This window comes from Streptomyces sp. PA03-5A (assembly GCF_033792725.1).
GTDB lineage: Bacteria > Actinomycetota > Actinomycetes > Streptomycetales > Streptomycetaceae > Actinacidiphila.
Map to the genome: position 1 here is coordinate 1 of NZ_JARAVL010000030.1, position 109588 is coordinate 109588.

A 109588-nucleotide genomic window follows, 5' to 3' on the forward strand; every position below is an offset into this window, starting at 1 on the left:
CGGGTACCCGAGGACACGCCGGTGAACCGCCCGTCCGCATGCTCATCTGGCCGGTCAGTGCCGGGGGCGTTAGAGACCGTACGGTCCGGGAACGCGTGACTGGGGCACCGAATCGGTTCACCGACGAGCGGAAGCGGACGACGCTACCACCGTCGCCCTCGTGGCCGGGGCGACCGGTACGGCCGTCACGGTGCGCCGCCACCGACGACGTTGAGCCGAACCGGAGGGTGACTCCCATGTCCATCAAGGTGTCCGACTACGTCCTGCAGCGGCTTCGCGAATGGGACGTCGAGCACGTCTTCGCCTATCCCGGTGACGGCATCAACGGACTGCTCGCCGCCTGGGGCCGGGCGGACGACAACCCGCGGTTCGTCCAGGCCCGCCACGAGGAGATGGCCGCCTTCCAGGCGGTGGGGTACGCCAAGTTCTCCGGCAGGGTCGGCGTCTGCGCGGCCACGTCGGGCCCCGGCGCCATCCATCTCCTCAACGGCCTGTACGACGCGAAGCTCGACCACGTTCCGGTGGTGGCGATCGTCGGGCAGACCAGCCGCAGCGCGATGGGCGGCTCGTACCAGCAGGAGGTGGATCTGCTCAGCCTGTTCAAGGACGTCGCCTCGGAGTACGTGGAGATGGTGACCGTCCCCGAGCAGCTGCCGAACGTCATCGACCGGGCGATGCGGGTGGCGGCCGCGAAGCGGACGGTCACGGCCGTGATCATCCCGGCCGATGTCCAGGAACTCGACTACTCCCCGCCGCAGCACGCGTTCAAGATGGTGCCGTCCAGCCTGGGCATGCCGTCCTTCACCCTGGTCCCCGACGAGGCCGATCTGGACAGGGCGGCCGAGGTGCTCAACGCGGGCGAGAAGGTGGCCGTCCTCATCGGTCAAGGAGCGCGCGGCGCACGGCCCGAGGTGGAGCAGCTGGCCGACACGCTCGGCGCCGGTGTGGCCAAGGCGCTGCTCGGCAAGGACGCGCTGTCGGACGAACTGCCGTACGTCACGGGGGCGATCGGCCTGCTGGGAACCCGGCCCAGCTACGAGCTGATGCAGGACTGCGACACCCTGCTGGTGATCGGTTCCAGCTTCCCCTACAGCCAGTTCCTGCCGGAGTTCGGCAAGGTCCGCGCGGTGCAGATCGACATCGACCCCTTCATGGTCGGCCTGCGCTACCCGTTCGAGGTGAACCTCGTCGGCGACGCCAGGACGACCCTGACGCGGCTGCTGCCGAAGCTGGAACGCACGAAGCACGGCAGCTGGCGCAGGAAGATCGAGAAGGACACGGCCCGCTGGTGGGAGGTCATGGAGCGCCGTGCCGGCGTCGAAGCGGACCCGATCAACCCCGAGTACGTCGTGCACGCGCTGGACGCGCTCCTGCCCGAGGACGTCATCCTGGCCGCCGACTCCGGTTCCGCGGCCAACTGGTACGCCCGGCACCTGCGGATGCGCGGTAGCATGCGCGGTTCCCTGTCCGGCACGCTCGCCACCATGGGGCCCGGTGTGCCGTACGTGATCGGCGCGAAGTTCGCCCACCCGGACCGCCCGGCGATCGCCCTGGTCGGTGACGGGGCGATGCAGATGAACGGGATGGCGGAGCTCATCACCGCCGCCAAGTACTACCGCGAGTGGTCCGATCCGAGGATGGTCGTGGCCGTGCTCAACAACGGCGACCTCAACCAGGTGACCTGGGAGATGCGCGCCATGTCCGGAGCGCCGCAGTTCCTGCCCTCCCAAGCCCTTCCGGACGTCGCCTACGCCGACTTCGCCCGCTCCATCGGCCTGGACGGCCTCCGCGTGGAGAAGCCGGGCGAGGTCGAGGGGGCCTGGCAGCGGGCGCTGGCCGCGGACCGCCCGTTCGTCCTGGACTTCCGCACCGACCCCGCCGTCCCGCCGATCCCGCCGCACGCCACGCTGGACCAGATCGAGGCGGCGGCCGCGTCCGTCCTCAAGGGGGACTCCGACCGCGCCGCCATGGTCCGGCAGGGCTTCAAGGCGAAGGTGCAGGAGATGCTGCCCGGCCGCGGGCGCCACGGCAACGGCGAACCGTGAGCCCGCCCGCCGCGACCGGGGGGCCGCGGCTCAGGTGCCGGGCGCGCAGTCGCCGAGCACCGGGAGCAGTTGCAGCTTCTCGTGGGTCTCCGAGCCCGGGGTGGCGGTGTAGACGAGCAGGGACTGGCCTTGGTCGGCGTCGTACAGCACCTGGCAGTTCAGTTCGAGCAGCCCCAGCTCCGGGTGGAGCAGACGCTTCACCTCGCCGCACCGCACACCGATCTCGTGTGCCTGCCACAGGTCGCGGAACTCCGGGCTCTGGGCGAGCAAGGCCTCGACGATGGCCCCGGCCCGCGAGTCCGCGCCGAGCCGGGAGTAGACCGCGCGCAGGTCGGCGACGAAGCGGCGGCTCAGCCCGGGCCGGTCGTCCTCGTGGTAGGCATGCCTGGCGGCGGGGTCGGTGAACCAGCGGTAGACGAAGCTGCGGGCCGGTCCGGTGAAGCGCGTCTCGTCCCCGAGCAGCGCGACCGACAGGCGCGTCTGCAGCAGGGTCTCCCCCAGCGCGGTGATCCAGCGCGGCGACCACCGGCCCGATGTCCTCCGGCTCCCCGACGCGGCCGAGCGCCGCCCGCTCGGCCATCGCCGTGCGCAGCCCCTCGTCGACGACGTCCGTCCCCGCGGCGCCCAGCGCGAGGGCCGTGGCCCGGCCCAGTCCCCGGTTGCCGCCGGTGATCACCGCGATCGCGTTCACGCTCATGTTCAGCTCTCCTGCATCCTCGGTCCGCGGTCGGGGCCCTGGCCGGGCCCCGAACCGCTCACCACCAGGTTCGGCGGGGGCGCCGCACGGATGAAGGCATCACCGATCCAGGGAGCGCCGGTCCTCCTTTGGCGGGGTCGCCCGAGGAACGCGGATCCGATCAGGCGGGGTTCCGGCGGATCCACCACACGGACAGGGCGGCCAGCGCGACGCCCAGTGCCAGGCACAGGCCCGTGGCCGTCCATTGCAGCGGCCAGAAGTCCGACGCGGGGTGGTACTCCGCCCAGCGGCCGCTGATGCCGCGGGAGGCGAGGCACTGCTTCACGTTCCCGGCGGCGTAGCAGTCCCAGGCCTCGGCCACGCGCCGCCCGTCCTTGGACAGCGGGCCGTCCGCCAGCAGCCACGCGGTCCTGGGGGCCGGCGGTTCCGAGGTGTGCTGCGCGTACGCGGTGCTGACCGGCCAGATGCCGGGCCGGACCGCTTCCAGCAGGGCGAACAGCCCGGCGCCGGTGACGAGGGTCGCCCCCATGGCCAGGACGGTACGGCGCAGGACGAGGCCGAGGGTCGTCCCGAGGAGGTAGAGCAGGACGCTGAGGCCGACGACGACCGGCCCGACCCCGTAGAACGGGTACCACATGTGCCAGTCGAACAGGGGGCCCATGGCCTTGGCGACGGGGTGCCACCACCAGGTCATGGCGGCGGCGATGACGCCGCTGACGACCGCGGTCATGGCGAGCGGCACACCCAGCTTCGCCGCGAACCAGCGCATGCGGGTCACGGACTGGGTGGCCACCGTGCGGTACGTGCCCGATTCCAGCTCCTGCGCGAGCTGTGGCCCGCCGAGGAACAGCCCGAACAGGAACGGCAGCAGCAGCATCGCCTGGAGCGGCCGCCGCATCGGGAACTGGTACCGCTGCCCGAACGTGTTGAGGCGGCCGAGGCAGGAGTCGGAGTACTCGTGGCCGTGGCAGGCGTCGAGGTGCTGCGCGGCGACGGCCGCGGCGATGTGCTGGTGCTGTACGACGGCGTAGACGGCGATCGCTGCCGCGGCCGCCAGTCCGATCCAGAAGGCGGTGCGGTTCTGCCGCCAGATCAGCCAGGTCAGCCCGTGCAGTCGCGGTCGGCGGCGGACGACGGTGCGCGTGCCGGTGGGCGTGCCGGTGCGGGTGCCGATGCTCATGCCGCCACCACCTCGCGGCCGTTGGTGACCTGCGCGCTCGGGGTGAGCAGCGCGGGTGCGTCGGGCGTCCTGAGGTACCCGAGGACGAGCTCCTCCAGGGTGGCGGCGCGGTGGTCGGCGTCGTGGGGCGGTGCGTCGGGGGTCCGCACCAGCGAGGTGAACCCTCCGTCGCTGCCGGTGGTCGCGATGACCTGGTGGCCGTCCAGATCCTCCCGTCGGCGCGTGGTGAGCTGCCGGTGCCCGGCGAGGAGGAGTTCCACCTCGCCGGCCAGCCGGACGGTGCCGTTGTTGACGAGCACGAGGTAGTCGCAGGCGCTCTCCAGCTCGGAGACCAGGTGCGAGGACATCACGACGGTCGAACCGTGCCGCCGGGCCTCGGACTGGAGGATGTCGGTCATCTGGTGCCGGACCAGGGGGTCCAGGTCGGCCATCGGCTCGTCCAGGAGCATCAGGCGGGGGCGCTTGCCCAGGGCGAGGGCGAAGGCGACGCGGGTGGCCTGTCCGCCCGAGAGGGTGCCGACCCGGGCGTTCAGGGGGACCCCGCCGGCGTCGATGACGGACTCGGCGGTCTCCTGGTGCCAGGTGGGGTTCAGCTCCTGGCCCATGCGCAGGACCTCGCTGACGCGGAACCGCGGGTAGAGGGCCTTCTGCTGGCTGAGGAACGCGGTGCTCCGGCGGGCCCGCGCGCTGCCGGGACGGTGCCCGGACAGCGTGATCGTGCCGGTGGTCGGCGTGATCAGGTCGGCGGCCAGGGACAGCAGGGTCGTCTTGCCCGCGCCGTTGGGGCCGACGAGCGCGCAGACGCGCCCCGCGGGCAGGCGGAAGGAGGTGTCGCGCAGCGCCCACCCGCGGCGGTAGCGCCTGCCCAGCCCGATGGTCTCGACGGCGGGGACGATGGGGGAATCGGTCATGACGTGGTGGCCCGTGTGGTCTTCCTGTGCGTCCCGGTCATTCACCGGCCGGAGGGGCGGCCGGGGCCGCGGCGTACCGGCGGCGCCAGAACAGGGCCAGCAGCGCGGCACCCACGGCGAAGAGGGCCAGGTGGGGCAGTCCGGGGACGGTCAGGGCGGCGCCCCAGAGGGCCAGATGGGCGAGCAGCCGCCCGGCCAGCGGCACACCGCCTAGCAGGAGGAGCGCCACACCGAGCAGGCCGGCGGCGAGCGGTGCGGGGCGCTGGGCCAGGGGGACGGTGTCCGTACGCGAAGTTCGGTTCATGGAAAGGACGCTATGGCGCGGGCCCGGCGCCGGACTTCGGCAGAAAGTCTGCGTTCCACGGGTGACGAAAGTCGCCACCGGCGGCGGCACCCATACCTTCGTCTATTGCTTCGCGCCGCCCGGGCCCGGAGCGTCGCTCCCGGCCGGTTCGCCGGCCTCCGTGCGCCCCGAGGTGTCCAGGGCCGCTCCGGGGCGCACCCTGGAGATGCGGCCCCGCTCCCGCTTGCCGAATCCGCCCTCGGGGCGGGGCCGCCCGGCGTCCGTCCGCCGGCCTGGGCACCCCGCCCCTCGTGCCCAGGTCAGGCCTCGACGCCGCGCAGGCTCCGGAGGTCGTCCGCCGCCTGCTGGCGCAGCACGGGCACGAGCGGCCGCACCGGCTCCGGGAGGGCGGCGAGCATGAGTGCGACCTCCTCGGCGGACCCCACCTCGTCGAGGAATCCGATCATCAGGTGTCCGGCCACGGGCGGCGTGGTGGCGATCACCCGCTGCGAGAAGTCCGCCCAGTACTCGGGCGTGATGTGCTCCCGCAGTGCCGGGAAGAGGACGGGCTCTTCGTGGGCCAGGTGGCTGTGCACCGTGTCGCGTACGGCGACGGCCGCCTCGCGGAGCGCGGCCCGGGCTCCGTCGCCCTCCACGTCGCCCAACTCGACGGCGGCGAGCCGGTCGAGGCCCTCGTCCAGGCGCTCGTGTTCCGCGCTCAGCTCCTTGAGCGCGTCCGCGGCCGACGGTGCGGTCGTCAGGATCCGCGGCCACAGGTCCTCGTCCTCGGTCTCGTGGTGGTGGCGGAGGTTCACCACGAGGAAGTCACGCAGCTGGGCCAGCGTGCTCAGGGGTGCGGAAGGCCGAACGGCCGCCTCCGCCAGCAGTGTCGTGGCTACGCGGTGGACCTCGTGGGCGAGCCGGGTCTCGATGACGGCCATGGGCTCTTGGGAGGAGTGGTTCATGGGGCGGAACATATTCATTAGAAGTAATTATTGTCAATATAGTCACTTACGGTGGAGGGGTACGATGCGTCGGTGACGAGCCGGAAGTACCACTCCCCGCTGCGCGCCCATTCGGCCGCGAGCACGCGCGAAGCGATCCTGAACAGCGCCCAGGCGCTCTTCCTCGCCCGTGGATACGCCGGGGTGACCATCGGGGAGATCGCGGAGGCGGGGAAGGTCGCCGTGCCCACGGTGTACAGCAGCGTGGGGAACAAGCCGAAGATCCTGACGGCCTTGCTGGAGCCGGCCCTCACCGACCCCGCCATCGCCGACTCCCTCGCCGCCGTCGACACCAGCGACGACCCGCGCGCCGTCGTCGAGCTGACCGCCGCGGGCACCCGGCTCACGCACGAACGCCACTGGGAGCTGGTGTACGGGCTCTTCTACCGGGATCCGCCCGGGGAACCGGCTGTCAAGGCGGTGCTGGACAAGGGGGCGGACGACTACGTCCAGGCCCTGAACCGGGTCGCGGACCGCCTCGTGGCGCTCGACGCGCTCCGCTCCGAGGTGAGTCGCGCCGAGGCCGTCGACGTGCTGTGGTTCCACCTCGGCCCGCACGCCTGGATCACGCTCGTCGGCGAACGGGGCTGGGCCTTCGACCGCGCCCAGACCTGGATCGCCCGTGCCGCCTGCCGGGAACTGCTCAAGCAGGCCTGAGGCGACCGTCTCCCTCGACCAGGTGCCCGAGGGCTACCGGGCGATGGACCGGCGCGATGCGCTGGAGGTGCTCATCACTGCGTGAACACCGCGGCACCGGGCCCCGTCCGGCCTCACAAGCCGGCGTCGGCGAGGATGCCATGCATCCGCTCGGGGCGCAGCACGGGGTTGGCGGCGGCACTGTGGACGACCTCCGGATCCGGGTCGTAGAGCAGTCGTTCCAGCAGTGCGTCCGTGATGTTGGGGTGCCGCGCGACCGCTTGACGCAGGAAGGGCTCCTCCGCGGCGGCAAGTCGCTCCAGGACCGGCGGGGGCAGTTCGGGGTCCTGCAGGGCGACGTGACGCACACGGGCATCCGGTTCGTCGGCGAACGTAGGCAACATGTGGCGGGGGAAGTGGGGGTGCTCGACGAGCGGAGGCCGTACGCGGAACTCGTCACCGTGGGCACGTACGAGCCGTTCCAGGACCTCCGGGGGCGTGTCGGGCCGACGGGCGGCGATGCGGCGGACCTGGAGGTCGGGGTCGTCGTCGAGCCGTTGCCACGCCTCCTGGGGCAGGTCGCGGCAGGAGGCCAGTACGCGCCGGAATGCCACATGCGGGCTGTCCAGGTACGTCAGGCGTTCGTCGAGGGGCGCTTCGCTCAGCCAGCCTGGCCTGACGGGGTGCCAGTTCAGCGCGACCTCAGCCTCGATGCTGCCGTCCGCGCGCTGCCGTTCGACGTGGGCGTACAAGTTGTCCCGGGTCTTCGCGTCGACGTGCCGGCTCTGGGCCATCGCGACGCGCACGATCGGATCGTCCACGTCCAGGAGCCGGGCCACCATGTCGGCGGTCAGGTGCGGGTTTCCGGCGACGGCCTGCCGGACGTCCTCGTCCCCGTCTCGCATGAGCGCGAGGAACTGCTCCCCCGTGAGCGGGACGTGGCACGCCACGTTGGCACGGGTGGCGGGGTCGGCGAGGCACCGGTCCCACCACTCCGGCGGAACTCCCGGTCGCTCGTGCGTCGTCGCGGCCGCCCGGACCTGCGGATCGGGGTCGGCGAGCAGGGCCACCTGCACCTCGATGGGCCGCTCCCACCAGGTCTGCGCCACCGCGGCACGCAGCTTCGGGTCCGGCGCGCCGGCGAGTGCCCTCCTCGGCTCGCCATAGGCCTCTTCAAGAGCCTCGATGTGGGTCGGCACGCCGAGGTCGACCATGGAGCGGATGAAGTCCGCGTGCGCGTCGCGGATCGCGGCGTCGGGATGCGCGGCGATCCGGCGGCGCATCTCCGGGGAGATCAGGGACCGGCGCATCAGCACGCCGCTGTCGCTGCCGCCGTGGGTCAGCAGGGCCTCGACGACGGCGTCCGCCAGCCGGCCATCGCGCAGCTCCACCCCGTGCCGACCGGCGGCGTGCGCGGCCAGGCGCACCAGGACGTCGTCGGAAGCCGCGGGATTGCTCCCCAGCCCGGAGAGTCGCGGATGCGTGAGGCTCGTCATGCGCCCAACGTATCCGCACGGCGGACCGGCCGGTGAGCGGCAGGTACTCGTCCCCGCTTCCCCCCTCACATGCTGTCGAGGTAGTTGATGTAGAGGACAACGGCGGGAACCTTGACGTTGAGGGCGCCGGCATCGTTGGTCAACTGCTCGTCGTACGACAGTAGTTGACCACACCGAGGGTCGAACACGAGGGTCTGAACCTTTGGAAGGCCGCCGTAGGTGGTCGCCACGGAGAAGGCGTCCCCCGATCTGCCCGCGCGATCCCTCACGACGCCGCGGTACTCGACGCCTTCGACGGTGCTCAGGACCCTCAGCAGCGCGGCCCGCTGGGCCGGGGAGAAGCTGTTGTCGAGGTAGCGCTCGGCGACCGAGTCGAAGAGCTCACCCGCCCCATGCGTCTCGTACCCCGCGCGCAGCCAGCGCTTCATTCCCTCCGCGTCGGAGGGCGCCTCCTGATGGCGGACGTCCTCGGGGTCGGCGGGACCTGCCGAGTCGGTGTACTCCTCCGGTGCTCTCCCCAAAGAGCCGGCGTCCTCCCACGTTTCGCGCTGCTCCGCGGTCTGGAACTGCGGTTCCAGGGTGCGGACGCGCCACGTCTGCGACCCGTCCGGCTTCTTCCACGTCACCCTTCGCTCGGGGACGATCGCGGACGTGACCTGGATGCCGTCGATGCGGGTCGACAGGGACCAACTGTCCTGCACGAAGCGCTCGGTACCGGACGACGGCGAGTCGTCCGGCAGTGCCCCGGCCCGCCCGGCAAGGGCCTCGAGGACTTCGGCGGCGGGCCTGTCCGAGTGGCGCAGTGGCAGTGGTTCCGGCGTCACGGCGTACGCGGGCTGCGCTGCCGGGCCGGACACCTGGGGAACCACCACCGCGATGGCCGTCGCCGCTGCTGCCACCGCGACAGCCAGGCCCCACGCGCGGGCCCCGGAGCGCCGGGGCCGCGCCGCTCCGTTCTCGCGGGGGGTCCGCAGGGTCCTCTCCAGCAAGGTCCCGCGCTCGGCTGCGGTCAGGAGCTCCGCCCGACCCATGGCCGGATCCAGGGCCCGGAATCGCTCGTCGGTGTCATGCATCGGATCCACCCCATGTCAGCCTCGGCAACGCGCTGTTCTGAGTGCCCTGTGACGGTCGCTCGATCGCGGCGGGGTGCGAGGCGACCCGTCGGCGCAGACGCTTGCGCGCACGGTGCAGGCGGACCTGGAAGGTGGCGGACGAGCACCCGAGGACGCGCGCCGCGTCCTTCGGCGTCAGCTCCTCCCACAGTGCCAGACGCAGCACCTCTTGGTCGGACTCGCTCAGGCCGTCGAACGCCTGCGCCAACTGGAGACGATCCGCGACGACGTCCGCGTGATCACCGACATCTTCCCTGGGCTGGACGGCAAGCACTTCCAGCAAACCTGCGCGCCGCTGGTCGGCACGGTGGGCGTTGGCCAGGGTCCGCCGTGCCACGCCGTACAGCCACGGCAGCACGTCGAAGGCGGGCGCCTCGTCGAACCTGCGCCACGCGACGAGGAACACCTCGGCGACCACGTCCCTCGCCTGGTCAGGGTGGATGCGACGACGCACGTACGCTTCGACCGCAGGGTAAGTCGCCCTGTACACGCTGGTGAAGCGCTGCTCATCGGTTGTTGTGTCCACATCGCCTCCATCCTGTCTATGTCCGGTCGCGGCGCCCGCTTACAGGCCGGGGTCGAAATCTTCGGCACGTCATAGGCGACCACGGGTTCGGGCGCTCCAGGCCCCTACGGCTAGTCTCTGTGCTGTCGGGGCGCAGCCGGGTGGCAGGGCCCAGGCGGCGGCCGGTGGGCCGGGGAAGGACGGATGTGGACTTCGAGCCGATCCTGCGCGCCGAACACGCCTTTCAGCAGGGCCTGTCCGCGCAGGAGATCCAGGCCGTCGCCGGCCGCGCCTTCGGAGCCGCGGCCCGGGTCGTCTCGGCCGTGGAGCTGGGCCTGGGCATGTACAACAACACGTACCGCCTGACACTGGCCGGGCGGCAACGGCCGGTGATCCTGCGCGTCGCACCGGAGCCACGCAGGCAGTTCCTCTCCGAGCGGGAGCTGATGCGCAACGAGTACGCGAGTGTGCCGTGGCTGTCGGTGGTCGCGCCGTTGATGCCGCGCGTGATCGCCGCCGACTGGTCGCACGAGGTGATCGGGCGGGACTGGATGGTGCAGAGCCTGCTCGACGGGGTGCCGGCGCCGGGCCATCTGGACGCATACCCCCGATCGGCCTGGCCGGGGTTCTTCAGGCAACTGGGCGCGGTGGCCAGGACGGTGCACTCGGTGCGGGGCCCGCACTTCGGGCCGGTCACCGGTCCCGGGTACGCCACGTGGAGCGAGGCGGTCGTCGCCTCGCTCGAGGACATCGCCACCGACCTCGACGGCGTCGGCCTGGACGCGGCGGATCTCCGCAAGGTGGCGGCCCCCGCCATGGAGCGCCGTGCGGTGCTCGACGAGGTCACCCAGCCACGCATGCTCGCCGGCGACCTGTGGACCGTGAACGTCCTGATCGCCGAGGGTTCTCCCGAGCCCCGGATCACCGGGGTCCTGGACCTGGACCGGACCCTGTGGGGCGACCCGGCGGCGGACTGGACCATCCACATGGCGCGGGCCAGGCCCGGCAGCGAGCGGGACGCGTTCTGGGACGCCGACGGCTACGGCTCGCCGGCGGACTCACCCGCCGCGGTGTGGCGCTCCCACGTGTACCGGGCGCGTCACATCGGTGCGATCCGGCTGGAACACCATCGCCTGGGCAACACCGACGGCGTCCACGGCACCTACGAAGACCTGGCGGCCGTGGCGGCGGAACTGGCCTGACATTCAAGCCCGGCCGGGGGCGTACAAGCGGCCCTTTCCGGTGCCGGCGAGGGCGGGCGAGATGACGTGCCGGGCGCTGCACCCGGCAGCCGGCGGAATCCGTCAGTGGTCGTCCCAGTGCCCGTCGTGGGCTGCGTGACGGTGCCCGTCGTGGACGTAGTCGACGTGGTCCCCGTGCGGCACGGCGACGTGGCCGCAACCCTCGGCGTGCTGATGGCCGTGCCCTTCGTGGGCCACGTGGGCCGCAGCATTGCATTCGTCGATGTGGTCGCCGTGGGTGCGGTGGATGTGACCGTCGTGGGCGTAGTCGGTGTGGTCCCCGTGCGGCACGGCGACGTGGCCGCAACCTTCGCCATGAGCGTGCTCGTGCCGATCGTGCGGACGGTGCTGGCCTGTGCTCTCCATCAGGACTCCTTCCATGACGCCTCGCATGCGAACGCGTCGCCGGTTGTTCGTCACCGGTAGAGCATCGACAACCGATAAGCATCGTAGCGCCCGATATGTGCCATTCACACACCCTGACGGTGACGCAACGACCTTCAGGGTGCCCTTTGCCCGACCCCTGTCGATAGTGGTATTCATTTTCATCTAACCTGCCGGTGTGCGTGTGGCCTTGCGCCCACCCGGCAACGCCCCTTCGCAGCCCTTGGAGGCTTCCGTCATGTCCCAGTCCTCTCCCCGTCTCGCCATCCTGCTGACCGGTGCCGCGTCACTCGGTCTGCTGGCCGGCTGCGGCGGTTCCTCCGACGGTGCTGCGAGCGCCAAGAGCAGCGCTTCCGCGTCCAGGATCTCCGTCGTCGCCTCCACCGACGTCTACGGCGACATCGTCGAGCGGATAGGAGGCGACCGGGTCGACGTCACGTCGATCATCAGCGATCCCGACCAGGACCCGCACTCCTACGAGGCCGACACCCGCAACCAACTGGCCCTGTCCGAGGCGAAGATCGTCGTGGAGAACGGCGGAGGGTACGACGACTTCATCGACCGGATGCTGAAGAGCGGCAACGCCTCCGCGGACGTCATCAACGCCGTCGAGGTCTCGGGCCGGACCGCTCCGGCCGGCGGAGAGCTCAACGAGCACGTCTGGTACGACTTCCCCTCGGTCAGCAAGATCGCCGACCACGTTGCCGATGCCCTGGGCAAGGCGGACCCGGACCACGCCGGCACCTTCACCAAGAACGCCGCCGCCTTCAAGAAGAGCCTCACCGCGCTGGAGAACAAGGAGGCTTCCCTGAAGTCCGCACACAACGGCGAGGGCGTGGCGATCACCGAGCCCGTGCCGGGTTACCTGCTCGCAGCGTCCGGCCTGGTCAACCAAACCCCCGAAGAGTTCAGTGAGGCCGTCGAGGAGGGCGGCGACGTGTCCGCCAAGGTGCTCAAGGCCACCCTGGACCTCTTCCCCGGCAAGAAGGTCAGGGCCCTGGTCTACAACGAGCAGACCTCCGGCGCCCAGACGGAGAAGGTGAAGTCGGCGGCCGAGGCGGCCGGTGTGCCCGTGGTACCCGTCACCGAGACCCTGCCCGCGGGCAAGGACTACCTGACGTGGATGAACGACAACGTCGACGCCCTCGTCGACGCCCTGAACAAGTGACCCGGCAGCCCTCGCCGTCGGTCCCCGGGCCCCGCACGGGCAACTCGCACGTTGACGGCAGGCCGGGGCCGCTGATCCGGATGAGGAAGGGCGGTCTCCGGTACGGGGACCGCACCCTCTGGAAGGATCTCGATCTGGACGTGGCGCCCGGGGAGTTCTGGGCGGTGCTCGGACCGAACGGCTCCGGCAAGACGAGTCTCGTCCAGGCCCTTCTGGGGCGCCGGCCGCTCTCCTCAGGCACCCTGCACGTGCTCGGCGACGAGCCCCGTCAGGCCGCGCCCCACATCGGGTACGTGCCCCAGCAGGGGACGGCCATGGCGCACGACATGGTGCGGGCGCGTGATCTGGTGGGTTACGGCCTGGACGGACACCGGTTCGGGCTGCGCCGGCGCGACGCCGCCACCCGGCGCCGCATCGACGCCGTCCTGGACGCCGTCGGCGCTTCGGCCTACGCGAACGCGCCCCTTGGCACCCTCTCAGGCGGCGAACGGCAGCGCGTCCGCATAGGGCAGGCACTTGCCACCGACCCCCGCGTGCTGCTGTGCGACGAGCCCACGCTCTCCCTGGACCTCCACCACCAGCGGGCGGTGACCGAGCTCATCGACCGAAGGCGCCGGGACCACGGGACCGCCGTGGTGTTCGTGACCCATGAGATCAACCCTGTGCTCGACCTGGTGGACCGGGTGCTCTACCTCGCCCCGCAAGGACACCGCACCGGCGCCCCGGAGGACGTGCTGACGTCGCGATCGCTGTCGGCCCTGTACGGCGCGCACGTCGACGTCCTGCGGGTGCGGGGCAGGATCGTCGTCGTCGGTACCCATGACCAGCAGGCCGTGCACCACCCGGGACTTGACGCCGCGGACGCACACGAACCCGACGGAGCAGACCGATGACGGCGGCCGAGATGTGGCAGCAGATGTCCAACTTCCAGGACTACGGCGCCCTGCTCGGCCTGGTGCGCAACTCCCTCATCGTGGGGGGCGCGCTGGGCCTGGTCGGCGGACTGACCGGGGTCTTCGTGGTCCTCCGCGACCTGCCCTTCGCCGTCCACGGGATCAGCGAACTGTCCTTCGCGGGCGCCTCCGCGGCCCTGCTGCTCGGGATGAACGTGGTGGCCGGCTCGATCGTCGGATCGCTCATCGCCGCCGTGGCGATCGGCGTACTGGGCTCCCGCGCCCGGGACCGCAACTCGATCATCGGCATCCTGATGCCGTTCGGGCTCGGCCTCGGCGTCCTCTTCCTCGCGCTCTACAAGGGCCGTTCGGCCAACAAGTTCGGCCTGCTGACCGGCCAGATCGTGGCCGTCGACGATCCGCAGACCGGGTGGATGCTCACCCTGTCCGCGCTGGTGCTGATCGCCCTCGCCGTCATCTGGCGCCCCCTGGCCTTCACCAGCGCCGACGCGCACGTCGCCGAAGCACGCGGCCTGCCCGTCCGCGGGCTGTCCGTGGCCTTCATGCTCCTCCTGGGAATCACGATCGCCCTGTCGGTACAGGTCGTCGGGGCCCTCCTGGTCCTCAGTCTGGTCGTCACCCCTGCCGCTGCGGCCGGCCGGGTCACCGCCTCCCCCGTGCTCCTGCCGTTGCTGAGCGTGCTCTTCGCCGTCCTCGCCGTCGAGAGCGGCATCCTCCTCGCCCTCGGCAGCAGCATCCCCATCAGCCCCTACGTCACGACCATCTCGTTCCTCGTCTACGCCACATGCCGGGCCGTCGGAACACGGCGCGCTCGACACGGGCGGACGACCCGCACGGTGACGGCGGTTGCCGGCGGACCCGTACGCAGCTGAAATCCACCCGGTGACGGCAAGCTTCCTGATGTCGAGCCAGGTCGACCGGCGATCGGCCGATCCGCGGGCACCGGCCTGGCCCTACGGCCGGACGTGACGGTCGGCGTCCTCGGCCGCGGGCACGTTCCAGCTGGCCAGGATGCGCAGCTTCTCCTCCGACGGCGAGCCCCGGTCGGCCCTGAAGACGATGACGCTCTGGCCCTTGCCGCCGGGCAGGGCCATCGTCTCGTAGTGCAGGCTCATCTCGCCCACGGTCTCGTTGAAGAACCGCTTCACGCCGTACGAGTGCTCGTACAGCCGGTACTCCGCCCAGTACCGTGCGAACTCCGGCGAGGCCACCGCGATCTCCCCCACGAGCTGCTCCAGCACAGGGTCCGCAGCCCGGTCCGCGGCGACCTGGCGCAGTGCCGCCGCGACCTGGGGCGCGATCCTGTTCCACTCGGGGTAGACGGTCCTGGCCCGGGGGTTGAGGAACGTCCAGCGGGCGAGGTTGCGCTCCTTGACGGGCATGGCGTCGAAGTCGTCGATGAGGAGCCTGGCGGTGTGGTTGACCGCCAGCACCTCCAGTCGCGGCCCGTGCACCATGGCGGGCAGGTCGAGCGCGTGCACCAGGGCGACGACGCCCGGCCTGGCCTTCGCCGGGGGCGGCGCCGAGGGGGTGGGCCGGCTTCCCGCGTTCCGTACCAGTGTGCGGAAGTGCGCGCACTCCAGCTGGTCGAGCTGGAGCGCCTTCTCCACCGCTGCGAGGACCTCCTCGGAGATGCGGCCGATCCGCCCCTGTTCCAGCTTCGTGTAGTAGGCCACGCTCACGCCGGCGAGGGCCGCGACCTCCTCGCGCCGGAGTCCCGGCACCCGTCGGCTGCCGTAGCCGACCGGCAGTCCCGTCCGCCCGGGGTCGATCGCCGCCCGCCGGGAGACGAGGAAGTCCCGCAAGGCCCTCTCAGCGTCCATACCGCAGGTATAGCCGAGCCCCGCCTCCGTGGGGCCCCGAAGGTGGCTCTGCGAGTAGCACCCTCAGCACGGTCACGCTCCCTCTTCGCCGGGGGCCCCGCACCTGGTGCAGTCGAAGACGGAAGTTCTCCCCGTCCGACGTCGCCCCACCAGGAGACAGGCATGCCTTTCGTCGTTCCCGCCCTCGCCGCAGCCGGCCCCGACGCGCCGGTCGAGCTCACGACCATCGAGCGCCGTGACCCGGGCCCTCACGACGTCGTCATCGACATCGCGTACACCGGCATCTGCCACACCGACATCGCCCTCCTGCGCAACCACTGGATGGAGGGCCTGTTCCCCATGGTCCCGGGCCACGAGATCACCGGGACCGTCGTCGCGACCGGCCCGGACGTCACCCGGTACGCCGTCGGGGACCGGGTGGGCGTCGGCTGCTACGTCGACTCCTGCCGCACGTGCGTGAACTGCCTCGCGGGCGAGGAGCAGCACTGCCTCAAGGGTGAGGTCCTCACCTACGGCGCGCTCGACTACGACGAGCGGCCCACCTTCGGCGGCTACAGCCGGAGGATCGTCGTGGACGAGCACTACGTCCTCCGCATCCCCGACGGACTCGCCCTGGACGTCGCCGCCCCGCTGCTCTGCGCGGGGGTCACGATGTACGCGCCGCTGCGCCGCTGGGGCGCGGCGGCGGGCAGGAAGGTCGCCGTCGTCGGCATGGGCGGCCTCGGGCACATCGGGGTGAAGATGGCGCACGCGATGGGCGCGGAGGTCACCGTGCTCAGCCGGAGCCTGTCCAAGCGCGAGGACGGTCTGCGGTTCGGAGCGGACGACTACGTGTCCACCGAGGACGGCTCCTACGTCCGGGATCACGGGCAGGGCTTCGACCTGATCGTCAACACGGTGTCGGGCGGCATCGACACCAACGCCTACCTCGCACTGCTGCGCCTGGACGGCGTGCTGGTCAACGCGGGCGTCACCGCCGAGGCCGCCACCTTCCAGGGCATGCTGCTCGGCAGCCCGCGCCGGATCATCACCTCGACGAAGAACGGCAGCATCCGCGAGAACCAGGAGATGCTCGACTTCTGCGCGAGCCACGGCATCGCCGCGGACATCGAGACCGTGCCCGCGGACCAGGTCAACACCGCTCTGGAGCGTCTGGACCGCGGCGACGTGCGCTACCGCTTCGTCATCGACGTCTCCACCCTCGGGGCGTCGAAGTAGGTGACGGGCGGGTGGGGGGACGGGATCACTCGGCGGGGCCCGGGTGCGGCGTGATCCGGGTGTTGGTGATGTGCTCGTAGACGATCGAGGAACGCACGTCCGCGATCTCGGGGCGTTGGGTGAGCCGGTCGATGACGAACGCGTAGAGCGCGTTGTTGTCGGGGACGGCGACGTGGATGAGGAAGTCCTCCGTGCCCGAGGTCACGTAGACGCCGAGCGTGTCGGGCAGCGCGCTGACCCAGGTGCGGAAGCTCTCGATGACCGTGCGGGACGGGGGCCGGACCCGCACCGCGATGAGGGCCTGGACCGGGCGGCCGATCGCCGCGAGGTCGACGTCGAGGATCGCGCCCCGGATGATGCCGCGCCGGCGCAGTGCCCGGGTGCGGTCGAGGGCGGTGGTGGGAGAGACCCCGACCGCCGCGGCCACCTCCCTGTTGGTCTTCCGTGCATCCGACTGCAGTTCCCGCAGGATCGCCGTATCAATCTCGTCCAGCGCCACCGAAATCCGCCCTTCTCCGATACATGTACGGATGCTTTGCATCAGCTTCGTACGAGTGCATAGCATTCCAGCAGTCCACCCGTACTTGATACCCCGAGGAGTCCGCAGATGGGTGAGTTGCACGAGGCCCGCCAGGACATGCCCGGCCCGGCGGTCGGCTTCGCACCGGAGGAGGTGGACCTGGACCTGTCGACCCGCGACGCGCGACTGAAGTGGGTGGTGGTGGTCGACGAGGCACTGCCGGCGGGCCGGGCGTCGAACGCCGCAGTCTGCGTGGCGGCCCCGACGGCGGCCCGGGTTCCCGGACTGCTCGGCGTGGACGTCACCGACGCCGAGGGCAACGTCCATCCGGCCCTGCCCTGGGTGGGCTGCACGGTGCTGACCGCCGACGCCGCCGCACTGCGCGCGCTCCGCGCCAAGGCCGGCGCCTCCGCGGACGTGTTCGTCGCCGACATGCCGGCCGCCGCGCAGCGCACGCTGGTCTACACCGACTACCGCGACGCCGTGGGCAGGACGTCGGCCGAGGCGATGGAGTACTGCGCGGTGAGCATCGTCGGCCCGCGCAACCGCGTCAACAAGATCGTCGGCAGGCTCCCGTTGATGTCCTGACGTCACGCGCGCGGAAGCGACCCCTTGGGCCCGGGGGCGCTGGGCGCCGGCGGCATGCGGCACGCCCGGGTGAGGGGCGCCGCCGCGCGCCCTTCGCGGTTGCTGTTGCAGGCTGGGGTTATGCGCACCGAGGGGCCGCCGGTGATCGTGGAACCGCCGGTCGACGGACGAAGGGTCGTGATCCGGGGCGAGTACTTCGGCACCGCGCACTCCCTGGCGGACCTGTTGCGGTACCTGTGGCTCGCCGGGTACGACGCGGGGACGGTCAGCTTGACCGACCCCGGTCAGGTGGAGTGGCGTGGGGGCGGCGCGGAGGCGTGGTGATGCCGCCCGGCGCATCCGTGGGGGCCGGCGGGAGCGGGGTCAGCGGGGCGAGGTGTAGCGGGAGCCCGGCCGTAGCCGTACCGCCCTGACGCGCTGCTGTTCGGTGAGCCTGTCGTCCTGGCAGTCCCCGCAGAGTTCGTGCCGGCCTTGGTCGGTGATGACGGTTCCCCAGCCGAAGCAGGCTCCGCATTCGCGGGCCAGGTCGACGTTCGCGCGGGGAGTGGGGTAGGGCAATCCCTCTGCTCCTCGGGTCATGAGACACCCCTCTGCTCTGCTCTGCTCTCGGAGATTTTGCGTGGTTATTACCCATTCGCCAGCACATACACCCATTCCGGGGCATTTCCGAGTCAGCGGCCCCTCCTCCCCCGCCCCCGCCCCCGCTACCGGGCTCGACGCAAACGACGTGCACTCCACTGCGCGAGGGGCTGCAGGGCCGCGATGAGCGCCTGGCCGTCGGGGGCGAGGGCGTAGCGGACCTGCACCGGGGTGCTCGGGATGACGGAGCGCTCGATGAGGCCCTCGGCCTCGAGTTCCTTCAGGCGCTGGGCGAGCAGCCGGTCGGAGATCCCGGCGATGACGGCGCGGTACTCGCCGAACCGGCGCGCACCCTGGGCCGCCGCGGCCAGGATCGCGCCCGTCCAGCGGCGTCCGACGAACTCGACGGCGCCTTGGAAGCTCGGGCACGCCTCGTCGTGGACCGAGCCGCGCTCCAGGTGCAGCGGCTGGGGGCTGATCGTCTCGTGGGATCCCGTGGTCATCCTTCGGAGCGTAGCCCCGTCTGCCGACCGGGCGGGCCTCGTGCCTGGTAAGGCCGGTACCAGGAAGGGTCTTCCCTGGCGGCCGGCCTCCCTCCGAGGACCAGGCGTGCGGACGCCCCCCGAGACACGACGCGCACGCCGGTTCCGGGAGCTGTCGCAGGCACCGCGGCGAGCAGTGGTCACGGACACATGATGAGTGCTGTCGCCGGCTTCCGAGGTGGCAGCATGCGGTGTCATGGCGGATGACAGCAGCGGTGGATTTCAGGCAGGCCGGACAGGACTCATCGTCAGGATCCCGGACGCCGAGCCGGCCGTCCGCGCATGGCGTGAACGGTTCGATCCGTCAGCCCAAGCAGGAGTACCCGCACATGTCACGGTGCTCTTCCCGTTCCTCGACGAGAACCGAATAGATGCGCGTGTCCACTCGGCTCTCACTGATGTTCTCGGCAGCCGTCACGCCTTTGACCTGCGGTTTGACAGCTGTGGGCGGTTTCCGGGAGTGCTGTATCTCGCTCCTGAGCCCGACGCGCAGTTGCGGGTGCTCACTGAGGTGATCGCTGAGCGGTGGCCCGAAGCCCCTCCCTACGGAGGCCAGTTCAGCGAGATCGTGCCGCACCTGACCGTCGCTGACGGTCAGGACGATGAAGTTCTGGATCAGATTGAGGCCGAACTGCTCAGCAAGCTCCCCTTCACGTCCCGGGTCTCATCAGTCGACCTCATCGTGCATGACGGTGCGAATTGGCAAGAACGGGCGTCGTTCGCGCTCCTTGAATGAACGGGCCGTGAGCTTGGCCGGCCCGCAACGAGCGGCGGACCAGAGACGCGTACGGCCGCCGACCTGGAGTCACGTCCGCGCGTCGAGGCGGTGCTGCAAGCGACCATCCGGGCCGAAGACGTCCATCAGGTACCCCTTATTCAAGGAGACCCCTTCCTCACGCCGCAGGAAATCGGTGATCGATCCCTTGAGCTCCTCGAAGGGCTTGGGATCATCGTCCGAGTTGTGCGTCCACACCGTGACCAGGGGAACCCCGCCAGGGCCGGAACCGCGCAGAAGCCCGTACACGTCCGTCACTCCGCCGGAATGGCGGTAGTGCTCGGCCAACTGGACCGCGGGATCAGGCGCGACCGTGGAGGTGACCGTCGGGCCAGGGGTGTAGCCATCGGTGGCGGAAGCACTGTGCTCGGTACAGCCGGACAGCAGGGTGACAGATCCAGCACAGGCCAGGGCCACGCGGGCGATTCGCTTCATCGCATGATTTTCACCCGGTCACGAGGGGGCGCACCGGCATTCCGCGGGTCTTGAACGTGGGATTGGCTGGGAGTGATCGACACCAAGCGGACGTTGGCGCGATCTTTGGCCGGGGGCCGGCGGGGGAAGGTGGGGGTTCAGCCGGTGCAGCCGGGGACGGGAACGGGCCCGCCGCAGTTGTCCGGGCGGTTGTTGCGCACCGTGGAGCCGGTCAGTGTCACCGTGCCGTCCTTGTTGTAGACGCCACCGCCTTCGGTTTCGGCGGTGTTGTCGCCCACCGTGGAACCGATCAGCGTCACCGTGCTGTTGATGTCGTTCCAGATGCCGCCGCCGACGGTTCCCGTCGTGTTGCCGCCCACCGTGGAACTGGTCAGCGTCACCCTGCTGTTGAAGATGTTGTAGATGCCGCCACCGGCCCTTGCCGCCGTGTTGTGGCGCACCGTGGAGCCGGTCAGCGTCGCCGTGCCGTTGAAGTTGTTGTAGATGCCGCCGCCGTCGATGGTCGACGTGTTGTGCTCCACGGTGGAGCCGGTCAGCCGCACGGTGCCGAAGTTGATGATGCCGCCGCCGGAGTGTGAGGTGTTGTCGCGCACCGTGGAGCCGGTCAGCGTCACCGTGCCGTTGACGTCGTTGTAGATGCCGCCACCCGGGCCTGCCGTGTTGTGCTCCACCGTGGAGCCGGTCAGGTCCAGCGTGCCCCCGTTGTTGCGGATGCCGCTGCCGGTGCCGTTGGTGATGGTCAGCGTGTCCAGTCGCACCCGGACGGCTCCGGTCACGGTCACGGTGGAGCCGGCTTTGTTGCCGTCGAGGACGGCGGGTTTGAGGCCGATCAGGGTCAGGTCCTTGGTGATGGTGAAGGGGCCGGTGCAGGTCCCGCTCACCAGGAGCGCCGCGCCCGGGGCGGCGCTGTTGATGGCCGGCTGCAGGGCTATGGGGTTGCCGCGGCAGTCGACCACGGTGAGTTGGCCGGCCGCGGCCGGGATCGCCCCGACCAGGCCGCCCGCGCCCGACGTCGCCGCCAGCACCGTCGACGACAGCGCAGCACGAACTGATCCCTTGAGCATGCAGCTTCTCCTGTCTCCGCGCGGGGCACGCCCGGGCTCCTGCATGGCCATCGCACCCACACCCGAAGACCACCGGTGCCCCGGTGGTGTGGGAGGCACGCCGACGTCAGGCCTCACACCCCCCGAACGGCCCGGGACAATGACCCGTGCGACCGAAGGGCGGCCCCAGGCGACTTCGGTCCGGCGCCGGGGCTGGTTTCGAGCACCTCAGAAGCTGTCGTGGTGGGCCGTCGGCTGGACGCGGGGGCGTAGGCGCTCGCCTTGGGGCCCGTACATGATCAGGTATTCGACCGGCGCGCCGAGACCCGCGTTGGCGAATCCATGAGGGGTGCGGGTGTCGAACTCGGCGACCTCTCCTGAGGTCAGGAGGAGGTCATGGTCGCCGAGTGCCAGCCACAGCCGCCCGGACAGCACGCAGAGCCATTCGTATCCTTCGTGCGACGACTGGTGCGGCCGTGGGGGCTGTTCGTCGGTGGCCGGCAGGACGTGCTTGTGCGCGTGCAGCCCTCCGACATAGCGGGTCAGCGGCAGTACCGCCTTGTCGTCCACCGCGCGCTGCACCGGGCGGGACGGCCGCTGCGCGGGGGCCTCGGCTGTGCCGGCCAGAGCGTCCAGGGAGACGCCATACGCCTTCGCCAGGCGCAGCAACAGTTCCAGATTCGGTCTGCGCAGGCCGTTCTCGACCCGTGACAGCGTGCTGGAGGCGATCCCGGTTGCCCGGCTGACCTCGGAGAGCGTGTCCCCGCGCTTCTCGCGCGCGTCCCGCAGCCGCGGCCCCATGGCGGCCAGGACCACGGCGACGTCGTCCGCCATTCCACTTCGCCTCCCTCGTGTGTCCATCCTGACCTGCCATTTTGCCAGTTTGTCAACGCGGCTCGCATCCCCGCCCGTCGACAGCGCATGATCGACGGGTACCGCGGCCACCGGGGAACCCGAGGAGAAGCCATGCACCAGCCCACGCCGTCCGGCGACCTGCGCCACCACACCGTCGACGCGCCTGCCGGACGGCTGCACCTGGTCGAGCAAGGCAGCGGGCCGCTCGTCCTGCTCGTCCACGGCTTCCCCGAGTCCTGGTACTCCTGGCGCCACCAGCTCCCGGCCCTGGCGACGGCGGGATACCGGGCGGTGGCAATGGACGTGCGCGGCTACGGCCGCTCCTCCAGGCCGACCGAGACGAGCGAGTACCGCATGCGCGCCCTGGTGGAGGACAACGTCGCCCTGGTGCACGCGCTGGGCGAGGAGACAGCGGTGGTCATCGGCCACGACTGGGGCGCGAACATCGCCGCCGCTTCCGCCCTGCTGCACCCCGACGTCTTCCGCGCCGTGGGCCTGCTCAGCGTCCCCTACGCCCCGCCCGGCGGTCCGCGCCCCAGCGACGTCTTCGCGCGGATGGGTGGAGACCAGGAGTTCTACGTCTCCTACTTCCAGCAGCCGGGCCGGGCCGAGGCCGAGATCGAGCCCGACGTCCGGGGCTGGCTCGCGGGCTTCTACGCCGCCCTGTCCGCCGGCACCATGCCGGCCCCGGGACAGCCCGACCCGCACTTCGTCAGCGCAGGCGGAACCCTGCGCGACCGCTTCCCCGCCGACCGGCTCCCCTCCTGGCTCACCGAGGCCGACCTCGACCACTACGCCGGGGAGTTCGAGCGCACCGGCTTCACGGGAGCACTCAACCGCTACCGCAACATGGACCGCGACTGGGAGGACCTCGTCCAGTTCAACGGCGTCCCCCTGACCCAGCCGTCCCTGTTCATCGGCGGCACCCTGGACGCCTCCACCACCTGGATGTCCGACGCGATCGACGCCTACCCGACCACTTTGCCCGGCCTGGTCTCCTCCCACCTCCTGGACGACTGCGGCCACTGGCTCCAGCAGGAACGGCCCCAGGAGGTCAACCACCTGCTGACCAACTGGCTCGCGGCACTGCCTCAGCCGGCACTCCTGCGATAGCGGATCAGCGCGCCGGCGAGGCCGAAGCGGGCGAGGAAATGCTGCACCCAGCTTGGCTGCCGCTACTCGCCGACGGGATACGAAGCCCCGTTCAGTGGCCGCCGCTGGACCCGACGTGGAACCTGGTCAGGGTGAACACGATGATGAGGTCGAGAACCATCACAGGAATCGCCCATGCGGGGTAATACGGAACGAACATGAACTGGGTGATCAAACTGATCCCCGCCACCGCTGCGCCGGCCCCGCGACCCCAGCTCTTGTTCATCAGGACACCGAAACCGGCGACGACGAGCGCCATTCCGATGACGAGGTGGATGACTCCCCAGGCGGTCAGGTCGAACTCGTAGGCGTAGTGGGACGACGTGACGAACAGCGTGTCCTTCGCAATGGCGGTCGCACCCATGAGGATGCTGAGCGGCCCGCTCAGCATCAGCAGGGACCCGGCGGCCACGGACGCGCCACTGAGCATGTCGCCGCCGCCGGGGCCCCCGTTTCCTTGCCGCGCTGTGGGCATCGCTGTCATGACCGCCGCCTCTCCAGTACGGCGCGGTCACCGACGCACACTGCTTGTACGAGAGCGGCCACGCTGTCTCTGACAGCATCACCACAAACGTTCGCCACCGCGACCGGATGGGTCGGGCGAAGCCGACCGGATTCGAACCGATGTCCTCGCGATTTTGGAGACCGCGCGCGACTACCTCTGCGCTACGGCTTCGCCCGGCTGGGATCCTAGTCCCTCCGGCCATGCGCGCAGCGTACGGGCGCTTCCCCGTCAGAACCCCGCACGTTCCGGGTCCGTTGGTGCGTGTCAGCGGCTTGTCCGTAGCCATCTGCGTCCGCGTCTGAGAACCGCGACGGACGGGGTCGTCGTCATCGACATGGAACGAGGCGTTCGAGCCCGCCGGATGAGCCTCAGGGAACAAGGTCAAGACGCCGGCATCAGGGCACGTAGGTAACGGCGCCGGAAGAATCGCTGTGCCAAGAGCAACGCCGGGAACAGCGGCCGCCATGGTCCGTGGGGAGCGGCACGGGTCAGGGAGCGAATCGTCAGTGCGACCCTACCGTCGGGTGAGCGGTGGACGACGAAGGACTCCTCGCCACGGACAGGATGCCCGGGCAGAGTCCCATAGGCGAAGCCGCAACGGTCCGGCATGTCGACCACCGCCACGACCCGCACGGGCTCCCGCACCACGAACGGGCCGAAGCCTGCGGTGATCCGGTACTCAGCTCCCTCGGCGACCTTCTCCCCGGCGTTGTCACGGCCCGTGACGGTGAAGCCGCTTCGCCGCTTCACACCCCAGCGCAGAACGGCGTCCGCCGCGGCGCGCCAGTCCGCGTCCCCGCGTCCGATGACGACGGTGCGCGAGAAGGGCCGCAAGCCCGTGCCCTCCCCCGACCACTGCTGCTCCGCGGGACGCGTCGCTCCGACAGCGCCGTAGTTGAGCGCACCACTCGAAGGGCGGCTCGTACTGCGCTCAGGCATGAGACACCTACCGAACGGTGGACGGTGATGACTCCAAGACGTGGCCCGCCCGCAAAACGGTGTAGACGAGGGCGGCCTGGTTCCGCCCGGAGGAGACGACCACGGTCGCCGTGCCGCCGCCGGCGAGATCCATCGCATGGAAGGCGGCGCGTGGGTCTGTCATGAGAGGCGGCCAGGGTCGCGCTGTGCCACTCCAGCTGAGTGGCTCGCGCGCGCTGTCCTTCGACCGCTCGCTGGGCGTGGACGGCCCAGCCGCCGAGGGCGACGGCGGTGACCAGGCAGGCTGCGGCGGCCAGGTGCGGAAGCGTCTGTCGCCGCTGACACCGAACAGGAGCGCTCCGGCCGCTGCCGCGCGCCGGTGACGGATGCCCGGCAGTCCGAGCGCGACGGTCAGTGCGCCCAGCACGAGGAGGGTGCCGAGCTGCAGCACGAGCTTGTCGTGGGTGACGAACGAGCGGATCGCCCAGTCCTTCACCGCGGCGGGAGTGCGGTCGATCGCCGCTCCGCCCACCGCCACCACCGGCCCGGCCTGCTGCCGCACCACCCCGGCGACGGCGGCCAGCAGACCGGAAAGCGCGGCGGGGCCGCCACGTGCCAGGTGCTGCTTGCTGTGGATCCTCACGCAAGTGATGCGCCACCCAGGCGGCCCCGCGATTGGTGCACCACCCAATCGAGTGAAGCGACGCGTCCCCGGAAGTGCGGAACAGGTGGGCCGCGCAGGCAGGTGCGGCCTCGACCGAGGCCGTGCCACGACGGGTTCGTCGCCGGGTCGCGCACCGGCCGAGGGCCGCAGGCGTGGGCGCTGGCACGTCGTCGTGTCGGCCGCGGTCGGGTTCCCCCAGGCGGGAGCATGGTGGGACGGTCGTCGTCCGCGGTGCCCCTGTCCGGGCAGACGCTCGTGGCGAGCCGCGGAGGCGATCAGGGAGGGTGCGGTGTCGGACGATGCTGACGAGGGACGGCGTTGGGCGTCGCAGCCGGGCTTCTGGCGGCAGGTCGTCGATCATCTGGGGGCATCGCTGGCCGTGGTCGACCCTGCGGGCCGGGTCGTCGCGGTCAACCCGGCCGCCGAACGGCTGCTGGCACGCGCCTCCGACGCGATGGTCGGCGAGGACTTCCACGACCTCGTGCACCGGCACACGGATCGTGAGCGCACCGGGGCCCGGTGCAGGCTGCTCGAAGCGCTGACCCTCAAGGGTGCGGGGCGTGCGGACGGCGACAGGTACCTGTGCGGTGACGGCAAGTTGGTCGAGGTCTCCTGGTCCGCCGCGCCGGTGACGGACGGTACCTCGTTCAAGGGCACCGCGATGCTGTTCGCCGGCCTCACCAACCACGGCAGTGAACGTGCCGAGCAGATGCACGCCTTGGAGGACCTGACCGGCCGCCTGACGCTGGTCGCGCAGATCACCGCGGTGCTCGGCCAGACCCTCGAGACCGACGAGGCGCTCGCCCGCCTGGGTCGCCTGCTGGTCCCCGGACTCGCCGACTGGGTGGCGGTCGACCTGCTCGTCGACGACAGCGAGACGCACCGGGTGGCGGTCACCGGACCGGAGGGCCGGGACCGTGGGCAGGAAGGCTGGAGCGCCCGCCTCCCCTCGGCGGGCGAGTCCCGTTCCCCGCTGGTCCAGGCCGTGCGCGGGGCGGTGCCCGTCCTGCAGGACCCGGCCGGTGCGGCCGCGCGGCCGGACTCGCCGCTGGCCGCCCTGCACAACGGCTTCCTCCAGTCGGTGGGCGCCGCATCGGCACTCACCGTGCCGCTGGGCTCGGGGAGGAATTCCACCGGTGCCCTGACCCTGGTCCGCACCGACCCCGCCGCCCCCTTCGGCAACGACGACCTGCAGCTCGTCGTGGACATCGGCCGCCGGGTCGGCCAGATCCTGGAGAACACGCGCCGGTTCGGCCGTCAACGAGACGTCGCCGAAGCCATGCAACGCAACCTGCTCACGCCCCTGCCCCAGCCCGGGCGCCTGCTCATGTCCGCGCGCTACGAGCCCGCACCCGCCGCGTCCCAGGTCGGTGGCGACTGGTACGACGCGTTCCAGCTCAAAGACGGCGCGACCGCATTGGTCATCGGCGACGTCGTCGGCCACGACCTGACCGCCGCCGCCGGGATGGCTCAACTGCGGGGCATACTACGGTCCTTGGCGTGGGATCGCACCGAACCCCCCGGCGCCGTCGTCGACCGCCTCGACGACGCCATGCCCGTGATCACGACCGTCCCCATGGCCACGCTCATCCTCGCCCGCGTCGAAGGCCCCCAGAACGGCCCCTGGACCCTGCGCTGGACCAACGCCGGACATCCCCCGCCACTGCTGCTCACCCCGGACGGCCCGGGCCGCTACCTCGACGACGCGCGAAGTCCGCTGCTGGGCGCGCACATCGGCGTCCGCGAGCCCCGGCCCGACGCCACCACACCCCTGCCGCCGGGGTCCACGCTCCTGCTCTACACCGACGGCCTCATCGAACTCCCCGGCGCCGACCTCGACACCGGCCTCAGCCGGCTCCGCCGCAACGCCCTCGCACTGGCCGACGAGCCGCTGGACGACTTCTGCGACCAGCTCCTGAGCCGCATGCCCCCCGGCAACGTCGACGACATCGCCCTCCTCGCCCTACGGCTGCCCCGGTCGTGAGAGACGACCGCGTCACGTCACCCCTTCGGCTACACGGCGTGCGCAAGTGAGTACGAACAGTGATCCTTGCTGTGGGTTCGACGTCCTGCGTGACGGTCCCCGCTGCGTACGGCGGGGCGGACGGCACAGGCCGCCCGCAGAACCCATACCTGGAGGTGACGTGTTGTACCGAATAACCAGGCCCATGTCATCGGCACAGCGACGCTACGGCCGTGTCCGCGTGTGGACGGTGGCCGCGAGCGCGGCACTCGCGTCCTGCGTGGTGACGGGTACGGCGTACTCGGCGCCCACGGAAGGCAGCTCCACGGCGGCTGACAGCACGGAGTACGGCGCCGCCCAGCAGGGGTCCGTGCACCCGTGCTACCCGTACCCGTCGTACCCCAACTACTGCCTGAACCGTCCGGGCATCCCCGGTCCTCCCGGGCCGCAGGGACCGGCCGGTCCCGCAGGTCCCGCAGGTCCCGCAGGTCCCCCCGGCCAGGCCGGGCCTCCCGGAACTCCCGGGCCCCAGGGCATCCCCGGCGTCCCGGGCCCCCCTGGCGGGCTCTCCGGGGCCCACACCCTCGTCGCCACGTTCGCGGCGGACGGCCTCGACCACACGTTGTCCTGCCCCACGGGCGAGTTGGCGGTCGGCGGCGGATTCGCGCTCGACACGGCCACGATCGTGACCAGCGTCCCGTTCGCGAACCCCTCCACCGGGTGGACGGTGAACGCGGTACCCGCGGGAGTGGGCCCGCACACCGTGACCGCGGTCGTCGCCTGTGCGCTCAGGGCCACGCCCTGACATGTGCCGACCGAGCCCGGCGCACCCCTTCGGTGCGCCGGGCTCGTCGGTGTCCGGCCGGTGCGGGGTCAGGCGTTACGGAAGGCGTCGCGCAGCCGCATCTCCCAGGAGGATGCCATGACGAACCGCAAACTTCTGGTGATCGGAGCCACCGGCCAGACCGGCAGGTACACCACCGAAACGCTGCTGCAGCGCGGCCACCGCGTCCGTGCCCTGGTCCGCCGCATCGACGGACGTTCCGAGGCACTCACCACGCTGGGCGCGGAGGTCGTGGTCGGCGACGTCCACGACCTCGACTCCCTGGCCCACGCGACCGAGGGCATCGACGCCGCCTACTTCACGTACCCCATCCTCCCCGGCCTGATGGACGCCACGGCGAACCTCGCCCAGGCGGCCGAGGAGAACGAGGTGGGAGCGATGGTGAACATGTCGCAGATCTCCGCACGCCGGGAGGCCGCCAGCAACGCGGCGCGCCAGCACTGGGTCGCCGAACGCCTGTTGGACCGCTCCCCTGTCGCGGTCACCCACCTGCGTCCACCCTCTTCGCCGAATGGCTGACCAACATGTGGACCGGGACCGGCGAACTGCGCTTCCCCTTCGCCGACGGGCGGCACGCCCCGATCGCCGCCGTCGACCAGGCGAAGGTGATCGCGTCCATCCTCGAGGACCCCGCCCCGCACGCCGACAAGATCTACCCGCTCTACGGAGCCGTCGAACTCGACCACTACGAGATCGCCGAGGCCATGTCACGCGCCTTGGGCCGTCACGTCACCTACGTGCCGATCGACCTCGACGAATTCGCCGCCATCCTGGAGAAGCGCGGCGCCTCCCCCCACCTCATCCAGCACCTCCTCGCCGTCGCCGTCGACTACCGTCACGGCGCCTTCTCCGGCATGAACGACCTGGTGAAGCGGATCGGCGGCGACGACCCCCTGGACGTCGAGAGCTTCGTCCTCCGGCACCGGGCCCGCTTCGACGACCACTCCGCCTGAGCCGGTCGAGCCGTCCGCCGCTCCGGGGACGCGCGGCAGCGCGCGGCCGTACGGCATCCGGCCCGACCCGCACCGCCGGGCCCGGCGGGCCGCGGCGCGGCGCATCAGCTGCGCACGATGCCGTGGAGCAGCAGGTCGATGAGCCGGGTGGCCAGGTCGCGGTGTTCCTCGCTGGCGGCCATGAGGCTGATCCCGCCGAGGGCCATGAGGACGTCCTGGGGGTCGACGTCCGGGCGGGCCATCCGCTGCCCGTCCCCCCCGTCCCTGGGAGCCAGCAGGTGGGTGATGGCCTCGGCGAGCAGGGCCCGGGTGTGCATCTTCTCGCTGTCGTCGGTCAGCACCACGCGCAGCGCGTCGGCCATGCCGTGCTTGGCGGCCATGAAGTCGATGAAGGACTCCATCCAGGTGCGCAGGGCCTCCTCGGGCGGGCGCGTGGCCGCCAGGTGGGGCGCCGCCTCGCACAGGCGCTGCACTTCGTGCCGGTAGGCCGCCTCGACCAGCAGTTCCTTGGAGGGGAAGCGGCGGTACAGCGTTCCTACGCCGACGCCGGCGTCGCGGGCGATGTCCTTGACGGAGGCGCCGATGCCGTCCCGCGCGAAAGCCGCGGCCGCCGCCTCCAGCACCCGGTCCTCGTTGCGCCGCGCGTCGGCACGCAGGGGTCTGCCGCGCCGCGCCGGGGCCTCGTCGTCGCCGGTCAATCCCGTCTCCCTTCCCGCCGCCACTTGCAAGCGGAACCGGTTCCGCTTACAGTCCTGAAGCGAACCGGAACCAGTTCCGGATACGAGAGTACGGCCGCACCGTGCCCGTGCGCCACCGGCCGCACGCGCGTGCCCCGCATCACCGCCTTCCTGGAGAACGTCATGACCGACCAGCTCATCACCACGCCCTTCGGAGCGCAGACCACCGCCACCGACGTACTCGCCGGCGTCGACCTCGAGGGCCGGCGCGCCATCGTCACCGGGGCGGCCTCCGGCATCGGCCGCGAGACCGCGCGCGCCCTCGCCGCCGCCGGCGCCGAGGTCACCATCGGCGTCCGCGACCTGGCCGCGGGCACCCAGGTCGCCCGGGAGATCACCCCCGCGAGCGGCCCGGGAAGCGTGCGCGCCGCCCTGCTCGACCTCGCCGACCAGGGATCCGTGCGAGCCTTCGTGGCCTCCTGGTCGGGACCGCTGCACGTCCTGGTCCTCAACGCCGGGGTGATGGCCTCGCCACTGGAGCGCACCGAGGAAGGCTGGGAGCTGCAGTTCGCCACCAACCACCTCGGCCACTTCACCCTCGCCACCGGCCTGCACGACGCCCTCGCCGCGGCGCGCGGGGCACGCGTGGTCGCGGTCAGCTCGGTCGGCCACGTCAACGGCGACGTGCTGTTCGACGACGTCCACTTCGAGCACCACCCCTACGACCCCTGGGCGGCCTACAGCCAGTCCAAGACCGCCAACGTCCTGTTCACCGTCGAGGCGGCCCGCCGGTGGGCAGCGGACCTGATCGCCGTCAACGCCCTCAACCCCGGCCGCATCACCACCACCCGCCTCGGCCGCCACATCGGTGACATCTCCAACAGTCCCACCACCTTCGACGCCACCAGCACCGACGTGTCCTGGAAGGACATCGAGCAGGGAGCCGCCACCTCCGTGCTGCTCGCCGCATCACCGCTGGTCGAAGGCGTCTCCGGCCGCTACTTCGAGGACTGCAACGAAGCCGCCCCGCACACCCCCGGGATACGCCGCGGCGTCGCCGCCCACGCCATGGACCCCGACCGGGCGGCGCTGCTGTGGCAGGTCTCCCTCGACATGATCGCGTCCTCCGTGACCAGCGCCTGACACCACCCCCGCACGCGAGCGGCGGGCCGCCCGCCTACCTCGCGGACGCGACGGGCCGGCACCGCCCGATGGCGTTGTCGAGCCCCAGCAGGGTCGCGCGTCCGTCGCCGGTCCGGTCTCGCGCTCGCCGTCGGCCCTGACCGATGAGCGGCCTCGCCGGCCAGGGCGGAAGGCGGCGAGGCCGCACGTCCAGGATGCGGCGCCATCGGCGCTCGGGCACGCTGGAGAGGCGAGCCGGGGCATAGGCTCGCACCGGTCGGCGCGTCGACGGCGACCCCTTGGAGCCCTTCGAGGTCCCGGCGGCGCGCCGACCTCGCCTGTCAACCTCGCGCTACCGGCGCCGGTTGAGCACACCGATGAGTGTCGCCAGGTCGGCGGCGCCCACCGGGTCGTCCGCATACCGGGTCGTCTGGAGCGGGCCGACCTCCGGGAGGACGATGTCCTCGCGGGCCAGGACGTGGACCAGGGTCAGCAGGGCCGCGCGGGCATTGCCGTCGGTGAAGGGGTGGAAGAACGCCACGTCGAGGTACGCGCGGGCCGCACGTGCCGCCGGCGGGATCAGCGGGTCGGTCGCCTCCCGCAGGCAGGCGGCGAAGTCGGCCTGGGTCGTCGACGTCAGGCCGTAGCGTTCGCAGCCCGCCTTCGCGTGGGCGTCCGTCTCGCGGAAAGGTGCCTGTCCCCCGCCGAAGACCTCGCGCTGCCAGCCCGCCAGCAGGGCGAAGTCCAGCGGGGCCCGGCGGGCGGCGTCGGCGCGGGCCAGGGTGTGGGCGGCGAGCAGGCGCTCCGCACGGACGGGGTCGCGCCGGCGTACCGGCCCTTCGCACCACGCGCGGAACCCGTCGCGCACGGGCCGCACCCGTCGCAGGGCGGGTGCCTGGTGCCAGGCGGACTCGCGGCGTACGCGCAGCCAGGTCGCGAGGCTGTCAGGAGCGGTCATGGCGGTCCTCCAGGTCCTCTCGCTCACGGTGGTCCTGGTACGGGGCGTAGCCGGTGAGGCCGACGGCGAGGTCCTCACCGACCGATTCGATCAGTGTCCGCGCAGGGGCGACCCAGCTATGGAACCGGCCGCCGATCGCGGCCTCGACCGCCCGTCCGGCGTCCGCCTGGCTCATGCCGCTGGTGGTCAGGTACCAGCGCAGGAGCAGACCTGCCTGCCTGTGCCAGCCGCCCTCCGCGTCGGAGTCGAGCGCGTACGTCACGAGCCGGACGCAGGCGCGCTCGAGATGCCAGCTGAGATCCTCCGGAGCGGCGTCCGGCGGCGGTGCCAGCTCGACGAATCGCCGAGCCGTCGTCTCCAACCACTCCCGCCACTCAAGCAGCGCGGCGACGACGCGGGCGGCGGTCTCGTCGGGGGTCGTCACCGAGCCGGCTCCGGTGACCCAACTGCCGATGACCCCGCCGTACCGGTAGCACCAGTTCCATCCCTGCGCCCAGGTCCCGTACCGCTCCCGGATGATCGCGTCCACCTGGCGTTCGCACCACTCCTCGCCCTGCCACCAACCCGCCATGCCGGAGAGCACGGGTGGCACCCATTCACGGACCAGCGCGCGGAGACGGGCCTCCTCGTCCTCGTCCCAGGCGAACGGGTGGCGACCCGGGTCGAGATCGGCCCAGTCGTGCATGCCCGTGAAGGAGGCCGGAGGCACGCGGTTCTCGGGAAAGGGAAGTGTGTCCCGGTTGTACGTCAGTTCCGGCCCCGCTCTGTCCGTCCGGTGTGATGAGCCCCTCAGTCTCGGCCCTCGGTCACCAGGTTGACCAGCGGTTTTCGCCGGGCTCAGGCGAAGTCTTCCCTGTCGACCGCCGCTTCCTCCATCGCCTTGCGGAGGGCGTCCCCGACGGTGCCCTGCTCACGGTGCGAGGAGTCGCGGCCCCCTTCGTCCTGGGATTCCTGGCGGGGTCGCCGGGTGATGTCGTCGGTCCCGGCGCTCTTCCGGCGGTCTTGTTCTGACGTGGCCATGAGTCCTCCTCGGTGCGTGGCCGGTGACGGCCATGACCTGCCCCTTTCCGGCCCTTCGGGTTCCATGCGGAAAACGGCGGGCCCGTTCACACGCCATCCGGTGCCCTGTGGTTCACGCATGGCGATCGCGCCTCGGGGCAGACGCGTGGTCAGGAGGTTGACGACATGGTTCCTTTGCTTCTTGTCCTGCTGCTGGCCCTGATCCTCTTCGGGGCCGGGTTCGCCCTCAAGGCCCTGTGGTGGATCGCCATCATCGTGCTGGTGGTGTGGCTGCTCGGCTTCGTGTTCCGGGCCGCCGAGGGCGGTGGGCGCCGCCGTTGGTACCGATGGTGACCTGACGCCTCTCCCCCGTGCCAGGGTGGGGTTCGCGCTGCCGGAAGGGCCGCGAACCTCACCCTTTGCACTGCCCGGACGCATCACGGTGGGCGCACCACGGATGGCTCGCCGGCGCCCCGTTCGCCATCAGCGGGGAACCTCCCCGGCGGGCCACACCGCCGTTGGAGTGACAACCGCTCAACGCCCCGCCACGCCGCCCGGTTTCACACCTTCTCATCAGGTTGACTCGGAATGCCGCATCGGTGGTGATGACCACCGATGCACACGGCCCTGTGAGCGGTGGGTTGCAACTGCCGGCCACCCACCGCCGCAGGCGGCCATCCGAAGGGCCCCTTGCCCTGCGCTTGTTGGGCGCGAGGCTGCCGAGCCAGGCCCTCCCGTTCCAACGGCCGTGACCCCCCATCCTTCGGGAAACTCGTGCGACCCGTTCCGGGACCCGTCGCTCACCGCCGGGCCGGCCTGCACCCTGACCAGCGGTAACACACGCTCACCTCTATGCATCCTTGATCAAGTGTGGTTTTCTCGTCGCTCGTGACCAAGGACTCGGTCGGGCGTTCGACCTGAGGGGCAACTCGCCCCAGCACAGGCCTGCCCAGGCCGTCTCCCGGGTGGCCGGCGACCGCCGGGCACTCTCTGTCCGCCGCCCGCGTCCCAGGTCTCCCCGGGCGGCCAAAAGGTACTCATACATGCGTATACGAGCCGGATGGGCCCTGGCGTTGGCCGGGCTGGTCGCCGGCGCCGTACCAGGCGCCGCGCAGGCATCCCCGAACTCCGCACCGCCCGTACCCGCCCTGGGCTCCGCCTCGCCCGGCGCGAAGGCGGTCCGCACCCTGACCCTGATCACCGGTGACAAGGTCACCGTCACCCGAGGTGCCGGCGGCGTCCCCGCGGTCAGCGTCACACGCGGCCCGGGCCGCGACCGCATCGGCTTCGACGTGTCCCACCAGTGGAAGGGCACGGACCACCACATCCTCGTGGTCCCGTCCGACGCACAGCCGCTGTTGACCGATGGGAAGCTCGACCCGCGTCTCTTCGACGTCACCGAGCAGCTCGACGCCGGCTACGACGACGCCTCGAGCGCTTCGCTGCGGCTCATCTACTCCAGCCGCAGCGCCTCTTCCTCGGCCGCTCGCGGAGCGATCCAGCGGCACGGCGCCAGGATCACCCGGACCCTGGACGTCCTCCACGGAGGCAGCCTCGCCCCGGCCAAGCGCGACGCCACCGCGTTCTGGACGTTCGTCAGCGGGACGCAGGGCCTCCGCGGCCCGCTGGACAAGCTGTGGCTCAACGGCCGCAGCCGCGTTGCCCTCGCCGAGAGCACCGCCATCATCGGCGCCCCGAAGGTCTGGGACAGCGTCGACTCCACCGGTGCGCACATCACCGGGCAGGGCGTCACCGTCGCCGACCTCGACACCGGCTACGACCCCACCCACCCCGACCTCTCGGACAAGGCCTCCACCGGCGGGACCATGGACTTCACGGGCACCGGTACGGTGGTGGACGGCAACGGCCACGGCACCCACACCGCTTCCACCATCGCGGGCACCGGCGCGGCCTCCGCCGGCAAGTACAAGGGCGTCGCGCCCGACGCCAAGCTGCTGATCGGCAAGGTCTGCACCGACGACGGCTTCTGCCCCGACGACGCCGTCATCAACGGCATGACGTGGGCGTCCGAGGCGGGCGCCAAGGCCGTCAACCTCAGCCTGGGGCAGGCCCCGTACGCGAAGACCGACCCGCTCACCGAGGCGGTCGACACGCTGACCGCCGAGCGCGGCACCCTGTTCGTGATCGCGGCCGGCAACGAAGGCGCCCCAGCGGCCGACTACTTCGGCGGCACCGTGGGCTCCCCCGGCATCGCCGACTCCGCGCTCACCGTGGGCAGCACCACCAAGCAGGACACGCTCAGCGCCTTCTCCAGCCGCGGCCCGCGGATCGAGGACTTCGCCGTCAAGCCGGACATCGTCGCGCCCGGCCAGGACATCACCGCGGCCCGCGCGGCGGGCACCACCATGGGCGACCCGGTCGGCTCCTCCTACGTCACCGCCTCCGGCACCTCGATGGCGACCCCGCATGTCACGGGAGCGGTGGCGCTGCTCGCCCAGCAGCACCCGTCCTGGAAGGCCGCCGACTTCAAGGCCGCCCTCACCAGTGCCGCCAAGGGCCTGCCCGGCCTGACCGCGTACGACCAGGGCACCGGCCGGCTGGACGTCGCCCGCGCCAGCGCGCAGAACGTACGCGCCACCTCGGGCAGCATCAGCCTGGGCAAGGCCGACTACCCGCACCAGGACGTCACCCGGACCGGCACCGTCACCTACACCAACGACGGCGCGGCCGACGTCACGCTCCACCTCTCCGTCGACGCGTACGGGCCCAGAGGCACAGCCGCCCCCGCGGGGGCCTTCGCCCTGTCGGCCGACACGGTGACCGTCCCGGCCGGCGGCACCGCCTCCGCCACCCTCACCGCCTCCGTCGACGACACGATGGCGGGCGCCTACGGCGGTTCCATCGTCGCCACAACGGAGGACGGCACCACCACGGTCCGCGACGCCTTCGGTGTCTACGCCGAGCCGCTCACCCGCGCCCTGTCGCTGACCGTCCTCGGCCTCGACGGCAAGCCCGTGGGCCCGGACATCAACGTCGCCGCCTTCGACAGCCGGACCGGTCTGCAGTACAACGCCTCCACCGACGCCGACGGCAAGGTCGCGATGCAGCTGCCCGAGAGCGAGTACGACGTCTCGGCGAGCAAGTTCGACCCCGTCGCGCAGACCTCGGTCCTCTTCTCCCGGCCCGGCGTCGACCTCACCGCCGACACCACGCTCGTCCTCGACGGCCGCACCGCGAAGCCGGTCGACCTCACCGTCGACAAGGGCACGGCGCAGAACGACGGCATCTTCGCCAGTACGACGTCGATCAGCGCGGACGGCCGTTACGGCACCCAGAAGTTCGTGCTGGGCTTCCCCGGCAGCCGCGTCTACGCCACCCCGACCACGACGAAGGTCACCAGCCACCCGTTCTGGTTCCTCGCCACCCAGCGGTGGAGCGGCACGGTCCCCAGGACCGCCACCAAGCCGGCCTGGAGCTACGCCTACAACCTGGCCGTCAACACCAAGGGCGGCATCCCGGCCACCCTCACCCGCCCGATGCACGACAGGTCCCTCGCCCGGGTCGAGGAAACCTACGCCGACCAGGGCGGCAAGCCGCTCGGGGTCCGGATCGACACCCCGGTCCCGACCTACGGCGCCATCACGTTCGTGGACGGCAACCAGGTCCCGGTCCCCGGCAGGCAGACCCGCTACTACACCGACGACTCCGCGATCGTCTGGGACCGCACCCTCGGCATGCGCGCCCAGGGTACCGCGGGCTACGACGAGATCCAGTTCGCGGGCACCACACGGTTCACCCCGGGCAAGGCCTACACCCGAGGGTGGAACCAGGGACCGCTGCGCGCCCGGTCGGTGGAGGCCCTGCGGCTCGAGGACGGGCTGTACCTCACCCCCGGCCTGTTCTCCACGGCCGCCGAGAACACCGCGACGCACTCGGGCGAGGCCCGGGACACCACGGGCTCGTCGACCTTGTACCGCGACGGCGTGAAGATCGCGTCCCTGGACTCCCTGGGCCGGCTGCAGGCGGCGGTTCCCTACGAGAAGGCGACCTACACCCTGACGTCGTCCGGCACCCGCAAGGTCGGCTGGTCGAGTCTGGGCAGCAAGGCCTCCGCCACCTGGACCTTCACCTCCGGACGCCCGACGGGCCCGGAACCGGCCGAGCTGCCGCTGATGAACGTCCGGCTGGGCGGCCCGCTGAACACCTCCGGCACCGTCACGGGCGGCCACACGTACCTCTTCACCGTCGCCGCCGAGCGCGGCAGCAAGGCCGTCACCACCTCGCTGGGCCTGCGGGTCTCCTTCGACGACGGCAGGAGCTGGAAGGCCCTCAAGGTCTGGCGCGCAGGCGACCGCGGCTTCGTGAAGCTGACCACGCCCTCGGCCGGCGGTTACGCCTCGATCCGCCTCACCGCCAAGGACGCGGCGGGCGACGCCGTCGACCAGACGGTCATCCGTTCCTTCCGGATAGCCCCCCGACGGTAGGGGGACTCCCGCACGAGGCGGCCTCGCCGACGGCCGGAAACCGTGGGCGAGGCCGCTTCGTGTCCGTGCTGCTTCGGCAGCACCAAGGTCAGCCGCGGACGATGTTCTCCGCCTGCGGGCCCTTCTGCCCCTGCGTCACGTCGAACGTGACACGCTCACCCTCCACGAGCTCGCGGTATCCGGTGCTCTGGATGTTGGAGTAATGGGCGAACACGTCCGGCCCACCGTCCTGTGCGATGAAGCCGAAGCCCTTCTCCGAGTTGAACCACTTCACAACGCCAGATGCCACTGAGTTCGTCCTTTTCATGCTGCTGAGGCGCGCCCTTGGTGCGCCGGCGGACCCCCGTAGTCGGGCCACCAGGGCACTAATTACCGCATGTCCCTGCCACAGCGCTACCGAATACGCCGATGCAGGACCAAGTGGTCGCTCGAGTGGCCTGCCACCGCGCACCGGGAACGTACCGTCCCGGGAGGGGCGCAATCGGGATGATCGGGGCGCGGGTCAGAGAGCCGCTTCGGCCAGTTCCATCAGCGAGCCGTCGACGGATTCGGCGCTGCGGCGCGCGGCGGTGACCCCGGGCAGGATGTCGGCCGCGAAGAACTCCGCGGCCGCGATCTTGCCGGTGTAGAACGTCTTGTCCTCGGCGGACGCGTGCGCCAGTCTCGCCTGCGCCACGGCCGCGCCACGGAGCAGCAGGTAGCCGACGAGCACGTCACCGGACGCCATCAGCAGGCGGGTGGTGTTCAGGCCCACCTTGTGGACTTCACGTCCTGCTCGGTGGCGGCGAGGTCGGTCAGCATGACACCGACGATGGCCTCCAGATCGGCCGCGGCCTGGGCGAGCTGCTCGCGGAGCGGCGGCCAGCTCGTCACCGCCGGTCCCGGCCGCCAGGAACCGCTTGATCTCCTCGGTGAGGGTGGTCAGCGCGGCGCCCTGGTTACGGACGATCTTCCGGAAGAAGTAGTGCTGGCCCTGGATCGCCGTGGTGCCCTCGTAGAGGGTGTCGATCTTGGCGGCTGCTCGTAGCCCTTCTCGGAGCCGTAGCCCTTGACGATCGGCAGCAGCAGGTCGTTGACGCTGTGCAGGGCCGAGGCGTCCTCGCCGGCCGCTTCCTCGACCTCGATCCCGTCCTGCACGGTGGCGGTGTGGAGGACCAGCGCGCGCATGCCCTTGACGTAGAGGCCCAAGAGACAGGCCCCCGGCGCTTCACAGCGGCGGGGGCCCGGCTCTCGGCCGAGGGGACGTCTGGGGGAGGTCGACGGACCCTCATGCACGAGACGATCCTTGTCCCTGCCGGCCACGGCTGCCAGGCGGGAGGCCCAGTCGGGTGAGGGGCCGGGAGGTGCGAGCTTCCCGCTTCGGCCCCGTGCCGAACCACCCGCTCCTTCCACGACGGTGCCGATCAGCGAGAGCGACCACTGGTGGTGCGGTCGGGGTGGCGGGATGTACGGCGGGCCTCTTTCATCTGGGCCTCGTAGAGATGGTCGCGCCCCTCGGCGAGGTCGTCGACCAGGCGGCGTTCCAGATCTGCGAAGGGTCGGTAGTAGGTGCGGTTGTAGGCCTCGATGATCTCGAAGGTCCAATGCCCGGGGAGGACATCGCGTCCCAGGAGCTCGCGCTCGACGGCGTCGGCTTGCGCCTCATGACCGGCCTCTCGCAGCAAACGGACAGCACGGTCCAGTTCAAGGTCCGCAGTGCCGGTCAATTGATGGAAGCCGTACAGGTGACCGCGGGCGCGCTCGGTGGTCTCCAACGCCTTCGACAAGGACCCGAGGGCCTCGACCGTGAGGTCGCTCATCCCCGTCGGACGCCGGTGCGCCGCGTCCTGCGGCTCCCGCTCCACCTCTGGTTGTTTGCTCACCCCTGCCGTATGCCACGCGAGAGGGCAGATGTATCCCTCGCCTCACCCGCAGGGCGGTGTCGCCATGCCCTCCCCCCCATGCAGTTCGCGTGACAGCGGCGCGCAGAAGCCTGGCGGGGCCGCTCGGCCGTGTGGCAACCGCCGTACGCAACGGTCCACCGCCACCCCATAGACTGGGAGCCGGTCAAAACCACGCCGGCACCTGGCGGGCGCCGACTGCGGCGGGACCGCATCCGGCACGGGAAACGGCTGTCCAGCCCTGCCCCGGATCGTCGGGACGCCCGCGGACACTCCACAGCCGGCACAAGAGGTCCGACGCCATTTTCGGAGGAGTTGCGATGCAGGTGGCCGTCGTCACGTTCGACGGGTTCAACGAGCTCGACAGCTTCATCGCCGCCTCGTTGATCAACAGGTGCCGCAAGGACGGCCTGGAGGCCTTCATCACGACACCGACGCCGGTGGTCACCTCGATGAACGGCGTCGAGGTGACCGGGCAGCGCCCGATGGAATTCGTGCGCGAGGCCGACGTCGTACTCATCGGAAGCGGCGTGAGGACGCGCGACGTGGTCGCCGACGACCGGTTGCCCTCGATGCTGCCGCTCGACCCTTCGCGACAGCTGATCGGTTCGCAGTGCTCCGGCGCGCTGGTGCTGGCGCGCCTCGGGTTGCTGGGTGACATGCCGGCGTGCACCGACAACAAGAGCCGGCCTTTCGTCGAGGCCTGCGGCGTCACCGTGCTGGACGCGCCGTTCCACGCCGAGGGGAACATCGCCACGGCAGGCGGCTGCCTGGCGTCCCAGTACCTCGCCGCATGGGTGATGACCCGGACGCTCGGGGAGGACGCGGCGCGCGGCGTCATCGACTACGTGGCTCCGGTCGGTGAGAACCAGGAGACCGTCGAGCGCGCCATGCGGGCGGTCCGCGCAGGCGAGGTCGCACTGCACTGACACCCCACGGGTCCGCGGGCTTCACGCCTGAGGGCCCGAGGGCGCGCGGCCGCTCAGGCCATGCCCGCCGCGTCCAGCATGGCCGCGGCGGTGGCGACGGCCAGCCCGCCCAGACCTTGGGCCTGCGCTACGGCGCGGGAGCTTGATCCGTCGAAGGCGATGGTGAGCTGGCGGGCCAGCACATCCGGATCGTGCGCGTCACCGCGGCTCGCCTCCTCACGGAAGAAGTCGGTGAGCGCGTCCTTGTAGCGTCGCGCCACCACCCTGGCGGGGTGGACGGGGTCCTTGAGTTCGAACGCGGTCGCCAGGAAGGGGCAGCCCAGGTACTCCGGGGACGCGGACAGCGACTCGAGCCGTTCGAAGACGTGCATGATGCGGTCGCGCGGTGGCAGTTCGGCCCCGGGAGCGGGCAGCAGCTGGGCCAGGTAGCCGGACCCCGCCCGCTCCAGGCTGGCCGCGAGGACGTCGTCCTTGCTCGTGAAGAGCTGGTACATCGACCGCTTGGAGACTCCGGCCGCCCGGCACAGCGCCTCGACACCGATGTTCACGCCCTCCCGGTAGAAGAGCGCGGCTGCGGCGTCGAGGAGCCGCTCACGGCTCGGGCTCGTCGCAGTCGCAGTCGTACCTGCGGTCGCAGCCGCCGTCGCGGACTCGGACGAGGCCGATGCGGTCGAAGTCATACGCCACAGGCTACGCCCGCTGCTTGCCAGGAGGAAACCGATCGGTTTACGGTACAGAAAACCGATCGGTTTCCGCCATCGGCCGCAACGCAACTGGGAGCAGCTCATGACCGCAATCGCAGGTTCGACCGTCCTCGTCACCGGGGGCAGCCGGGGCATCGGCAAGGCCCTGGTCGAGTCCCTGTACGCCCGGGGCGCCAAGAAGGTCTACGCCACCGCCCGCGACCCCCGCAGCGTCACCCATCCCGGCGCGGTCGCGCTGCCCCTGGAGGTCACCGATCCCGCGTCGGTCGCCGCCGTGGCGGCACAGGCACAGGACGTCACCATCCTGGTCAACAACGCCGCGGCGGCCGTCGCGGCGTCCTTCCTGACCTCCCCGGTGGACGACGTCCGCCGCGAGTTCGAGACGAACTTCTACGGCCCCCTGGAGATGACCCGGGCCTTCGTCCCGATCATCGAGGCCAACGGTGGCGGCCATCTGCTCAACGTGCACTCCGTCCTGTCGTGGGTCGCTCTCGCCGGTTCCTACAGCGCCTCCAAGGCAGCGCTGTGGTCCCAGACCGACTCGCTGCGTCTGGAGCTGAAGCCACGCGGTGTCAACGTGACCGGGCTGCACGTCGGTTACGTCGACACCGACCTGGCGGCGCACATCGACGCCCCGAAGTCGTCGCCGGAGAGCGTCGCCGAGCAGGCGCTGGACGGCATCGAATCCGACGCCTACGAAGTGCTGGCCGACGAGCTGTCCCACCAGGTCAAGGCGGGCCTGGCGGCCGGCCCCGCCGCCCTGTACCCGCAACTCGCTTCCTGAGCGAACGCCCCGGCGGCCGACCAGCGGAAAGGCGTCGGCCCCGGCGGCGTCGTATCGTCAACGTGTAGGAGCTTCCTCACCGAACGAGGTCGGTGAGATGGACACCTTGAATGGGGCGTTCCCCGCCCGCACCCCGGCCCTCGACGGAGGCCCGGCGGCCTTCGTGGTGGACGCGGCGGGCCTGGTGTGCGGATGGAGTCCGGCGGCCGAGCGTCTTCTGGGGTACGAGACTCCCGAGGTCGTGGGCAGACCGGTCGGCGAGCTGTGCCCGGTGCTTCCGTGGGGCTCCCTCCGCCGGCTGGTGCCGGCCGCGGAGGCCAGCAGTACCCCCTGGCTCCCGGTCGTCCTCATGCACCGGCTCGGCCGTGCTGTGCCCGTCGCGCTCATGGCCTGTTCCGTGACCTCCGCCCTTCCGGGCAGCGAGCGAACGGTGATCCTGGCGACCGCCGGTCCGCTGCCCCAGATCTCGGAGGACGATGCGGCGCGCAGCCTGCTCGACCAGCACGAACACCTTGCGGCGGTCGGCCTGAGAAGGCGCATGGAGGCCGCTCACGCGCCGGACCACAGCGCGGCCGAGATCACCCGCTCGTACGTGCCCGCCCGCAGTGGCACGGGGGTGAGCGGCTCGTGGAGCGACGCCGTCCCGTTGTCCGGCATGCGGGTCGCCTTCAGCGTCGGTGACGTCCTGGTCTCCGGGGTACAGGCCACCGTCTGCATCGGGTTGATCGGCGCCGCGGCCCGGGCCCTGTCGGAACTCGATCTCGCACCCGAGGAAGTCCTCGCCCGGCTGGACGACATCGTGTCGCGCTATGCCACGGGCGAGCCCGACCGGTGGTCCACGTGGTTCGTGGAACGACTGGTCGGCGCGACGTTCCTCTACGCGGTGTGGGACCCGGTCGGGCGCCGCTGCGTCCTGGCCAGCGCGGGCCATCCCCCGCCCGCCGTGGCCGGTCCGGGCGCATCCGTCCACGTCCTCGAACTGCCGGGCAACCGGCCCTTGGGCATGGGCGAGCCGGTCTTCGAACCCCTGGACCTGAAGCTCGCCGAAGGCAGCACCCTGCTCTTCCACACGGGCAGCCTGGTGCGCGCGTGCGGCAGCGACGACGCTGTCCCCCGGCTGCTGCGGACCGCCATGCGGCGCAGCGGCCGGTCGGTCGAGGACGTCTGCCGGGCCACCGCGGACATCGCGGCGCCGCTCCTGGCGGCCGAGGACGACCTGTCGCTCCTCGTGGTCCGCACGCACGGACTCAGCGTCGACCACGTCGTCACCTGGGAGCTGCCGCGCGACCCTGCCGGTGTCGCGGGCGCCCGCTCTCTGGTGGTGCGGCAACTCGACCAGTGGGGCATCGGTGACCTCGGCTTCACCACGGAGCTGATCGCGAGCGAACTGGTCACCAACGCCATCCGCTACGGCCGTGAGCCGATCCGGCTGCGGCTGATCCACGACCGGACCCTGATCTGCGAGGTGTCCGACGGCAGCAGCACCTCCCCGCACATCCGCCGGGCGAACACCAGCGACGAGGGAGGGCGCGGCCTGTTTCTCGTGGCCGAATGCTCGCGGTGCTGGGGGGTGCGGTACACCGGCCAGGGCAAGACCATCTGGGCCGAACAGGCGCTCGCAGGCCGCGCGGCTCGGACGTGAAGCGGTTCGGCGATGAGCTCCCGGGCGGCCTCGTCGAGTTCGCCGAGATCGCCGACGTCAGCACGGTCGCGCCGACACTTCCGGGCCGTCGTCAGGCGCGTTCGGCGCTGCGATCCCCGCCATCTCGCGGCGAGCCGCGAGGGGCGAGGGGCTAGGAGCGAGGAGCGCATGATCACCCGTGCAACCGGCGCAGAGCGGGTTCATCGGCGCCGTTTTAGACTGTGATCTCGGGCGTCACGGCGTTTCCCACGTCGCGTATTCGGGTCGCAAGCCGGGTGCGCCGTGCCACCACGCTCGCGCTGTGCCCATTCCATCGCGACGCACCAAGCGAAGAGCCCCGTCCCCAGGCAAGGGAGTGCACTTCAACCTCATCGGTCACATTGGTGCGCAGGTGCCGGCATCTGCGACGAGACAGGAGCGAGGAAACGATGGACGTCCAAGCGAACACCTACGCGCCGGACGAGACAGCCCTGCTGATCATCGACCCGTACAACGACTTCCTGTCCGAGGGCGGGAAGCTGTGGCCGGCCGCCAAAGAGGTGGCGGAAGGCATCGGCCTGCTCGACAACATGCGCGCCATGCTCGGTGCGGCACGTGACCTGGGCTTCCACGTCTTCATCGTGCCTCACCACCAGACGACGCCCGACGACTACCGCACGTGGGACCACCTCTCCCCCACCCAGCAGCGCGTCGTGGAGGGGCAGACCTTCGCCGCCGGCAGCTGGGGAGCGGAGTGGCACCCCGACTTCGTGCCGCGCGAGGACGAGCTGGTCATGCGCCAGCACTGGGCCTCGAGCGGCTTCGCCAACACCGACCTGGACATGCTGCTCAAGCAACACCGCATCCAGAAGGTCATCTTCATCGGCATGAAGGCCAACACCTGCGTCGACACCACCGCGCGCTTCGGCCAGGAACTCGGCTACCACGTCACGCTCATCCGCGACGCCATAGGAGCCTTCAACTGGGACGAGATGAAGGCGACGTTCGACATCAACGGTCCCGCGTACGCGCACGCCATCCTCACGACCGACGAATTCCTGACGATCGTGGGCAAGCAGCCCCAGGCGATGGCCATGTGACCTCGCTGGGGAGACAGACCGGGCGACCGCCACGGGCCTGCCTGCGCACAACGGCGGTCAACTGCCGTTCGGAGCAGGACGGCTGCGCAGACGGAAGGTGCGGCGGTAGGTGTCGGGAGGTACGCCGACCGTGCGGTGGAAGTGCCGGCGCAGCGTCGTGGCGGTCCCCATGCCGGTGGCCGCCGCGATGGAGTCGACGCTGTCGTCGGTGGTCTCCAGCAGCACCTGGGCGTGCCGGATCCGCTGGGTGAGCAGCCACTGCAGTGGCGTGGTGCCGGTCACCGACCGGAAATGGCGTCCCAGGTTCCGTGGGCTCATCCGTGCCCGGCGGGCCAGGTCCTCCACGGTCAGGGGCTGGTCGAGCCCTTCGATCACCCAGGGGAACAGTTCGGCGAGCGGGTGGTTGTCCGGGGCGGGCGCCGGGGCCGTGACGAACTGGGCCTGTCCGCCGTCCCGGTGCGGTGGCACGACCAGGCGGCGGGCGACGGCGTTGGTGACCGACGAACCGTGGTCCAGGCGGACGATGTGCAGGCACAGGTCCATGGCGGCGGCCTTGCCCGCGGAGGTGAGCACGCTGCCGTTGTCCACGTAGAGGACGTCCGGGTCCACCGTCACTTTCGGGTAGCGGGCGGCCATGACCTCGGTGTGCGCCCAGTGAGTGGTCGCGCGTCTCCCGTCGAGCAGGCCCGCGGCCGCCAGTACGAACGCGCCGGTGCACAGGGAGGCCACACGCGCGCCCGCCTCGTGGGCCGCGCGCACCGCGTCGACCAGGTCGGCGGGCGGGTCCTCGTCGACGTCGGCCCAACCCGGGACGATCACGGTGTCGGCGCCCGGGAGCCGGTCGAGGCCGTGATCCGGCTCCAGCGCGAACCGGCCGGCCCGCACGGCGCCCGGCCCGCAGACGACCAGGTCGTACCAAGGACCTGCCAGGCCGTCCGGGGCGGAGCCGAAGACCTCGTACGCGAGGGAGAGTTCGAAGTGCAGCATCCCGTCGGTAACGGCCAGCGCCACAGTGCCCATGTCCGGAATTGTACGAGGCATGGCGTTCCGGACACTCACGTTCCGGTGCCCGCCCCGGACAGGATGTTCCTCGGCCTATCGCAACGGATCATCCAATACGGGGGAGGAACCCATGGGTTCAGGGCTCGAGGTGGCGGTGTTCGGCGCGTACGGACACACCGGGCGCTTCGTGGTGGCGCATCTGCGGGATCGCGGGTTCGTCCCGGTGCTTTCCGGGCGCGACGCCGACAAGTTGAAGGAGCTCGCGACATCCGGACCCGGGCTGGACTCCCACCAGGCGTCGGTCGACGACCCGGCTTCCCTCGACCGCGCACTTGCCGGTACGGCTGCCGTGGTCAACTGCGCCGGGCCCTTCGCGACGACGGCCGCCCCCGTGATAGAGGCGGCACTGCGCGCCGGAATCCCGTACGTGGACGTGGCCGCCGAGATCGAGGCCAACGCCGATACGTTCGCGCACTTCAACGACCGCGCCCGCGCGGCGGGGACTGTGATCGTCCCCGCCATGGCCTTCTACGGCGGCCTCGGCGACCTGCTGACGACCGCCGCCATGGGCGACTGGACGACGGCGGACGAGGCGCACGTCGCCTACGGGCTGGACAGCTGGCACCCCACCGCCGGCACGCGTGCCGCGGGCGCGGTCTCCCGGCAGCGGCGGGGCGGGCGACGCGTCCGCTTCACGAACGGGCAGCTGGAGTACCGCGACGACGCCCCGCCGACCCTGACGTGGCCCTTCCCCGAGCCGATGGGCCCCCGCACCGTCATCGGGGAGTTCACCATGGCTGACGTCGTCACCGTTCCCAGCCACCTGTCCATCCCCGAAGTGCGCACCTACATGACGACCGAGGCGGCCACGGACCTGGCCTCCCCGGACACACCGTCGCCGGCCCCCGTCGACGAGCGCGGGCGGTCCGCGCAGACCTTCCTCGTCGACGTCGTCGTACGCTCCAAGGACGGCGAACGGCGCGCCACGGCCAAGGGCCAGGACATCTACGCCGTCACCGCGCCGCTGGTCGTGGAAGCGGTCGACCGCATCCTCTCGGGACGGACCACGACGGTCGGTGTCGCCTCCGCCGGAGCGATCTTCGACGCGCCCGACTTCCTCCGCGCGCTGTCCCGGTACATGTCCGTGGACCTGGACGCGTAGCGGTCTGAACCGGTGGCTCCCTGCGCTGCGCCCCCGTTCGGGGGGGGCGTGACGTGCACCCCTAAGCTCGACCCCATGACCGCGTTCGACGACCTCACCCGCCTCGTCCCTCCGCCGTCGCAACCGCTGTGGGCGAACGGAGACTGGAATGAGGTGGAGGCAGCACTCGGCAGGGAGCTCCCCTCGGACTTCCAGCAGTTGGTCGAAGCCTACGGGGCCTACCACTTCGCCGACTTCTTGACGCCGCTGACGCCCTTCGGCGGGCGGGACCTGCTCGTCGGCCCGGCGAAGCGGCTGCTGGACCAGGAACGCAACTTCCGGGACAGCCACCCCGAAGACTGCCCCTACCCCTTCTACCCCGAGCCGGGCGGACTCCTGCCGTGGGCAGGAACCGACAACGGGGACCGCGTGTGCTGGCTCACCGACGGGAAGCCGGACGAGTGGACGGTCGTCTGCTGGAATCCGCGAGGCTGGTATTACGACGCCCACCCCGTGGGTGCGGTCGAGTTCCTGGTCGGATGGCTGTCGGGCCGCATCAGCACCCACGTCTTTCCTGACGCCGCCGAGTTCGGCGAGGAGGACTGATGCGCTGCCGCGTTGGCCGTGAGCGCCACCGCGTCGGACGAGCCGGCCGTTGAAGCGGCCTCCAGCAGCTGGGACGTCCATGCCTGGATACGCGCCCTAGGGGGCGAGGCCTGCCGTGGGGCGCTGAACCTCCAGTAGGACCGCTGTCCCGGCCACTGTTCGGTCCTCGTGCATGGTGAGCACTTGCCCGGGCTGAACGCGTTGCCACTGCGACGGGTCGAGAGGGGCGAGCCGGATCGTGGCTCGCCCCCCTGGCCCCAGCGAGGGGGCGAACTCCACCCATATGGCCGCGATATTGAGGGCTGGTTGGCCGGAGGGGCTTCGATTGCCGACGTCCCACATCGGTTTCAGGACCCCGGCTCCGGAGAAGGACGTCTGCCGGCGTGCCTCACTGGCCGGTCGGAGGGTGAGGTCAGCGCGGATGATCCCGTTGCTCGTTTCATAGCAGCGCCAATGGCACCAGGCAGTGCTCCTCTCCAGGTGCATCTGTTCGGCAGCACTCGCCAAGGTCTCCCAGAAGCTGAGCGGAAGGGGGCCCACGTCACCAAGCTCTTCCAGTAGGTGAAGGGCCATTTCCCACTCATCGTGGATGAGGTAGTCCCAGACGTCATCCACCGTGATGTCGTTTTCGGTGGCGATCTCTTTAGGTACCAGCAGTGAAGCGGCTTCCAGCATCTCGGGGACGTCCATGCCTAGATTCTGGCCGCCCGCTCGCAGCCCGGGCTACGCACCTCCGCCTCAAGTGGTCCCGGCCGGTGGCGGCCTCCTGGACGTGAGGGCGGAGCCGACGCACTGCCGGGTCGGCTCACCGAAGACGGCGTTGGGGTCACATCCACAGCACGCCGTCGTCCTCGTGCTCACGGACGCGGTGAGCGATCATGCGGCGGAGGAGGTCGGTCGGCACCGGGCTCCCGTACGGGAGCCTGACAGTGCCCTTGCCGGTTCCGAAATCCGTGAGTTCGGCGTCGAAGGCTTCGCGGGTACTGGGGGTGAACGCGAAGTTCGCGTGCTTCGCGTGGCCGCTGATCACGAACAGGATCGTTCCCGACGGGTGCACCCACGCAGGGTGGCCCCATTTGACCGCCTCGTTCGCCTCCGGCACCGTCTCACGCGCCAGCACATGCAGCTGCTCCAGCAGCTCGCGGGCCTGGCCGCCGAAGCCCTCGATGTACTCGTCGATCGTCTGGGGCCTGCTCATGACATCAGTCTGGCAGGCGGCGCGCCCGGCTGGTCCCCGCCACTGCGGGTGGACGGACGAGGGCGCCGCACCGCTCCTTCTCTCCGGCAGGGTCCGGATCCCGTCGCCGGAAGGCTTTCGAGGCTCCCGGCCGCGGCGCGGCTGCTGAGCGGCCCTCGCGCAAAATCGCTGTCACAGGCGGGAAAGCGGTCTTGTCGTCTTTGTGGACAGTCCCCGCTTGGAGGAACGCATGAGGCCAAACCGCCCACACCTGCCCCCGGGCGTCGAGCGGTCCTCGCGCGAGGACACCGTGATCATCTGCTCGTCGCCATGAAAGGCCTTCTGTGCACCGTCCCTCTCAGTACCGGAACGTCAGGACCCCCCTCTCCCCCATGGCCGCGGTGTCCGCTACCGCCGGTCTCCTCTCGGTGGCCGTGGATCCCGCGGAAGCCGTGAAGGAAAAGGAGGGTGGTTCGATGCAGGACGGCAAGCCGACGGTCGTCCTCGTCCACGGCGCATTCGCCGACTCCTCGAGCTGGAACGACGTGATCAAGCAGCTGAGGCGACACGGCTACCCGGTGGTGGCCGCGGCCAATCCGCTGCGCGGACTGGCCGGTGACGCCGCCCACACCAGGAGCCTCTTGGCGAGCATCGCCGGTCCCGTGGTCCTCGTCGGCCATTCCTACGGCGGTGCCGTCATCACCAATGCCGCCCACGGCTGCGACCAGGTCAAGGCGCTGGTGTACATCGCCGCCTTCATCCCGGACGAGGACGAGAGCGCCGACGACCTGGCGAGGAGGTTCCCGGGCAGCTCGCTCGCCGACGCGCTGCGTCCCGTCCCGTGCACCCTGCCCGACGGCTCCCCGGGTGTCGACCTCTACATCGACCAGGACAAGTTCCACCATCAATTCGCCGCGGTGTCCACCCGTACACCACGAACCTCATGGCGGCCACCCAGCGCCCCGTGACCGTCGCCGCGCTCGAGGAGCCTTCGGGCGAACCCGCGTGGAAGACGATCCCCTCCTGGACGCTGGTGGCCGGCGAGGACCTCAACATCCCGCGTGAGGCCCAGATGTTCATGGCCAGGCGCGCCGAGTCCCACATGGTCGTGATCCACTCGTCCCACGCCCCGAGCGTGTCCCACCCGGGTGACGTCGCCGACATCATCGAGCGGGCGGCGCGCTCGGTCCGCTGAGCGAGCGGCTCCACGGGCGGGGCGCTGACGTGACTCCCCTCTCGTCGCCGCACGAGCCATCGCCATCGCCATCGCCAACCGCACGTCCATCCTGGCCCCACCCGTCATCGACGAAGAGGAAGAACTCCCGTGCCGTACACCCCCAACGCCGGCCCCTACGACAGTCTCACCCCGGACAACGCGATCGTCCTGCTGATCGACCACCAGATCGGCCTGATGCAGCTCATCGACGACATGTCCCCGGAGACGGCGAAGAACAACGTCGTCGGGCTCGCCCGGGCAGCGAAGACCCTGGGCCTGCCCGTCATCCTCACCACCAGCCGCGACTGGGGTCCGAACGGGGCCCTGCTGCCCGAGCTGGCCTCGCTGTTCCCCGACGCGGAGGTCATCCGCCGACCCGGCGTGATCAATGCCTACCGGTGGCCCGCCTTCCGCGAAGCACTGGAGGCCACCGGCCGGAAGAAGGTCATCATCGCGGGGGTCACCGACGCCACCTGCCTGTCGTTCCCCGCTTTGGACATGGTCCTGGACGGCTACGAGGTGCATGCCGTCATCGACGCCTCCGGCGCCGAGGCACCCGGCGAGATCGTCCGCGACGCGGTCGTGGCGAACCTCTCGCGGGCCGGAGTGCACATCAAGTCGTGGTTCGGCGTGGTCGCCGAACTCATCGCCGACTGGCGCCGCGACGAGGCGAAGGGCTGGCCGCTCGCCGTGGGTGCGGTCCACGACCACCTGCCCAGCTGGGGATACCTCCTGGACACCGACATGGCCTACGGGACCGGCCGGATGACGCCTCCGGAGTGGTTCGTGACGGGCCGGTCCGAGCCGACCGGCCGCACTGCGGCGGTCGGCACCGCGGAGCGTGGCGACTGACCGGGTCCGCCGGCCACGGGTCGGAGCGGCCGCCCTTGGCCGTCGCCTTACTGCTGCGCCGGACGCACCGGCGCGCGTACATCGTGCACGCGCCGGGTACGCAGAGGACCGGCCGTGCGCAGGCCCATCCGTGGTGACCGTCGGGTGCGGGCCGTGGAGGTCACGCCGCAAGGAGCCGGGGTTGCCGACGCGGTGCATGCGGCCGTCGAGCAACCGGCCGGGTGCATGGTCACCGAACTGAGCCCGGGCGAGCGCGCGCCGTTCGGCGATCTGCCCATGCGCGTCGCCCGGCCCACGAGCGGCGCGACGTAAGCACGCCGGATCGCCTTGCAGGTGTGCGCACTTCCCTCACCTCAGTAAAAAAAACGAATGTTCGGCTTGACGTGAGACCACTTGTGCCACAGGATGGGCACCGCAAAACGGAATGGTTGTTCTCGGAAAGGGTGGAGGTGCCGTGGAAACCGTGCACACCTTGGGGTCGGCACTGACCGCATGCCGGGTTGCGCGGGATGGCGGGGCTCCCGCCTCACCTTTGCCAACCGGACCCACCCCGCCCGGCACCGTGGCCTTCGTGCTCCAGGGCGGTGGCAGCCCCTGTGCTTCGCAGGTCGGTGCCTTGCGGGCGCTCACACAGGCGGGCATCACGCCCGATCTCATAGTCGGGTCCTCGGCCGGCGCGCTCAACGGCGCCGCTTTCGCGGCCGACCCGACCGCCGAGGGCGTCGACCGGCTGGAAACGCTGTGGCTCACCATCAAGCGGCGGCATGTGGCGCCGATTTCGCCATGGACCGTGATCCGGGCCGCGCTGGGTCACGCCGAGGCCGCGGTGTCGAGCAACGCGCTGCGGCGGGTACTGAGGTCCGGGGACGGCGTCGACCGCCTCGAAGACGTCGCCGTGCCGGTGCACGTCGTGGCGACCGACGTGGAGAGCGGCGCTGCGGTGGTCCTCTCCCGGGGCGACGCCGTATCGGCCCTGCTGGCCTCAGCGGCCGTCCCGGGCCTGTACCCCCCTGTGCGCGTCGGGCAGCGTCACCTCATCGACGGCGCAGTATCGGCGGACACCCCCGTCCTCCAGGCAGAGGCACTGGGTGCGACGACCATCTACCTCCTGCCCGCCGCCGTTTCCGAACAGACCGGCCGCCGGGCACGGACGGCCCTGCTCGCCGCCTACCAGGCGGTGGGAAAGATGCTGGAGGAGCGGGAACGCCGGGACGTGGCGGCGGTGCGCGGGTCGGTTCTACGGCTGCCGGCCGCCACCACGCCCGTGGTCAGCCTCATCGACTTCCACGAGACCCCGCGGCTGCTCCAGGCGGGCTACTCGCTCACCCGGGACTGGCTCGCCCGGCAGCCCGCGGCGATGGCCTGAGGACGTCCGATGGCCAACACGGCCCGCTTCGTCAGGCGGTTGCTTCCCCGCGCCTCGCGTCCACGGAACAGCCGCGCACCGCGGTGGTGGGCGGAACTGCTGCTGGTCGGGGTGCTGTACGCGGTCTACGAAACCACCCGCGGGCGGCAGCGGGGCTGGGACGCCACCGCGGACAACAACGGCCGGACCATCCAGCGCTGGGAGAACGCCGTGCACATGGCCCCGGAGCAGTCCCTCAATCAGGTGCTGCACCAGTTGCCGGTCCTGGCCGTCGCCGCCGCGTACTGCTACGCCACGCTGCACTACGTCGTCACGCCTGCCGTCCTCATATGGCTCCACCGCAGGCACCCCACGCACTACCGCGGCGCACGCACCTGGCTCGCCACGGTGACACTGGCCGCACTCGTCGCGTACTGGCGGTTCCCGACCACGCCGCCCCGCCTGCTGAGCGACGGCGGCATCCACGACATCGTGGCCGACGTCGAGCATTGGGGGTGGTGGGGCGGCGAGACCAGCGCGCCGCAGGGGCTCGGCAGCCTCGTGAACGAGTACGCGGCCATGCCGTCGCTCCACGTCGGCTGGGCGGTGTGGTCGGGGTGGCTCCTCTTCCGGCATTCCCGCCGGAAGACGCTGCGGGGCTGCGGCCTCGCCTACCCCGTGCTGACCAGTCTCGTGGTCGTCGCGACGGGCAACCACTATCTCGCCGACGCCGTCGCGGGCGCACTCCTCATCGTGCTCTTCGGCTCGTTGACCGCTCTCGTGTCCGCCGAACGTTCCGCGCGGAGCGGCGCACGCCGTGTCCGGGCGGGCCACCCGGATCCCCACTCGCAACTCCCCCCAAGGTAGTCCGACATGCCCCACTCCCCCCTACCCTCGCCTCCGGGCGACGGAGAACGCCCGGGCGTCGCGCGCACGACGCCCGACAGCGGACATGGCACCGGGAAGGCCGGTGGCTGGCTGCGCAGCCGGCGCCCGGGTCGGACCGCCTCACACCTCACGTTGCACTTGGGGGAAGTCTTCCTCGTCGGCGAAGACGCCGAGGGACCGACCGGGGGCCTGGTGCGGTTTCGGATATCGGACGCCGTCGAGGAGGGTCGGCCGCGACGCTCGTGGTGGCCCCGGACGGACGTGGGGCGCCACCTCGCCGGGTCCACGGGGGAGCTCCGGCTGGTCCGGAACCACGGCCACGACGGGACCACCGCCCCGCAGGCACTCATAGCCGTACTCACGCTCAACGGCATCACCGACGTCGTCCCCCTCGTACGGTTCGACATCGCGCACACGCTCCCGCACGTCGCCGACGCGGACTCGGGCCGTGCCGCGGCCGTCGGCGTCGACGTGCACTTCTTCGCGGGTCTGTGGGATCTGCCGATCCCGGCCCGCACGAAGTGCCGCGTGCACCTGGAGGGCTCGGCCCGGCTGCTGCCCGACTGGCCGGGGCGATGAGCGAGGAGGACGGGACCGAGGCCGACGACCCGGCGACGGGGCCGGGCGACCGGGCGGGCCACGCCCACCACCTGTGCGGCACGCTCACCGCGCTACCGCGCCTGCGGCGACGTGCCGCGCTGATCGTGGGCGCCATCGCGGTGTTGCTGGGCGCGGACGGGGACCTGGTCCTCACCCTCCACGACGGCGGGATACCCGCCGGAGACACCACGACGGTCCGGAAGACGTAGCCGAGCAGGTCCCGCCCGGTGCGGCACCTTTGCGACAAAAAGAAAACGAATGTTCGGCTTGACGTTTTCCCGCGACAACCCCACACTGGGACAGTAAATAAAATGATCATTCGTCTTTGTGGAGGCATGGCGTGAAAAAGCCATCGACGGGGCTGCAGTCATGGCACCGGACCGTCATCGCGACCTTGGCGTTGCCCTTGGTGATCTCTCTGGCCGTGATGGCGTTCGCGTGGCCCGCGTCGCGGATCGCGCCCCGCGATCTACCCGTAGGGGTCGTCGGCACCAGCGCGGCCAGCCAGAAGGCGGTCGAGGGACTGACGCACGGCAAGCCGGGCGGATTCGACTTCCACCTCTACGCGGACCAGGCATCGGCGCGCTCAGCGATCAAGCACCGGGAGATCTACGGCGCCTTCGTCGTCACTCCGGGCCACGTCACCGTGCTGGAGGCCACCGCCGCGAGCATGCCCGTCGCCCAGCTGCTGACCACGTCCGGTCAGCATCTGGCGGACGAGGCGGCGAAGGCGGCGGCGAAGGACCCGACGCCACCGGGCGGCGCGTCCGTCCGGTCCACCGCCCCGAAGAAGGCCGCCGCGAAGAAGGCCGCCGCGAAGAAGGCCGCCGCGAAGAAGATCACCAAGGTGAAGGTGAAGACGGTCGACATCGTCCCGATCTCCGCGAGCGACCCGCGCGGCGTCGTCTTCGTTTCGGCCCTTCTCCCGCTCACCGTGTGCAGCATCATGATCGCGGCGCTCGTCGCGCTGACACCCGGTCACGTCTCGGTACGCCGCAGGCTGGTCGACCTGGTCGCCGCGTGCGCCGTGACGGGACTCGCCGCCTACCTCATCGCCCAAGGCCTTCTCGGTGCCATGCCGCACCAGCACGTGGCCACCTGGGCGGCCCTGTCCCTCACCCTGCTCGCCATCAGCGCGACCAGCTTCGGCCTGGTCACCCTCATCGGTCCCCCCGGGCTCGGACTCAGCGTCGCACTCATGGTCTTCGTGGGGAACCCCTTCTCCGGCAGCACGTCCGCACCGGAACTGCTGCCCAAGGCCGTGGACGAAATCGGCCAGTGGCTCCCGCCGGGTGCCGGCGCGGGCCTTCTGCGCAGCACGGCGTACTTCGACGGGAACGCATCCGCGGGACACATCGTCGTCCTCGCCCTGTGGAGCACCCTGGGCCTGGCCGCAGCCCTCCTCGGGGGCCGACGACGCTCCGCGGTCGCGAACGGCACCTTGGGGGACGACCGGCTCGGTGCCGACGACACGAGTGCGGTCGCCCCGGACACGGCCGGAACCACGACGACCGTGACGCCCGCACCGGTGTTCCGCACGCACTCGCACGCCCGGCACGCCGCCCACGGATGAGGAAGGCGGCTCGTCCTCGCCTCCGCGCGGGAGACGGCGACAGCCGGCCAACGCACCGAACGCAAGGAAAAGAACCATGTCGTCGAAGTCCGCGGAGCGCGCCGAGGACCTGATGGACGCACAAACGGCGTTCCACGACGTCCGCAACATCACGTTCGGGATCGCCTACCGGATGCTCGGCAACATCGGCGACGCCGAAGACGTCCTCCAGGAAGCCTGGATCCGCTGGCAGACCTACGACCGCTCCAAGGTGCAGAACCCCGATGCCTTCCTCACCACGATGGTGACCAGGCTGACGATCAACGTGCTGCAATCCGCGAGGGTCCGCCGGGAGAACTACGTCGGCCACCGGCCGCCGGAGTCGATCGACCCCATGAGCGATCCCGCACTGGGCACCGAGAAGGCGGAAGCGCTGAAGGTCGCGGTGCTGATGCTCATGGAGAGGCTCACGCCCGCGGAACGGGCGGCGTACGTGCTCCGCGAGGCGTTCGAGTACCCCTACGGGCAGATCGCAGAGGTCATCGGGCAGTCCCAGGTCAACGTGCGCCAACTGGTGAGCCGCGCCCGCAAGCGACTGGCCGCGCAGAAACGGGCCAGCGTCTCGGCCGCCGACCACCAACGGTTCCTCGTCACCTTCCTGGTGGCGGCCCGGGCGGGGAACGTCGCCCCACTCGAAAGGCTGTTCGCGGAGGACGTCGCCTGCCCAGGCGGAGGGGTGGTGCGGGCGGAGGGGCAACCACGCCTGCGAATGGGTCTTTTGACGAGGCGTCCCGCATCCGCGTGACCATACGGGGTGGGCAGTCCCCTGGCTCCGATGACCGGCCGGTCATCGGAGCCAGGGGACTGCCCGCTCGCCGCCGGGGCGTGCCGGCACAGCCGGATGCGGGACGGGGGGCGTGGCCCCGTCGGGCCACCGATGCCGGGCAGCAGATGACACGGGGCCATGGGCGAGGGGGATGTGCGGTGGCGCGTCCGGATCGTGATCCGGACGCGGAGCGGCCACGAGGCCTGCGGCGGGCCCGTGCGTCAGGACGTCGCCGGAGCCGGCCAGAGCGCTCGCAGGGCGCCCGGCACTCCGTCCAGCGCGGAGTCGTCCATCGCCAGCTGGAGGATGTAGCCGGGGAGCATGCACATGAACGCGGCGGCCATCGCCTCGGGAGCGACCTCGCGCGGGAGGGTGCCGCTCTGCTGGTGCTCACGGATGACGTCGGCCAGCGCCGTGCGCATCTGGGCCATCAGATCGTCGAGTTGCCTGGCCAGCGAAGGGTTCCGCAGCGCCTCGGACCAGGCCAGCACGGAGAGCCCGGCGATGCTCTGCTCGGCGGTCTTGACCTTCACGACTTCCAGGACGTCGGCCATGAGGTCCCCGAAGGAACCGCCGGGCCGATTCCTCGCGACGCTCTGGACCATGGCGAGGACATCGCGCACGCTCTCCTCGACGATCGCCGTGATCATCTCGTTCTTGCTGGCGAAGTGCCGGTACACGGCGCCGGCCGACAGGCCCGACTCGGCGAACAGGTCTTGCATGGACGTCGAATGGAACCCATCGCGCAGGAAGCAGCGGCGCGCCGCGTCCAGGATCTGCTGGCGGCGGGCTTCCATGTACTCCGGCGTGACCTTGGGCATGGATCCATCCTCCGAACAAAAACGAACCTTCGTATTAACTTATCACACCGGGCTTGACCCGGGCCGGTACCACGGAGGGCAGCCGCAGCGGTCTCGGGCTCCGCGCACGACGAGGCGCCACCCATGTGTCACATTTCGCCTGCTTTAACTGTCAATCATGCAATTAAAGCTCTTGGAGGTGGTTGGTCATGGATGTCTACGAGGCGGTCACGAGCCGACGGGCAGTCCGCGCGTTTACCGACCGGCAGGTCCCAGGCGAGGTGCTGGAGCGCGTGCTGGCTGCCGCCGCCTGGTCCCCCTCCGCGTCGAACCTGCAGCCGTGGCACGTCTACGTGGTGACCGGCGGGCCGCTGGCCGAGCTCAAGAAGCGCGCCGGCGAACGGGTGATCGCGGGCGACGCTTGGGACGATCCGGAGTACGAGCAGTACCCGCCGGCACTGCAGTCCCCGTACCGCGAGCGCCGGGCCGCCTTCGGGGAGCAGCGCTACAGCGCCCTCGGGATCCAGCGCCAGGACCTGGAGGCGCGCCAGAGGGCCGCCGCCGCCAATTGGGACTGCTTCGGCGCACCCGCCGCCCTGTTCTGCTACGTCGACCGCGACATGGGCAGACCCCAGTGGTCCGACGTCGGCATGTACCTGCAATCCGTCATGCTGCTGCTCCGCACCGAAGGACTGCACAGCTGCGCGCAGATGGCATGGGCGAAGTACCACAAGACCGTCGCAGAGGTCCTCGCTCCCCCGGGCGAGCTCATCCTCTTCTGCGGCATGTCCATAGGGTTCGAGGACGTCACCGCACGTCACCCCCGCCCGGCACGGGCGTCACTCACCGAGACGGTGGAGTTCGTCGGCGATTAGACCGCGGCGCACCCCACACGGCCTTCCGCCGGTCATGTCGAACCGCCGGCCGCGGGCGGTCCGTGTCACAAGACGACGCGCTATCCGGTCACTACGTGTGCAGGCCGGCCCGGGGGCAGGGAGTCCGTGGGGCCTTCAGGCCGGCCTGCACCTCGCGTCCGCGGGCACGCGGAAGGACGGGGAAGGCACGCGATCGAGGGTCGGCGCCATCCTGCTCGTGCGCTTCACGAGGTCCGGCCGTGCCGCGACGCCCGGGCGGCCACGAACCGGCCGGCCCTCCGGACGAACCGCACGACGGATCGCCGCCGTGCGGGAACTCGCACAAGGAGTCGGGAACAGCAGATGGCGCAGCAGGACGGGGCGGACGGCACTTGGCTGCCGCCGGCGGTCGAGGACTGCGCTCTGTACGAGGACGGCCGTCGCATACCCGGCCCGGTGGATCTGGACGCGCTCATGGAGCGGCGGGACGGACAAGCCGGGCGGTTCGCGTGGATCGGTCTGTACGAGCCCACCGCCGACCAGATCCGGCAGGTTGCCGACGCCTTCGACCTGCACCCCCTGGCCGTGGAAGATGCCGTCCACGCCCACCAGCGACCCAAGCTGGAACACTACGGCGACACACTGTTCCTGGTCCTGAAGACCATCGTCCACGTCAACCACGACAAGGTCACCGCGACCAGCAAGATCGTCGACACCGGCGAGATCATGGTCTTCGCCGGCCCCGGTTTCGCCATCACCGTCCGCCACGGCAGCGCTCCGCCCCTCGACCACGTGCGCCGCCAACTCCAGGCCGACCCGCAGCAGCTCGGCTACGGTCCGGCTGCCGTCATGCACGCGGTCGCCGACCTGGTCGTCGACCGCTACCTGGAGGTCGCCGACGCCTTCGACGACGACATCGACACCCTGGAGAGCGAGGTCTTCTCCCCCGATCTCCCCGTCGACCCCGCACGCATCTACCAGCTCAAACGGGAACTCCTGGCGTTCAAGCGCGCCGTGATGCCGCTCGCCCCCGCCCTGCAGCACCTCGGCGAGCAACCGATCCCGCACGTACCGGGCCAGGTGCCCGCCTACTTCCGCGACGTCGCCGACCACCACCAACGGGTCACCGAGCAGATCGTCACCTTCGAGGAACTCGTCAGCGGCATACTCGGCGCCAGCATCGCCCAGATCAACGTCCAGCAGAACGCCGACATGCGGCGCATCAGCGCCTGGGCGGCCCTCGTCGCCCTCCCCACCTTGGTCGTCGGCATCTACGGCATGAACTTCGACTACATGCCCGAGCTGAGATCCCCCTACGGCTATCCGGCAGTTCTCGCCGTCATCGCCCTCGTCTGCACCTTCATCTACGGGGCCCTGCGCCGCAACAGATGGCTCTGACCGTGCCGCGCAGCCGTCGCTGCTGATCAAGCGGGCGGGCCGAGCTGTTCGCGCACCCAATCAGGGTCAGGGTTCGTATGCGGCCGGCCGGCCACGACGACGGTCGGCACGGTCTCGTTGCCGTCGTTGGCCGCTCTGACCGCCGCGGCACCAGCCGGGTCGCGCCAGATGTCGACCCAGCGCAGCTCACGGGCCCTCCGCCCCAGGCGGACGCGCAAGCGCAGGCAGTACTTGCAGCCGGGCCGCCAGAAGACGACCGGGCGGCCGTCGAGCGCGCTCCGGCGTTGCGCCTCCGACGCACCGATCCCCTTGGGGAAGACCAGCGGCGAGTTCACGCCCGCGAGCAGTACGAACCCCACGAAGAATGCTCCGGCCTCACCGGGGCTGCCCCCGAGAACCAGCCCCGTCGCGACAACCGAGCCGCAGACCAGGAGCAGCATTGGCAAGAGCCACGCACGCGTCATGTTGACGCAGCCTATCCGTGAGCCGAAAGCGCGCCCGACCGGGCTGCCGCGACTGGCCGTTCGCCGTATCCACGGCAGCTCGCGGCCGCGCTGTCAGCCCGCGCTGCCGGCCTTCCAGGCGCTCCAGTTCATGTGCCGGCCGTTGGTTCGGAGGCCGGTGCCGCAGTGGTGTCGGCCGTCGCACCTCGGGGGACAGCATCATGTACGACTGCGGGACGGCGGCGACGCCAGGTCGCCGACGGCGGCCGCCCCGTCGATGCCGGGCACCGCCCCATCGGCGTTCTCCCGGTCGGCGGTGAAGTAGCGGGGCGCGCAGCCGGCGGAACCCGACTGGGCGGGGACGTAGAAGAGCCCAGCCGGGTCGGTTTCGGCGGGTTCGGGGTCTTCCCCGTACACGTACAGGCACATGGTGTTCCTCCGGGAGCGAGGGAGATGCGCGACTCGGGCACGGGCCCGCGTCCGGCAATGAGGCTATGCCCGCAGGTCAGGCCGCCATCGCGCTCAGCGGCAAACCCTGACGCCGCTCTGACGGTGGGGAGCCGCGCCCGGGCCTCCGGGGGACCCTGCCGAAGGCCAGGCACGGCGGAAGGGTCGGCGGCCTGCGGCAGGGTGCGCGGCAGATCGTGTGCACGGGGGACCGAGGGAGTGTGGAAACCGGTCCGGAGAAATCGGGAACCCGGCGGACGGGGCCGACAGGTAACAGGGGACCGCGACCAGAGCCCGGCCCGTATGGGGAGGAACCGATGAGAGCAGATCACCCCCGGCGGAGCCCGGCCGCATGGGCAGTCTGACTCCCGCGGTCTTCGCCCTTTTCACATGACACCGGCCGCTTCGCCGTGCCCGGTAAGAAAGGCATGCCTTGACACACAAGAGACGAGCACCGGTTACGGCGTTCGCCCCCTTCACCGCCATCACCATCGCCGCGGCCCTGCTGGGCGGAACGGTCGGAGTGGTCCAGGCCGCGCAGGCCGATGGCGCGTCCCGGACCGGATCGCGTCCCGGGGCCGCGTTCGGCACGGGTTCCGACGCCACACGACGGACGGTCACCCTCGTCACCGGCGACAAGGTGACGCTGGACGCCACCGGCAAGGTCGTCGGCGTCACGGCCGCCGAGGGCCGGGAAGGCATGGCGTTCCGCATATCGCGCGCGGCCGGCGGTGACACCTACGCCGTACCGCGCGACGCCGAACGGCTGATCGCGGACGGCACGGCCGACCGGCAACTGTTCGACGTGACGCGGCTGGTGGGTTTCGGGTACGACGACTCCTCACGGCCCGACCTGCCGCTCATCGTCACCTACACCAAGGGCGGTCCCATCGCGGCGCGTACGCTGTCGGACTCCGGCGCCCGCGTCACCCGCGACCTGCCCAGTATCAACGGCAACGCCCTGCGGGCCGGCAAGTCCGAGGCCGCGGCGCTCTGGCGGACCCTCACCGGCAGTGGCGCGAGCGCCCGTTCGTCGGCCACCGCCACCTCGGCCAAGGTCGAGAAGATCTGGCTCGACGGCAAGGTCACGGCGAGCCTGGACCGCAGCACGGCGCAGATCGGCGCCCCCGCTGCCTGGGCGGCCGGTTACGACGGCGCCGGTGTCACCGTCGCCGTGCTGGACACCGGTGTGGACGCGACGCACCCGGACCTGAGGGACCGCGTCGACGCGCAGGTGAACTTCTCCGAGTCCCCGGACACCGTCGACCGCGTGGGCCACGGCACGCATGTGGCCTCGACCGTCGCGGGCTCCGGGGCCCGGTCGGACGGGAAGTACAAGGGCGTCGCGCCCGGCGCCCGCATCATCAGCGGCAAGGTCCTCGGCGACGACGGATCGGGCAGCCCCTCCGGCATCATCGCCGGCATGCAGTGGGCCGTCGCCCAGGGCGCGAAGGTGGTCAACCTCAGCCTCGGCAGCGACGACACCCCGGAGACCGACCCGGTCGAGCAGGCGGTGAACGGGCTGTCGGCGGACTCCGGCACCCTCTTCGTCATCGCCGCGGGCAACGGCGGCCCCGCCGCGGGCACGATCGGTTCCCCGGGCAGCGCCGCCGCCGCGCTCACCGTGGGCGCAGTGGACCGGGCGGACGCCATCGCGGAATTCTCCAGCCGGGGCCCGACCGCCGACGGTTCCCTCAAGCCCGACCTCACCGCCCCCGGCGTGGACATCGTCGCCGCCAAGGCCGCGGAGGGCGTGGAGGGCGACCCGGCAGCCGACGGCTACGTGTCGATGAGCGGTACGTCGATGGCCACCCCGCATGTGGCGGGCGCCGCCGCGATCCTGGCCCAGCAGCACCCGGACTGGACCGGCGGGCGGATCAAGGCCGTCCTCACCGGTTCCGCCGCACCGGCCACTGACCTGGCCGCGTTCGCGCAGGGCACCGGCCGCACCGACATCGCGCGGGCGATACGTCAGCACGTGACCAGCAACCCCACCTCGCTGGACTTCGGCACCGCCCGGTGGCCGCACGCGGACGACGAGCCCGTCACCGAGAAGGTCACCTACCGCAACGACGGTGACCGCCCGGTCACCGTCGACCTGGCGACCGAGGCGTTCGGCGAGGACGGGAAGCCGGCCGCCGAGGGCATGTTCGACGTCTCGCCGAAGCGGCTCACGATCCCGGCGGCCGGCACCGCGACCGCCACGGTGACCGCCGACAGCCGCGCGGGCTCGGCCGACGGCACGTTCGGCGGCTCCGTGACCGCGACGGCCGGGGAGACCGCCGTGCGGACCGCCATCGGCGTGAACCGCGAGCAGGAGTCGTACAACCTGACGGTCAGGCACCTCGATCTGGGGGGCAAGCCCACCGGCGATTCCGAGACGGGCGTGTACGGCCTGGGCAACGACATCTGGCGGGACTGCTCCGACCCCACGGACGGAGAGTTCACGGTGCGGCTGCCCAAGGGCCGCTACGCCCTCGAGGGCCGCGTCTCCACCGGGGCGGACCCCGGCGACGGGAAGCTGGCGCTGCTGCTGCACCCGAAGTTCTCGCTGACCCGGGACACCACCCTGGTCATGGACGCCCGCAAGGCCAGGCCCGTCCGGATCACCGTGCCCGACCGCGCGGCCGAGAACACCGACGCCACACTCAACTTCGGCGTCAACGACAACGGATCCGGCTACACCTCCACCTACGACATGGGCAGCTTCGGCAACCTGCGCGTCGGGCAGCTCGGGGCACCGCTTCCCGCAGGCGAGGCGTTCGCGCAGTACAACGGGACGTGGACCCACGGCACGGTGAACTACCGACCGGCCTCGAACCGCACCGGCGACCTCTCCGGATTCACCGCGAAGCTGCGCCGCCGGGACTTCGCCAAGCTCGTGCTCACCCTCGGCGCGCCCGCCGCGGGCAAGACCGGCAGCCTCGTCGCCGCACCCCTGACGCCCAACGGCAGCTGGTTCGACTTCCACCCGGAGGAGGGCGCCCTGCCGCGCACCGTCACCGACTACGTCCTGCCGGCCGTGAAGTGGCAGTACGCCACCGGCCAGTACGGCGCTCCTGGCGCGGACGGCGAACCCGTGTGGGACGGCGGCCAGACCGTCACCCGGGCCAGGGCCTACGCCGCGGGCAGGACGTACGCGCAGCGCTTCAACATCGGCGTCTTCGGCCCGCACCTGTACAGCGCGGGTGGGGAGGCGTCGGGCGCGGTCCGTCTCGGCGACGACTTCAGCGCCTACGTGCCGCTGTTCTCCGACGGCGCGGGCCATGTCGGCGTCTCCGACTACACCAGGGCCACGAGCGCGCTGTACGCGGACGGCACGCCGGTGTTCACCTCGGACACGCCCCTGGACGGCGACACGCACACCCTGCCCGCCGAGGCGCGGGCCTACCGGCTCACCACGGACGTATCCCGCGCCGCGTCGCTCTCCGCGGTCAGCACCCGGGTGACGGCCGAGTGGACCTTCCGCTCCGCCCACGTCTCGGGCGACACCATGACGTGGCTGCCCCTGTCGGCGGTGCGCTTCACGCCCAAGCTCCAGGCGGCCAGCACGGCCAGGGCGGGCAGGGCCTTCACCGTCCCGTTCACGGTCGAGGGCGCGGCCACCGCCCGCATCGCCCGCAAGCTGGCGTTCTCGGTGTCCTACGACGGCGGCAGGAGCTGGAAGCCGGCCAAGGTCACCGACCGTGAGCGGCTCGAACTGCGCCACCCCGCCCGCCCGGGCACCGTCTCGCTGCGCGTCGTGCTCACCGACGCCGACGGCAACACCCTGAAGCAGACGATCTACCGCGCCTACCGCACCACCGCGTAGGCACTGCGCTCCACACGCGGGCCCCGGGCCGTCGGCCCGGGGCCCGTCCGCTCCCGACGTCCGGGGTCACGCGTCGACCGCGCGCGTCGTGCCGGCCCAGCTGTCCAGGTCGGCCAGGCGTGCGGTGAGGGCGGCGCGCATGGCGTCCGCGCCGAAGACGCCGAGGGCCAGTCGCAGGGGCGGGGCGTCGCTGTCCGCGGCTGCTCGGATGCCCGCTGCGATGCGCGCCGGTGACGCGTACGCGGACGCGGGCTGTGCGCCGATGGCCTTCTGGACCTCACGGACGGTCTGGTCGTAGTCGTCGATGGCGGCCGCGACGTCGAGGTTGTCGAGGAAGGCCGTGGCGGTGGGACCGGGCTGGACCATGGTGACCTTGATGCCGAGCGGGGCGAGCTCGTCGGCGAGGGCGTCCGACAGACCTTCGACGGCGTACTGCGCGCACGGCGGGCGCTCCGGCGTACTGCGCGCACGGCGGGCGCTCCGGCCACATCACAGCGGCGAGGCATCCGGGTGGGTGCCCGAGGGCTCCAGCCGGACGACGATGCCCTTCGAGGTCGGCTGGTTGCTGGTCTCGGCCACGCTCTCCAGCGGCACCAGGACCTGGGTCTCGGGGTAGTACGCGGCGGCGCAGCCCAGCGCGGTCGGGTAGGGGACCACCTCGAAGCCCTCCGCACGGCGCTCCACGTCATCGTTCCACACGCTCACCAGGTCCACCGACTGTCCTTCGCGAAGCCCGAGTTCGGTCAGGTCCGCGGGGTTGACCAGCACGACGCGGCGGCTGCCGTGGATGCCCCGGTAACGGTCGTTGTTGGTGTACGGGATGGTGTTCCACTGGTCGTGGGAGCGCAGGGTCTGCAGCAGCAGGTGCCTGTCCGGGGCCTGCGGCATGGCCCAGGCGTTGCTGGTGAACATGGCCTTGCCGGTGGCGGTGGCGAAGACGCCCTCGTTGACGGGGTTCGGCAGCCTGATGCCGCCCGGCCGGACGACTCGCCGGTTGAAGTCGTGCAGCCCCGGCAGGATGTGCGCGATGCGGTGGCGGATCGTGCCGTAGTCGGTCTCGAACTGCTTCCACGGGATGCCGGTCCTGCCGTCGAGGGTGTGCCGGGCGAGCCGGCACAGGATGGCGATCTCGCTGAGCAGCAGTTTGGAGGCCGGTTCGAGACGTCCGCGGGAGGTGTGCACCTCGCTCATCGAGTTCTCGACGGTGACGAACTGCTCGCCGCAGGGCTGCACGTCCCGTTCGGTGCGGCCCAGGGTCGGCAGGATGAGTGCCGTCCGTCCGCAGACCGCGTGCGACCTGTTGAGCTTGGTGGAGATGTGGGCGGTCAGGCGGCATCGCCGCATGGCCTCCTCGGTGACCGCGCTGTCGGGCGCGGCCCGGACGAAGTTGCCCGCGAGGCCGAGGAAGACCTTGATGCGGCCCTCCCGCATGGCCTTGATCGAGTTCACCGAGTCCAGACCGTGGGCGCGTGGCGGGTCGAAGCCGAACTCCCGCTGCAGCGCGTCCAGGAAGGAGTCCGGCATCTGTTCCCAGATGCCCATCGTGCGGTCGCCCTGGACGTTGCTGTGTCCGCGCACCGGGCAGGCGCCGGCCCCGGCCCTGCCGAGGTTGCCGCGCAGCATCAGGAAGTTGACGATCTCCCGGATGGTGGGGACAGCGTGCTGGTGCTGCGTCACGCCCATGGCCCAGCAGACGATGACGCGCTCGCTGTGCAGGACGTCGTCCCGCACGTCCTCGATCTCCTCGCGGGTCAGTCCCGTCGCGGGCAGGATCTGTTCCCAGCCGATGCCGTGGGCGTGCTGCGCGAACTCCTCGAAACCGCTGGTGCTGGAGCGGATGAAGTCATGGTCGAGCACGGTGCCCGGCCGGGCGTCCTCGGCCTCCAGCAGCAGCCTGTTGAGGCCCTGGAACAGCGCGAGGTCGCCGCCGCTGCGGATGTGCAGGAACCGGTCGGCGATCCGGGTGCCGTGTCCGATGATCCCGCGCGGCTTCTGCGGGTTCTTGAACCGCAGCAACCCGGCTTCCGGGAGCGTGTTCACCGCGATGACGCGGGCGCCGTTGCGCTTGGCCTCCTCCAGGGCGGAGAGCTGCCGCGGATGGTTCGTACCCGGATTCTGGCCCACCAGGAAGATCAGGTCGGCGTGGTGGAGGTCGTCCAGGCTGACGGTCCCCTTGCCGGTGCCGAGGGTCTCGTGCAGGGCGGTGCCGCTGGACTCGTGGCACATGTTGCTGCAGTCGGGCAGGTTGTTGGTGCCGAACGCCCTGGCGAAGAGCTGCAGGACGAAGGCGGCCTCGTTGCTGGCCCGGCCCGAGGTGTAGAAGACCGCCTCGTCGGGTGAGTCGAGCGAGTTCAGCTCCGCGGCGATCAGCTCGAAGGCGTCGCGCCAGCTGATCGGTTCGTAGTGGTCGGAGTCGGGCCGCTTGACCATCGGTTCGGTGAGCCGGCCCTGCTGGTTCAGCCACAGGTCCGACCCCCGTCCCAGCTCGGAGACCGAGTGCCGCCGGAAGAACTCGGCGGGGATGCGCCGCGTCGTGGCCTCGTCGTTGATGTGCTTGGCACCGTTCTCGCAGTACTCGTTGCGGTGCCGGTGGCCGGGAGCGGGATCCGCCCAGGCGCAGCCGGGGCAGTCGATGCCGTCCACCTGGTTCATGGTCAGCAGCGTCACCCCGGTGCGCGCGACCGAGGTCTCCTCGAGGGAGTACTCCAGCGCGTGCCGTACGGCGGGCACTCCCGCGGCCCATTCCTTGGGCGGGGTCACGCCGAGCGCTTCGTCCGGCTCTTCTCGGGGGGCCTTCTTCATGACGTGCGTCCCTCGTTCTCTCGTCCGCGGATCGCTCATCCGACCGGCCACCGCGGGACCCGGCTCCGTGGCGGTTCCGGCTCCAGCGGCCGCACGTGTCCGTTGTGGATGGACGCCCGCCAGGCTCCGCTCTCCTCGCCGATGCCCTCGATGTACTCCTTGAAGTTGCGCAGCTCCGCCCGGACGACGCGGCGCGCGACCCCGAGGGCACTCGTGACGGTGTCCGCGATGCCGCGGCGTGTGGTCTCCATCCGCACGGTCACTTCGGTGCGGTCCGCTGCCACGGAGCGGAAGGAGACCGTGCCCCGGTGGTAGGGGCTGCGTCGCAGGCTCTGCCAGACGAGGTGCGAGTCCGGTTGCTGCTCGACGATCTCCGCCTTGAACTCCCGGTGCAACGGGCCGATCCCGATGACCCAGTGGGTGACCGAGGGGTTGATCTGCTCGACCCTCCTCACCGCGGACATGAACCGCGGAAAGCTCTTGAACTGGGTCCACTGGTTGTACGCGGTACGTACCGGGACCGCGATCTCGACCACTTCTTCGACGGTCGTCATGGCCCACCTTCTTCAGGCGCCGCTCTCTCCAGTGTCACCGCCCGCCAGGGACGTCGCATGTGGGTGAGCGCGGCGAGGGGACGCTGCGCCCGGCTCCCGTCACGTTCGGTGGCGACCGCGTCTGCGGCGCTGCCCCACAAGACGCAGCTGCCTCCGGTCCGGCACGGTGGGCGTGCCGGACCGGAGGCAGTTGGCGTTGTCTCCCCTTCGACGCTAGGCGGTTCGGTTCCGCCGTACGAGCCCGACCGCCGTGTCGACGACGAGGAATCCGAGCAGCGTGATGCCCAGGAGGGGCAGCGCCCAGCCGAGCGCGGCGACGGCCGGGACGCCGATGATCAGCAACGGCAGGGGCAGCTGCCGCCACGTCGCCCGTACGGGGGCCTTGCCGAGTGCCGCCGTGCGGTCGCCACGCGTGGGCCGGCGCTGCCACCACATCCGGTAGCCCCACACGATCACGGCGATCAGGCCGAGCGCGATCAGCGCCAGCAGGATCTGGTTGACGATGCCGAACAGCAGGCCCATGTGGCCCTGGACGCCGAGCTTGCTGAGCTTGGCCAGGACCGGGTAGTCGGCCCACCTGCTCTCCGAGGTGACCTGGCCCCTGGCGGCGTCGACGGCGACCTGGTCGTAGTGGACCGGCCACAGGTCGTCGTCCTGGGCCACCGTCCAGGCGGCCGCGTCGTCCGTGGGCGGCGTCAGCTCCACCCGGCCGCCCAGCCCGGCGTCGCGGGCCACCCCGAGGACCGCGTCGAAGTCGGCGGGGTCCGCCGACGCCGCGCCCTGGTCCGTGCCGTGTCCGGCGTGCCCCGCGTGCTCGCCCTCCGTCGCCCCGGCTCCGCCGGGCAGGGAGGTGACCAGTTCGGGGGCGTTTCCCTTGGCCGCGTCGAGCAGCTGCCCGAACCGGTCACCGGCGTAGTGGGACCAGGTCAGACCGGTGGCGCTGAGAGCGAGCAGGCCGACGGCGATCCAGACGCCCGTGGCCGCGTGCCGGCTGCGGGTACGCCGTACGCCCCGGGCGGAGCGGTCGGGCAGCAGCACACCGCGTGCCGACGTGGCACGCTGCCCGCGGGCACGCCCCAGCCACAGGACGAGGCCCCCTGCCACGATCACCCACAGCCAGCTCGCGGCGACCTCCGAGTACAGACGCCCGGTCTCACCGAGGTGCAGGTTGCGGTGCAGGTCGTCCATCCAGGTGGTCAGCGGCGTCGAGCCGTACCACGTGGTCAGCTCACCCTTGACCTCGGCCGTGTACGGGTCCACGAACACCGTGCGCTGGTTCTCGCCCAGTTCAGGCAGCGACAGCACCACCCGCGTGGTCTCCTCCGGGCCGGACGGAGTGATCACCGAGGACAGCGTGCCCTCCGGGTGGGCCGCCCGGGCGGTGGCGATCTGCTCCGCCAGGGGGCGCGGTTCGTCACCCACCTCCGCCACACCGAGCTGGTCGCCGTAGACGAGCTGGTCGAGCTGGGGCGTGACGGTGTAGGCCAGCCCCGTCAGGGCGGCCACGAGCAGGAAGGGGGCGACGAACACCCCCGCGTAGAAGTGCAGCCGTACGAGCAGCGCCCGAACGCCCTTCCACGAACGGCCGGGTCGTACGGGACCGGTCCCCGAGGTGGCCGGCGGTACGGCGGGGCCGTCGGCCTCCGCGACGGCCACCGCGGCTTCGTCGCGGTCGTCCCTTGGCGTTTGTTCCTGTGTCGAAGTCATGCGTGCATCCCCAATCGGCGCCCGGCGCACTGGGCGCGGGCGCTCATGAAGCCGACGATTCGGTCCGCCTTCACGGCGGTACGGCGTGGCGGGCCTGCCGTTCCGGCACCGGGCGCGCGTGGATGCGCCGGGCGGACGGTGTGCGTGGGCACGCCGGACTGCGCCCGTCACCGCGACGGGGCGTGACGGACGGTCAGGAGCAGATCGCCGGCCGCGGGGGGCCGCGTCGTGTGACGCTGTGCCACAGGGTCGCCTGGTGGTCCAGGCGTGGGGGGACGTGGAAGGACGCGGGCGTCGCAGGGGCGGGTGACGTGACGACGGCTCGGACGCGCGAAGCCCGGCGCAGTGGAGCGAAGACGAAAGCGGCCAGGGAGCGGCCGAGTTGGAAGGCCGCGGCCTCACCGCACCACAGCCACAGCCCGCACAGGACCGCGGCCAGGGCGTGGGCGGAGACCATGCCGGTGGACCAGCCGCCCATGGCGGCGGTGCTCATGGGCATCGCGGCCACGGCGGCCGAAGACCGGTGGCCGGCCGTCATATCGGCGGGGGCGGCGGCGAAAGCCTGGGCGAGGCTGAACCAGCCGTGCAGGGCGAACTGGGCCGCCGCGGTCGCCGCCATGACCGCCGGGGCACCGCGCTCACGGCGACCCGCCAGCCACCACGCTCCGGCGGTGGTGGCGGCGAACCCGTACCCCACCGCCCAACCGGGAACCGCCCGCGACATCAGGGCGTGTCCGAGACCCGTCACCGCCACGCACACGGCCGCGAACACCGCGGCACGCGCGAGGCGGAAGGCGGGCCCGGATGTCATGGGCAGCAATGATGCCATCGACCACCCGAATGAGGGACGGGGCACGCGGAAGCACCGACGGCGCACGATGGCCTGTGCTGGCTACGCGCCGTCAAACCCGTGGGCTCTCCCCGTAGTCCATCGCGGCCCGCCACAGGGCGCGGCCGTAGCCCGACCGCGGCGCCCGGGCAGGACCGACCCCGACGTACCGGGGCGGGCCCGCGACGCGCCCCTCGTGGACGACGACGAGGACCCGTCCCACGGAGCCGTGAGCACCGGCCGCAGCCATTCCCAGCGGAAGGGCACGCGCCGCAGCCCGCTTCGCGGGGACGGGAGGTGAGCCCCGGCGCGACTCGCTCCGGCGCGGCCAGGGGACATGCGGGCGGCCCGCCGGTGTACCGGCGGGCTGCTCCATCCCCACAACCTGGCGGCAGGCGCTTTCCGCCCGATCGCGCCCATGACCTCCCCGCAGGTTGATGCAACAACCCTACATATTGCTTGACGCGGCAAGGAAGTCGCGGGGAGGGATCGCAAGGATGCGCCCTGCGGACAAACCGCAGTCTTTATCTGAATTCGGCCCATACCCGGATGAATCGATTTAGCATGCCCCTGTTGGAGCTGGCGGCGGCCTCGGGCACGCCACAGAGAGGGCCCGGGCCGTCATCAGATTTCGCTTTCGCTGACGCGGTGACATCGTGAACCAGGCATTTCGTACGAACATCCTTCCACCCCACGAGAAGGCGGAGTACTGGACGGACGCAGTCCACCAGGCAGTCACCAGGCTTGAGATCCGGCCTCCAGAGGACGGCACGTTGTGCGGATCCCTCTGGCTGGCCTCGGTCGGTGCCATCCATGTGGGCCACGTCGAGGCAAGCCCTCAACGGATGGCCCGGACCAGAGGGATCATCGCCAACGACGCCGGCAACGCGCTTATCGTGAGCCTGCAGGAAGCAGGCAGCAGCGTCGTGGCGCAGGACGGACGCGAGACGCTCCTCACCCCCGGGGAACTGGTCCTGCTCGACTCCCGGCGACCCTTCTTCAGGGACTTTCCCGGCAGCTTCCGTCAGAACATCGCCTCCATCCCACTCGAGATGCTGGACCTTCCCGATGCGTACCTGGCCCGCGCCATCGGCCGGCCGTATCGCCCAAACCACTACATCGGCGGAATCCTCGCCGCGTACGTGACCAGGCTCGCCGCGGCGGCGGCGTCCGAGACCTGCCTGGCAGGAGCACAGCAGTACCTGGAGCGGGGGATGCTCGACGTGCTGACCGCGCTCGTGGCACACGACGGCAGGCTCGACGCCGACGTCACGCCCACCGCCGAGGAGACGATGCGGCTGCTCGTGCGCGACTACATCAAGGCCCACCTCGGCCGACCGGAACTCTCCCCGGCCGTGATCGCGGCCGCGCACCACATCTCCGTGCGCTATCTGCACAAGTTGTTCCAGGGCGAGGACATGACGCTCAGCCGATGGATCCACCACCAGCGGCTGGAAGCCTGCCGTGAGGATCTCGCACGTCCTGACCTGGCCGGGTTGACCGTGGCGACGATCGCGCAGCGATGGGGTTTCGTCAGTCCCGCGCACTTCAGCCGGACCTTTCATTCCGCCTACGGCATCTCCCCGGCCGCGTGGCGCCGAATGGTCCTCGCCGATCTTCCCGGGCACCCTTGACCGGCGGCTACGGCGAGGTGCCGTTCATGATCAGCGCCAGCGCATGGGCCTGACGCCTTCCGACGGGTCGGGGTCCGCCGGGCAGGGAAGGACCGCCCCACCCCCCTCTCCGTGGCGGGCCAGCGCGATCATCGCGAGATCGTCGGCCGGCAGGGCACCACAGTGGGCGACGATGTCCTCGACGATCTCCGCCAGGACGTGGTGCAGGCGCTCGTGACAGAAACGGTGCCGGTCATGCCAGGTCCACGAGGTGGCGCGTTCCAGGAGCGGGAAGGAGGTCCCGCTGCAGTCGCGGGCCTCGATGAGGCCGTCGGTGTACAGCAACAGCGTGTCGTGGGGGCCGAGTTCGAAGGCGTTCTCATGGGCGCGGATGTCGCACAGCGGGCTGAGCCCGAGCGGCGGGCAGGGCGTGCCGGGCAGCAGGACCAGTTCTCCCGAGCGTGCCCGCACCGGGGGCGGATGGCCGAAGTTGACCATGCGGGCGTCGGGCTCACCGTCCGGCACCTCCAGGATCAGCGCCGTCGCGAAGCGTTCGTCCGCGTCGCAGCGTGCGTCGTCGTCCGCGTCGGCCAGGTACCGCAGGAAGCTCTCCTCCAGGTGGGTGGACAGCTCGACCAGGGAGACGGGCTGCGGCGCCCATTCACGGAAGGCTCCGAGGATGGCGATGACGTCGAGGAACGAGGGCAGCCCTCTCCCCCGGACGTCGCCGATGATGATGCGGGTCGCCGCGTCGGCCCGGGCGACCGCGTAGAGGTCCCCGCCCACCCGGGCCTGCCCGCCGCAGGCGTGGTAGACGGAAGCGAGGTCGAGGCCGCCGACACGCGAGGGAAGCGGTCGCAGCAGCACATCTTGCACGGCGTCGGAGACGGCGAGGGAACTCGCCACCCGCCGGCGGTACAGCCGGAGCAGCCTGCCGCATGCCACGGCCGCCGCCGGTGCCGCAACCAGCTGCAGGAGACGGCAGGCGCTCTTCACCCGACCGCGCAGGGGAACGGCCGCGCAGATCGTGAGTACCCCCAGCAAGGCCCCCGCGATGGGCACGAGCCGTACCACCCGCATGTCGTCGAATTGCTTGAGATCAGTCATGCCGCACCTCTCCTTTCCCACGCACCCGCCCTGTCGGTGGGAGGCTGCGGCGGCCGCCGGGGCGGACGCTCATCGGGGATCCGGTGGTCGTCGCGCCACGACCGCCGTGAAGACGTTCGAGGAGATGTCGTGGGACGAGTTGGGCACGAAACTGGAGGAGGAGATGCGGGCCGCGTTTCTGGTGACCAAGGCCGTCGTCCCCGGCATGACGGCGCGCGGCTACGGCCGGATCGTCTCATGAGCACCGGGACGAGCCGACAGCCCCGGGAACGGATGGTGGCACTCGGAACCTCGAAGGCGGCCCTGAACCAGTTCGCCCGCTACGTCGCGCAGGAGATGGGGCCTCGCGGGATCACCGTCAACGTGGTGGCCGCGAGCCCGGTGGACGAGACCAGCATCGCCGATGTCCTCGGCGACCTGCACAGGAAGCGCCAGGCGGCGCAGACCGTGCTCGGCCGGATGGCCAAGCCCGACGATGTGGCCCGGGCCGTCGCCTTCTACGCCGGCGAGGACAGCGGGTTCATCACGGGCACGGTCGCGGGGGTCAACGGCGGCGGGGCCTGGGACTGACCTCCTGAGGAACCACCGGCACCACTACACCTGATCGAAGGAGTCATCATGGAGTCCATGGCCACCGCCCTGGTGGTGCAACCCGGTGAGGCAGCCGGGGCGTCACTTACCGACGGCGCATTCGAGCTGCTCGCCGACGGGGGCGCGGTGAGCGCCAGTCGGCTCACCCTCGCAACCGGCGCCGACGGTGCACCCCCGCACCACCACAAGCTCTCCCACGAGCTCTTCTACGTACTGGACGGGACGATGCTCTTCCGTCTCGGCGACACTCTGACCACGGTGGGAAAGGGCGGGCTCGTCGTCATTCCGCCCGGCCTGCCGCACGTGTTCGGGGCGGCAGAGGGTGAGGTGGCCGACGTAGTCGTCGTGCTCAGCCCTGGCATCGAACGGTTCGGCTACTTCGAGCAGTTGGCCGCCATCAGCCGTGGCGAGGCGGAATTCGCGTCACTTCTCCCCGAGCAGCACCGCTACGACGTGCACTTCGAGGACCTCCCCGACTGGCGGTCGGGCCCGTCGGGGTGATTCCAAGCCGACGCACTGCCTGGATCGGCCCCAGGGAGGCCGAGCTCCCGTCACCGGCGGCCCCGCAGAGACAGAGGTGGCCCGGTACGGCCACCTCCGTCTGGCAGCGCGTGGCGTACATTCCATCGGCGTGAGTAGCCGGGGGCGGCATTTCCGGGCTATAGGGACGGTGGCGTTCCGGCGGGCCAATCCACCCGTGCGCCAATGCCCGGCGCACGGGTGGATTGCAGCAATGTACACGACCGGTTGTCTATAGCGCCCAGCGGATGTGCCCGTTTCTGGGCGACCAGGTCAGCTTTCCGGCATCACGGGCGAGTCGATGTCGAGATCGCCGAGCGATTCCCCGTACACGGCGAATCGCTGGGCGTCCCAGACGGGGGCCGGCACGCCCGGTACCGGCTCGTCGCCCCTCATGAAGAGGACCTCGGGACCGCCGGGGGTGAACAGGAAGAGGAGCTTGGCGTAGCGGGTGCTCTTGTTCAGGAAGCGATGCCGGGTGCCCGGCGGAACGTACAGGAAGTCCCCCGATCGCGCGATGATCTTCTCGTCGCCGTTGAGGAACTCGAGTTCACCGTCGAGGAGGTAGAAGGCCTCGCTGTTGCGGTTGTGGACGTGCGCCACCGGCCCGGCGCCGGGCGGTACGTCCGCCTCGACGAAGCCCAGGTGCCCGTCGGTGACGCCGGTGTGGACCTTGACCGAGTAGACGCTGTCGGACACCCACTTGGTGATGCCTTCGCCAGCGGGCACATGGATGGCTCCACGTTTCGTCCAGCGCGGGTCGTCGGCGTCTATCTGCAGCATGGGAAGACTCATCCAGAACTCCTGACAGTGGTAGCAGGCGCGGTCGACCCCGCGCCTGACAGTTGTCAGACTAGCCGGTTCTGACAGCTGTCAGGCAAGTGGGGTCCGTTCCTCCTGTCGGCGCCCGCACCGGTTTCCCGGCGCCTGGCCGCTGCGCGGGCGGGTGGGCCGCTGCGCGCTCCTGTCGACGCACGACGGTAATCTTTGGACCGGACGCCGCCTCTCGTAGCCGATCCGAGCCCTCGATCCGACCGGGCGGTTGCGGGCCGCGGCTCAGGTGGCGTGGCTTCCGACCGGCGGCAGGGATTCCGTCGCTCGGCCGAGGAAACCAGGAGTACGAGCGAGGTGTCAGTGGCGGAACACGGCGCGATGGACGACAGGCAGGACCACCGCCGTCGGGTGAGAACGCCACAGGTCGACCTCACCGATTCCGAGATCCTCCAACGCGGACTCGAAGCCTTCGCCGAACTGGGCTACCCGGGTGCGTCCGTGCGCGAACTGGCCAAGCGCCTGGGGGTCAACCACAACTTCATCAACGACCGCTTCGGTTCGAAGGAGAAGTTCTGGCGCGCGGCGGTCGACCATGCCCTCAGGGCTCCCATGCGGCAGCTCGTCACCATCCTCGAGGGTGACCTGGACGATGTCGAGAAGTTCAAGTGCGTCGTTCGGACCTATCACTCCCTGGCCGCGAACATGCCCCACGCGAACCGCATAATTTCCGATGAGTCAGTTTTCGAGTCAGACCGTCTGAACTATCTGTACAGCGAGTACACCGGCCGATTCCTGGACAAACTCGAACCGCTTGCGCAGCGGCTCATTGCTTCGGGCCGGATGCCGCCCATGAACATGGACGTACTGTTCAGCGCGCTCACGGGACCCGCAGTCGTCATGGCCCAAAATCAACTCGTGCGCCGCACGAACGAAGCGGGGGATCCGCGGACCGACGAGTGGCGGCAAAAGACGGACTCCTTGGCCGAGGTGGTCATTCGAGGGCTGCTCAGCTAGAGATCCACCTCATGTGGCCCGCCCAAGGGCCTGCGGATGGGGATCGTGGACGAGGCTGCACTACGGCCGACGGCGCCCGGAACCGTTGACGTCTCCCGGCGCATCATGGTGCGGGCCTGCATGAGACCGGCTGTTCGGGGCACACGGTGACTGACACGGCGGACAACTCAAGGGTGATGACGTGACGGTATCCACGCAGCAGTCCACGGACGTCATCGAGTACCCTGCGGGATCGGCGCCCACACGGGCCCTCCAGGACGCGGGTCTGCCGTGGATCGAGGACGCCGGCACCATCGCGCCGAAGGATGCCCGCCAGTTGTCGAAGCTGTTCTTCGACCGGCTGCAGAGCATCGAAGAGGGCACAGCCGCGTACAGCTACGCGCGCAACACGCTGATCGAGATGAACGTGTCTCTGGTCCACTTCGCCGCCCGTCGTTTCCGAAGCCGCGGTCCCGAGGAGCAGGAGGACATCCTGCAGGTCGGCACCATTGGCCTGATCAAGGCCATCGACCGGTTCGACCTGAGCCGCGAGGTCGAGTTCACGACCTTCGCCGTTCCCTACATCGTCGGAGAGATGAAGCGGTTCTTCCGCGACACCTCCTGGGCCGTGCACGTGCCGCGACGCCTGCAGGAGTTGCGGGTGGAACTCGCCAAGGCTCGTGACCACCTCACTGCGGTCCTCGACGCCCCGCCCAGTGTGGCGGAACTGGCGGCGTACCTGGAGATCGGCGAGGAGGAGGTCATCGAGGGTATGGTCGCCGCCAACGGCTATAGCGCCGGCTCCCTCGATCTGCCCACTGACGAGGAGGGTGAGGGTGGCAGCCGCTCCTACGCCGACACGATAGGTGCCTGCGACCCGGCGATCGAGAAGGTCGAGGACTTGCGGGCGCTCGCGCCCATGCTGGACCAGTTGGGTGAGCGCGAACGTGTCCTCTTGCAGATGCGGTTCGGCCAGGAGTTGACCCAGTCCCAGATCGGCGTCGAACTCGGGCTCTCCCAGATGCACGTATCCCGGCTGCTCTCGCGGCTGCTCTCCAAGCTCCGTGCGGGGATGCTCACCGACTCCTGAGCCCGCGTCCTCCTGGGGGTGGCTGATCATCGCCGCCTGCGGCCGCCACGTGCCCGCCCGGAGGAGCGATCAGGACTCTGCTCCTCGTCCTCCTCTTCGTCGCCCTCCTCCTCTTCGTCGCCCTCCTCTTCTTCTTCGTCCTCTTCTTCTTCGTCCTCTTCTTCTTCGTCCTCGGGGTACTCGTCCTCCTCTTCCTCTTCGTCCTCCTCTTCGTCGCCCTCCTCTTCCTCTTCGCCCTCGGGGTACTCGTCCTCCTCTTCCTCTTCGTCCTCCGGGTACTCGCCCTCCTCTTCCTCCCCCTCTTCGCCCTCGGGGTACTCGTCCTCGTCTTCGTACTCGTCAGGCTCCTCCGAGCCTTCCTCTTCGGCGGCCTGCTCTTCTTCCTCGATGGCTTCCTCGTGCGTCCGGACCACTTCGCCGTCGCGGATCTCGCCGCGCCAGCCGTCCGCTTCCTCGTCGGTGAGGGTCACGTAACGCTGGAAGTGCTTGAAGTCCAGGCGCAGACGACGCCCTTGGGCGCGCCAGATGTTTCCGGTCTTCTCGAAGAGGCCAGAGGGGTAGTACTCGACCACGAGCACGATGCGGGTGAGGCTGGGTGCCAATTCGTGGAAGCTCACGCAACCGCGCGTGGTGCCCTTGGCGCCCTCCGAGGTCCAGACGATGCGTTCGTCCGGCACCTGCTCCTGCGTCGTGGCCTTCCACCCGCGGGTCGACGGACCCACCTTGACCTTCCAGTCGCTGTCCGCCTCCTTGCCCCGTGACGCACTGCGGACGCCCTTGGTGAAGCTGCTGAACTTCTCGTACTGAGTCCAGTGGTCGTAGGCGAAGCGCAACGGCACACCCACGTCCAGCACCTCAATGATGTTCATGACCTTGGGCGTACCGGACTTGCGGCCCTTGCCCCCTCCGCCGCCGAACACCCCCTTGACCTTGTCGACGACGTTGTCCTTGATGCTCTTCGCCTTCTCACCGATCAGAGCCTTGACCGGTGAGTCCCCTTGGAGCATTCGCAGGCCCGCCTTGGGGAGCACACCGCCCCCGTCAGCTACACCCTGGAGCCCGCTGGTGACGTCGCCGAGTTTGTCCGTGGCCTTGTCCGCCAGATTCTGTACCTGGGCCCCCAGGAAGCTCGTGAACGCGCCGCGCAACTGGTCGAGCCCCGAGCCCTGTTCGCCTTCGCGTGTCGTGCCGGCCATGGGCCTACCTCCGCCGTGTGGATGCCTTCTTCGCCGCCGTCTTCTTCGCCGCCGTCCTCTTGGCCGGAGCGGAGGCCTTCTTCGCAGCTGCCGTCTTCTTCGCGGGAGCGGAGGACTTCTTCGCCGCCGTCGTCTTCTTCGCGGGCGCCGTCTTCTTCCCTGTCGTCTTCCTGGCCGGCGCCTTGTGGGGAGCCGCCTTGGCGGGGCGGCGGGTTCCACCAGGACTGCGCGCACCCTCGTCCCGGCCCGCTTCCTTGCGAGCTGCCCGGCGACGCCTGGGCTCGGGCTTCTCCGGTTCCTCCTCTTCCGTCTCTGCCTCACCCTCGGATGTTCCCTCCTCTTCCTCCTCCTCGGGCTCCTCCTCTTCCTCTTCGTATTCGTCCTCGGGCTCCTCCTCTTCCGGCTCCTCTTCCTTGCGCTTGCCTATGCGCTCAGTGCGTGCCTGCAGGGAGTCGGCCAGCGCCGAGAGCTTGCGGTCGGCAACCGCGCCCATCGCCTGACGGCCGGCTTTCAGAGCCTCACCGCGTAGCTGCTCGCTGAGTTCTTCGAATTGCGGAAGTTCTCGCAGCCTCTTGACCCCTTCCGTCAGCAGCTGTTGGGGTTCGAGGCCGACCCGCCGTCCGGCCAGGTAGGTCGCGATGCCGAAGGCCAGCCGCCCCTTCTTGGTCCGGCCGAGGATGTAACCTCCGGCCACCGCGACGGCAAGAGCGACTTTGGGTACGTCGTTCATCGAGTTTCCCTTCGAGAGGGTTACCGAGCTGGTGTTCCGGGTGGCGCCCGCCGTCGCCGGGAACGGCGGCTCGCTCGTCAGGGCGAAGCGCCCACGTGGGGTGGCGGGCAGTGGCCGCGCTGCTCGCTCCGCTATCTCCAGTCTGGGTTGTGACGTCAGCAGGCGCATGTGGAGAGCGGAACGCCATGGAGAATTGCGGCCACCCGATCCGCGCCTCCGCGGTCCGTGAGTCGCCCTGCCACCTCATGCACCGACGTGGGCGGGCTCCTAGCATGGGGTGTATGTGCGCAGATGACGTCCAGCGGCCTCTGAGGCAGCCGGACTTCACGGCCCACGCCGTGCCCACCAGCGCAGTTCCTGGTCACAGGGCAGACGGGACGCGTCAGCGAGCGGTCGGTCTCGCCGAGGCAACCGGACACGGAGCCGCGGGGGCCGCCCACCAGGTTGGCGAGATGGCGGAGGCGGCCGCCGGGGCCATGGAACCGCTGAAACCGAGACTCCGTGGCTGGTTGCACGCCGGCATGTTTCCCGCCTCACTGATCGCGGGCATCGCACTGATCTGCCTTGCACGCACGACTTTGACGACGCTCGCCTGTGGAATCTACTCCGCCTCCGCGTGGCTGCTGTTCGGCACCAGCGCGCTCTACCACCGCGGCACCTGGCGTCCTCGCGGGGAGACGGTCCTGCGCCGGCTGGACCACGCCAACATCTTCGTGATCATCGCCGGCACGTACACACCCCTGACCATGGTCCTGCTTCCCCAGCACAGACGGGCCGTCCTGCTGGGACTCATGTGGGCCGGCGCACTCGCCGGAGTCGCCTTCCGGGTGCTGTGGGTGGGGGCACCCCGCTGGCTGTCCACCCCTTGCTACCTTGCGCTCGGCTGGTCAGGCGCCTTCCCCCTACCGGACTTCCTGCGCGTCGGCGGGCGCGTGGTCGTGGTCCTGATCGTCACCGGCGGAGTTCTCTACACCGCAGGCGCAGTGGTGTACGCGACGAAGCGACCCGATCCCTCTCCGCGCTGGTTCGGGTTCCACGAGGTGTTCCACACCTTCACCCTGGCTGCTTTCACGACCCACTACGCGGCGATCGCCCTGGCCGCCCTCTGACCGGCATGTGACCTGCGGATCCTGGCGTGCGCAGCGGGGTCCGTGGAGCGTAGCGTGGGAAGTGTCCGTCCGGCCGGCCGTGTGAACACCCCACGAGGCCCGGACCCCACCCGGGCGGGTCCAGGCGGTCCAGCAGCGTCGATCCTTTCCGGCATGCCGCGGCCAGCCCGGCAGCAAGGGGACGTACGCCTTCACGCGGGAGTGGATTCCGGCCTCTGATCGGCAGTGACAAGCCTTTACGGGAGGAGCTCATGGCCGTACAGCACCGTTTGGTGGGCGGGTCCCCAGAGGAGGTGTGGGCCGCCCTCGCCGACGGCTCGCGGTACGGCGAGTGGGTCGTCGGCCCCTCGCATTCCCAACAGAGCGACGACCGGTGGCCGCACGTCGGGTCCTCCATCATTTGATCCAGCTCCGGCACCGCAGCATGCTCGGCAGGCTGGCCGGCGCCGTGGAGAACGACGTCAGTGAGCAGGAGAAGGCGAGTTGACCCGCGGTTTGCGTGCGCGGGCCGGCGCTGACGGTGCTCCGAGGCGTCCCTGTTCGCAGCGAGGATACGGGTCTCCATGGTGGTGCCATGGACGGCAGCACCGCCGCCCCACGCCGGCAATCGTCTTCCTTGTCCCCGGCACCGGACCGCTGGTGGCTACGGTAGTCGTGTGACAGTCCATTCGATGACGGTGTGCGATCGATCCAACACTTTCTGATGTACCGGAGGCGGTCGTGGGGGCACGGAGACGTTTACACGAGGGCCTCGCGATCCCAGGCGAGACGCGGCCCGACGGCCTGCCCGTGGCACTGTCCGACCGACGGCGGCTGGCCGCGGTGGAGGCGACCGGGTTGCTGGACACCGGCCCCGAGGCGGCATTCGACGACCTGGCCCAGCTCGCGGCCTCGGTGACCGGCTGCGGGCGGGCATTCATCACCCTGGTCGACGAGCGTCGTTCGTTCTGGAAGTCCTGCGTCGGGGTGGACGCCGGGGAGGTGGCCGAGCGGCAGATCCCCCTCCGGGAGAGTTTCTGCCCCTTTGTGGTCGGCCGGCACGGGGAGCCGTTCGTGGTCGCGGACGCCGCCGCCGACCCCCGCACGAACGGCCATCCCGCGGTCACGCGTATGAAGATCGGAGCCTGGGCCGGGTACCCGATCCTCGCCCCGGGCGGAGAGGTGCTGGGCAGCATCAGCGTGGTGGATGAGAATCCGCACGCCTGGCAGCCCCAGGAACTGGCGGAACTGGCCACGATCGCCCGCGCGGCCAGCAACGAGATCAACCTGCGCACCTCGCTGGCCGTTGCCCAGGACGCCCTGGAGACCGCAAGCACGCTGGCCCGCAGCCTCCAGGACAGCCTGTTGCCCCCGGTACTGCAGAAGGTTCCCGGCCTGGAGACGGCCGCATCGTACTTGCCGGCGGCCGGTGGCAGCACCGTGGTGGGCGACTTCTACGACCTATTCCGGGCCAAGGGGCCTTGGTGGTGCACCGTGATGGGCGACGTGTGCGGGAAGGGCACCGAAGCCGCCAAGGTCACCGCCCTGGCCCGCTACACCCTGCGCGCCGAGGCCACCCAGCACAAGTCCCCCGCCTCGGTGCTCGATCACCTCAACTCCGCCCTCATGGAGCAGCGCAAGGGAGAGCGGTTCCTGACCGCCGTCTACGCCACTTTCCGCACCACACCCGCGGGAATCGCGGGGCGGCTGTGCACCGCGGGACACCCCCCGGCCCTGATCCGCCGGGCCAACGGCCGCATCCAGGAGGTCGGACGGTCGGGAAGCCTGCTGGGCATCCTCGCCGACGTCAGGCTGACCGACGTGCCGTTCCGGCTCGCCCCCGGCGACGCGCTGCTGCTCTACACCGACGGCGCCACCGAGGCCCGGGCCCGTCGCACCGCGTCTTCCGGCGCCCGGCCGCAGTTCGGCGAGGAAGCACTGGCCTCCGCCTTCGCCGCCTGCCGAGAAATGGATGCGCAGGGCATCGTCACCCACCTCGGCGACCTCATCGCCGAGCACACGGGTGACTGGGCCAGCGACGACACCGCGCTGCTCGCCCTGCGCGTCCCCCCGCGTCCCTGATGGGGCGTGGGACGGAGCGGGCGGCCTTGCCGGTGCCCACCGCGCCCGATGAGGGCGCCCTATTCGACGCGGCGTGCTTTGTGCCTGCCGACGTCGAAGCGCGCCCGGGTGGGCAGTTCGGTCAACCCGGTGCTCTCGCGCGCGTGCGCGACCGGGCCGTGACACAGCGCCTGCAGGACCGGGGCGGGTACCGCGTGATCCGTCAGCGTGACGGCCACGTCGAGCCGGGGGTGCGCCGGGCGTCCGCTCAAGTGGGCGCCCGCCCGCCCGACGCCGGGCAGAGCGCTTGCTTCGGCGGCCACGGCGTCGCTGAGGGCGCGGCCGCGCAGTTCGACACCGTCGGGCGGAGGCGTTCCGCCCAGGTGCACCGAGCCTGGACGTTGGCGTCGGAACTGGGCGATCAGCCACAGGAGGGCCAGGACGGTCGCCAGCGTGAGGCCGGCGATGACGGCGGGCCACCACCACCAGCCCTGGTCGCTCCAGCGGATCCGGTCCGCGTTGCTGAGCAGGACGTCATTGTGCGTGGTCAGCGGCCAGCCGGCGGGCGCAGCCACGTGAACCCGACGGTAGAGGTCGAGAGCTGCGGTGAGGATCAACAGCCCGCCACCCAGCAGCACCAGGCCGCTGATGGCCAGGAGGAGGCGGTTGAGTGTGGATCGGCCGTTCATGGCGCGCTCCCGGGCGGGGTCAACGGGTGTGGTGTCGTAGGCGGACCGCCAGCCGTGGGGCATGTGCCAGAGCGAGCTGGCGGCACTGGTCCTGCAAGGCCTGGGTGAGGTCGTCGCGGACGGTCGCCGGGTCGCGGAAGCGAACGTCCGCTCGGGCGATGACGCGGCGGCGTCCGACCCGGACCCGGGCTCGGGCTATGCCCGGGACCCGCATCGCGGCGTCGCGCAGCACCAGTTCGGCTCCCCGACGGTCCAGCCAGGCCCGCAGTCCGGTACAGCCCTCGGGGGCCCGCAGCGGCAACTGCCGGCGCAGGCCTGGGGTGAGCGCGAGGACGAGCAGCCACAGGCCGAGGAGGACGGCGACGCAGGCGCCGACCAGCAACCACAGGTCGTCGACCGGGCGGCTGGCCAACTCGTCGGCGAGACCGCTGCGCCACGCCCCGGCGCGCTGCCCGGCACGCACGGCGATCACGTCGTACAGCACCACCCCGAAGGCGCAGACTGCCACCAGAGCCACCACGGTGGCCGGGATGCGGCGTGCCGACCACAGGCGAGGTGACCTCGCCCCACGGCCGTCGCGCGCCGGCGACCTCGCTGCGGGAGCACGGATGCCGGGCCGGCCCGGGTCTGCGGCTCTTTCGGTCTTGGGCCGCGACGCATGGCGACCGGGAGGTGCGATACCGGAGGGGAGAGTCATGGGGGGGTTCCTTGGTCTGTGCGTGACGATGGCCGGTTCCGTCCGGCGCCGCCGAGGCGGCGGGGTCACTGAACACGGTCGGGTCCGCCGACGGTGGCCAGGCGCCGGATCGTCAGCGTGACGTCACGGACGTCCAGCCCGGTCAGTTGGGCCACCCGTTCGGCGACCTCGCGCTGCAGTTGCCGGCAGGTGACGGCGATGTCAGCGGGGTAGGGAAGGTCCACCGACAACGCCAGTTGTGCCGTCCCGCCGTACGTGGTCGCACGAGCCCCCGGTGCGGCCAGCTCCGTGCGCGGCTGCCTCGGGCCGACGAGTCGGCGCAGCGCCGTGCCGGCGACCCGGACGGCGATGCGGGCCACGACCCGGTCGGGTATCACCGTCGCGCCACGCGCGGCAGGCGGCACGCGGCCGTGGACGTCGTCCGCAGGCTCGCCGGGGGGACGGCCGGACGAACCGGCGGCACGGGTGGTGGTGTTCACCGTGGCCGCCTGCCGGACACGTCCCGCTGCCGCCGGGTGAACACGTCGGCGTCACCCTGCAGGACGAGACCGACGCCCAACCCCACGGCGCCCAGGACCGCTACCAGGAGGAAGGCCCAGAACCCGCCGAAGAAGCCGGCGAATCCCAGTGCCATTCCGGCTGCCAGACCCACTGTCGCTGTATTCATGATTCACTCACCTGTCCCGCGCCGGCGTGTGCCGCCGCCTCGGGCGCGCTTCGTGCCGCGTGGGTGGACCCACCGACGGCCCACTGACGGGGTCATCGGACGCGGCCCTCGCCCGGCTCGGTTTCGTCTTCCTCTTCGTCGTCGGGCAGCTTCACGTCGTCGACGACGAGGTTCACCTCGACGACCTCGAGGCCGGTCATGCGTTCCACGGCGGAGATGACGCTGACGCGGACCTCTGCTGCCACATCGGGGATGGCGTAGCCGTACTCGACGACGACGTCGAGGTCCAGCGCGGCCTGGCTCTCGCCCACCTCGACCTTCACCCCGCGGCTCACGCTTCCGGTCCCGCCGCCGGGGACGCGTTCGCGCATGGCGCCCATGGCCCGGGCCATGCCCGCGCCGAGGTTGTGGATCCCGGGGACCTCGCGAGCGGCGGTTCCCGCGATCTTGGCCACGACGCCGTCGGCGATGGTGGTCTGGCCCCGCGTTTCGGGGGAGGTGTTCGCGCCGGTCGGCCCCTTGAGCATCGTCCCGGTCCCGGCGGAGCCGTCCTGTCCGGTGAAGGGACGGTCGGTGGTGTCCGTCATGGCAGTCGCCTCGATCAGTTGCTGCGGGCACCGGTACGGCGCCCGTCACAGGTTTGGACACATCCAGGAGGCAATTCGTCATGCATATGCGCGAACCGGCATCACATGCCTGAAGGCGGGCACGCGTAACAGCGCAGGGAGGAGGTGCGGTCATGACGCACAGCGCCGGCACTTCCTCGCGCCGATCGGCCGCACTCGGCACGTCCCCGGGCCCCGTTCCCCCAGGCCTGGCCGACGGCCTGCCGTCCGCGCCGGACGACCTGCTGGCGACCCGGGCCGGCGAAGGCGACGAGGAGGCATTCGCGATCCTGGTGCGGCGTCACAGCCGCCCGCTGCTCGCCCTGGCCTTCCACACGCTGGGCAACCTGCAGGACGCCGAGGACGCCGTCCAGGACGCTTTCATCAGCGCCTGGCGGCGCCTGCCCGATTTCCGTCACGGCGCGGCGTTCAGGACCTGGATGTACCGCATCACCGTCAACCGCTGCCTGAACTCGCTGCGCCACCGGCCGGCCCCGGTACCGTTGAACTCGGTGGCCGAACCCGCCGCCCCCGGAATGCGGAGCTCGCCGGCGCGGGCAGCCGAACAGGACGCCCTCACCGACGCCCTGGCCGGTGCGCTCAGCGCGCTGGAACCGCAGCAGCGCATCTGCTGGATCCTGCGGGAACTGCACGGACTCCCCTACTCCCAGATCGCCCACGTCACGGGCACCACCGAGCAGACGGTCCGCGGGCGACTGTACCGGGCACGACGAACCCTGAAGGAGGCACTGGGCCCATGGCGCTAGACGACCATCCCCCCCGGCCTCCGGCGGACGGCTGCCCCCTCGACGAGGTCCGCCGTCACACCGGCGACGAAGTGCTCACCTGCGGGCGCACTCTCAGTCACGCCTGGGAGCAGGCCAGGGACACCGGTCCGCCCGTGGACCCCCACCTCGCCGAGTGCCCTTACTGCCGCGATGCCGTCGACGGCCTGGCCGCACTGGACATGGCGACGCAGGCGCTGCGGGAGCAGGAACCACCCAGCACACAGAGCCTCGTCTCCCGCGTCATGGACATCGTCCGCAGCGAGGTACTGCTGGGGCCGATGCTGCCGCTGGGCGACCCCACGCGCACTCTGCGGATCGCCGAACACACCGCGGCCGGCGTGCTGCGGAGCGCCGCGGACTCGGTACTCGGCGTCACGACCGCCAGTTGTCGCCTCACCCGAGCCGACGAGCCGACGGGCATACGCGTGAGCATCGCCCTGGCCGCCGCTCTGAACCGCCCTCTGCCCGAGACCGCGGCACTGGTGCGACACGCGGTACGGGACGCCGCGCACAACGCGCTGGGCCTGTTGGCGGCCGCGATAGACGTCACGGTGATCGACGTACGCTACGCCGGATGGTCGCCGAGCATCTCGGAGCCCGCGCACGGCGGGCCGGAAACCGGCCCATGACGGGTTGCGACCCTGCCGACATCCGCCGGAGCGCCGCTGAGGCCGCCCTCGGAGTCGACGGGGTGCTCGGCTTGCAGCCCACTCTCGCCAGCCGTCTCGCCCGAGCCGCTTCACGCCCGGTTCCGGGATCAGCACACGACACGTTCGCCTCGCCGCTGTCAGGCATCCGCGTGGCGCGCGACCCGGACGGCTCGGGCTGGCAGGTGGAGATACGCTGCGTCCTCGCCGAGGGTCACCGGGCCGTGGACGTCGCCCGCACGGTCCACGACCGGACCCGGGCGTCACTCATGCCGCTCGTCACGGCCCACGGGAGCGGGGAGGCCCTCACCGTGACCGTCACCATCACCCGGATCGCACGGAGACGTGCGTGATCCGGCCCCGAATGGGCCCGCGTCCACCGTCGTTGCTGCGAAACGGCGTCGAGAGACTAGGGATTCGTCTCCCGCTTCCCGCGCGGAGGCCCGCCAGACGGCTCCTGCGGGTCCACCCCGGTGGTTTCCGAGGCGTCCTCCGTCCCGCCGGGACGGCCCGAGGGGCCCCGTCGCCCCGTGTCCTGGATGCCCCTCTTGCCGGACTTCCCTGACCGCTCCTCGCCGCTGCGGGAGATGCCTTCCACGGGCGTACCTTCCAGCGAGTCCTCAATGTCCTGCCGGCTCGGCTCGCGGTTCTTCCCGCCCGGCGCATAGGTGTCCGGGTGGAAGGAGCGATGCGCGCTCGGGTTCTCCTCCTGACGGGTCGCGTCCACATCCTGCGACCATCCGTGCTGGTCATCGCCCTTGAACCGGCTCGGACCCTCGCCCTGCCGGCCCTTACTGTGCTTCTTCACCATGACAGCCTTCCTTCATCAACCCCCAGAGGAATGATTTGCCCTATCTGCAACCATGCCCAATATTCGACACTCAAACGGGCATGCGCGGGGCCACAGGGCGACGTCGCCGTAGCGACCGGCGAAACCTGAGAGCCACCGCCAGTGGGACTGCCGGGGAATACGGAAGGGGCCGGCCCCCCGAAGAGTGCCGGCCCCGACCCTGATGCTTTCCGACGTCAGCCGATCGGAACGATGTTCTCGGCCTGCGGGCCCTTCTGGCCCTGCGTGACGTCGAAGCTCACCTTCTGGCCCTCCTGGAGCTCGCGGAAGCCCTGGGTGGCGATGTTCGAGTAGTGGGCGAAGACGTCAGCGCCGCCGCCGTCCTGCTCGATGAAGCCGAAGCCCTTTTCCGCGTTGAACCACTTAACGGTGCCAGTTGCCATGATGAAGCATCTCCTTCTGGAGCAGTTGCCTGAAGTCCACACTGCGCGGACTCCTGTCGCCGCAATGACCCTCCGGAAGGACCGGAAAAACAAAAATGCACCTGTGGGTCAGGTGCACATAACGTTCATGGGTACCAAAACTGCAACACATCAAAGCTAACACACATGCTCCGCCGGCGGTGGATCACGCAGACCGAATTATTCGTGTCCTTCTCCTGTCGCTCCGGCAGCCTTACTGTGCGACGCTGACCCCCCGAGGCACATCCGACCATCGTGTGGAGACCCAGTGCGCTGCATCATCGCCGGTTACCCCTTCGACCTCACCCCCAGCGAGGTGCAGCAGGCCATGAGCGGCGTCTCCCCCGAACCCCTGGCCGGCGAGTCCGTACGTATCGGGCAGCAGTACTACCCGGTCAAGCAGGTGGGCGCCGTAATCACCCGCCAGGACCGACGCGACTTCACCGCGGCGGAGGTCACACGTGCCATGACGCGCCTCGGATTCACCTGCCACACCGTCACCGCCGCCACCGACGTCTGATCGTCGGCGGCCCTCACCTCGGCGGGCACCCGGCGCGGGGGCCGTCGGAAGCGACGACGGAGTCCATGAGACGGCGCGCCTCATCAGGCGTCGCGCCCGGAGGCACGACCAGGAGGTCGCAGCGGCCGACCCCGTAGGACACCAGACAGATGGTGTTCGGCCGCGGGGTCGCGGCGACCCGGTTGATGTGCATGCTCCGGCCGCCGAACCGCAACTCCTGCGGCCCCATGCGCCACATCGGACCGCTCACCGTGATGCGGCTGATGCCCGGCCAGCGTTCGTCCAGGGCCGCCAGCAGACCGGGCAGGCCCTTGCCGAGATCGTGGGTCCGCGGCCACCACACGCCGTCCAGCCAGTGCGGCCCCAGGTCGCGCCGGACCAGCCTGACCCGGACGGGCCCTTCCTCGGCCCCGGGGCGGGCGGCCTGCATGCTGCCGATGGGCATCCCAGCCACCCGTCCGTGAAGCGGCGGCGAGCCGATCGTCGTCGCGGCCATGACGCCGCCTTCCGGCCCGGCTGGCGCGCCGGGCGTCCTGTTCCGACGACGACGCCAACGCTGATGCCAACGCACGAAATGCCTTCGGTGCCCCCACCGTACTCCTGATTACCGACGATCAAGGCCGTTATGGCTCTGACCAGCGAGAACGGAGGCTCCACCTGGCTGGAGGCCGGTGGGCCGCCCCGGCGGCTCCTCAAGCGGCCCGGGGACCGCGGCCCGCACCGCCTTGAGGTGCAGCTGTTCAGCTATTCATTGCCGGCGGCAGGATCCCCGTCACCGAGCCCCACCCACCAGCTTCCGCTGTCCTTCACCAGGAGCAGTTCCTGCCGCTGCCCCGTCTTGTCATAGGTCAGGACGATGTCGTTGAAGTACGGGACCGTTCCTTCGACGACCACGGCCTCGACATGGCCCTCGGCTCCGTCGGAGTACTCACGCACGAACGTCGCGGCGTCCTCCTGGGGGTGCTCGTACGCCGGACCGGACAGCTTCGCCAGCCCCTCGACGTCTCCCGTCTTGAGCCGCTGTACGTACACCTTGATGAGGGTTTCCACCTCGTCGGAAGTCTCCGCCACATCCGGGTAGTCCGATTCCTCGGCCCGGACCGTCACATCGACTCCCGGCGAATCGGCGAGCGCGTAGGGCGTCCGGAAGAACGCCGCCCAGAGACCGAACGCAATGCCGGCGACGGCCACCAGGGACACCGCCCCGGCCACCGGAACGGTGCGGCGCAGTCCGAGCTTGTGTCTGATGCTCAGGTCGGCCGCACCGGCATGCGGAAGTTCCACGCCTCTTGGACGCACGGTTCCCCCCATTGCGATGTTTCTCCGTGTCTTATGGAGACGGTCGTGGTGATCTTCACATGAAATTGGTCTGTCCGCGACAAGAATCGCGCAGTCCACCAGCGCGCCCGGCGCACCGTCAGGACGCAATGGGCCAGGGACGTTTACGTCCATTCATCTTCTCTTCCAAGCCGCGTGACCTGCGGCGAGAGTAGTTCCTGCCACCGGGCGTCGCACCCGAGACATCCTTCACAGCTGCACCTGCAGGGCAGCTGTTTGGGCCGGGGATGTGCCTTCGCCCGCTCGAACTACCCACCGCAGGAGAAATCATGAAGCTGGGCCATGCCGTCCGTCGTACCACCGCCGCCGTGGTCGCCGTCAGCGCGATGTCCCTCGGCTTGGTCGCGACCACCGCCGGAGCCGCGCACGCCGTCGCGTCGTGCACGGGTGACGTGTCGATGTACGGCACGCTGTCCGACGGCCGGCTGACGTACACGCAGATCGAGCCGAACACCGGCGACCGCGTCAAGACGCTCATCGGCCCGAACCTCGGCTTCACCCCCAAGGCGATGGCGTCCCTCAACTTCAACACGGTGCTGGTCACTTCGACCGCCGGCGACCTGTACCGGGTCGACGTGCAGACGAACAACACGTCCCTCACGCTCGCGGGCGTCGTCAAGATCTGGGACGGCGGCTGGACCTTCGACAAGTTGGTCTACGACGGCGCGGGTCACCTCTACGGGACGGTCGACGGCCAGCTCCACCAGTACTTGGTGTCGCAGGCCAAGCCCGCAGGGTCCGCCCACATAGGCCAGCACGTCGTGATCGACACCGGCTTCGTCCTCAAGACGCTCGCCGCCGCGGGCGACGACCGCATCATCGCCTCGACCGCGGACGGCCGACTGCTCAGCTACAAGATCAACGGCGTGAACGACTGGGACAGCTCGGTCCTGAAGCCGAGCGGCTGGTCGGCGGTGGACTCGCTCTCCTCGCCGGGCGGCGGCCTCTACTACGGCCGTACCAACGGCGGCATGTACTGGTACCACGACTCGGACCCGACCGACGGTGACGGCAGCGACATCGCGTACCACTCCGACGACCCGGTGGACGCGTCCGGCTGGACCCAGAGCCTGCTGTCGGCCTACGCGAACAACTGCGCCTACGTGGCGCCGGCCCCGCCCAAGTCCGTGCAGGGCGGCACCATCTACCGCAACGAGGTCATCGCCCGGGCCAAGGACTGGTACAACCGCAACATCCAGTACAGCCAGAGCGCCTACGCCACCGACGTCGACGGCGACCACTCCTACCGCACCGACTGCTCCGGCTTCGTCTCCATGACCTGGCACCTCACCACCTCGCTCACGACCGAGACCCTCCCCAGCGTGAGCACGCAGATCAACAAGGCCGACCTCAGGCCCGGTGACGCGCTGAACGACTACTCCGACCACGCCGTCCTCTTCGCGGGCTGGAAGAACCAGGACGCGGGCACCTTCTACTACTACGCCGAGGGCAGCACGGCCACGGACATGAACTACTCGACCGCGAACGTCTACAGCGGCGACATCGGCGGCCACCCGGCCTCGTCGTACGTCGCCCTGCGCTACAAGAAGATCGCCTGACGCCCCACCCGACGCCTCGAAGGCCCCGCCGGTCCCCGCGGGGCCTTCGAGGCGTCCTCGACCCGGAGCTCCGAGCGCTTCAAGCGCCTGCGTGCGAAGGGGCGGCAGGCCTACACTCGGAAGATGACCTTGGAATGGGAACAGGTAATCGTTCACTCGGTGAATCCGGTGGCCTTGGGGCAGTGGTGGGCCGAGGCTCTCGGCTGGGTCGTGGTCCACTCCTCCGACGACGAGTTCGAGATCCGGCCGGAGCCGGATCGCATGCCAGGGTTGGACTTCGTCCGGATCAACGAGCTCAAGCAGGGCAAGAGCCGCCTGCATCTCGACTTCAGGCCCGATGACCAGGACGCCGAGGTGGCCCGTCTCGAGGCCCATGGCGCCAAGCGCGTCGACATCGGCCAGGGTGACCAGTCGTGGGTCGTCATGGCGGACCCAGAAGGCAACGAGTTCTGCATCCTCGGCAACCGACGTCAGTGAGAACCCCCGCGCCTGAGACCGATCCACTCGGGCGGACCGCGGCGGCCGACGCCCACCAGCGATAAAGGGCGGCGCCCCTTCGCTTCGAAGGGGCGCCGCCCTTTGCATGTCCGGCGGCGTCAGTACGAGGTGTTCGCCCGCAGGAAGGTCAGGCGGTGTCGGGTGGTCGCGGGGCGGCCTACTGCCAGCCTGCGTCCGCCGGGGTGACCTGCCAGCCGGCGTCGGCGACGAGGACGGAAGAGGACGGAACCGCGTCGGCCGTGGACGGACGCGTGACCACCGGGGCGGCGAGAGCCGCAGCGACGACGAGAGAGCAGACCGCGGCGACCTTGGCGATTCGGTTGCGAAGCATGCCTGTTTCCGTTCCTTCCGGAGGAGAGATGCGATGTCCGGCCCGTCCTCGCGTCCCGCGGTGACGCTCGGCCCGGCCGGTGACCAATAGGTTCGTCGCAGCTCAAGCCTGTGGAAAGGCTTCAGGGATGGACGGAAAGGGCCTTGGACTGATGCGTCCACACGGGCCGGTTCAGTCCACCGTCTCGGGCAGGAAGGCCAGCGGCATCAGCGGCACCCCGGCGCCGGTCAGCAGCGCCGTGGCCAACTGCGGTACGTCGCACAGCAGTCGGCGGCAGACCCGAAGGGCCCGCTCCTCCGCCTCATCGAGCCCGCCGGCCAGCAGATACAAGCCGAGTGTGAGTTCGGAGGGAGAGGTCGGGTGCACGGCGACGTGCTCGACGCGGTCACGGGGGACGATCGCCGATCGCACCAACGCCTTGACGTTCTGCGGCAGCTCCTCGTCGGAGGGGAGTGCCAGATGTGCATGGACCAGGTACATGCGCTCCAGAGTCTCAACCGAAATCGTGGTCAAGTCCTTTTGCACATTGGACCGTTGGGGCCCTGGCCGGTTCCGTCCTGCCTCCGTGACGATCCCCCGCCGCTCTGCGAAGATCGCCGTCGAACAGGGGATGCCGTACGCAGGAAAACCAGGGGGAACCAGATGCTGACCGCTCTCGGACTCGATTCCGTCGCGGAGACGGTGTACCGCGCCATGCTCAGAGACCCGAACGCCGGTGTCGCGGCCCTCGCCCACGCCGTGGGGCTCTCCGCGGAAGAGGTGGGCGAAGCCCTCGACGCACTGAGCGAGCTGGCCTTGGTACGCCCGGCCGCCGGGGACGCGGGCCGCCTCCGGGCCGTCTCACCGGACGTCGGCATGGAGGTCCTGATGGGCCGCCAGCAGGCCCAACTGGCCGCCCAGCAGCAGCGCCTCGAAGCCTCGCGGGCCGCCGCGGCCCAGCTCATCTCCGAGTACGCCGAGCTCCGTCCCGCCACCAGCCATCCCGGGGTGGAGCATCTGGTGGGCCTCGACCGGATACGCGACCGGCTGACCGTGCTCACCCGCGAGGTACGCGAGGAATTCCTGACCTTCGCCCCTGGCGGTCCGCAGACCGCGGAGAACATGGCCGCTTCACGGCCGCTCAACGAGGACCTGCTCGACCGCGGGGTGCGCATGCGCACCATCTACCTCGACAGCGTCCGCACCCACCGGCCCACCGTCGAGCACGCCACGTGGCTGGCCGGGCTGGGCGGCCTGATCCGCACGACCCCGTCCCTGCCGACCCGGATGATCATCATGGACCGGCTGACCGCCATGATCCCGGTCAGCAGCGACGACACCGCCGCGGGCGCCGTCCTGCTGACCGGCCAGGGCACGCTCACCGCGCTGTGCGCGCTCTTCGAGACCACCTGGGATGCCGCCCAGCCGCTCGGCGAGATCGTGCCGACCGACCCGCACGGGCTCACCGGCCAGCAGGCGACCACCCTCCGGCTCCTGGCCGAGGGCCACACCGACGAGGCGATCGCCAAGCGGCTCGGGGTGTCGCACCGCACGGCCCGGCGGATCGCCTCCGAGCTGATGGACCGCCTCGACGCACGCAGCCGTTTCGAGGCCGGCGTGCGCGCCGTACAGCGGGGCTGGCTGCCGGCCCGGTTCTGAGGTCCGGGCCGCAGGCACCGGCCTGGTGGGCCTTTGCGGCGCGTCGGCCGCAAGACCACGTCGGACGGCGCGGGGTGTGGCTACGCTTGTCGAGTTGTCCGCGGCCACCACCGCGGGCACGGCCCGAGGGCCCCGATGGCGACACGGGGCCCTTCTCCATGTCCGGGCGGCCCCGGCCAGGGGGCATCGTGAATCACAGGCCGGAGCCGCTGCCGAGGGGGCGATCGCGGCCGGCGGAACCGCGCCGGGAGCCCGCCCGGCCTTGTGCACCATCACCACACGCAACCGGGCGGGCGGCTCCGTAGGGTCGCCTAGCCTCCCACGCGCTACCGAAACCTCGGGAGACGAAGCCCTTACGACGCATCGGCTCGATCAGCGCGGACGACGTCGCTCGCCTCAGGGTGCGCACAAGGCCTGGGTTACGTTCCACCCCCGGCGGGCCTGACCCCGGGTGGCGCCGACGCCGGCGGCGGTGTCGGTGTCAGTGTCGGTGTCGGTGCCCGCACGTACGTCCGCTCGACCAGTCCCCCGCTGCGGCGCGGTCATCGGTCAGGTGGATCGACGCGGCGTACAGCCGGTCGAGAAACGGCACGGCGTCGCGATCGAACCCGGCGACGACGTCGGACGGGTGCGCCGCGTCGGTGCCGTCAAGGGCGCGGGGACAGCGGGCAGCCGCGGGAGGCCTGGTGCCGGAGGGGACCTGGCGGGGATGTGTCGCACAGCCGCTGATCACCTTTCTGAAGACCCGCCCCGGCTCAGGTGGCCGGGGTCCGGAACATCCAGGGCACCATCCGCGCCGAAGGCCGGGACCCCCCGGACCACACGGGGACGCGCCTCGGCGGCGGGGTGACGGAACGGTCTTCGTTCTCGTCTTTCGGTGGCAGCCGCGTTCAGCCGAAAGTCGTAGCGGCGCCCCAAGGGGTCCGACTTCCGCCCGAAGCGGACGGCCACCGTCGCTTCATAACCTTCCTGGCATGAGCTCCGGCTCGTGCACCGCATCCGCGGGCGGCCCCGCCCGGGCTGCAGGGCCGGGCCGAGCGCCCGGACCGGCGGGAGCTCACACCTCACCCACCTGCGGTGATGCCCTGAGCCTTCCCGGTCGCAGGGCACCGGCCTGACTGTGACACCTCCGAAGGGCACCCCATGCACCGCGTTCCACCGATCGGTTCCGCCGTCCGTACCGCCGACCCACTCCGTACGCTGCCCGGTCACCGGGCCGGGCCGGAGCTGCGGGTGGACCTGACGGCGGTCGCCGCGAACACCCGGGTCTTCGCGGCGCGCGCCGCCCGCGTGATGGCCGTGGTCAAGGCCGGCGGCTTTGGACACGGCGCGGCGGAGGCCGCTTCCGCCGCCCTGGGCGCGGGGGCGACCTCGCTCGGCGTGACGTCCGTCGAGGAGGCGCTGCACCTCAGGCGCGCGGGATTGCGGGTGCCGATCCTGAGCTGGCTCAATCCGGTCGACGCCGCTTTCGAGGAGGCACTGCGGGCGGGTGTCTCACTGGCCGTTCCCGGGCACGAGCACCTGGCCGCCGTGGCCCGTGCCGCGTCCCGGACGGGCCGGACCGCCGAGGTCCACCTCCAGTTGGACACCGGGATGGCCCGCGAGGGTGCCGACCCCGGGGAATGGGCCGACCTGTGCCGTCGGGCCCGGAACGCGGAGCGTGCGGGCCTGGTCCGGGTGGTCGGCCTCATGAGTCACCTGGGCTGCGCGGACACCCCGGGCGACCCGTGCACCGACCAGGCCCTCGAGCTGTTCCGGGCGGCGACGGTCACCGCGGCCGAGGCCGGCCTGCGGCCGGCCCTCAGGCACGTGGCCGCCACCTCGGCGACCCTCACCGACCCGCGGACCCGGTTCGACCTGAGCCGTGTCGGCGCCGGGCTCTTCGGCATCGATCCGACGCGGACGACCCCGCTGCGGCCCGCGCTCACGCTGACCGCCCCCGTGGTCTCCGTCCGCACGGTCACCGCCGGGACCCGGGCCGGCTACGGGCACACATGGAGCGCCCGCCGCGGCACCCACCTGGCACTGGTGGCCGTCGGATACGCCGACGGGCTTCCCCGCGCCGCGTCCGGCCGGGCCGAAGTGCTCCTCGCCGGGCGCCGCCGCCCCGTCGTGGGCCGGATCTCCATGGACCAGATCATCGTCGACACCGGCGAGCGCCCGGTCGCCCCCGGCGACGTCGCCACCGTCTTCGGCGCCGGTGACCATGGCGAACCCACCCTCCGGGAGTGGGCCCGCTGGTCCGGCACCATCGAGCACGAGATCGTGACCGGCCTGGGCGCGCGACTGCGCCGCACGGTGCAGCAGCCGGCGGTGGCCGCATGATCCCCATGTCCGAGGCCCGGCGCGTCCGGGTCGCCGTGATCGGCGGCGGGCGGAGCGACGAGCACGAGGTGTCCCTGGCCTCCGCCGCATCCGTCGGCGCGGCACTCGATCCCACCGCCTACGACGTGCTGTCGCTCACCATCGGGCGGGACGGGGTGTGGCGGGACGCCGCCGGGCACCCGCTGGCGGGCACGCCCGCGGCGAGCCTGTCCGCGGCCCTGACCCTGCTCGCCGGCTGCGACGTGGTGTTCCCCGCGATGCACGGCCCGCAGGGCGAGGACGGCACGCTCGCCGCCCTGCTCGACCTCGCGGATCTGCCGTACGTCGGCGCCGGTGTGCGCGGCGGCGCCCTGGCCATGGACAAGTGGGCGACCAAGCTGGTGGCCGAAGCCGTCGGCATCGCCGTCGCCCCGGGCTTCCTGGTCACCGCCGCCAACGCCGACCAGGTGCGCTTCCACGGCCCGGTCGTCGTCAAGCCCGTCGCCGCGGGGTCCAGTCACGGAGTGGCCCTCGTCACCGAGGCGGCAGAGCTCGCCCCGGCCGTCGCCGCGGCGCTCCGGATCGACGACCGGGTCCTGGTCGAGGACCTCGTGAGCGGACGCGAGGTCGACCTCGCCGTGCTGCAGCGCGCGGACGGGCGCCTGACGGTCGGGCCGCCGCTGGAGATCCTGCTGGACGACGGCCGCCTCTTCGACACGGAGCAGAAGTACGACGGCGGAGCCCGGTTCCGCATACCCGCCGCCCTGTCCGCTGCCGAGCTGGACCGGCTCACCGAGGCGTCCCTCGACCTGTTCACCGCGCTGGGGTGCCGCGGAGTGGCCCGCTGCGACTTCTTCCTCACCCCCGACGGTCCCGTGCTGAACGAGGTCAACACGATGCCCGGCATGACCGCCCAGTCCCAGGTCCCCAAGATGTTCACGCACCAGGGCCTGGGCTACCCCGCACTCCTCGACGAACTGGTCCGGGGGGCGCTCGCCGCACCGGACCCGTCCTCCCCGGCGCAGGTGCGGCCGTGACCGGGCAGCACCGCCTCACCACCGACCAGGGTCCCGGCGCCGCCGCGATCCACCACGAGAGCAACGGAGGGCACCACCGCATGCACCACCTGCTGCGCACCGCCAGGGTCTACGCCCAGACCGTCTTCGACGTCGTCGTCCTGGGCACGGGAACGGACGACATCCACACGAAGCCGGAGCGCACAGCGCCTCCGCCCCCGGCGCCGGACGCGGCCACACCGATGGTGCGCGCGGATGGATCCGGGGCTTCCGGGGCGTATCGGTGACACTGGAGGCGACACCCGGAGCGGTTTCCGCTCGGCAGGCGAGCGGAAGTGGAGACGACGAGAACGTGGGCACCACAGCGGACGGCGTCTTCGAACGGGCGGTGCGGGGCATCGGGTGGCTGGCGGCCACCGGGGCCCTGCTGGTCCTCGGCATCCTGGACGTGAGCCTGAACCAGGCCCATCCGTTCACCGTCCTCCTGGCGATCGTGGTCGCCCTGGTGACGCCACGGCTGACCGCCGTCCCCCTGGGCAACGGCGCGCTGTGGCTGGGAGCCCTCGTGCTGCTGGCGACGCTCGCCACTCCGCCGGCCGACTACAGCACCGTGCCGTTCGGGTTCACCGCCGCCGCCGTGACCGTCCTGGTCATCGGGGTGACCGCATGGCGGGCCGAGCCCATGCGCGCCTCCTTCGCGGTCATGCTCCTGCTGGCGGGGCTGGTGCTCGAACCCCTGAAGTCCCACCAGCGCATCGCCCTGGCCCTGGCCCTGGCCCTGGCGCTCGGCGGCGTGATCGCCGCCGCCACGGGCCTGTCCGTACGGATGCTCCAGACCAACCGCCAGCGCCAGGTGACCGCCGCCCAGCTGGCCCAGCGGACGGGCATCGCGTCGGACCTCCACGACTACGTCGCCCATCACGTGACCGGCATGGTCGTGCTCGCCCAGGCCGCCCAGACCGTGGCGGCGAGCAAGCCGCAGGCCGTGCTTCCCGCCCTGGAACGCATCGAGGCGGCCGGCGACGAGGCCATGACCGCCATCCGCCGCATGGTCACCCTGCTGCGCGAGCCCGACGCCCAGGCCCGCCTGTCACCACCGGGCACGATCGCCGACATCGCCTCCCTCGCGGGACACTTCACCTCCGAGACCGGTCCTGACGTGAGGCTGCGCATCGAGGGCGACTTCGACGACATCGCCATCGACGTCCAGTCGGCGGTCCACCGGGTGGTCATGGAGGCCCTCACCAACGTGCGCAAGCACGCGGACGCGGTCCGCACCCTCGACATCCACGTGCGCCGCCAGGACCGGCCCGACGCGGTGACCGTCGAGGTCACCAACGACGGCCGCAGCCGTGGCGGCCACCACCCCGACGGCGGCTACGGCCTGGCCGGCCTGCACGAGCGCGCCGCGGCACTCGGCGGTTCCCTGAACGCCGGCCCCCGGCTCCCGGAGGGCTGGAGCGTGCAGGCCCGGATCCCCGCCGGGGGCGCACGATGACCATCCGTGTCCTGCTGGCGGACGACCAGGCCATGGTCCGCACCGGGTTCTCCCTCATCCTCGGCGCGGAGGACGACATCGAGGTCGTGGGAGAGGCGAAGGACGGCGTCCAGGCCCTGGAGATGTCCCGCACGCTCAACCCCGACGTCGTCCTGATGGACATCCGCATGCCGCGCATGGACGGCCTCCAGGCGCTCCGGGAACTCAACCGCCCCGGAGCCGGCGACGCCCCCAGGATCGTGGTCGTCACCACCTTCGACGACGACGAGTACGTCTACCAGGCACTGGACAACGGAGCCTCCGGATTCCTCCTCAAGGACTCCGGCCCGGCGCTCCTGACCGAGGCGGTGCGCGCGGCGTACTCCGGGGAAGCCCTGGTCAGCCCCGCGATCACGATCCGGCTGCTGCGCGGCATCAAGCCACCCCGACCCGCCGCGCCGGAAGCCTCCGACCTGTCCTCCCGCGAGACGGACGTCGTCCGGCTGGTGGCCGAGGGCAAGACCAACGCGGAGATCGCGGCCGAACTCTTCGTGTCGCTGGGAACGGTCAAGACCCACCTGGGCAACGTCCAGACGAAGCTCTCCGCCCGCAACCGCGTCGAGATCGCCCTGTGGGCCTGGCGCACGGGCCTCGCCGGCGGGTAGGGCCGGACCGGCGGCTCGTCACCCGCTGTGCTGCGCCGAGGACGGCCATTCCCCGCCGGCGAATTGCCGCCCCCAGTAGTAGGGGTTGCCCTCCGACAGGGTCCGCGCCTCCCGGGCGGTCGGATCGTCCTCCTTGGGTACCGCAACCTCCACGCCGGTCCCCAGAGGGCGAGTCGCTCCTGGCAGATGCCGCACGGAGGAAGGATCAGGACCCGGTCCTGCTCCGGGTCCCTGCAGACGCAGACGGACGCGACGACCACCCGGTCCTGCGTGAAGGCCTGTAGGAAGGCACCGGTCTCCTGGCAGGAGGGCCACTGAACCGTGCAGGTCGTCCAGTCCGACGCTGGTCAGGATCCCGCCATCGGCCAGCCGCACGGCGGCCGCGCCACCCGGTTCGCCCGGCGGCCAGCGCCGGTTCATGAGGTCGACGGCAGCGTCCACCAGTGCTTGACCGAGGCGCACGGGCCGGAGTCCGGCACATCCGGCAACCGCATCAGCACAACGGTGCCGGCCCGCACCGCACCCCGGCCCACACCGGCGTCAGACCGCCGACAAGGCCTGTGTCGGGGGCAGGCGCGAGGCGCGCAGGGCGGGGTAGACGCCGGCGGCGGCGCCCACGGCGATCGCGCCGGCCATGCCGGTGGCGAGGGCGAGGGGCGGCAGGACGGGCGGCCAGGACTGGGAGATCGCGTATGCGGCCGTGCCGGCCGCTCCGAGCAGGGTGCCGCTGAGCCCGCCGAGCACGGACAGCATGACGGACTCCGTCAGGAACTGCCCCCGGATCTGGCGGCGGTTCGCCCCGAGGGCGCGGCGCAGACCGATCTCGCGGCGTCGTTCCAGGACGGAGACGAACATGGTGTTGGCCACGCCGATGCCGCCGACCAGGAGGGCGACACCCGCGAGACCCAGGAAGAGGGCGGAGAAGGCGTGCTCGGTGGCGCGTTTGGCGGCCAGGGCGTCCGAGGGCCGGCTGACCTGGACCAGTCCGGGCAGCTCGGGGTTGACGGAGTCGGGCAGGACCGCGCGTACCGCCTCGATCCGTGACTCGCGTGCCTTCACGTAGACCACCGTGGGATGCCCGTCGAAGGCCAGGACGTCGCGCGCGGCGTCCCAGCCGACCAGGACGGAACTCTCCAGGTCGGGGGTGAGCGGCATCGGCTCGAGGATGCCGATCACCGTGAACCGGTGCTCGCCGATCGTCACCAGTGGCTCCCGTCCCGGGAGGACCCGGTCGATCCCGAGCCGCGACGCGGCGCGCGTGCCGAGGACGGCTGTCGGGAAGCGCTCGGTGGCCCGGCCGAGGAAGTGGCCCGCGCGTACGGTGCCGCCGACGGTGGACAGCAGGTTGGTCCTGGCGGCGAGAACGGTGATCCCGATGGAGTCGTTGGGGTCGGACAGGTCGGAACGCCGCACGGTCGCGTGGGTGTTGGCGACGGCGGTGGCGCTGGTCACCGGGCCGATACGGGCCGCCATCGCGTCCGCCGCCTCCGGCAGCCGGGCCTTCTGCTCGGCGTCGGGCTGGGGCTGGGCGCGCAGCATGTTGGTGCCGAGCGCGGACAGTTCCTCCATGAGCGCCCGCTGGCTGGACGCGGGGATGCCGGTGACGACGACGAGCGTGGCGATGCCGATCGCGATGCCCAGGGCGGACAGCGCGGCGCGGGTCCTGCGGGTGCGCAGGCCCAGCAGTCCCAGCCGCAGGACGTCGAGGGGGGACAGCCGGATCGGTCGGTTCATGCCGGGCTCCCGGCGGTCGTGCGGGTGGCGGTGTCCGAGGCGACGCGGCCGTCGCGCATCTCGATGCGGCGCGGCATGCGAGCGGCGATGTCCCGGTCGTGGGTGATGACGGCGATGGTGGTGCCTTCCTGGTTCAGTCGCGTGAGCAGGTCGAGGACGGCCTGGCCGTTGGCGCTGTCCAGGGCTCCGGTCGGTTCGTCCGCGAGGACGAGGGCGGGTTCGTTGACCAGTGCGCGGGCGATGGCGACCCGTTGGCGTTCGCCGCCTGACAGTTGCTGGGGCAGGTGGCGGGTGCGGTGCGCCAGGCCGACCCGGGCAAGCGCCTCCTCGGCGCGGGGGCGACGCAGCCGGGACGGCACGCCGGCGTAGAGCAGGCCGGTGGCGACGTTCTCGGTCGCGTCGAGGCCGTCGGTGAGGTGGAAGTGCTGGAAGACGAAGCCCAGCAGCCCTGCGCGCAGCGCGGACAGCCGCCGGTCGGACAGGCCGGCGGCGGCGTGGCCGGCGATCTCGACCGTGCCGCTCGTCGGCTGGTCGAGGGTGCCCATGATGTGCAGCAGCGTGGACTTCCCGGAGCCGGAGGGGCCCACGATGGCCAGGAGTTCCCCCTCCTCGACGGTGAGGGTGACCCCGTCCAGGGCCGTGACGTCGCCCGGGTAGGTCTTGGTCACCTCGCGCACGACGAGGGCGAGGGCGGGTCGCCCGGAGTTCATGAGGAGGTCACCACCGTCATGCCCTCGCCGACCCCCGTGCCGCGCACCTCGACCAGGCCGTCGGCGAACACGCCTGTCTCCACGGCGACCAGGGAGGAGTCGGGCCGCTGCAGGGCGTAGCCGCCTTCGCTGAGCGCGAGGAGCGCGGTGACGGGGACGGCCAGGACGCCCTTGCGGTCGGTCGCGGTGAAGCGGACCTGGACGGAGGCGGAGTCCAGGTCCTTCACGTCCGTTGCCCGCTGTGGCGTGATGGTGACGGCGACCGTGGGCGGGCCGGTCTGGGCCGTCTGCTCCTCGCCGGAGCCGCCCTGGACGGCACGGGCGACGCTGGTGATCCTGCCGGGGACCTCGCGGCTGTCGGGCAGCGTGATCGTCACGCTCTGCCCGGTCCGGAGTGCGCCGACCTCGGTCGCGTCCACGCTGACCGCCACCGACTTCGCGGTGGTGGTGTACGTCAGCAGTTCCCCGGCGACCGGGTCACCGAGGGCGGCGGTGACGGTGTTGACGCGCGCCCTGCCCGGAAGGACCAGCGCTTGGCCGGGCTTCAGGGTGCCGGTAGCCGTCTGCCCGGTGTCGTGCTGCCAGCGTCGGAGGGCGGCGCTGAGCGCGGGGGTGAACTCGGAGCCGCCGGTCGTGAGACGGGAGGGGCGGCGGTCGGCGGTGTACCCGATGTCGTAGCCGAGGGCCCGAAGGTTGTCCGCCAGCACCGTGACGTCATGGCCGCGCAGACCGGGCTCGTCCAGTGCGCGGAAGAACGGGGTGTCGCCGAAGAAGACGGTGACGGGCCGGTCGTCCACCCAGTACAGGGGCTTGCCGCGCGCGGCTGTCGCGCCCGGAGAGGGCAGTTTGGTGATCACTCCGGTGCCGTTGCCCTTGAGCGTCCGGAGCGGGCCGTAGCCGAGGGTGCCGGGCAGGGTCCGGTCGGTGGAGAGGTCGGTCCTGACGACCTTGACGGTGTGGAGCGGGATCGGGTGTTCCGGCGCGGTCTGCGGGCTGCCGTGCCGCGCGCTCCAGGCCGCGGTGGCCCCTCCCGCGCCACCGGCGGTCAGGAGGACGGCCAGGGCCACGGTGAGCCGGCGCCGTCGCCGTCTGGGGAGGCGGTGGTCAGCGGTCCTTGCCACCGAAGGCCTCCATCGTGCAGCTCTTGTCGACCTTGGTCTGCTCGGTGTCGCTCATCGTGGTCTGGCCGTCGTAGGTCCAGCCGGAGTTGTCGGGCAGCGCGACGACCTTGAGTCCGTGGGAGTTCAGGCACGTGACGTAGGCGCGGTAGTCGTCGTCGTAGTGCGGGTTCCTGTCGCGGTCCAGTTCGGGGGGCTGCAGGGGGAGTTTCCCGGCACAGGTCTTCTGCGCGGCCCGGGCGGTGGGGCTGTTGTCGTGCTGGTCGATGGAGTAGGGGCCACGGGACAGGATCATCTTGTGCCCGTGGTCCTTCAGGCAGGTGGCGTACGCGTTCCAGTAGCGGTCGCGCTCGGCGTCGGAGCTGTCCAGGCGCAGTTGCGGACGGCCTTCCTCGGCGCTTCGTGAGGGCGCGGCACCGGACGCCGTGGCGGACGGCGAGCCCGTCGCCAGGGAGGCGACGTCGCGCTTCCCGGACTCGGCGTCGGTGTGCCCGGCGGACCCGCCGCACCCCGCGAGGAGGGTGGCGCACGCGAGCGCGGCGGCCGCGCCGAGGCAGCGGTGAGGGAGACGTGAGTGGGTCATGCCGCCGGATCGTGGCCGACGGATGTCAGCATCCTGTCAGGAAGTGTTCGTGATCTTGTGGCCCCGGCGCGGACGCCGCCCGGGGCGCCCGAATGCGCCACTTGGCCTACTTATACTCCCGGTCATGAGCGCCCACATATTGGTTGCCGAGGACGACGAGAAACAGGCGGAGCTGCTGCGGCTCTATCTCGAGCACGAAGGGCACTCCGTGACCGTCGTCCACGACGGGCGCGCCGCTCTGGAGGAACTGCGCCGCAATCCCCCGCAGCTCCTCGTGCTGGACGTGATGATGCCGAGGGTCGACGGGCTGGACGTCTGCCGCATCCTGCGCCGCGAGTCCGACCTGCCGGTCCTGATGGTGACCGCCCGCTGCACCGAGGACGACCTGCTGCTCGGCCTCGACCTGGGCGCCGACGACTACATGGCCAAGCCGTACAGTCCGCGGGAGCTCACCGCCCGGGTGCGCACCCTGCTGCGCCGTGCCCGCCCCGCCGCGCCCCGCGTCCCCGGACCGGAACCCGAACCCGAACGCGATCCGGTGCTGACCGTCGCCGGCCTGAGCATCGACCCGTCCCGGCACCAGGTCACCTGCGACGGCGCCCCCGTGGACTGCACGCCCGGGGAGTTCCGGCTGCTGGAGACGCTCGCCGCCCAGCCGGGCCGGGTCTTCACCCGGGAGCAGATCCTCGGGCACCTGCACGGCACCGGGCGCTACTTCACCGTGCGGACGGTCGACACGCACGTCATGAACCTGCGCCGGAAGATCGAATCCGATCCCGCCCGGCCTGTGCGCCTGCTGACCGTCTACGGTGTCGGCTACGTCCTGTCCGACAGCGCGTGAACGCCCGCTTCCACCGCAGCCTGGTCGTGCGGCTGCTCGCGCTGTCGGTGCTGATCTCCGTGTGCTCGATCGCGGCCACCGCCTGGCTCGCGGTCCGCACGACCGCCCGGGCGATCCGGCAGGAGCAGGGCCAGGCCATCTCGGACGACTCGCGGATCTACGAGGCCCTCGTCGCCAGGGCCGCCACGCACGGCGACTGGCAGGGTGTGCAGGCGCTGGTGGACGGCCTCGCCCGGGAGACGGGACACCGTGTCGTCCTCACCACCCAGGACCGCCGGCCGATCGCCGACTCCGACTCCGACTCCGGCCCGAGGGCCCCGTTGCCCGACCGGGCGTCGGCGACCGTGGACGCGCTGTCCGTCGACGCCGGCATCTCGGGCTCCCCTGGCCGCGACCGCATCGACTCCCGCGCCGTCGGCCCGTTCCGCCTGACACCGGCGGAGCGCACGGAACTGACCGCCCTCGCGCAACGCCGCGTCAACTGCCTCGACCAGATCCCGGGCATTCGCGCCACCATCGCCACGGCCCCCAACGGACGACCCCGCGTGGACGCGCCGGGCTACAGCGGAAGCAGGTGCGCCAACGACGCCCTGGACCGCCCCACCCGCACCGAGGCCCGTGCGCTCGCCCAGCTCGACACCCTGGTCGGCACCTGTCTGAGCCGCCGCGGCAGCGGTCCGGTACGGCTCGCGCCGGACCTGACCTGGACGGGCACGGGAAGCCGTACCCCCGTGGACGATCAGCTGGTCCCCTCGTGCCTGGACAGCGCCCGCCGCGAGCAGCTCGCCTCGTACGTCGCCCCGGCCGCCCTCTTGTTCATCGGCTCCCCGGACCAGGCCGCCGCCGTCTCGCCGTTCGACCTGTCCGCACCCAACCGCCTCCGCATGGCCGCGGTCGTCGGCAGCGTGCTCCTGCTCACCGTCGCCGTCACCGTCGGCCTGGGCCTCCGGTTGGTCAGGCCGCTGCGGGCCCTCACGGCGGCCGCCCACCGCATGAAGGCGGGTGACCTCGCCGCTCGCGTCCAGGTGACCGGCAAGGACGAGATCGGCCGGCTCGCCGAGGTGTTCAACGAGATGTCCCGGCACCGCGCCGACCTGGAACGGCTGCGCACCGAGATGGTCGGTGACATCGCCCATGAGCTCCGCACTCCGCTGAGCAACATCCGCGGCTGGCTCGAAGCCGCCGACGACGGCGTCGTCCCGGCCGACCGCGCCCTCGTCGGCTCGCTCCTCGAGGAGGCGCTGCTGCTCCAGCACGTCGTGGACGACCTCCGGGACCTCGCCGCCGCCGACGCCGGAGCGTTGCGGCTCCAGAAGGTGCCGTGCGACGTGGCCGAACTCCTCCAGCAGGTCGTCACCGCCCACCGCGGACGCGCCGACCACGCCGGCGTCGTCCTCTGGGCCGAGGACGGAGGCGGCCTCGGCACCGTCGACGCCGACCCGGTCCGCCTCCGTCAGGCTGTGGCGAACCTCGTCTCCAACGCGGTCCGCCACACCCCGTCGGGCGGCACGGTCACGATCCGGGCGCACCGGGAGGACGACACGGTCGTCATCGCCGTGGCCGACACCGGCGGCGGAATCCGGCCCGAGGACCTGCCCCGGGTCTTCGACCGCTTCTGGCGTGCCGAGAAGTCCCGCAACCGCGGTACGGGCGGCAGCGGTCTCGGTCTTGCCATCGTGCGCAACCTCGCGCACGCGCACGGGGGTTCCGTCACCGCCGAGAGCACCTACGGCGAGGGCTCGCTGTTCACGCTGCGTCTGCCGGCCGGGGGTGGGCGTCGGCGTTAGGCGTCCGTACGGGCCGTTCCCCCTCCGGACCGGGCGGAGCCGAACGGCGCCTTCACGTGCCGTTCGCCGCCAACGCCTCGACACCCGCGCGCAGGAAGGTCATGGCCGCGACGACGTCGTCACGTGTCGGCGTGGGGCCGAGGGACGAGCACAGCGCCGCCGCCGCGGCGGCCGTCATGCGGGCGTCCCTCTCGTCGGGAGGCGTGTCCATGTCCTCGACCAGGCGACCTCCCCCGGTCTCGACGATCTCGGCCATGCGTGCCTTGTGGGGGCCCAGGAGCTGCGGGTTGAGCGCGAGCATGCGCTCGGTGAGTGCGCTCAGCTCCTGCGGGCGGTCCAGTTCGCCGTACAGCCAGTGCTCGACGGCGTCGATGATGCTCCAGCCCGGGGGAACAACGTCTTCTCGTCGCCGGACCTCGGGGCGTGGCTCGGCAGGCCGTTCTGGGAGTTGCCGCTCGCCCCGTGGGATCAAGTGCTGGACATCGGCACACGGTCGCACTACGTGGCGAGCGTCCGTGCGGCACCGCTGTTGTTCACGGCGGGCCGGGGGCTGATCGTCAACATCTCGTCGGCAGGCGCACGCCAGTACTCCCACACCACCGCGTACGGCGTGGGCAAGGCCGCGCTCGACAGGATGACGGCGGACATGGCCGTGGAACTGCGCTCGCGGGAGGTGTCCGTGGTGTCGGTGTGGCCCGGCCTGGTCCGGACCGAGTTGGTCGACGCCGCCGCGCGCGCGACCGGCCACGGCCGCAGCGAGATCGAGCTCCCGGGCGAGGGCAGGTTCGACGTGGGCGCGGCGGAGTCGCCGCGTTTCGTCGGGCGGGGCGTGGTGGCGCTGGCAGGCGATCCCGCGGTACGGGACCGCTCGGGATCCGCGGTGTCGACGAGCGACCTCGCACTCCACTACGGCTTCACCGACGTGGACGGCTCCATGCCGTCCGCCGTGCAGTAATCCGTGCCACTCCGGCCCGGTCGGGTCGTGGCGTCAAGGTTCTATACAGCACCGCGCTTCACCTGATCGGATGGTGGAGCCGTTACGCGGAATGCCCCGTGCACTGTCGTGGCGGCGCTTCGCCGAGTGTGCGCAAGCGGAAAGTCAGTGGGGAAGGTTCGTCGTGTCCGGCATCGTCAAAGAGAACACCGCCGCAGTCGTACCGTTTCGGCACGATCCACGCGAATCTCGACGCTGACGGTTTCGGCGACCGAATTGACCCTTGGCGGCCGGTCACATGCCGGTCGGCCGCCAGGAGTTGCAGGGGTTGACGCCTCTCCGGCCACGGCAGGGTCGGCTCAGCCGACGCCCGCTCATCCCGCCCTCCCCAGGGGCCGGAGATCGTCGTGCCACCTGCACGGCAGAGGGCCCGCAACACCACTGCGGCGTTGCGGGCCCCTGATGGCGCACGCGCGACGTGCCGCAGCTGCGGTCGAGGGCGGCCACGGGTGCGAGCCCGCTCCCCCGTGCGCCGCGGCACCTTCGCACAAGCCCCCCGACGTCCGGCGTCCATGTCGTGCCCGCCGGACGTCGGGGACCAAGAAATGTCATCTGAGTGCCTCGTGGCAGGAATTACCGGCGGGGATGGACAAATGACGCCCGCGTGCTCTCGGCGAACTGACGGCATGAAAGGCCCAACCGGTCTGCCCCTCAAAAGGATTCACGCCATGTTCACAACTTCCGGGAATTCCGCCGGCAGCACTGTCTTCTTTGATTCCGTCCGCCGCGCTCTGCTAGCGTCACCAACCGTCCTCAGGTCGATTGCGAGCGAACGCCGGACGCGGTTCGGCGCCGACAGACGGCAGGCACACCTCCGTAGGGAGTCCGGAGTGCCTCGCAGAACGGCTCATGCCGTGTCAGTCAGCTCGCCCACAGGGCGACATGACCGTCTCAGACACACTCGGGAATAATTGATGACGACAGAGAGAACGACTCGCCGGCGGCATGCCGAACGGCGTCGGCCCGTGCTGCTCGCGGCCGCGGCACTGGCGGTGGCCGGTGCGGTGGCGGTGCCGGTGGTGGCACAGGCGACAGGCGAGAACTCCCCCTCCACCTCCACGCGGCAGGCCGACTTCACGGCCGCGGCCGCGGAGTTCGACGTACCGGAGCAGGTGCTGCTCGCGGTGGCGTACCAGGAGTCGGCGTGGGACGCGCATGCCGGGCAGCACAGCACGGATGGCGGCTACGGGCCGATGCATCTCACGGATGTCACGCCGTCGATGCTCTCCGCCGGTGACGCCGGCATGGCCGGCCGGGCGGACGTGGCCGAACTGGCCGCGGACCCGGCGCTGCACACGCTCCAGGCCGCGGCGAAGCTCACCGGCCTGTCCGTGAAGGACCTGCGCGAGAACGCGACGGCCAACATCCGTGGCGGGGCCGCCCTGCTGGCGTCGTACCAGGAGGCGACCGGCGGGAAGGCTTCGACGGATCCGGACGACTGGTACGGCGCGGTGGCCCGCTACAGCCAGTCCACGCAACGGCAGGGCGCCCGGGCGTTCGCCGACCGGGTCTACGCCACGCTGAAGAAGGGCGCAAAGCGCACCACGGCCGACGGTCAGCGGGTGGCACTGGCGGCCGGGCCGGGAGTGACCCCGGCCACCGGCCAGCTGGACCGCCTGCGCCTGACCTCGGCGGCGACGACGGACACCGAGTGCCCCACCACCGTGGACTGCACCTTCGTGCCGGCCGCCCCGTCCAACGGCCAGGTGTCCGACCGCCCGGCCAACGGGATCCGGATCGACTCGATCGTCATCCACGACACCGAGTCCTCGTACGAGTCGGCGATCGCCACGTTCCAGACGGCGGGCGGGAGTTCCGCGCACTACGTGATGCGGTCCGCCGACGGTGCGGTCACGCAGATGGTCCCCACGAAGGACCTGGCGTTCCACGCGGGCAACTACTCCACCAACATGCACTCCATCGGCATCGAGCACGAGGGCTACGCCGCGCACGGGGCGACCTGGTACACCGAGGCCCAGTACGAGGCCACGGCGGAACTGGTGACCTACCTGGCCGAGCGCTTCGACATCCCGCTCGACCGGCAGCACGTCATCGGTCACGACAACGTTGTCGGCCCGACGTCGGCGACCGTGTCGGGCATGCACTGGGACCCGGGACCGTCCTGGGACTGGGAGCACTTCATGGCCCTGGTCGGCGCCCCGCTGACCGGCAGGCACGGTGTCGGCCAGGTCGGCAGCGTCGTCACCATCGCCCCCGGCTTCGCCGGCAACCGGCAGACCGTCCAGATCTGCCCGTCCGACGACCCGACCGGCGCCACGCCTGCCTGCACGGACGTCGAGCAGCCCGCCAACTTCGTCTACCTGCACACCGCGCCGGACGACACCGCGCCGCTCTTCGGCGAGCAGTCCATCCACCCCGGCGCCGCCGGGACGAACCGGATCAACGACTGGGGCAGCACCGCCCAGGCCGGCCAGCAGTTCGTGGTCGCCGGCAAGCAGGGCGCCTGGACCGCGATCTGGTTCAGCGGCAGCAAGGTCTGGTTCCACAACCCGAAGGGCCGGAACACCGTCCCCGCCCACGGCGTGACCGTCGTCAAGAGCGGCAGGACCTCCGACAGCCCGCCGGTGAAGGTCTACGGCTCCAGCTACCCGGACGCCGCGGAGTACCCGGCCGGGTACGGCGCCTCCACCCAGGCCCCGCTGAGCATGTACAGCATCCCGTCCGGCCAGGCGTACGTCGCCACCGCGCCGCCCGCCCTGACCGACGACTACTTCAAGGCCGACGGCAAGGTCGTCTTCGGCGCCAAGAAGATGTTCACCATCCAGTACAACCACCGCACCGCGCTGGTCTACGAGGGCGACGTCACCGCCAAGCGCCCGGTCAACCCTCCCAGCCACGGCTGACGCACGGCACGGCACCGCATCCGTGGTGGTGTCCGGGGCATCCGCGCCGCGGACACCACCACGCGAGCTCGTCGCGCGGCCCGTCCAGGCCGTCGCCGTACGGGCGTCCGTCAGGCGAGGGCGAGGAACTCGAGCTGGAGGTTGTCGGGGTCGCGGAACACGACGGTGGAGTAGGCGAACGGCTCGGTCTCGTCCCTGATGGGTGTGTGCGCGATGCCCAGCTCGTCGAGCCAGGTCATCCAGGACTCGAGGTCGGTGCGGGAGCCGACCTGGAACGAGATGTGGTCAAGACCGGTCCGGGATTCGAGGAAGCCCTCGTGCTGGTTCCCCGTGTTCTTGTGCAACCCGATCACCAGGCCGGAATCCGGGGTGACCAGCAGCACCCCGTACCCCGTCGATTCCCGGTAGAGGTGGTTGAACCTGTAGTCGACGCGTTCGGCGCTGAACAGCCGCTGGTACCAGTCCAGGCTGTCCTCCAGGTTGGACACGGTGAAGGAGAGGTGGCGGACCCCGGTGATCCTGGGGCCGGCGATGACCTGGGCCATGGCATACCTCCGGTAGCGAGTGCTGGGCCCCTCCGTCGCGGCGTCCGCGACGGGCACGAGCCGGCGCCGCCCGAGAACGGGACGCGAAAGAGCCGATGTTCCCTATGGATCGATTGTCGGCGGGCGCCGCTTGGGGGTGCAAATCGTGTGGGATTCGGCATGGACGGCCTGCGGCAGCACACAAGGCCCTCTGGAAATGCGTGCCACGCCATGGAAGATCCGTGCCACGGACGTACCGGATCCATTCCGCGGGGCGCGTGGCGAGTTGTTGAATTCCGAACCAGTAGTACACTCGAACACGCACGCATCGGTTGGCAAGGCATCGATCGCTCGGCACCTCCGGTGGAGGATCGCGAAGCGATCGTGAGAGGGTGCAGGTGGAATACGAGCGATCGGCAGGCTTGGCGACCGCCATGCCGAGTCCCGACAGCACCATCGCCTACCGCGCCGGAATGCGCCTCACCGCCGAACAGGCGGAATCCTCCGAGCGGCATTTCCGCCACCGGGAACACAACCCTTTCGGAGAGCACGGTCCGTTCTCACACCTCACACGCCTCGCCGTCCCGCACTCCGCCGCTTCTCGCGGATTTCGCTTCGACGCACGTGGCCAGCTCATCGACGGATTGCTGTCCGCCCAGGTCTACGTCGATTCCCTGACAGGGGTTTCCGGGAAGAACCTGCCCCAGGATCCGATCGTCGCCGACGTGGTGACCTCGGGCTGGATCGAGTTCCTGGCGGGCAAGAAGACGTACTACGTCAAACCAGGACAGATCTGCATCCGCGACACGAAGTCCTCCTGGCGGTTCTCCTGTTCGTCGGCCACGAATGTGCACGTCATCTCCATCCCGCGTCACCTGGTGCTCCCGCACGTCGGATCGGGGAAACAGCTGGGCCAGGCTTACGTCGCCGACACCTCGGCGCCCGAGGTGCGGTTCCTC

At 70.9% G+C, this 109588-nt stretch carries 120 protein-coding genes, 1 tRNA gene and 2 pseudogenes (1 of these 123 cut by a window edge); 62 read left to right on the forward strand and 61 right to left on the reverse strand.

Annotated features, from left to right (window positions below; translation table 11 throughout):
* The first annotated feature begins 236 nt into the window (after positions 1–236).
* Entirely contained in the window at positions 237–2045 is a 1809-nt protein-coding gene (locus PV410_RS31175; RefSeq protein WP_500329095.1) for a thiamine pyrophosphate-requiring protein, read from the forward strand.
* Between the two features lie 30 nt (positions 2046–2075).
* On the opposite strand, the gene PV410_RS31180 is transcribed toward PV410_RS31175, so the two are convergent.
* From PV410_RS31180 to PV410_RS31200, 5 genes are all read right to left on the reverse strand, one after another.
* Positions 2076–2555, reverse strand: coding sequence for an MmyB family transcriptional regulator (locus PV410_RS31180; protein WP_500329217.1), 480 nt, complete (start codon positions 2553–2555; stop codon positions 2076–2078).
* A 347-nt stretch (positions 2556–2902) separates the two neighbouring features.
* Positions 2903–3922 (reverse strand): ABC-2 membrane transporter-related protein, encoded by a 1020-nt coding sequence (locus PV410_RS31185; protein WP_500329096.1) that lies wholly within the window; start codon positions 3920–3922, stop codon positions 2903–2905.
* Positions 3919–4833, reverse strand: a complete 915-nt coding sequence (locus tag PV410_RS31190; RefSeq protein ID WP_500329097.1) for an ABC transporter ATP-binding protein — start codon at positions 4831–4833, stop codon at positions 3919–3921. The genes PV410_RS31185 and PV410_RS31190 overlap by 4 nt, the downstream gene beginning before the upstream one ends.
* Before the next feature lie 37 nt (positions 4834–4870).
* Positions 4871–5137, reverse strand: a complete 267-nt coding sequence (locus tag PV410_RS31195; RefSeq protein WP_500329098.1) for a hypothetical protein — start codon at positions 5135–5137, stop codon at positions 4871–4873.
* 299 nt (positions 5138–5436) lie between these two features.
* Complete coding sequence (locus PV410_RS31200) at positions 5437–6081, reverse strand: hemerythrin domain-containing protein (RefSeq protein WP_500329099.1); 645 nt, start codon at positions 6079–6081, stop codon at positions 5437–5439.
* Positions 6082–6153: 72 nt separating this feature from the next.
* Between PV410_RS31200 and PV410_RS31205 the strand changes: the two genes are divergently transcribed.
* Positions 6154–6777 carry a TetR/AcrR family transcriptional regulator gene (locus tag PV410_RS31205; protein ID WP_500329100.1) on the forward strand — a complete coding sequence of 208 codons (624 nt, stop codon included), beginning with the start codon at positions 6154–6156 and terminating at the stop codon, positions 6775–6777.
* Positions 6778–6890: 113 nt separating this feature from the next.
* Here PV410_RS31205 and PV410_RS31210 read toward each other — a convergent pair whose 3' ends face one another.
* The 3 genes from PV410_RS31210 to PV410_RS31220 form a co-directional block, all read right to left on the reverse strand.
* The gene (locus PV410_RS31210; protein ID WP_500329101.1) at positions 6891–8252 is read right to left on the reverse strand and encodes a hypothetical protein; all 1362 of its coding nucleotides are present in this window, start codon (positions 8250–8252) and stop codon (positions 6891–6893) included.
* A gap of 65 nt (positions 8253–8317) precedes the next feature.
* On the reverse strand, positions 8318–9325 hold the full coding sequence (locus PV410_RS31215) for a CU044_5270 family protein (protein ID WP_500329102.1): 1008 nt from the start codon (positions 9323–9325) through the stop codon (positions 8318–8320).
* Positions 9318–9890: an RNA polymerase sigma factor gene (locus PV410_RS31220; RefSeq protein ID WP_500329103.1), complete on the reverse strand. Its 573-nt coding sequence runs from the start codon at positions 9888–9890 to the stop codon at positions 9318–9320. Before PV410_RS31220 ends, PV410_RS31215 begins: the two co-directional genes overlap by 8 nt.
* Positions 9891–10075: 185 nt before the next feature.
* Here PV410_RS31220 and PV410_RS31225 point away from each other — a divergent pair, with 185 nt between their 5' ends.
* On the forward strand, positions 10076–11071 hold the full coding sequence (locus PV410_RS31225; protein ID WP_500329104.1) for a phosphotransferase family protein: 996 nt from the start codon (positions 10076–10078) through the stop codon (positions 11069–11071).
* A 102-nt stretch (positions 11072–11173) separates the two neighbouring features.
* Here the strand turns inward: PV410_RS31225 and PV410_RS31230 are convergent, their stop codons facing one another.
* Positions 11174–11476 (reverse strand): hypothetical protein, encoded by a 303-nt coding sequence (locus PV410_RS31230; RefSeq protein ID WP_500329105.1) that lies wholly within the window; start codon positions 11474–11476, stop codon positions 11174–11176.
* A gap of 256 nt (positions 11477–11732) precedes the next feature.
* Here PV410_RS31230 and PV410_RS31235 point away from each other — a divergent pair, with 256 nt between their 5' ends.
* From PV410_RS31235 to PV410_RS31245, 3 genes are all read left to right on the forward strand, one after another.
* Positions 11733–12662, forward strand: a complete 930-nt coding sequence (locus PV410_RS31235; RefSeq protein ID WP_500329106.1) for a metal ABC transporter solute-binding protein, Zn/Mn family — start codon at positions 11733–11735, stop codon at positions 12660–12662.
* An 80-nt stretch (positions 12663–12742) separates the two neighbouring features.
* A complete protein-coding gene (locus tag PV410_RS31240; protein WP_500329107.1) occupies positions 12743–13555 on the forward strand; it encodes a metal ABC transporter ATP-binding protein in 813 nt (270 codons plus the stop codon).
* Positions 13552–14448 carry a metal ABC transporter permease gene (locus PV410_RS31245; protein ID WP_500329108.1) on the forward strand — a complete coding sequence of 299 codons (897 nt, stop codon included), beginning with the start codon at positions 13552–13554 and terminating at the stop codon, positions 14446–14448. Before PV410_RS31240 ends, PV410_RS31245 begins: the two co-directional genes overlap by 4 nt.
* 81 nt (positions 14449–14529) lie before the next feature.
* Here the strand turns inward: PV410_RS31245 and PV410_RS31250 are convergent, their stop codons facing one another.
* Positions 14530–15399, reverse strand: a complete 870-nt coding sequence (locus tag PV410_RS31250) for a helix-turn-helix domain-containing protein (RefSeq protein ID WP_500329109.1) — start codon at positions 15397–15399, stop codon at positions 14530–14532.
* A gap of 162 nt (positions 15400–15561) precedes the next feature.
* On the opposite strand from PV410_RS31250, the gene PV410_RS31255 reads away from it, so the two are divergent.
* On the forward strand, positions 15562–16617 hold the full coding sequence (locus tag PV410_RS31255; RefSeq protein WP_500329110.1) for an NAD(P)-dependent alcohol dehydrogenase: 1056 nt from the start codon (positions 15562–15564) through the stop codon (positions 16615–16617).
* Between the two features lie 25 nt (positions 16618–16642).
* On the opposite strand, the gene PV410_RS31260 is transcribed toward PV410_RS31255, so the two are convergent.
* Entirely contained in the window at positions 16643–17116 is a 474-nt protein-coding gene (locus PV410_RS31260) for an Lrp/AsnC family transcriptional regulator (RefSeq protein ID WP_500329111.1), read from the reverse strand.
* A gap of 108 nt (positions 17117–17224) precedes the next feature.
* Here PV410_RS31260 and PV410_RS31265 point away from each other — a divergent pair, with 108 nt between their 5' ends.
* Entirely contained in the window at positions 17225–17725 is a 501-nt protein-coding gene (locus tag PV410_RS31265; RefSeq protein ID WP_500329112.1) for a DUF2000 domain-containing protein, read from the forward strand.
* Between the two features lie 120 nt (positions 17726–17845).
* Positions 17846–18049, forward strand: a complete 204-nt coding sequence (locus PV410_RS31270) for a hypothetical protein (protein ID WP_500329113.1) — start codon at positions 17846–17848, stop codon at positions 18047–18049.
* Between the two features lie 39 nt (positions 18050–18088).
* On the opposite strand, the gene PV410_RS31275 is transcribed toward PV410_RS31270, so the two are convergent.
* Entirely contained in the window at positions 18089–18304 is a 216-nt protein-coding gene (locus PV410_RS31275; protein ID WP_500329114.1) for a hypothetical protein, read from the reverse strand.
* A gap of 125 nt (positions 18305–18429) precedes the next feature.
* Positions 18430–18807 (reverse strand): winged helix-turn-helix transcriptional regulator, encoded by a 378-nt coding sequence (locus tag PV410_RS31280; protein ID WP_500329115.1) that lies wholly within the window; start codon positions 18805–18807, stop codon positions 18430–18432.
* Between the two features lie 235 nt (positions 18808–19042).
* Between PV410_RS31280 and PV410_RS31285 the strand changes: the two genes are divergently transcribed.
* On the forward strand, positions 19043–19582 hold the full coding sequence (locus PV410_RS31285) for a 2'-5' RNA ligase family protein (protein ID WP_500329116.1): 540 nt from the start codon (positions 19043–19045) through the stop codon (positions 19580–19582).
* 69 nt (positions 19583–19651) lie between these two features.
* Here the strand turns inward: PV410_RS31285 and PV410_RS31290 are convergent, their stop codons facing one another.
* From PV410_RS31290 to PV410_RS31300, 3 genes are all read right to left on the reverse strand, one after another.
* Positions 19652–20056: a hypothetical protein gene (locus PV410_RS31290; protein WP_500329117.1), complete on the reverse strand. Its 405-nt coding sequence runs from the start codon at positions 20054–20056 to the stop codon at positions 19652–19654.
* Between the two features lie 137 nt (positions 20057–20193).
* On the reverse strand, positions 20194–21120 hold the full coding sequence (locus PV410_RS31295) for a right-handed parallel beta-helix repeat-containing protein (RefSeq protein WP_500329118.1): 927 nt from the start codon (positions 21118–21120) through the stop codon (positions 20194–20196).
* Between the two features lie 207 nt (positions 21121–21327).
* Positions 21328–21933, reverse strand: coding sequence for a helix-turn-helix domain-containing protein (locus PV410_RS31300; protein ID WP_500329119.1), 606 nt, complete (start codon positions 21931–21933; stop codon positions 21328–21330).
* 132 nt (positions 21934–22065) lie between these two features.
* Between PV410_RS31300 and PV410_RS31305 the strand changes: the two genes are divergently transcribed.
* Complete coding sequence (locus PV410_RS31305; RefSeq protein WP_500329120.1) at positions 22066–23067, forward strand: alpha/beta fold hydrolase; 1002 nt, start codon at positions 22066–22068, stop codon at positions 23065–23067.
* Positions 23068–23158: 91 nt separating this feature from the next.
* Here PV410_RS31305 and PV410_RS31310 read toward each other — a convergent pair whose 3' ends face one another.
* From PV410_RS31310 to PV410_RS31325, 4 genes are all read right to left on the reverse strand, one after another.
* The gene (locus PV410_RS31310) at positions 23159–23590 is read right to left on the reverse strand and encodes a DUF7144 family membrane protein (protein ID WP_500329121.1); all 432 of its coding nucleotides are present in this window, start codon (positions 23588–23590) and stop codon (positions 23159–23161) included.
* A 117-nt stretch (positions 23591–23707) separates the two neighbouring features.
* A tRNA-Trp gene (locus PV410_RS31315) sits at positions 23708–23782 on the reverse strand.
* A 210-nt stretch (positions 23783–23992) separates the two neighbouring features.
* Positions 23993–24550, reverse strand: coding sequence for a DUF1990 domain-containing protein (locus PV410_RS31320; protein ID WP_500329122.1), 558 nt, complete (start codon positions 24548–24550; stop codon positions 23993–23995).
* 7 nt (positions 24551–24557) lie between these two features.
* Positions 24558–25172, reverse strand: coding sequence for a hypothetical protein (locus PV410_RS31325; protein ID WP_500329123.1), 615 nt, complete (start codon positions 25170–25172; stop codon positions 24558–24560).
* 310 nt (positions 25173–25482) lie between these two features.
* Here PV410_RS31325 and PV410_RS31330 point away from each other — a divergent pair, with 310 nt between their 5' ends.
* The 4 genes from PV410_RS31330 (at position 25483) to PV410_RS31345 (ending at position 28953) form a co-directional block, all read left to right on the forward strand.
* Positions 25483–27177 carry a SpoIIE family protein phosphatase gene (locus tag PV410_RS31330; protein WP_500329124.1) on the forward strand — a complete coding sequence of 565 codons (1695 nt, stop codon included), beginning with the start codon at positions 25483–25485 and terminating at the stop codon, positions 27175–27177.
* A gap of 184 nt (positions 27178–27361) precedes the next feature.
* Complete coding sequence (locus tag PV410_RS31335; RefSeq protein ID WP_500329125.1) at positions 27362–27961, forward strand: hypothetical protein; 600 nt, start codon at positions 27362–27364, stop codon at positions 27959–27961.
* 117 nt (positions 27962–28078) lie between these two features.
* Positions 28079–28519 (forward strand): SDR family oxidoreductase, encoded by a 441-nt coding sequence (locus tag PV410_RS31340; RefSeq protein ID WP_500329126.1) that lies wholly within the window; start codon positions 28079–28081, stop codon positions 28517–28519.
* A 5-nt stretch (positions 28520–28524) separates the two neighbouring features.
* The gene (locus PV410_RS31345; protein ID WP_500329127.1) at positions 28525–28953 is read left to right on the forward strand and encodes a Rossmann-fold NAD(P)-binding domain-containing protein; all 429 of its coding nucleotides are present in this window, start codon (positions 28525–28527) and stop codon (positions 28951–28953) included.
* A 104-nt stretch (positions 28954–29057) separates the two neighbouring features.
* Here the strand turns inward: PV410_RS31345 and PV410_RS31350 are convergent, their stop codons facing one another.
* On the reverse strand, positions 29058–29651 hold the full coding sequence (locus tag PV410_RS31350; RefSeq protein WP_500329128.1) for a TetR/AcrR family transcriptional regulator: 594 nt from the start codon (positions 29649–29651) through the stop codon (positions 29058–29060).
* Between the two features lie 162 nt (positions 29652–29813).
* On the opposite strand from PV410_RS31350, the gene PV410_RS31355 reads away from it, so the two are divergent.
* Entirely contained in the window at positions 29814–30773 is a 960-nt protein-coding gene (locus tag PV410_RS31355; RefSeq protein ID WP_500329218.1) for an SDR family NAD(P)-dependent oxidoreductase, read from the forward strand.
* Between the two features lie 331 nt (positions 30774–31104).
* Here PV410_RS31355 and PV410_RS31360 read toward each other — a convergent pair whose 3' ends face one another.
* The 3 genes from PV410_RS31360 to PV410_RS31370 form a co-directional block, all read right to left on the reverse strand.
* Positions 31105–31710: a Fic family protein gene (locus PV410_RS31360; RefSeq protein WP_500329129.1), complete on the reverse strand. Its 606-nt coding sequence runs from the start codon at positions 31708–31710 to the stop codon at positions 31105–31107.
* Positions 31697–32395 (reverse strand): hypothetical protein, encoded by a 699-nt coding sequence (locus PV410_RS31365; protein ID WP_500329130.1) that lies wholly within the window; start codon positions 32393–32395, stop codon positions 31697–31699. Before PV410_RS31365 ends, PV410_RS31360 begins: the two co-directional genes overlap by 14 nt.
* A 152-nt stretch (positions 32396–32547) precedes the next feature.
* Positions 32548–32730 (reverse strand): hypothetical protein, encoded by a 183-nt coding sequence (locus PV410_RS31370; protein WP_500329131.1) that lies wholly within the window; start codon positions 32728–32730, stop codon positions 32548–32550.
* Between the two features lie 165 nt (positions 32731–32895).
* Here PV410_RS31370 and PV410_RS31375 point away from each other — a divergent pair, with 165 nt between their 5' ends.
* Positions 32896–33063 carry a DUF5670 family protein gene (locus PV410_RS31375; RefSeq protein ID WP_018561957.1) on the forward strand — a complete coding sequence of 56 codons (168 nt, stop codon included), beginning with the start codon at positions 32896–32898 and terminating at the stop codon, positions 33061–33063.
* A 689-nt stretch (positions 33064–33752) separates the two neighbouring features.
* Complete coding sequence (locus tag PV410_RS31380; protein ID WP_500329132.1) at positions 33753–37154, forward strand: S8 family serine peptidase; 3402 nt, start codon at positions 33753–33755, stop codon at positions 37152–37154.
* Between the two features lie 88 nt (positions 37155–37242).
* Here PV410_RS31380 and PV410_RS31385 read toward each other — a convergent pair whose 3' ends face one another.
* The 3 genes and pseudogenes from PV410_RS31385 to PV410_RS31395 all read right to left on the reverse strand — a co-directional run bounded on the left by PV410_RS31385 (position 37243) and on the right by PV410_RS31395 (position 38953).
* Entirely contained in the window at positions 37243–37443 is a 201-nt protein-coding gene (locus PV410_RS31385) for a cold-shock protein (protein WP_499509724.1), read from the reverse strand.
* 213 nt (positions 37444–37656) lie between these two features.
* Positions 37657–38411 (reverse strand): annotated as a pseudogene (locus PV410_RS31390) (acyl-CoA dehydrogenase C-terminal domain-containing protein); the annotation flags it as partial.
* Between the two features lie 146 nt (positions 38412–38557).
* A complete protein-coding gene (locus PV410_RS31395) occupies positions 38558–38953 on the reverse strand; it encodes a hypothetical protein (RefSeq protein WP_500329219.1) in 396 nt (131 codons plus the stop codon).
* Between the two features lie 401 nt (positions 38954–39354).
* Between PV410_RS31395 and PV410_RS31400 the strand changes: the two genes are divergently transcribed.
* A complete protein-coding gene (locus PV410_RS31400) occupies positions 39355–39963 on the forward strand; it encodes a type 1 glutamine amidotransferase family protein (RefSeq protein ID WP_500329133.1) in 609 nt (202 codons plus the stop codon).
* A 53-nt stretch (positions 39964–40016) separates the two neighbouring features.
* Here PV410_RS31400 and PV410_RS31405 read toward each other — a convergent pair whose 3' ends face one another.
* Positions 40017–40643, reverse strand: coding sequence for a TetR/AcrR family transcriptional regulator (locus PV410_RS31405; protein WP_500329134.1), 627 nt, complete (start codon positions 40641–40643; stop codon positions 40017–40019).
* A 106-nt stretch (positions 40644–40749) separates the two neighbouring features.
* Between PV410_RS31405 and PV410_RS31410 the strand changes: the two genes are divergently transcribed.
* The 3 genes from PV410_RS31410 to PV410_RS31420 all read left to right on the forward strand — a co-directional run bounded on the left by PV410_RS31410 (position 40750) and on the right by PV410_RS31420 (position 44172).
* A complete protein-coding gene (locus PV410_RS31410) occupies positions 40750–41451 on the forward strand; it encodes an SDR family oxidoreductase (protein ID WP_500329135.1) in 702 nt (233 codons plus the stop codon).
* Between the two features lie 97 nt (positions 41452–41548).
* Positions 41549–43093, forward strand: a complete 1545-nt coding sequence (locus PV410_RS31415; protein WP_500329136.1) for a SpoIIE family protein phosphatase — start codon at positions 41549–41551, stop codon at positions 43091–43093.
* Between the two features lie 428 nt (positions 43094–43521).
* Positions 43522–44172 (forward strand): cysteine hydrolase family protein, encoded by a 651-nt coding sequence (locus PV410_RS31420; RefSeq protein WP_500329137.1) that lies wholly within the window; start codon positions 43522–43524, stop codon positions 44170–44172.
* A 57-nt stretch (positions 44173–44229) separates the two neighbouring features.
* On the opposite strand, the gene PV410_RS31425 is transcribed toward PV410_RS31420, so the two are convergent.
* Entirely contained in the window at positions 44230–45192 is a 963-nt protein-coding gene (locus PV410_RS31425) for a helix-turn-helix domain-containing protein (RefSeq protein WP_500329138.1), read from the reverse strand.
* Between the two features lie 112 nt (positions 45193–45304).
* Here PV410_RS31425 and PV410_RS31430 point away from each other — a divergent pair, with 112 nt between their 5' ends.
* Both PV410_RS31430 and PV410_RS31435 read left to right on the forward strand, forming a co-directional pair.
* Entirely contained in the window at positions 45305–46336 is a 1032-nt protein-coding gene (locus tag PV410_RS31430; protein WP_500329139.1) for a saccharopine dehydrogenase family protein, read from the forward strand.
* A gap of 75 nt (positions 46337–46411) precedes the next feature.
* Positions 46412–46921 carry an SMI1/KNR4 family protein gene (locus PV410_RS31435; protein WP_500329140.1) on the forward strand — a complete coding sequence of 170 codons (510 nt, stop codon included), beginning with the start codon at positions 46412–46414 and terminating at the stop codon, positions 46919–46921.
* Between the two features lie 96 nt (positions 46922–47017).
* Here PV410_RS31435 and PV410_RS31440 read toward each other — a convergent pair whose 3' ends face one another.
* Both PV410_RS31440 and PV410_RS31445 read right to left on the reverse strand, forming a co-directional pair.
* A complete protein-coding gene (locus PV410_RS31440) occupies positions 47018–47611 on the reverse strand; it encodes a hypothetical protein (protein WP_500329141.1) in 594 nt (197 codons plus the stop codon).
* A gap of 136 nt (positions 47612–47747) precedes the next feature.
* The gene (locus PV410_RS31445; protein ID WP_500329142.1) at positions 47748–48119 is read right to left on the reverse strand and encodes an iron chaperone; all 372 of its coding nucleotides are present in this window, start codon (positions 48117–48119) and stop codon (positions 47748–47750) included.
* Positions 48120–48574: 455 nt separating this feature from the next.
* Between PV410_RS31445 and PV410_RS31450 the strand changes: the two are divergent.
* The 10 genes and pseudogenes from PV410_RS31450 to PV410_RS31495 form a co-directional block, all read left to right on the forward strand.
* A pseudogene (locus tag PV410_RS31450) lies at positions 48575–48826 on the forward strand (alpha/beta fold hydrolase); the annotation flags it as partial.
* Positions 48827–48939: 113 nt separating this feature from the next.
* Positions 48940–49293 (forward strand): alpha/beta fold hydrolase, encoded by a 354-nt coding sequence (locus PV410_RS31455; RefSeq protein ID WP_500329143.1) that lies wholly within the window; start codon positions 48940–48942, stop codon positions 49291–49293.
* A gap of 129 nt (positions 49294–49422) precedes the next feature.
* On the forward strand, positions 49423–50166 hold the full coding sequence (locus PV410_RS31460) for an isochorismatase family protein (protein WP_500329144.1): 744 nt from the start codon (positions 49423–49425) through the stop codon (positions 50164–50166).
* Positions 50167–50280: 114 nt separating this feature from the next.
* Complete coding sequence (locus PV410_RS31465; RefSeq protein WP_500329145.1) at positions 50281–50478, forward strand: winged helix DNA-binding protein; 198 nt, start codon at positions 50281–50283, stop codon at positions 50476–50478.
* Positions 50479–50590: 112 nt separating this feature from the next.
* On the forward strand, positions 50591–51532 hold the full coding sequence (locus PV410_RS31470; protein ID WP_500329146.1) for a patatin-like phospholipase family protein: 942 nt from the start codon (positions 50591–50593) through the stop codon (positions 51530–51532).
* A 9-nt stretch (positions 51533–51541) separates the two neighbouring features.
* Entirely contained in the window at positions 51542–52378 is an 837-nt protein-coding gene (locus PV410_RS31475; RefSeq protein WP_500329147.1) for a phosphatase PAP2 family protein, read from the forward strand.
* Positions 52379–52660: 282 nt separating this feature from the next.
* Positions 52661–52978: a hypothetical protein gene (locus PV410_RS31480; protein ID WP_500329148.1), complete on the forward strand. Its 318-nt coding sequence runs from the start codon at positions 52661–52663 to the stop codon at positions 52976–52978.
* On the forward strand, positions 52975–53208 hold the full coding sequence (locus tag PV410_RS31485; protein ID WP_500329149.1) for a hypothetical protein: 234 nt from the start codon (positions 52975–52977) through the stop codon (positions 53206–53208). The genes PV410_RS31480 and PV410_RS31485 overlap by 4 nt, the downstream gene beginning before the upstream one ends.
* A 131-nt stretch (positions 53209–53339) precedes the next feature.
* Positions 53340–54572, forward strand: a complete 1233-nt coding sequence (locus PV410_RS31490) for an ABC transporter permease (protein ID WP_500329150.1) — start codon at positions 53340–53342, stop codon at positions 54570–54572.
* Between the two features lie 76 nt (positions 54573–54648).
* The gene (locus tag PV410_RS31495) at positions 54649–55356 is read left to right on the forward strand and encodes a sigma-70 family RNA polymerase sigma factor (RefSeq protein ID WP_500329151.1); all 708 of its coding nucleotides are present in this window, start codon (positions 54649–54651) and stop codon (positions 55354–55356) included.
* 242 nt (positions 55357–55598) lie between these two features.
* On the opposite strand, the gene PV410_RS31500 is transcribed toward PV410_RS31495, so the two are convergent.
* The gene (locus tag PV410_RS31500; protein ID WP_500329152.1) at positions 55599–56198 is read right to left on the reverse strand and encodes a TetR/AcrR family transcriptional regulator; all 600 of its coding nucleotides are present in this window, start codon (positions 56196–56198) and stop codon (positions 55599–55601) included.
* Positions 56199–56386: 188 nt separating this feature from the next.
* Here PV410_RS31500 and PV410_RS31505 point away from each other — a divergent pair, with 188 nt between their 5' ends.
* Together PV410_RS31505 and PV410_RS31510 are read left to right on the forward strand one after the other, a co-directional pair.
* Positions 56387–57052 (forward strand): nitroreductase, encoded by a 666-nt coding sequence (locus tag PV410_RS31505; RefSeq protein ID WP_500329153.1) that lies wholly within the window; start codon positions 56387–56389, stop codon positions 57050–57052.
* A gap of 342 nt (positions 57053–57394) precedes the next feature.
* Positions 57395–58429 carry a magnesium and cobalt transport protein CorA gene (locus PV410_RS31510; protein WP_500329154.1) on the forward strand — a complete coding sequence of 345 codons (1035 nt, stop codon included), beginning with the start codon at positions 57395–57397 and terminating at the stop codon, positions 58427–58429.
* Positions 58430–58455: 26 nt separating this feature from the next.
* Here the strand turns inward: PV410_RS31510 and PV410_RS31515 are convergent, their stop codons facing one another.
* Together PV410_RS31515 and PV410_RS31520 are read right to left on the reverse strand one after the other, a co-directional pair.
* Positions 58456–58893 carry a glutaredoxin domain-containing protein gene (locus tag PV410_RS31515; RefSeq protein WP_500329155.1) on the reverse strand — a complete coding sequence of 146 codons (438 nt, stop codon included), beginning with the start codon at positions 58891–58893 and terminating at the stop codon, positions 58456–58458.
* 198 nt (positions 58894–59091) lie between these two features.
* The gene (locus PV410_RS31520; protein WP_500329156.1) at positions 59092–59301 is read right to left on the reverse strand and encodes a hypothetical protein; all 210 of its coding nucleotides are present in this window, start codon (positions 59299–59301) and stop codon (positions 59092–59094) included.
* Positions 59302–59752: 451 nt separating this feature from the next.
* Here PV410_RS31520 and PV410_RS31525 point away from each other — a divergent pair, with 451 nt between their 5' ends.
* Positions 59753–63130 (forward strand): S8 family peptidase, encoded by a 3378-nt coding sequence (locus PV410_RS31525; RefSeq protein ID WP_500329157.1) that lies wholly within the window; start codon positions 59753–59755, stop codon positions 63128–63130.
* A 66-nt stretch (positions 63131–63196) separates the two neighbouring features.
* On the opposite strand, the gene PV410_RS31530 is transcribed toward PV410_RS31525, so the two are convergent.
* The 5 genes from PV410_RS31530 to PV410_RS31550 all read right to left on the reverse strand — a co-directional run bounded on the left by PV410_RS31530 (position 63197) and on the right by PV410_RS31550 (position 69004).
* Positions 63197–63496: a Rossmann-fold NAD(P)-binding domain-containing protein gene (locus PV410_RS31530; protein ID WP_500329158.1), complete on the reverse strand. Its 300-nt coding sequence runs from the start codon at positions 63494–63496 to the stop codon at positions 63197–63199.
* 123 nt (positions 63497–63619) lie between these two features.
* Positions 63620–65932 carry an FdhF/YdeP family oxidoreductase gene (locus PV410_RS31535; RefSeq protein WP_500329159.1) on the reverse strand — a complete coding sequence of 771 codons (2313 nt, stop codon included), beginning with the start codon at positions 65930–65932 and terminating at the stop codon, positions 63620–63622.
* 35 nt (positions 65933–65967) lie between these two features.
* The gene (locus tag PV410_RS31540) at positions 65968–66486 is read right to left on the reverse strand and encodes an SRPBCC family protein (protein ID WP_500329160.1); all 519 of its coding nucleotides are present in this window, start codon (positions 66484–66486) and stop codon (positions 65968–65970) included.
* Positions 66487–66699: 213 nt separating this feature from the next.
* Positions 66700–68193, reverse strand: coding sequence for a PepSY-associated TM helix domain-containing protein (locus tag PV410_RS31545; RefSeq protein WP_500329161.1), 1494 nt, complete (start codon positions 68191–68193; stop codon positions 66700–66702).
* A 193-nt stretch (positions 68194–68386) separates the two neighbouring features.
* Positions 68387–69004: a hypothetical protein gene (locus PV410_RS31550; protein WP_500329162.1), complete on the reverse strand. Its 618-nt coding sequence runs from the start codon at positions 69002–69004 to the stop codon at positions 68387–68389.
* 674 nt (positions 69005–69678) lie between these two features.
* Between PV410_RS31550 and PV410_RS31555 the strand changes: the two genes are divergently transcribed.
* On the forward strand, positions 69679–70656 hold the full coding sequence (locus PV410_RS31555) for a helix-turn-helix domain-containing protein (RefSeq protein WP_500329163.1): 978 nt from the start codon (positions 69679–69681) through the stop codon (positions 70654–70656).
* Between the two features lie 30 nt (positions 70657–70686).
* On the opposite strand, the gene PV410_RS31560 is transcribed toward PV410_RS31555, so the two are convergent.
* Entirely contained in the window at positions 70687–71742 is a 1056-nt protein-coding gene (locus PV410_RS31560) for a PP2C family protein-serine/threonine phosphatase (protein ID WP_500329164.1), read from the reverse strand.
* Between the two features lie 106 nt (positions 71743–71848).
* Here PV410_RS31560 and PV410_RS31565 point away from each other — a divergent pair, with 106 nt between their 5' ends.
* The 3 genes from PV410_RS31565 to PV410_RS31575 are packed head-to-tail and all read left to right on the forward strand — an operon-like array spanning position 71849 to position 72834.
* Positions 71849–71983: a hypothetical protein gene (locus PV410_RS31565; RefSeq protein WP_500329165.1), complete on the forward strand. Its 135-nt coding sequence runs from the start codon at positions 71849–71851 to the stop codon at positions 71981–71983.
* Entirely contained in the window at positions 71980–72312 is a 333-nt protein-coding gene (locus tag PV410_RS31570; RefSeq protein WP_500329166.1) for an SDR family NAD(P)-dependent oxidoreductase, read from the forward strand. Before PV410_RS31565 ends, PV410_RS31570 begins: the two co-directional genes overlap by 4 nt.
* 48 nt (positions 72313–72360) lie before the next feature.
* Positions 72361–72834, forward strand: a complete 474-nt coding sequence (locus tag PV410_RS31575) for a cupin domain-containing protein (RefSeq protein ID WP_500329167.1) — start codon at positions 72361–72363, stop codon at positions 72832–72834.
* Between the two features lie 291 nt (positions 72835–73125).
* On the opposite strand, the gene PV410_RS31580 is transcribed toward PV410_RS31575, so the two are convergent.
* A complete protein-coding gene (locus PV410_RS31580) occupies positions 73126–73647 on the reverse strand; it encodes a cupin domain-containing protein (RefSeq protein ID WP_500329168.1) in 522 nt (173 codons plus the stop codon).
* 270 nt (positions 73648–73917) lie between these two features.
* Here PV410_RS31580 and PV410_RS31585 point away from each other — a divergent pair, with 270 nt between their 5' ends.
* The gene (locus PV410_RS31585; RefSeq protein WP_500329169.1) at positions 73918–74640 is read left to right on the forward strand and encodes a TetR/AcrR family transcriptional regulator; all 723 of its coding nucleotides are present in this window, start codon (positions 73918–73920) and stop codon (positions 74638–74640) included.
* Between the two features lie 181 nt (positions 74641–74821).
* The gene (locus tag PV410_RS31590; protein ID WP_500329170.1) at positions 74822–75709 is read left to right on the forward strand and encodes a SigB/SigF/SigG family RNA polymerase sigma factor; all 888 of its coding nucleotides are present in this window, start codon (positions 74822–74824) and stop codon (positions 75707–75709) included.
* 26 nt (positions 75710–75735) lie between these two features.
* Here the strand turns inward: PV410_RS31590 and PV410_RS31595 are convergent, their stop codons facing one another.
* Both PV410_RS31595 and PV410_RS31600 read right to left on the reverse strand, forming a co-directional pair.
* On the reverse strand, positions 75736–76905 hold the full coding sequence (locus PV410_RS31595) for an SRPBCC family protein (protein WP_500329171.1): 1170 nt from the start codon (positions 76903–76905) through the stop codon (positions 75736–75738).
* 4 nt (positions 76906–76909) lie between these two features.
* Entirely contained in the window at positions 76910–77635 is a 726-nt protein-coding gene (locus PV410_RS31600) for a histone protein (RefSeq protein WP_500329172.1), read from the reverse strand.
* 476 nt (positions 77636–78111) lie between these two features.
* On the opposite strand from PV410_RS31600, the gene trhA reads away from it, so the two are divergent.
* Both trhA and PV410_RS31610 read left to right on the forward strand, forming a co-directional pair.
* The gene (gene trhA / locus PV410_RS31605; RefSeq protein WP_500329220.1) at positions 78112–78744 is read left to right on the forward strand and encodes a PAQR family membrane homeostasis protein TrhA; all 633 of its coding nucleotides are present in this window, start codon (positions 78112–78114) and stop codon (positions 78742–78744) included.
* 789 nt (positions 78745–79533) lie between these two features.
* Positions 79534–80805 (forward strand): PP2C family protein-serine/threonine phosphatase, encoded by a 1272-nt coding sequence (locus PV410_RS31610; RefSeq protein WP_500329173.1) that lies wholly within the window; start codon positions 79534–79536, stop codon positions 80803–80805.
* Between the two features lie 59 nt (positions 80806–80864).
* On the opposite strand, the gene PV410_RS31615 is transcribed toward PV410_RS31610, so the two are convergent.
* The 5 genes from PV410_RS31615 to PV410_RS31635 form a co-directional block, all read right to left on the reverse strand.
* Positions 80865–81473 (reverse strand): alkaline shock response membrane anchor protein AmaP, encoded by a 609-nt coding sequence (locus tag PV410_RS31615; protein ID WP_500329174.1) that lies wholly within the window; start codon positions 81471–81473, stop codon positions 80865–80867.
* 19 nt (positions 81474–81492) lie between these two features.
* Positions 81493–81981: a DUF6286 domain-containing protein gene (locus PV410_RS31620; protein WP_500329175.1), complete on the reverse strand. Its 489-nt coding sequence runs from the start codon at positions 81979–81981 to the stop codon at positions 81493–81495.
* A gap of 254 nt (positions 81982–82235) precedes the next feature.
* The gene (locus tag PV410_RS31625; RefSeq protein ID WP_500329176.1) at positions 82236–82649 is read right to left on the reverse strand and encodes an Asp23/Gls24 family envelope stress response protein; all 414 of its coding nucleotides are present in this window, start codon (positions 82647–82649) and stop codon (positions 82236–82238) included.
* Positions 82646–82837, reverse strand: coding sequence for a hypothetical protein (locus PV410_RS31630; protein WP_500329177.1), 192 nt, complete (start codon positions 82835–82837; stop codon positions 82646–82648). The genes PV410_RS31625 and PV410_RS31630 overlap by 4 nt, the downstream gene beginning before the upstream one ends.
* A gap of 92 nt (positions 82838–82929) precedes the next feature.
* A complete protein-coding gene (locus PV410_RS31635) occupies positions 82930–83424 on the reverse strand; it encodes an Asp23/Gls24 family envelope stress response protein (RefSeq protein ID WP_500329178.1) in 495 nt (164 codons plus the stop codon).
* A 152-nt stretch (positions 83425–83576) separates the two neighbouring features.
* Between PV410_RS31635 and PV410_RS31640 the strand changes: the two genes are divergently transcribed.
* The 3 genes from PV410_RS31640 to PV410_RS31650 all read left to right on the forward strand — a co-directional run bounded on the left by PV410_RS31640 (position 83577) and on the right by PV410_RS31650 (position 85230).
* Positions 83577–84209 carry an RNA polymerase sigma factor gene (locus PV410_RS31640; RefSeq protein ID WP_500329179.1) on the forward strand — a complete coding sequence of 211 codons (633 nt, stop codon included), beginning with the start codon at positions 83577–83579 and terminating at the stop codon, positions 84207–84209.
* Positions 84200–84859 (forward strand): Asp23/Gls24 family envelope stress response protein, encoded by a 660-nt coding sequence (locus PV410_RS31645; protein WP_500329180.1) that lies wholly within the window; start codon positions 84200–84202, stop codon positions 84857–84859. Before PV410_RS31640 ends, PV410_RS31645 begins: the two co-directional genes overlap by 10 nt.
* 170 nt (positions 84860–85029) lie before the next feature.
* Positions 85030–85230, forward strand: coding sequence for a hypothetical protein (locus PV410_RS31650; RefSeq protein WP_500329181.1), 201 nt, complete (start codon positions 85030–85032; stop codon positions 85228–85230).
* Between the two features lie 56 nt (positions 85231–85286).
* On the opposite strand, the gene PV410_RS31655 is transcribed toward PV410_RS31650, so the two are convergent.
* Together PV410_RS31655 and PV410_RS31660 are read right to left on the reverse strand one after the other, a co-directional pair.
* Entirely contained in the window at positions 85287–85688 is a 402-nt protein-coding gene (locus tag PV410_RS31655) for a hypothetical protein (RefSeq protein WP_500329182.1), read from the reverse strand.
* 215 nt (positions 85689–85903) lie between these two features.
* On the reverse strand, positions 85904–86110 hold the full coding sequence (locus PV410_RS31660; RefSeq protein WP_499509778.1) for a cold-shock protein: 207 nt from the start codon (positions 86108–86110) through the stop codon (positions 85904–85906).
* A gap of 286 nt (positions 86111–86396) precedes the next feature.
* On the opposite strand from PV410_RS31660, the gene PV410_RS31665 reads away from it, so the two are divergent.
* Positions 86397–86648, forward strand: coding sequence for an SCO5918 family protein (locus PV410_RS31665; protein WP_500329183.1), 252 nt, complete (start codon positions 86397–86399; stop codon positions 86646–86648).
* A 13-nt stretch (positions 86649–86661) separates the two neighbouring features.
* On the opposite strand, the gene PV410_RS31670 is transcribed toward PV410_RS31665, so the two are convergent.
* Both PV410_RS31670 and PV410_RS31675 read right to left on the reverse strand, forming a co-directional pair.
* On the reverse strand, positions 86662–87093 hold the full coding sequence (locus PV410_RS31670; protein WP_500329184.1) for a DUF5994 family protein: 432 nt from the start codon (positions 87091–87093) through the stop codon (positions 86662–86664).
* A 299-nt stretch (positions 87094–87392) separates the two neighbouring features.
* Positions 87393–87959, reverse strand: coding sequence for a hypothetical protein (locus PV410_RS31675; RefSeq protein ID WP_500329185.1), 567 nt, complete (start codon positions 87957–87959; stop codon positions 87393–87395).
* Between the two features lie 296 nt (positions 87960–88255).
* Between PV410_RS31675 and PV410_RS31680 the strand changes: the two genes are divergently transcribed.
* Both PV410_RS31680 and PV410_RS31685 read left to right on the forward strand, forming a co-directional pair.
* Positions 88256–89545 carry a tachylectin-related carbohydrate-binding protein gene (locus PV410_RS31680; protein ID WP_500329186.1) on the forward strand — a complete coding sequence of 430 codons (1290 nt, stop codon included), beginning with the start codon at positions 88256–88258 and terminating at the stop codon, positions 89543–89545.
* Positions 89546–89668: 123 nt separating this feature from the next.
* On the forward strand, positions 89669–90022 hold the full coding sequence (locus tag PV410_RS31685) for a VOC family protein (protein WP_500329187.1): 354 nt from the start codon (positions 89669–89671) through the stop codon (positions 90020–90022).
* A 178-nt stretch (positions 90023–90200) separates the two neighbouring features.
* Here the strand turns inward: PV410_RS31685 and PV410_RS31690 are convergent, their stop codons facing one another.
* Both PV410_RS31690 and PV410_RS31695 read right to left on the reverse strand, forming a co-directional pair.
* On the reverse strand, positions 90201–90374 hold the full coding sequence (locus PV410_RS31690) for a hypothetical protein (RefSeq protein WP_500329188.1): 174 nt from the start codon (positions 90372–90374) through the stop codon (positions 90201–90203).
* 171 nt (positions 90375–90545) lie between these two features.
* Positions 90546–90854 (reverse strand): hypothetical protein, encoded by a 309-nt coding sequence (locus tag PV410_RS31695; RefSeq protein WP_500329189.1) that lies wholly within the window; start codon positions 90852–90854, stop codon positions 90546–90548.
* A gap of 162 nt (positions 90855–91016) precedes the next feature.
* On the opposite strand from PV410_RS31695, the gene PV410_RS31700 reads away from it, so the two are divergent.
* The 6 genes from PV410_RS31700 (at position 91017) to PV410_RS31725 (ending at position 97474) form a co-directional block, all read left to right on the forward strand.
* Positions 91017–92012, forward strand: a complete 996-nt coding sequence (locus PV410_RS31700; protein WP_500329190.1) for a helix-turn-helix domain-containing protein — start codon at positions 91017–91019, stop codon at positions 92010–92012.
* A 1143-nt stretch (positions 92013–93155) separates the two neighbouring features.
* Complete coding sequence (gene alr / locus PV410_RS31705; RefSeq protein WP_500329191.1) at positions 93156–94337, forward strand: alanine racemase; 1182 nt, start codon at positions 93156–93158, stop codon at positions 94335–94337.
* Positions 94334–95353 (forward strand): D-alanine--D-alanine ligase family protein, encoded by a 1020-nt coding sequence (locus PV410_RS31710; protein ID WP_500329192.1) that lies wholly within the window; start codon positions 94334–94336, stop codon positions 95351–95353. The genes alr and PV410_RS31710 overlap by 4 nt, the downstream gene beginning before the upstream one ends.
* The gene (locus PV410_RS31715) at positions 95350–95619 is read left to right on the forward strand and encodes a hypothetical protein (protein WP_500329193.1); all 270 of its coding nucleotides are present in this window, start codon (positions 95350–95352) and stop codon (positions 95617–95619) included. The genes PV410_RS31710 and PV410_RS31715 overlap by 4 nt, the downstream gene beginning before the upstream one ends.
* Positions 95620–95684: 65 nt before the next feature.
* Positions 95685–96830, forward strand: coding sequence for a sensor histidine kinase (locus PV410_RS31720; protein WP_500329194.1), 1146 nt, complete (start codon positions 95685–95687; stop codon positions 96828–96830).
* On the forward strand, positions 96827–97474 hold the full coding sequence (locus tag PV410_RS31725) for a response regulator (RefSeq protein WP_500329195.1): 648 nt from the start codon (positions 96827–96829) through the stop codon (positions 97472–97474). Before PV410_RS31720 ends, PV410_RS31725 begins: the two co-directional genes overlap by 4 nt.
* A gap of 18 nt (positions 97475–97492) precedes the next feature.
* Here the strand turns inward: PV410_RS31725 and PV410_RS31730 are convergent, their stop codons facing one another.
* The 5 genes from PV410_RS31730 to PV410_RS31750 all read right to left on the reverse strand — a co-directional run bounded on the left by PV410_RS31730 (position 97493) and on the right by PV410_RS31750 (position 101619).
* Entirely contained in the window at positions 97493–97627 is a 135-nt protein-coding gene (locus tag PV410_RS31730) for a hypothetical protein (protein WP_500329196.1), read from the reverse strand.
* 387 nt (positions 97628–98014) lie between these two features.
* A complete protein-coding gene (locus PV410_RS31735) occupies positions 98015–99208 on the reverse strand; it encodes an ABC transporter permease (protein WP_500329197.1) in 1194 nt (397 codons plus the stop codon).
* The gene (locus tag PV410_RS31740) at positions 99205–99918 is read right to left on the reverse strand and encodes an ABC transporter ATP-binding protein (protein ID WP_500329198.1); all 714 of its coding nucleotides are present in this window, start codon (positions 99916–99918) and stop codon (positions 99205–99207) included. The genes PV410_RS31735 and PV410_RS31740 overlap by 4 nt, the downstream gene beginning before the upstream one ends.
* Positions 99915–101039: an efflux RND transporter periplasmic adaptor subunit gene (locus tag PV410_RS31745; RefSeq protein ID WP_500329199.1), complete on the reverse strand. Its 1125-nt coding sequence runs from the start codon at positions 101037–101039 to the stop codon at positions 99915–99917. The genes PV410_RS31740 and PV410_RS31745 overlap by 4 nt, the downstream gene beginning before the upstream one ends.
* The gene (locus tag PV410_RS31750; protein WP_500329200.1) at positions 101023–101619 is read right to left on the reverse strand and encodes a hypothetical protein; all 597 of its coding nucleotides are present in this window, start codon (positions 101617–101619) and stop codon (positions 101023–101025) included. Before PV410_RS31750 ends, PV410_RS31745 begins: the two co-directional genes overlap by 17 nt.
* Before the next feature lie 124 nt (positions 101620–101743).
* Here PV410_RS31750 and PV410_RS31755 point away from each other — a divergent pair, with 124 nt between their 5' ends.
* Positions 101744–102460 (forward strand): response regulator transcription factor, encoded by a 717-nt coding sequence (locus tag PV410_RS31755; protein WP_500329201.1) that lies wholly within the window; start codon positions 101744–101746, stop codon positions 102458–102460.
* Positions 102457–104247, forward strand: coding sequence for a sensor histidine kinase (locus PV410_RS31760; RefSeq protein ID WP_500329202.1), 1791 nt, complete (start codon positions 102457–102459; stop codon positions 104245–104247). Before PV410_RS31755 ends, PV410_RS31760 begins: the two co-directional genes overlap by 4 nt.
* 52 nt (positions 104248–104299) lie before the next feature.
* Here the strand turns inward: PV410_RS31760 and PV410_RS31765 are convergent, their stop codons facing one another.
* Positions 104300–104719 carry a hypothetical protein gene (locus tag PV410_RS31765; protein ID WP_500329203.1) on the reverse strand — a complete coding sequence of 140 codons (420 nt, stop codon included), beginning with the start codon at positions 104717–104719 and terminating at the stop codon, positions 104300–104302.
* On the opposite strand from PV410_RS31765, the gene PV410_RS31770 reads away from it, so the two are divergent.
* Together PV410_RS31770 and PV410_RS31775 are read left to right on the forward strand one after the other, a co-directional pair.
* Complete coding sequence (locus PV410_RS31770; RefSeq protein ID WP_500329204.1) at positions 104720–105202, forward strand: SDR family NAD(P)-dependent oxidoreductase; 483 nt, start codon at positions 104720–104722, stop codon at positions 105200–105202.
* 953 nt (positions 105203–106155) lie between these two features.
* Entirely contained in the window at positions 106156–108105 is a 1950-nt protein-coding gene (locus tag PV410_RS31775) for an N-acetylmuramoyl-L-alanine amidase (RefSeq protein WP_500329205.1), read from the forward strand.
* A gap of 110 nt (positions 108106–108215) precedes the next feature.
* Here PV410_RS31775 and PV410_RS31780 read toward each other — a convergent pair whose 3' ends face one another.
* Positions 108216–108650, reverse strand: coding sequence for a VOC family protein (locus PV410_RS31780; RefSeq protein ID WP_500329206.1), 435 nt, complete (start codon positions 108648–108650; stop codon positions 108216–108218).
* 413 nt (positions 108651–109063) lie between these two features.
* On the opposite strand from PV410_RS31780, the gene PV410_RS31785 reads away from it, so the two are divergent.
* Positions 109064–109588 carry the 5' portion of an AraC family transcriptional regulator gene (locus PV410_RS31785; protein WP_500329207.1) on the forward strand. Its footprint extends 507 nt past the window's final position, so 525 of the gene's 1032 nt are visible here — the first part of the coding sequence; it begins with the start codon at positions 109064–109066; its stop codon lies off the right edge, out of view.

Bases quoted from the DNA above. Each gene is read 5' to 3' on its own strand.
- PV410_RS31370 (WP_500329131.1), bottom strand. From the start codon at position 32,730: ATGGCCACGTCAGAACAAGACCGCCGGAAGAGCGCCGGGACCGACGAC.
- PV410_RS31285 (WP_500329116.1), top strand. From the start codon at position 19,043: ATGGCGGATGACAGCAGCGGTGGATTTCAGGCAGGCCGGACAGGACTC.
- PV410_RS31550 (WP_500329162.1), bottom strand. From the start codon at position 69,004: ATGACATCCGGGCCCGCCTTCCGCCTCGCGCGTGCCGCGGTGTTCGCG.
- PV410_RS31690 (WP_500329188.1), bottom strand. From the start codon at position 90,374: ATGCTTCGCAACCGAATCGCCAAGGTCGCCGCGGTCTGCTCTCTCGTC.
- trhA (WP_500329220.1), top strand. From the start codon at position 78,112: ATGGAACCGCTGAAACCGAGACTCCGTGGCTGGTTGCACGCCGGCATG.
- PV410_RS31255 (WP_500329110.1), top strand. From the start codon at position 15,562: ATGCCTTTCGTCGTTCCCGCCCTCGCCGCAGCCGGCCCCGACGCGCCG.
- PV410_RS31395 (WP_500329219.1), bottom strand. From the start codon at position 38,953: ATGAGCGACCTCACGGTCGAGGCCCTCGGGTCCTTGTCGAAGGCGTTG.
- PV410_RS31265 (WP_500329112.1), top strand. From the start codon at position 17,225: ATGGGTGAGTTGCACGAGGCCCGCCAGGACATGCCCGGCCCGGCGGTC.
- PV410_RS31615 (WP_500329174.1), bottom strand. From the start codon at position 81,473: ATGAACGGCCGATCCACACTCAACCGCCTCCTCCTGGCCATCAGCGGC.
- PV410_RS31660 (WP_499509778.1), bottom strand. From the start codon at position 86,110: ATGGCAACTGGCACCGTTAAGTGGTTCAACGCGGAAAAGGGCTTCGGC.
- PV410_RS31540 (WP_500329160.1), bottom strand. From the start codon at position 66,486: ATGACGACCGTCGAAGAAGTGGTCGAGATCGCGGTCCCGGTACGTACC.
- alr (WP_500329191.1), top strand. From the start codon at position 93,156: ATGCACCGCGTTCCACCGATCGGTTCCGCCGTCCGTACCGCCGACCCA.
- PV410_RS31600 (WP_500329172.1), bottom strand. From the start codon at position 77,635: ATGAACGACGTACCCAAAGTCGCTCTTGCCGTCGCGGTGGCCGGAGGT.
- PV410_RS31530 (WP_500329158.1), bottom strand. From the start codon at position 63,496: ATGGTCCAGCCCGGTCCCACCGCCACGGCCTTCCTCGACAACCTCGAC.
- PV410_RS31420 (WP_500329137.1), top strand. From the start codon at position 43,522: ATGGACGTCCAAGCGAACACCTACGCGCCGGACGAGACAGCCCTGCTG.
- PV410_RS31560 (WP_500329164.1), bottom strand. From the start codon at position 71,742: ATGACTGATCTCAAGCAATTCGACGACATGCGGGTGGTACGGCTCGTG.
- PV410_RS31445 (WP_500329142.1), bottom strand. From the start codon at position 48,119: ATGAGCAGGCCCCAGACGATCGACGAGTACATCGAGGGCTTCGGCGGC.
- PV410_RS31380 (WP_500329132.1), top strand. From the start codon at position 33,753: ATGCGTATACGAGCCGGATGGGCCCTGGCGTTGGCCGGGCTGGTCGCC.
- PV410_RS31675 (WP_500329185.1), bottom strand. From the start codon at position 87,959: ATGGGGGGAACCGTGCGTCCAAGAGGCGTGGAACTTCCGCATGCCGGT.
- PV410_RS31300 (WP_500329119.1), bottom strand. From the start codon at position 21,933: ATGGCGGACGACGTCGCCGTGGTCCTGGCCGCCATGGGGCCGCGGCTG.
- PV410_RS31640 (WP_500329179.1), top strand. From the start codon at position 83,577: ATGACGCACAGCGCCGGCACTTCCTCGCGCCGATCGGCCGCACTCGGC.
- PV410_RS31780 (WP_500329206.1), bottom strand. From the start codon at position 108,650: ATGGCCCAGGTCATCGCCGGCCCCAGGATCACCGGGGTCCGCCACCTC.
- PV410_RS31185 (WP_500329096.1), bottom strand. From the start codon at position 3,922: ATGAGCATCGGCACCCGCACCGGCACGCCCACCGGCACGCGCACCGTC.
- PV410_RS31500 (WP_500329152.1), bottom strand. From the start codon at position 56,198: ATGCCCAAGGTCACGCCGGAGTACATGGAAGCCCGCCGCCAGCAGATC.
- PV410_RS31335 (WP_500329125.1), top strand. From the start codon at position 27,362: ATGTCATCGGCACAGCGACGCTACGGCCGTGTCCGCGTGTGGACGGTG.
- PV410_RS31435 (WP_500329140.1), top strand. From the start codon at position 46,412: ATGACCGCGTTCGACGACCTCACCCGCCTCGTCCCTCCGCCGTCGCAA.
- PV410_RS31235 (WP_500329106.1), top strand. From the start codon at position 11,733: ATGTCCCAGTCCTCTCCCCGTCTCGCCATCCTGCTGACCGGTGCCGCG.
- PV410_RS31775 (WP_500329205.1), top strand. From the start codon at position 106,156: ATGACGACAGAGAGAACGACTCGCCGGCGGCATGCCGAACGGCGTCGG.
- PV410_RS31570 (WP_500329166.1), top strand. From the start codon at position 71,980: ATGAGCACCGGGACGAGCCGACAGCCCCGGGAACGGATGGTGGCACTC.
- PV410_RS31700 (WP_500329190.1), top strand. From the start codon at position 91,017: ATGCTGACCGCTCTCGGACTCGATTCCGTCGCGGAGACGGTGTACCGC.
- PV410_RS31245 (WP_500329108.1), top strand. From the start codon at position 13,552: ATGACGGCGGCCGAGATGTGGCAGCAGATGTCCAACTTCCAGGACTAC.
- PV410_RS31430 (WP_500329139.1), top strand. From the start codon at position 45,305: ATGGGTTCAGGGCTCGAGGTGGCGGTGTTCGGCGCGTACGGACACACC.
- PV410_RS31655 (WP_500329182.1), bottom strand. From the start codon at position 85,688: ATGGTGAAGAAGCACAGTAAGGGCCGGCAGGGCGAGGGTCCGAGCCGG.
- PV410_RS31495 (WP_500329151.1), top strand. From the start codon at position 54,649: ATGTCGTCGAAGTCCGCGGAGCGCGCCGAGGACCTGATGGACGCACAA.
- PV410_RS31755 (WP_500329201.1), top strand. From the start codon at position 101,744: ATGAGCGCCCACATATTGGTTGCCGAGGACGACGAGAAACAGGCGGAG.
- PV410_RS31365 (WP_500329130.1), bottom strand. From the start codon at position 32,395: ATGCACGACTGGGCCGATCTCGACCCGGGTCGCCACCCGTTCGCCTGG.
- PV410_RS31305 (WP_500329120.1), top strand. From the start codon at position 22,066: ATGCACCAGCCCACGCCGTCCGGCGACCTGCGCCACCACACCGTCGAC.
- PV410_RS31680 (WP_500329186.1), top strand. From the start codon at position 88,256: ATGAAGCTGGGCCATGCCGTCCGTCGTACCACCGCCGCCGTGGTCGCC.
- PV410_RS31510 (WP_500329154.1), top strand. From the start codon at position 57,395: ATGGCGCAGCAGGACGGGGCGGACGGCACTTGGCTGCCGCCGGCGGTC.
- PV410_RS31520 (WP_500329156.1), bottom strand. From the start codon at position 59,301: ATGTGCCTGTACGTGTACGGGGAAGACCCCGAACCCGCCGAAACCGAC.
- PV410_RS31635 (WP_500329178.1), bottom strand. From the start codon at position 83,424: ATGACGGACACCACCGACCGTCCCTTCACCGGACAGGACGGCTCCGCC.
- PV410_RS31295 (WP_500329118.1), bottom strand. From the start codon at position 21,120: ATGCTCAAGGGATCAGTTCGTGCTGCGCTGTCGTCGACGGTGCTGGCG.
- PV410_RS31575 (WP_500329167.1), top strand. From the start codon at position 72,361: ATGGAGTCCATGGCCACCGCCCTGGTGGTGCAACCCGGTGAGGCAGCC.
- PV410_RS31210 (WP_500329101.1), bottom strand. From the start codon at position 8,252: ATGACGAGCCTCACGCATCCGCGACTCTCCGGGCTGGGGAGCAATCCC.
- PV410_RS31290 (WP_500329117.1), bottom strand. From the start codon at position 20,056: ATGAAGCGAATCGCCCGCGTGGCCCTGGCCTGTGCTGGATCTGTCACC.
- PV410_RS31685 (WP_500329187.1), top strand. From the start codon at position 89,669: ATGACCTTGGAATGGGAACAGGTAATCGTTCACTCGGTGAATCCGGTG.
- PV410_RS31240 (WP_500329107.1), top strand. From the start codon at position 12,743: ATGAGGAAGGGCGGTCTCCGGTACGGGGACCGCACCCTCTGGAAGGAT.
- PV410_RS31410 (WP_500329135.1), top strand. From the start codon at position 40,750: ATGACCGCAATCGCAGGTTCGACCGTCCTCGTCACCGGGGGCAGCCGG.
- PV410_RS31355 (WP_500329218.1), top strand. From the start codon at position 29,814: ATGACCGACCAGCTCATCACCACGCCCTTCGGAGCGCAGACCACCGCC.
- PV410_RS31470 (WP_500329146.1), top strand. From the start codon at position 50,591: ATGGTTGTTCTCGGAAAGGGTGGAGGTGCCGTGGAAACCGTGCACACC.
- PV410_RS31340 (WP_500329126.1), top strand. From the start codon at position 28,079: ATGACGAACCGCAAACTTCTGGTGATCGGAGCCACCGGCCAGACCGGC.
- PV410_RS31275 (WP_500329114.1), bottom strand. From the start codon at position 18,304: ATGACCCGAGGAGCAGAGGGATTGCCCTACCCCACTCCCCGCGCGAAC.
- PV410_RS31740 (WP_500329198.1), bottom strand. From the start codon at position 99,918: ATGAACTCCGGGCGACCCGCCCTCGCCCTCGTCGTGCGCGAGGTGACC.
- PV410_RS31310 (WP_500329121.1), bottom strand. From the start codon at position 23,590: ATGACAGCGATGCCCACAGCGCGGCAAGGAAACGGGGGCCCCGGCGGC.
- PV410_RS31695 (WP_500329189.1), bottom strand. From the start codon at position 90,854: ATGTACCTGGTCCATGCACATCTGGCACTCCCCTCCGACGAGGAGCTG.
- PV410_RS31405 (WP_500329134.1), bottom strand. From the start codon at position 40,643: ATGACTTCGACCGCATCGGCCTCGTCCGAGTCCGCGACGGCGGCTGCG.
- PV410_RS31475 (WP_500329147.1), top strand. From the start codon at position 51,542: ATGGCCAACACGGCCCGCTTCGTCAGGCGGTTGCTTCCCCGCGCCTCG.
- PV410_RS31400 (WP_500329133.1), top strand. From the start codon at position 39,355: ATGCAGGTGGCCGTCGTCACGTTCGACGGGTTCAACGAGCTCGACAGC.
- PV410_RS31375 (WP_018561957.1), top strand. From the start codon at position 32,896: ATGGTTCCTTTGCTTCTTGTCCTGCTGCTGGCCCTGATCCTCTTCGGG.
- PV410_RS31725 (WP_500329195.1), top strand. From the start codon at position 96,827: ATGACCATCCGTGTCCTGCTGGCGGACGACCAGGCCATGGTCCGCACC.
- PV410_RS31415 (WP_500329136.1), top strand. From the start codon at position 41,549: ATGGACACCTTGAATGGGGCGTTCCCCGCCCGCACCCCGGCCCTCGAC.
- PV410_RS31425 (WP_500329138.1), bottom strand. From the start codon at position 45,192: ATGGGCACTGTGGCGCTGGCCGTTACCGACGGGATGCTGCACTTCGAA.
- PV410_RS31320 (WP_500329122.1), bottom strand. From the start codon at position 24,550: ATGCCTGAGCGCAGTACGAGCCGCCCTTCGAGTGGTGCGCTCAACTAC.
- PV410_RS31545 (WP_500329161.1), bottom strand. From the start codon at position 68,193: ATGACTTCGACACAGGAACAAACGCCAAGGGACGACCGCGACGAAGCC.
- PV410_RS31710 (WP_500329192.1), top strand. From the start codon at position 94,334: ATGATCCCCATGTCCGAGGCCCGGCGCGTCCGGGTCGCCGTGATCGGC.
- PV410_RS31580 (WP_500329168.1), bottom strand. From the start codon at position 73,647: ATGAGTCTTCCCATGCTGCAGATAGACGCCGACGACCCGCGCTGGACG.
- PV410_RS31200 (WP_500329099.1), bottom strand. From the start codon at position 6,081: ATGAACCACTCCTCCCAAGAGCCCATGGCCGTCATCGAGACCCGGCTC.
- PV410_RS31505 (WP_500329153.1), top strand. From the start codon at position 56,387: ATGGATGTCTACGAGGCGGTCACGAGCCGACGGGCAGTCCGCGCGTTT.
- PV410_RS31670 (WP_500329184.1), bottom strand. From the start codon at position 87,093: ATGCCCATCGGCAGCATGCAGGCCGCCCGCCCCGGGGCCGAGGAAGGG.
- PV410_RS31485 (WP_500329149.1), top strand. From the start codon at position 52,975: ATGAGCGAGGAGGACGGGACCGAGGCCGACGACCCGGCGACGGGGCCG.
- PV410_RS31645 (WP_500329180.1), top strand. From the start codon at position 84,200: ATGGCGCTAGACGACCATCCCCCCCGGCCTCCGGCGGACGGCTGCCCC.
- PV410_RS31215 (WP_500329102.1), bottom strand. From the start codon at position 9,325: ATGCATGACACCGACGAGCGATTCCGGGCCCTGGATCCGGCCATGGGT.
- PV410_RS31280 (WP_500329115.1), bottom strand. From the start codon at position 18,807: ATGACCACGGGATCCCACGAGACGATCAGCCCCCAGCCGCTGCACCTG.
- PV410_RS31440 (WP_500329141.1), bottom strand. From the start codon at position 47,611: ATGGACGTCCCCGAGATGCTGGAAGCCGCTTCACTGCTGGTACCTAAA.
- PV410_RS31230 (WP_500329105.1), bottom strand. From the start codon at position 11,476: ATGGAGAGCACAGGCCAGCACCGTCCGCACGATCGGCACGAGCACGCT.
- PV410_RS31250 (WP_500329109.1), bottom strand. From the start codon at position 15,399: ATGGACGCTGAGAGGGCCTTGCGGGACTTCCTCGTCTCCCGGCGGGCG.
- PV410_RS31175 (WP_500329095.1), top strand. From the start codon at position 237: ATGTCCATCAAGGTGTCCGACTACGTCCTGCAGCGGCTTCGCGAATGG.
- PV410_RS31360 (WP_500329129.1), bottom strand. From the start codon at position 31,710: ATGACCGCTCCTGACAGCCTCGCGACCTGGCTGCGCGTACGCCGCGAG.
- PV410_RS31515 (WP_500329155.1), bottom strand. From the start codon at position 58,893: ATGACGCGTGCGTGGCTCTTGCCAATGCTGCTCCTGGTCTGCGGCTCG.
- PV410_RS31595 (WP_500329171.1), bottom strand. From the start codon at position 76,905: ATGGCCGGCACGACACGCGAAGGCGAACAGGGCTCGGGGCTCGACCAG.
- PV410_RS31190 (WP_500329097.1), bottom strand. From the start codon at position 4,833: ATGACCGATTCCCCCATCGTCCCCGCCGTCGAGACCATCGGGCTGGGC.
- PV410_RS31750 (WP_500329200.1), bottom strand. From the start codon at position 101,619: ATGACCCACTCACGTCTCCCTCACCGCTGCCTCGGCGCGGCCGCCGCG.
- PV410_RS31735 (WP_500329197.1), bottom strand. From the start codon at position 99,208: ATGAACCGACCGATCCGGCTGTCCCCCCTCGACGTCCTGCGGCTGGGA.
- PV410_RS31195 (WP_500329098.1), bottom strand. From the start codon at position 5,137: ATGAACCGAACTTCGCGTACGGACACCGTCCCCCTGGCCCAGCGCCCC.
- PV410_RS31345 (WP_500329127.1), top strand. From the start codon at position 28,525: ATGTGGACCGGGACCGGCGAACTGCGCTTCCCCTTCGCCGACGGGCGG.
- PV410_RS31270 (WP_500329113.1), top strand. From the start codon at position 17,846: ATGCGCACCGAGGGGCCGCCGGTGATCGTGGAACCGCCGGTCGACGGA.
- PV410_RS31535 (WP_500329159.1), bottom strand. From the start codon at position 65,932: ATGAAGAAGGCCCCCCGAGAAGAGCCGGACGAAGCGCTCGGCGTGACC.
- PV410_RS31630 (WP_500329177.1), bottom strand. From the start codon at position 82,837: ATGAATACAGCGACAGTGGGTCTGGCAGCCGGAATGGCACTGGGATTC.